Origin of the sequence: Sphingomonas sp. ID0503 (genome assembly GCF_048565625.1) — a bacterium.
Classification (GTDB): domain Bacteria; phylum Pseudomonadota; class Alphaproteobacteria; order Sphingomonadales; family Sphingomonadaceae; genus JBLZUR01.
In genome coordinates, this window is the sequence record NZ_JBLZUR010000001.1 from 1 (window position 1) to 114791 (window position 114791).

Genomic DNA, 114791 nt, shown 5'->3' on the forward strand with positions numbered 1-114791 from the left:
TGTAGCGTCAGGTCCTGGTCGGAGGTCGAGACACGCGCATAACCAACCAGCATGAGTCCCGTTATCCCATCTCAAACAGCGAATTTCGGGACTCATATTTCGGGAACATATTTTGGGAAAGCCCCGGCGGGCATACAGCGGATTTTTGTGTCGGTCACGGTCGTCCCGTTGGAGGTTCCCAATCGGGAAGGCTGATAACCGGCTCACCCATGGAATAAACCCGGACGAGCGTCGTCTATGCTTTCAGGACTGATGCGCCGGAGGCTTATGCGTAGACGATATTGGATGCTCGGTCTGACTGCTTCGGCCCTGCTCACAGGCGCAGTCGCGGCCGCCCCTGCCGGTGGTTACGCCAGCATGGTGGCTGCCGCGATGGACCGGATGATGGCGGGCATGATGGTCAAGCCGTCCGGCAACGTCGACCGCGACTTCGTCACGATGATGCTCCCGCATCATCAGGGTGCGATCGATATGGCAGTGGCGGAGCTGCGCTACGGCCATAACGAGCAGCTCAAGCGCATCGCGCAGGAGATCATCATCGATCAGCAGCAGGAGATTGCCGCTATGAAGTTGGCGATCGGTCAGCCGCTACCGCCTTCGACGCCGGCCCCGACGCAGGGCGGCGACCACCACAGCCCTATGGAGCACTGACATGATCCGGACCATCCTGCGCTCGGCCGCCTTGCTGATGAGCGCCGCACCGGGCCTCGCCATGGCGCAGCAGGCGCCGTGGAACGCCAAGGACATGCCCGTCAGCCACCGCGACCGCGTCTATGCGTCCGAACAATTCTCCAACACGGTGTCGGTGACGGACCCTGCCGACAACCGGCTGCTCGGCGTCATCAAGCTCGGCGATCCGCAGCCGATGAACTTCTCCCCGCTCTACAAGGGACAAGTGCTGGTCCACGGCCTGGGCTTCTCGCCGGACGGGAAGACCTTGGCGGTCGTGTCGATCGGATCGAATGCCGTGTCGTGGATCGACACCGCCACCAACACGGTCAAACACACGACCTATGTCGGGCGCAGTCCGCACGAGGCGTTCTTCACGCCGGACGGAAAGGAGGTCTGGGTCACCGTTCGCGGCGAGGACTATATCGCCGTGCTCGATCCCGCGACGTACAAGGAAACCGGCCGCATCAAGACGCCCGGTGGTCCGGGTATGACGATCTTCTCGCCCGATGGGCGATACGGCTATGTCTGTTCCTCGTTCAATCCGGTGCTGGCCGTGTTCGATGTCGCAACCCACGCACAGGTCGGACAGGTGGCGCAGCCGAGCCCATTCTGCCCCAACATCGCCGCGACGCCGGACGGCAAGCAGGCGTGGTTTACGCTAAAGGACATCGGCAAGACGGTCGCATTCGATGCCAGGCCACCCTTCACAATCCTCAAGGTGCTGGATACCGGGCCGATCACCAATCACGTCAACTTCGCCCGCACGGCCAAGGGGCAGTTCGCCTATGTGACGGTCGGCGGGGAGAATGCGGTGAAGGTGTTCCGCACGTCCGACTTCACGCTGGTGGCAACCATTCCAGTCGGCAAGATGCCGCACGGTGTCTGGCCGTCCGGCGACGGTCGGCGCATCTATGTCGGGCTGGAGAATGCCGATGAGCTGGCCGCGATCGACACCGCTGGCAACACGGTCGTCGCTACCGTGCCGGTCGGACAGGCACCGCAGGCGATCGCCTATGTGCCGAACGCTGTTCCGACAGGCCCCGGCACCGACAATCTCCAGCCGCTCGGCACGGCCGGCAAGGCGTTGCATCTGACTATGGGGCCGATCGGCGGCAAGGGTGCGGCAAGCAGCATCACCCTCTTCGACCAAGGCATCATTCAGGTCGTGCAGAGTGCCGTTACCGGTTTGCAGCCCAAGAAGCCCTACATGCTCGTGCTGACCGCCAACGCGGATGGTAGCGGCGCTGTAGAGCCGCTTGCCAACTTCATGAGCAACCCGGCGGGTGCGGCGATCGTCAACGCGTCGGGTCCGATCCGGCAGATCGTTCAAGGCAGCACCGCGACGCCCCGCTGTTTTCTGGCGGTCGCTGAGGTGGTGAACGGCGCGCCGGGACGCATCGTGCAGGTACAGCGCGACTGACATGGACCCGCTTGCCGCCGCGATCGAGCCCCTGATCCCCGGTCTGCGCCGCTATGCCCGGTCGTGGTTGCGCGATCGGGCAATGGCAGATGACGTGGTGCAGGATTGTCTCGAGCGCGCGGTCGGGCGCTGGCGACAACGACGCGGGGCGGAGGTGCGCCCATGGGTCTATACGATCCTGCACAATCTGTTGGTCGACCATCAGCGGCAGCATAGCCGGCGAGGCACAGCGGTTCCGCTCCACCTCGTGGACGACGCCACGCTCGGCCGTCCGGCCGATCAGGAAACAGGCCTACACCACCGCGACCTGCTGCGCGCCCTTGATGCGTTGCCCGAGGAGCAGCGAACGGTGCTGCTCCTCGTATCGGTCGAGGGCCTGCCCTATGCGGAGGTCGCTGCCGTTGTCGGCGTGCCGCTGGGCACGGTGATGTCGCGCATATCCCGGGCGCGCGACCGACTGGCGACCCTCCTCCGGGAGGGTGAACGGCCGCGATTGAGGAGCGTGCAATGACCAGCCCGATCGGCGAGGACGATCTGGCCGCATGGATCGATGGCAGGCTGTCGCCCGAGCGGCAGCGCCTGGTCGACGCCTATCTTGAAGGCCAGCCGGACCTGCATGCCCGTTTGCGGGAACAGGCGGAGCAGGCGCGAGCCCTTGCATCCCTGTTTGCCCCGATCGCGGATGAACCGATCCCGGCGACGATGCGCGTCGCAGCCATCAGGGGGCGGCAACGTCAGCCGCGATGGCAATTCGCCATCGCCGCGTCACTTCTGCTGGCGGTCGGGTTTGGCGGTGGTTGGTCGAGCGCGAAGTGGAGCGGTGAACCCCGCGCAGGCATCGCGGCGCTGGCCAACGAGGCGAGTGACAATTTCCGTGTCTATGCCGCCGACCGGATACGACCGGCGGAGATCGGTCCGGATCAGCGCGCCATGCTGATCCGATGGACCTCCGCCCGTTTGGGTGAGCGCGTCACCATCCCGGACCTCAGCACAGCCGGCTATCGCTATGGTGGGGGGCGACTGGTCGCGACGCCTCACGGCCCTGCGGCACTGCTCCTCTACGACGGACCGCAAGCGTCGAAACTCGCGGTGCTGACGAGGCCTATGCAGATCGACAAGACTGCGAGCATGACCAGCACGTCCAGCGGGACCATGGGCCGGGTCACATGGGCAGTCGACGGGATCGGCTATAGTGTGGTGGGCGAGCGGCCTGCGGCCGAGCTGCATCCGATTGCCGATGAAGTCCGGCGGCAGGCCGATGCGGCGCTGGTGTCCTGATAGCGCCCTTGCTGCTCCTCAGCGCCGACAGGCACCGGGCGGGCCAGCGCGATCAGGGCTTGCGCTCGGCATCCTTCCTGGCGGCCTCGGCCGGCGTCAGGCGGGCTCGCTCGCGGATGTGGCGTTCCAGCGGCGCGCCGACGAACAGGACGAGCATCGCAAGGATCACCCCGCCAGTGATGAGCGGTCATGGACGATCAAACGTCGCAGGCCCGCCTAACGCTCCAAGTCTTCGAGACCATCGCAGACGAAAGGCTGCCGATCATTCCGATATCCAGATTGGAATGACCATATCAAACGGTTGGTCGTATCGATCTAAGTACGCGATATATGCTGCATGACCCTGGAGCAGCTCAGAATCTTCGTCGGTGTCGCGGAGCGCGAACACGTCACCAAGGCAGCGGAGGTGCTGAACGTCACGCAGTCCGCTGCCTCCGGCGCGATTGCTGCCCTCGAAGCGCGCTACGGGGTTCCTCTGTTTCACCGCGTCGGGCGTGGCATCCAGCTGACCGAAGCAGGCCGCGGCTTTCTGGAGGAAGCGCGCGCGGTGCTGGGGCGGGCAGCGCATGCCGAGACGATGCTGGCGGACTATGCCGGGCTTGCCCGTGGTTCATTGCGGATCGTCGCCAGCCAGACGATCGCGAGCTACTGGTTGCCGGCAAAGCTAGCCGCCTTCCACGAACGCCACCCGCAGATCGCGGTCGAACTGGCGATCGACAACACCGAAGGTGCGGCAGCGCAGGTCCTGAGCGGCGCGGCGGAGCTCGGTTTCGTCGAGGGCGAGGTGGACGAACCGGCGCTCGCCCACTGGCATGTCGGGCGTGATCCGATGGTGCTGGTCGGCCGCGAGGACACCGGGCGCGTCGACGAGGACTGGCTGCGCACTGAACGCTGGATCGTCCGTGAGCTGGGATCGGGTACGCGCTCGACCTTCGAGGACGTGCTGCGAACGCGCGGGTTTGATCCGGCCCAGCTGACGATAGCGATGACGCTGCCGTCCAACGAGGCGGTGCGCACCGCCGTCGAGGCGGGTGCCGGCGTTGCCGTCTTGTCGCGATTGGTCGTCGCGCGCGCGCTCAAGGCCGGTGACCTTGTCGAGCTGCCGCTCGGGCTGCCCGACCGCGCCTTTCACGCGCTGCGCCACAAGGAACGCTATCGCACCCGCGCGGCCGACGCGCTGACGGACCTCATCAAGGAGCAGGTCGCATGACTGCCGACACGCACTCCGTTCTCAGCGGCCTCAAGCCGCTCAGCCGGCTCGATCATCCCCGCGAGATGATTCGTCAGTTCACGCCCAACTGGTTCGCCGCGACGATGGGCACCGGTATCCTCGCGCTCGCGCTGCCGCAGGTGCCCGGCATCGGGCCTTCGCTTAAACCCGTCGGCGAGGTGTTGTGGTTCTTCAATATCGCACTCTTCGCGCTGTTCGCCGGCCTTTATGGCGCGCGCTGGGTGATGTTCGGGCACGAGGCGCGGCGCATCTTCGGGCATAACACCGTGTCGATGTTCATCGGCACCATCCCGATGGGCCTCGCGACGATCATCAACGGCTGCCTCGCCTTCGGCATCGCACGGTTCGGGAATGGCATCGTACCGGTCGCACACGTCCTGTGGTGGATCGACGCCGCCATGTCGCTCGCCTGTGGCGTGCTGATCCCGTACATGATGTTCACCCGTCACGAGCACAGCCTGGACGGCATGACCGCGGTATGGTTGCTGCCGGTCGTCGCTGCCGAAGTGGCGGGCGCCAGCGGCGGGCTGCTCGCGCCGCATCTGGCCGATCCTCACGCGCAGCTCGTCACGCTTGCGACCTCCTATGTGCTGTGGGCCTATTCGGTGCCGGTCGCGTTCGGCATCCTCGCCATCCTCATCCTGCGCATGGCGCTCCACAAACTGCCGCAGGAGAGCATGGCGGCGTCCTCCTGGCTGGCGCTGGGACCGATCGGCACGGGTGCTCTGGGCATGCTGGTGCTCGGGGCGGACGCGCCGGCTATCCTCGCGGCGCACGGGCTGGCCGGTATCGGTGCCGTCGCGCAAGGGATCGGCGTTGTGGCCGGACTCTGCCTGTGGGGCTTCGGCCTGTGGTGGCTGGCGCTCGCGACGCTCATCACCATCCGCTACTGGCGCGCCGGCGTCCCGTTCAACCTGGGCTGGTGGGGCTATACCTTTCCGCTCGGCGTCTACACCGTCGCCACCTTACGCCTAGGCACGACGCTGAACCTCGGTTTCTTCGGTTTCGTCGGCACGGTGCTGACAGTCGCGCTTGCGGCGATGTGGCTGCTCGTCGGCGCCAAGACGCTGGCCGGCGCATGGCGCGGCAACCTGTTCGTCTCACCCTGCATCGCCACCCCGAACTGATCCGCCATGATGATCGGATCAGTCGGTCCGATCACTTGCGAAACGCCCCTTCGATCCGCCAGCGTGGCTGGCCACAGGAGAGCCTTGTCATGGACAATTTCGACGCCGAACTGGCGAGTGAGACCAGCCGTCGCCGCTTTCTCAGGCATGCCGCGCTCGGTACCGCCGGCCTTGCCGCCGCGCCGGCACTGGCGCAGCAGCTCGTCGACCTGAAGCTGCCTGGCGGCAATGCCGAACGGCCGATGACCAGCGCCTTTCCCGGCAAGGGCAGCATGATCCTCCAGCGTGTCCATCCGCCCTTGCTGGAAACGCCGATGGACGTGTTCGACAAGTCGGTGTTCACGCCCAACGACCAGTTCTTCGTCCGCTGGCACTGGGCCGACATCCCGACCTCGATCGATGTCGAGACTTTCCGCCTCAACGTCTTCGGCCACGTCAACCGACCGCTGTCGATCAGCCTCGCCCAGCTGCTGCGCCTGCCGCGGGTCGAGATGGCGGCGGTCAACCAATGCTCGGGAAACAGCCGTGGGCTGTTCCAGCCACGTGTTGCCGGCGCGCAATGGGGCAACGGCGCGATGGGCAATGCCAAATGGCTCGGTGTGCGCCTGCGCGACGTGCTCGACCTCGCCGGGGTCAAGACAGGCGCGGTGCAGGTGCGCTTCGGTGCGCTCGATCAACCGGTCGTGGCGGGCGCCCCTGACTTTGAGAAGGCGCTCGACATCGACCATGCCCGCGACGGCGAAGTGATGATCGCCTTCGGCATGAACGGCGAGCAGCTGCCGCTCCTCAATGGCTTTCCCTGCCGGCTGATCGTGCCGGGCTGGTACTCGACCTATTGGGTCAAGATGCTGAACTCGATCGAGGTACTGCCCGGCCCCGACGACCAGTATTGGATGGCCAAGGCCTACAAGATCCCCGCGACGCCGGGCGCGAATGTCGCGCCCGGCGCCAGAGACTTCCCGACTGTCCCCATCAACCGCATGATCCCGCGCAGCTGGATGACCAGCCTGCCCGATGGCCAGACGATAGCCTATGAGGCATCGATCCCGGTCGGCGGCATCGCGATGGGCGGCGACTGCGGCGTCGCCAAGGTCGATGTATCGTCGGACGGAGGCCGCACCTGGTACAGGACGACGCTCGGAGCGGACGAGGGCAGGTACAGCTTCCGTCGGTGGGATGGTCGCGTGCCGCTGCGACGCGGTGCCAACCCGATCATGGTGCGCTGCTGGAACACCAACGGTGTCGCCCAGCCGATGAAGCCGATCTGGAACCCGGGCGGGTTCATGCGCGGCAATATCGAGACCACCACCATCATCGCGGCCTGAGGAGCGAGTAGCATGAAGACCCCGTCTCCCGGCATCATGGCCGCTGGCCTGATCGGCCTGACCGGCATTATCCTCGTCTCGATCGGGGCGCCGAGCAGCCGCAAGGCGCCTGCCCCGATCTCCGAGACATCCGAGCCGGCACCGCCCACCAGCGTCTCAGCCCGCGGCTTTTCGCTCGCCTCGACCAGCGTCGACCTGCCGGTCGATGACGCTACCTACCCCGATGGTCCGCACGCCGACGTCATCAACGCCAACTGCACTTCGTGCCACTCGGCCAGCATGGCGCTAACTCAGCCTGCGCTATCGGCGGACCAGTGGAAGGCGACCGTCACCAAGATGCGTGAGGTGTACAAGGCGCCGGTGGCCGAGAAGGACGTTGACGCGATCGTTGCTTATCTCACCGCTATGCCGAGCCAGAAAGCGGCACCCGCAACCGGCAAGGCACAGGATCCCGACCCCAAGGTGGCTCCTGATGTCTCAGGTGGAACCGGATAAGCAAACCTCTCGCATAATCTAAAAAGGCGATTTCGACAGACGATCGGCAGCCTTCAGTAGGACTTTTTCAACAGCCACGGCCGCTTGCTCTCGGCAAGCGTGCCGTCGAGGTCGAAGGCGATCAGCCACTTCATGCCGCCTTCCCTGCCGGATCGCGGTAGGCGAGCAGCCTGAGCGCATTGATGACGACGAGCAGCGTCGATCCCTCATGAACCGCCACCGCTGGCCCAATGCCGAGGCCGAGGATGGTAGCAGGCACCAGGAAGGCGACGACACCCAGGCTGACGAAGACGTTCTGCCGGATGATTCCACGGGTATGGCGGCTAAGACCGACTGCGAATGGCAGGTGCGCCAGATCGTCGGCCATCAGCGCCACGTCGGCTGTCTCCAGCGCAACGTCCGACCCCGCCGCGCCCATCGCGATGCCGACCGTGGCGCTTGCCATCGCCGGCGCATCGTTCACGCCGTCGCCCACCATCGCGACCTTGTCTTCGCCGGCGAGCTTCTTGATCGCGGCAACCTTGTCTTCGGGCATGAGGTCGCCCCACGCTTCGTCGATCCCGACTTCGTCGGCGATCGCTTCGGCGACTTTCTGGTGATCGCCGGAGATCATTATCATCCGCGACACGCCCATCTCGTGCAGCCGACGCAACGCGGTCTTGGCAGCTTCGCGAGGCGTGTCCATCAGGCCGATCGCGCCCAGGTCGCGGTCCCCCTTGCGGACCACCATTGTCGTGCGGCCGTTCTCGCGCAGCTTCGCGATTGCGTCCTGCGCGCCCTGCCCCAGCGCCGGAATGCCCTCACTTCCGAACATCTCGGCCTTGCCGATCCACACCGTCTCGCCATCCACGCTCGCGGTGACGCCCCGACCGGTCAGGCTCTTGAGGTCGCCGGCAGTCGGCACGGCACGATCGTTCAGACGTTCGCGGCCGTCCTTGACGATCGCTTGGGCCAGGGGATGGTCGCTCAACGCTTCGACGGCGACAGCCAGCGCCAGCAACTCGCCTTCATCGGCGCCATCGACGGGCACGACATCAGTGATGCGCGGACGACCTTCGGTCAGCGTGCCCGTCTTGTCGAAAGCGATCGCTTTGAGCGACCCGAGGTTTTCGAGCGGTGCACCGCCCTTCACGAGCACGCCGCCCCGCGCTGCACGGGCAACGCCCGACAGGACCGCGCTCGGCGTTGCGATCGCGAGCGCGCACGGGCTTGCCGCCACCAGCACCGCCATCGCGCGATAGAAGCTGTCGCGGAACGGCTCGTCGACGACCACCCATGCGAACAGCAGGAGCACTGACAGGACCAGGACGGCGGGCACGAAGATCCGTTCGAACCGGTCGGTGAAGCGCTGCGTCGGCGACTTCTGCGTCTCCGCTTCGCTCACCATCTTCACGACCTTGGCAAGCGCGCTTTCATTGGAACGGCGTGTCACCTCGATCTCGATCGCGCCGCCGCCGTTGATCGTACCAGCAAAAACCCGGCTTTCCGCGTCGACTGCATCGGGCTTGGCGCGTGCCGCTGCGGCATCTGCGACCGGCACCTTGTCGACCGGGATGCTTTCACCCGTGACCGGGGCCTGGTTGATCGCGCTGGTGCCCTTGATGACGAAGCCGTCGGCAGGCAGGCGCTCGTTCGGGCGGACGATGGCAATGTCCCCGACGACCATCTGCTCGACCGGGATTTCGCTGGTCTGCCCGCCGCGTCGCACGGTCGCGGTTTCGGGCGCGAGCTTCGCCAGCGCCTCGATCGCCTTCTTGGCGCGGCCCATTGCATAATGCTCAAGCGCATGGCCGAGGCTGAACAGGAACAGCAGCAGCGCACCTTCGGCCCATGCGCCCAGCGCAGCGGCGCCGGCCGCAGCGACCAACATCAGCGTGTCGATCTCGAACTTCTTCATCCGGAGGTTGTCGATCGCCTCGCGCAGCGTGAAGAATCCGCCGAAGAAATAGGCTGCGATATAGCAGGCGGTCGGCAGCCATTCGGGCGCGCCAGCGACCAGCCTCTCGATCGCGTAGCCGATCCCCAGCAGCGCGCCACAGGCGAGCGCGAAGATCAGCTCGGTATTGGGGCCGAGAAATTCGGCGTGGCTATGGTCGTGGCCATCGCCGGGGCCGTGCTTCTCTTCGCCCGCGCCGTGGCCCCCGGGGCCGTGGTCGTGGCCGGCATGTTCATCGGCAGCGACCCGCTTGCCCACCCTCACCTTCAGCTTGCGAAGCGCAGCGCGCACCTCCTCTTCGGTGGTTTCGCGGCGATCATATTCGACCCGGACAGACCCGCTGGTGCTGGCGCTTGCCTGGACCACGCCGGGCAAGGCGCACAGCGCATCGCTGACCGTGCGCGCCCGACGTTCGTGGTTGATCCCCGTCACCTGCCAGATCGCATGGCCGTAGCGCTCGGTGATTTCGGCACCTGCGGCGCGCACCATTTCGCGCAACCGTGGCAGCGGCAGCTTGGCGGCATCGAAATGGATGCACAGCGCCGCTGGCGTGTTGCCGTCGAGACAGATCACATGCGCCCGCTCGACACCTTCGCGCTTTGACAGGGTTGATACGAGACGGTCCAGGCAGGCATCGGCCGCGTCAGGAAGGTCCGGCAACAACACTGGAATGTCGAGTTCGAGCTTGTCGTTCATGACGACCTCCTTTCGCTTTTCTTGGTTTCGGCGCGCGCGTCGCGCAGGATTTCGACACCGCCCTTGATGGCGATGATGGCGGTGGCGAAGCCGACCAGCAGGTCCGGCCAATTGGTACCCAACCACAGCACCAGCACGCCGGCGATCAGGATGCCGCCGTTGGAAATGAAGTCGTTGAAGCTGAAGGTGGTTGCGGCCCGGAGATTGACGTCCGGATCCTTGAGGCGCTGGAGCAGCCGCAGGCAGAGGTAATTCACGACGCCGGCGATCGCGGACATGACCATCATGGTAGGTCCGATGGGCTCGCTGCCCTGCACGTAGCGCCGTCCGACATCGATCAAGATGCCGCCCGCGAAGATCAGCAGCATGACGCCCGAAGCGACCGCGGCGCGTGTCTTCCATGTCTGGCCCCGGGTGAGCGCCACAAGGCTCAGCGCATACACAGCCGTATCGGACAGGTTGTCGACGCCGTTGGCGATCAGCGCGCTCGAGTCCGCGAAGAAGCCGGAAACGAAGAAGCCCGCAGCGATCGCCGCGTTCAGCAGCAGGACGATCCACAGTGTGCGGCGCTCCTGCCCGCCATTGTTGTCGTTGCCCGGGATCATCCCATCATCTCCTCAAGTGTCAGCAGGGCCAGGAAGCCGACGAAAAACATCGAGCTGATGAGCGGGGTGTCGGGTTTCTCGTGCGCCTCGACCAGCAACTCCTCCGTGACGAGGTAGAGCAGCGCCATCAGCCCGAAGCTGAGGAAGCCGGCGATCATCACCGGCGACAGCGCGGCGACCGGCACGGCAGCGAGCGCGCCGATCGGCAGCAGCAGGGCCAATGCCGAGACGATCACGATGATGCGCAAGCGCGAGCGATAGGTTTCCGCCAGCTCGTCGGTCAGCGTCAGTCCCAGAAATAACACTTCCAGAGTGAGCGCGATCGTCAGCAGGAGACCTGCCTTCTCGCCCGCCACGAAAGCGAGGCCGAGCACCAGGCCGTCGACCAGAATGTCGATGCCGATCGCGGCGAGTAGCGCCATCGGCCCCTTGAAGCGGGCCTCAAGAGCCTTGAGCCCCAGCATGGTCGCGACGCCCGCCGCCCCGCCGATCAACGTCGCGCTGGGCGATGCCTCATGCTTGACCTGCGGCAGGATTTCGGTCGCTGCCGCCGCGAACACGACGCCGGCAGCGAGATGCTGTAGGCCCGCCACGAGGCCAGGTTTCAACTTGGTGCGGCTCGCGACAATCGCGCCGAGCACGACCGCCAGCACAGGCGCAAGCGTATAGAGCAGTGCCTGCATTTCCTAGGACTCCTCCGGGGTTCGGTGGCAGACGCGGATCTTCCCGCGTCGCGTGAACGCGATCGATCCGCCCGCCACGACAGCCCGCGAATGGTCGCCGCGAAACTCGTCACCGGTTCGCTGCGCGCGCAGGATCTCGGTCCTGCCCTTCGGCAGCCAGGTGACGGCCATTTTCAAGCCGTCATCGATGAAGTCGACATCGGCGCGTGTGCCGTCGTCGCAGTACATGATGCGCTGCGCGATTAGTTTCGACGTCAGATGCTTTTCATGCGCCGGCTCGGTAGGCTGGGTCGGCGCTGGATTACACGCCCCTATAACCGCCCCGGAGACGAGAACGACGCCGAGGCGCGCGATCGCCAGACCGGCCCGATTCAGGCCGCACAAGGTTGTCACATTTGAAATCGACGTGTCAGACATCGGTCTCTTCCGACGAAGCGCCCTGTGGCGTTCGAAGGCAGGGCAGTTCATCGCGTGCCTTCCTGCTCGCAGATCCGGGTACGGCCATCGCCTTCCACGATGGTGAGCTGCGACCCCTTGAAGGTCGCGGTGGCTGTTTCGCCGACATATTGCAGGCCCTGCGCTGGCGCGGTCAGCATCATCGGCGGTCCCCCGTTGGAGCGCCGCAAATCGATCTGCAGGCCGTTGTCCTTGTAATCGACGAACAGCGGTTCCCCGTCGGAACAGCGATATCTATGCCGCCCCATTTCCCCGGTCGCCACGGCGCTGTCGGACGAATGGATCTGCTGCTCCGTTGGCGGGGCTGGCGGCTTTCTTTCCGAGCACGCCGCGAGCCCGACAACGAGGATGACGGCGGGCAGCACCCGCTTACAGTGCATCATCATCGCGCCTTCCTCCTGCAGCGGAAGGGGACGCGCTGACGATTGATAGCCCGGGCAGGCTGACCTACCCGCCAGCGGAGATAGGTTGCGAGGCGATCGTCAGATTCGACCATCAGGGATCGCAGGCGGCGCAACATCATCGCCGCGAACGGCAGGGAGAGCGCCCCGCGCAGCGTGCAGCTATGCGTTAGCCTGGTGCCGCCATCGTCCCCCGCCAGCTCGTACCGCTCTTCGAGCGTGAACAGATAGGGGATGCCGCAGGACCAAGCGAAGGCGTGCGGTTTATCGAATCGATCAATCCGTGCTGGCGTCCGAATTGGCCGGGTGATGCCCTGGATCGCAAAGGTGCATTCTGTGTCGCCGAGCCGGGACGGATCATCGAGAAATACGAGCGGACTCCACGCCCGGCGATGATCCGGATCGGTGAGTGCCGACCAGATGCGCAGTGGCCCGCCGTGAAGCATCGAGCTGGTTATGGTGCGAGGCATATCCCCATCTCCCAGAGATGGGCGGGGCGATCGCGGATCGCCCCGCCCATCCATCAGGCCAAGTTGTTCACGAAGGTCTGACCGTGGTCGTCCCCTTCATGCTCCTCATTGTAGTGCTCGGGTTTCTCGATCACTTTCTGCCCGAACCGGGCATAGAGTGTCGGCAGCACGAACAGCGTAAGAAGCGTCGCCGAGATCAGACCGCCGATGACGACCGTCGCCAAAGGCTTTTGAACCTCTGCGCCGGCGCCTTCGCCCAGCGCCATCGGCACGAAGCCGAGGCTGGCGACTAGCGCGGTCATGATGACGGGTCGCAGACGCTGCATCGCGCCAACATGCGCGGCTTCCTCGCGGCTCATCCCTGATCGGATCAGATCTTGGATCGAGCTGACCATGACGAGGCCGTTGAGGACCGCGATGCCCGAGAGGGCGATGAAGCCCACTGCCGCCGAGATCGAGAAGTCCATGCCCCGCAGGAACAGCAACAGGACGCCGCCCACCAGCGCGAAAGGCACGCCGGTGAACACGATCGCGGCGTCGCGGACCGATCCCAACGCCCCGTAGAGGAGCAGCAGGATCAAAATGAAGCAAGCCGGAATGACCAGCTTCAGCCGTTCGCTTGCCGATTGGAGGTTCTCGAACTGGCCGCCCCATTCGAGATAGGTGCCGGCAGGCAGCCGGAGTTGGCTGCCGATCGCCGCCTGCGCATCCGCCACGACGGATCCGACGTCGCGGCCACGCACGTTGGCTTGCACCACCACGCGCCGCTTGCCGTTCTCGCGGCTGATCTGGTTCGGACCATCGACCACCTTGATCTCGGCGACGCTGGACAGCGGTACATAGCCGCCGCCTGCCACCGGCACCTGCACCTGTTGGAGCAGGCCGATGTCGGCACGCTGCGCCTCCGACAGGCGGATCACCACGGGGAAGCGACGGTCGCCCTCGAAGATCTGGCCCGATGTTCGCCCGCCGATCGTCGCAGTCACGGTGTCCTGCACATCCTGAGCCGTAACGCCCAACCGCGCCATCGCGTCGCGGTTGACGCGAATGTCGAGCATGGGAAGACCGGTCGTCTGCTCCACCTTCACGTCCGCTGCGCCTTGCGTTCTGCGCAGCACCGCCGCGATTTGCTCGGCCGTCCGGTTCATCTGGTTGAAGTCGTCCCCGAACACCTTCACCGCGATGTCGCCGCGCACGCCGGCGATCAGCTCGTTGAAGCGCATCTGGATGGGCTGGGTGATCTCGTAGGCATTTCCCGGAATCTTCGCGAGATTACCCTCGATCCGGCTGACCAGCTCCTCCTTGGGAAGCTCAGGATCCGGCCAATCCTTGCGCGGCTTCAGGATGACGAACATGTCGGTCGCGTTCGGCGGCATCGGGTCGGCCGCCAGCTCGGCGGTGCCCGTCTTGGAATAGACGAATTGCACCTCCGGCTGCTTCGACATCATCCGCTCGATCGGCACCTGCATCGCCTGGCTCTGCTGGACCGACGTTGCCGGAATGCGGAGCGACTGGATCAGCAAATCGCCTTCGTCGAGCTGCGGCAGGAACACCGAGCCGAGCGTAGTGAAAGCAAGCGCCGCCACCACAAGGCTTCCCACACCCGCACCGATCGTCAGCGTCGGGCGCTTCATGGCCCGGTCGAGACCGGGTTCGTAGCGCTTCTTCAGCCACGTGATGATGCGGCCGTCCTTCTCCTCGACCTTCTTCGACAGCCAGATCGCAATCATCGCCGGCACGAAGGTGAGAGAGAGGATGAAGGCGAAGGCGAGCGCGATGATGACGGTCAGCGCCATCGGTCCGAACGTTTTACCCTCCACGCCGGTCAGCGTGAGCAGCGGTACGTAGACGAGGATGATGATTGCCTGCCCGTACACAGAGGGACGGATCATCTCACGCGCAGCGGCTGCCACGGTCGCGAGCCGTTCCTTGACGCTGAGCAATCGGCCTTCATGATGCTGTTGCTCGGCAAGCCGGCGCAGCGCGTTTTCGACAATGATGACGGCGCCGTCGACGATCAGACCGAAGTCCAAAGCCCCAAGGCTCATCAGATTGGCCGAGACCCCAGCGCGCAGCATACCAAAGCCTGTCAGCATCATGGTGATCGGGATGACCAACGCCGCGATCAGGGCCGCACGGAAGTTGCCGAGCAGCAGGAAGAGCACGACGATGACCAGCACCGCGCCTTCGGACAGGTTTTTCGCGACCGTCTTGATCGTCGAATTGACCAGCTCGGTGCGGTTCAGCACCGGCTGAATTACGACGTCAGGAGGCAGCGAAGCGTTGATCGTCTTCAGTTTCTCAGCGACCGCGGTCGACACGATGCGGCTGTTCTCGCCGATCCGCATGATCGCCGTGCCGACGACGACTTCGGTACCGTTCTCCGATGCCGAACCCATGCGGATCGCCTGACCCGTCTTCACAGTCGCAACTTGTTCGACCGTGATCGGCACGCCGTTACGTGTCGCGATCACGGTCCTGGCCAACTCGCTGGCATTGCGAACGAGCGCATCCGAGCGAACAGCCAGACCTTCGCCATTGCGATTGACGAAGCCACCGCCGACGCTGGTGTTATTGCGCTCCAGCGCATTTCCCAGGTCCGTCAGCGTGATGCCGAGCGAGGCCAGCTTCTGCACGTCGGGCACGACGAGGAACTGCTTGGCGTAACCGCCAATCGAGTCGACACCGGCGAGGCCCGGTGTGGTCTTCAGAAGCGGCGTCACGATCCAGTCCTGCGCGGTGCGCAGGTAGGTCGCCTTGTCCTCTTCGGTCGTCAGTCGCTCGCCCTCTGGCGTGATGTAGCTGCCATCGGGCTGTTGGCCCGGTTCACCGGGCTTGTGCTTGTCGTCCTCGCGATGATCGAGACGAACGGTGTACATGTACACCTCGCCCAGGCCTGTCGCGATCGGACCCATTTCAGGGTTCACGCCGTCGGGCAGATTCTCTTGCACGCCCCGCAGACGCTCGCCCACCTGCTGGCGGGCGAAATAGATGTCCGTCGCGTCCGAAAAGACCGCCGTGATCTGCGCGAAGCCGTTGCGGCTCAACGAGCGCGTATATTCCAGGCCGGGGGTGCCGGCGAGCGCGGTTTCGATTGGAAACGACACCTGCTTCTCGACCAGCTCGGGCGAGAGGGCAGGCGCGCGGACGTTGATCTGGACCTGATTGTTGGTGATGTCCGGCACCGCGTCGATCGGTAGCCGGTAGAGGGAAAAGGCGCCGATGGCGGCGACGATGACGGTGAGGAGCAGGACTAGCCAGCGCTTCTCGACCGCCCAGGTTACGATACGGGCGATCATGGCTTAATCCTCGTGGCTCGCTTCGCCCTTGCCGATCTCGGCCTTGAGCGTGAAACTTCCGGTGGTGGCGATCTGTTCGTTGCCGGTCAGGCCCGACCGGACGATCACCGTGTCGCCCGACGCATCGCCGAGCTGGACCGGGGTCGCCTTGAAGCCGGTGGGCGTGCGCACGAACACGACCGACTTGCCCTCGAAACTCTGGACCGCCGTCGTCGGCACGCGGACCGCCCCGCTCCCGCCGCTGCCCGTGAGCTGCACGGCTGCCGTCACAGGCTCGCCGACCCGCCATTCGCCACCGCGATTGTCGAGGGTGGCGAGCGCAGGCACGAGCCGCGTCTGCGGATCAAGCGCCGGCGACACGAAGGTCACGCGGGCGGTCGCCTGACGGCCTGCCGCCTTCACCAGCACCGTATTGCCGGGACGCACCCGGCCCGCATCCTCGGGCTTGAGATTAAGCGCGATCGACACCTGGCTCAGGTTGGCGATGCGATAGAGTTCGGCATCCGCCGCGACCGTTTGTCCCAGCGTCACGGGGCGCGCAATGATCTGGCCCGAGATCGGCGCGGCAATGCCGAGCCGGTTGAGCCCGCCGCCGCCGACACCCGCCGCCGAAACCATGCTCTGCGCCTGCGTCAGGGCGATCCGCGCCTCCGTCGCCGCTGTGCGGGCGGCGATCAGATCCTGTTCAGGGGAGACTCTCTGCGCGAACAGCCGCTGTTCGCGCGCGAGGTTCGAATTAGCGAGCTGAAGCCGCGCCCGCGCCGCCTCGACCTCGCCCTTGATCTGCGCCGCCTCGCGGCTTTCGATGACCGCAATGGTCTGGCCGCGTCCGACCGATTGGCCGAGGTTACGGGTGAGCGCGACCACGCGTCCCGCAATTGCGGCCGAGACGACCTGCGTTCCCTGTGGGTCGCCCTCGATGATCGCGGGCAGCTCGATCGTCCCGGCCCCGCCGATGATCGGCCGTCCGACCTGGACGCCCGCTGTGGCGATCTGGTCGGCACCCAATGTGACGACGCCTTCACCGGCATGACCGCCTTCAGCACCGCCCTTTTCCGTGCCCGCTGCCGTCTCATTGGCAGCTGCGCCTTCGGCAGTTGCCTCGTTTCCGCCATCCTTGCCGCCGCAGGCAGCCAAGAGCAGGGCGAGCGACGCCGCGCCCGCGAGATAAAAGCTCTTCATCACTGATTCCCCCCATTGGGCGCACGAGCGGTCAGTCGCTCCACTTGCGCGCGGGCATTCTGGTAATTGGCAAGCGCGTCGATCGCGGCGACCCGCGTTTCGGCGAGCGTGCGTTCAGCATCGAGCAATTCGAGCTGGCCGAACTTGCCCTCGCGATAGCCGATCCGCGCGATGCGGGCGGCCTCCTGTGCAGCCGCCAGCGCCGGCCCCGACGCCGCACGAGCCGTCGTTGCGGCATTGGCCGCCTGCGCCTGCGCGTCCGTGATCGCCTGTTCGATGTCGAGCGCGGTCACGCGGCGCTGCGCATCCGCCTGGGTCCGCTGCGCGGTCGCCTGCGCAATCGCGGCGCGACCATTGTTGAACACCGGGATCGGGATCGACACGCTGAACACCGCCGCCATGTCGTTGGTCGCTTCCAGGCGGCGGATCGACGGCCCGACGTTCAGGTCAGGCACGCGATTGGCGCGCGCGAGCCGCACGCCGGCTTCGGCAATGGAGAAATCCGCGTTGGCTGCCGCCAGCGCGAGTGTGCCGGTCGTGTTGACCGGTGCCAACGGCCCATAGACGTTCACATCGGGAAGGCGATCGAGCAGCGTGTCATCGAGCAGGCCGTCGATCGGCCGTCCGATCCGACGCGCCAGATTGGCGCGGGCCGCCTCGGCCAAGCGAAGCTGCCGCTCCACATTGGCGTCGGCATTGATACGCGCGACATCCGCGCGCTGTTGCTCGAGTGGCGATGCCCGCCCTGCCTGCACGCGAACGCTCGCGGCCCGCAGCGCATCGCTGGCGATCCGCGCCTGATCGCGGGCTGTCATTACCCGGCGATCGGCCGCGACCGCTTCGACATAGAGCTGCGTTACCTGAAGCCGGACATCCGCCGCGATGATCGCGGCCTGGATCTCGGCCCGGGACAATTGCGCATTGGCGACCGCGACGCGGGCGCCGCGCTTGCCGCCTAGCTCGATCGGGATCGCAAAGCCGACCGTGGTTTCCGCGCTGCGGACCCCCCGATACGGCCCGGAGCCGATGACATTCTCGACTTGGCCTTGAACCACCGGATTGGGCCGCAAGCCGGCGACTGTGCGACCTGCACGGGCCGCGTCGATTCCAGCTGTCGCCGCTTCCGCAGCAGGGGCCGAACCGCCCGCTGCACTGACCGCTTGGTCAAGCGTGTAGACCGGCGCATCCTGCGCAACAGGCGCGGACGGTCCGACCTGCGCCTGCGCCATCGTGGCGCAAGACGCTGCGGCCAGCATGGCCGCGAGGATACGATTCATGAAAATAGGACTCCTGACGATGATCGACAGGGGCGCGCCAACGCACGCCCAAATCGGACGTCAGGCTTGGGGGGGCCTCAAATGGACCATGCCGGTGCGGCCGTCGAGCGACGCAGAGGCGGAGATTGTCGGCTTGGGCACTGTGAGGACGGGGGTATATTCCATCGTCGTGCGCGCAGGCGCGCCGACGTCGTGTCCGTGACAATAATTGTGATGATGCGGGACATTCTTGTCCGAGTCCGATGGCACCTGATCGATGTCACCGGCGGTATGGACCGTGAACTCAACGCCCGCGATGCTTCCCCCCGCCAGATCGGCGGCATGGGCCATGCCGGAGAAGCTGGTCAGGACCAGCATCAGGCATGTCAGGAAAGGCAAAAAGGCTCGCACTAGCTTGCCTCTATCACGGAAGGGTTTTCATGTCATTGCACTAATTCGAACCAAGGGTCACTGAGCCGGAACCCGAGCGGGATCGGTCGCGCCCGTTCCAGGCGAACCCGACCGCAATGGCGACCGCCATCAGGAGTTGCGCCAGCACCGATTGCCAAGTGGGAAACACGCCGAGCATCGACAGCCGTGGCACGTCCGCGAGCGGTGCGATGTTGATAAGGCCGGCTTCCTGGAGCGCGGCGACGCCTTTACCCGCCAGCACGACGGTCAGGACCGCCATGAGCCAGGAGCTATAGCGGAAGAACTGCGCGATCGGCAGCTTGCGACTGTAGCGAAGCATGGCCCAAGCGATCAGGCTGAGCAGTCCAATCGCCGACCCGGCCCCCGCGAGAAGCATCCCGTTGTCACCTTGCGCCGAAAGCGCGGCATAGAACAGGATCGTCTCGAAGACCTCGCGATAAACTACGACGAACGCCAGCCCGAACAGGAACCAGCCCGACCCGCCCGAGAGCGCCCGCGACATCTTCTCGCGAATATAGCGCTGCCACTGATCGGCCTGCGCCTTGCCGTGCATCCAAATCCCGACCGAGAGCAGCACGACCGCGGCGAACAGCGAGCCAAACCCTTCCGTCAGCTCCCGGCTCGCACCGCTGATCCCGATCGCATAGGTGGCGACCGCCCAGGTGATCCCGCCCGCGATGATCGCGCTGACCCAGCCGCCATGCACGTACCGCAGCGCCTCGCCGCGCTCGGCTTTACGCAGGAACGCGATCATGGCGACAACGATGAGCAGGGCTTCGAGCCCTTCACGCAGCAGGATCGTGAACGCGCCCAGGAACGTGGACGCTTCGGTGGCGGCATCAGGCGCGAGCGCCGCTTCCGCATCGTCGAAAAGGCCGCCCAGTACTGCGACCTTCTCCGCGAGATCATCGGGCGACGCGCCCCGGTCGATCGAGGCGCGGAACTCCCCCATCGCGCCCTCGATTCGACCCATCAGCGTCGCGTCGCGCGCGGTGAGTGTTGGCTCGATCGGCTCGAACCCATCGAGATAGGCCGACAGCGCCAGCTCTTTCGCCATGCGCGCATCGCCGCGCCGCGCAGCCGCCACGCTTTCGGCGAGTTTGGCGCGGGCGACCGCGAGCGAGCCGGGAGCCTGTTGTATCACCTGTTCGGGATGACGACGCAGGAACGCGAGCACTGGGTCAGCCTTGGCGTCGCCGATCGCCGCGCCGAGCGCGGCCGGGGTGAGCGCGACCAGGGTTTTCAGGTCCGGAATGCGCCGGCGAAGGGTCGGGTCGGATTTCCAAAGCCGCTCGCCTTCGCGCGCCTGCGCATCCGTGAAGGCGAAGCTCCCGGCTCGGAATGCTAACGCCCAGCGCTGATCGTTGGGCAGATCGGCGAAGCTCTGCATCGCGGTCCCGTCGATGCCTTGCGTCACCACCTGATAGAGCGCGAACACGCTGCGCTGGCGCGCGCGCTCGGCATCGGTGAAAGCAATCGGGGGCGTAGCGAGCTTGGCGGCGTCAGGGCCACGGCCGTTGCCCGTCATCCCGTGGCAGGACGCGCAGGATTGTCGGAACAGTGCATCGCTGGAGACGAGGTTCGGAGCCTTATCGGGCGCGAGCGGCACCGGGTAGGCGCGCAACAGATCGGCCGCGAGCCCGTGCGCCAATGTTGCCACCTGTTCAGTCGGTCCCTTTTCCGCGATCACCGCCTGGAGGTTGGCAGCCCGCTGGATGAGGGCTTGACGCTCCGGCTTCGCCGGCAGGCCCTGAAGCCGTGTCGAGACCGACGCGGCGAACTCCGTCATCTCGGCATATTCCGACGTGCTCTTGATCCGACCGTTGGCGACCGCGCCGCCATAATCGACGGCCATATAGTCGAGCAGCCGCCATGCGGTTTGCACGTCGCCGGGTTCGGCGATTGCCGCAGCAGGGATCAGCAGCGCCGCGAGCGCGGAGAGCAGCCGCAACGAGAGCATTGCCCGGATCAACGCGAGCAGACGCACTACCGCTCTCCCAATTCGCGCCGAGCGCCAGTGACGATTTCATAAGCGGAGTGGAGGAACAGGAGGGCGATGAGGCCGGCGACGGCGAGGTCCGGCCAGGCGCTTCCTGTCCACGCCACCAGACCGGCCGCGGCGATCACCGCCACGTTGGCGAGCGCGTCGTTGCGGCTGAACAGCCAGATCGCGCGAACATTGGCGTCCCCTTCCCGGAAACGCGCAAGCACCAAGGCGGACACGACATTGATCGCGAGCGCGACAACGCCGATTGTGCCCATCAGTTCGGCATCGGGCGCGGTTGCGTTCAGGGCGCGCCAAATCGCGAAACCGATTACGCCCACGCCAAGCGCACCGAGAAACAACCCCTGCGTCAGCGCGACCTTTGCCCTCGCCCGTGCGGACCAGGCAAGCGCGAGAAGACCGATAAGGCTGATCGACCCGTCCCCGAGAAAATCGAGGGAATCCGCTTTCAGCGCTTGGCTATCGGCGATGAACCCGCCGAACAGCTCGGCGACTCCGAAGCCGAGGTTGAGCACCACGACGGTCAGCAGCGCACGGCGATAGGCCGGATCGGTTTGCGCGCGCGCGGGCTCCCCGTGGCACCCGCAGCTTTCGGTAGAAGCATTCATGCGGCCTTCCTTACCACCTCCAGTCGCTGTAGAAGCAAGCGAAATGTGCGACACGTTCGCATAAGCAAGGATGGCATGATGAAGCCGGTGATGATTGGGCAGCTCGCCAGCGAGACCTCGACGAAGGTGACGACGATCCGCTTTTATGAGTCGATCGGGTTGCTCCGATCCGCCCCTCGCACGGCGTCGGGTCGCAGAACCTACGATGCCAGTGACATTGAGCGTTTGCACTTCATCCGCAACGGTCGCCGGCTTGGCTTCTCCGTCGACGAGATCCGTTCGTTGATGGGGCTGGCGCAGAACCCGGACCAGGATTGTGGTGCCGCCTCAGCTATCGCTGCTCAGCACCTCAAGGATGTGGAGGAGAGACTGGCGCAACTCGCGGTGTTGCGGGATGAGTTGGCAATGCTCAGCCAGAGCTGCACCAAGGCGCGCATGGCCGATTGTCGGATCATGAAGGCGATCGGCAAAGGCCACCCTCAAGCCGATCAATAATAATCGGCCAGCCTGAGCTCGCGCACATCACCCGAGGCCATCGTCAGCTTTACGAGGGTGCCAGCAGGCCGGGAGCGCACTTGCCAGAGCTCCCCACGCGTATAGTTCGCATCGATCGAATGGCCGTTCACCGCCACGATCCGGTCGCCGACCGCCCAGCCAGCCTTTTCCGCGGGACTGTTCGCCGCCACATGAACAACGGTGAGCGCCGTTGGTGAGGCTGCGAGGCCAAGGCCGCTACGGTCCTTCAGCATCGGCAGGCGACGACGAGGACCGAGTGGCCGGAGCCACACGAATCCGGCGGTCACGTCGAACACCACGTCGAATTGAGCGATCAGCGGTAGGCCGACATTGCCAACCGTGCTGGTGGAGAGCCAAGCTCTCATCCCGAGTGTGGGGACGTTCGAGACGCCAAGCCCTTCGATGTTGATGTTCTGGATCGTGAAAGCATCGTTGATACGCACACCATCGACGCCGCCGATCGCCGCGGTCGAGACGAGCTTCCCGTTCAACAGCCCTTGATCGCGGGCATAGGCCGACGAGAGCATCAGCGCGGCCGAGCTGCCAAGATCGATCATCAAGGGCACGGGAGGCAAACCCGAGACGGAAGCTCGAATGAACAGCTCCTGCTTGGCACCGCGCCCGAGCGCGACAGCGCGCCAGTCGGGACCGGCGAGAAACGTGCCTGACTTGACGACCGCCATACGCCTTTTCGCGAAATCGAGCGCGATGCAGCTACCCGTGAACATATCGGCACCGAGGAGGATATCGATCGGTCGTCCGAAGGCCGCCGACACTGAACTCAGATCACCAACGACGGCAAAGGGTAAGCGACGGGTTTCGCGGGCGAGCTGTACGTCGATGTCGCGGACCAGCAGCACCGGGGCCTTGGCGCTCAGCCCGCTAATCATGCGCCGCTCACCATCGTTCAAGCCGAGCTTCGCCGCGAGCGCCGTGCTCATGGGGTGACTACACGAAAGTGACGTATCTGCACGCTAAGGGCGAACAAATCCGGTACGATGCCAGCAGATGCTATTCGCAGGCTTTCCTGCCCCTTTTATGTGGTGCCGCCCTACGGGCGCCGATATGGGAGGGCGGCAATCCGATTGACCAACGATCGAGGTAGAACCCTGCTCGCCAAATATGTGAGCTGGTTGCCCATCCCCGGTATGGCGAAGGATTGCCGATAAACCAGAGCGTGGACTGCATGGGCCGCGCACCGGTCAACGTCCATCAAACCCAACCTCCCCCACTTCAAATCGCTGAGGGCAGCCATGTCTGTGTCGATTCCACCGGGTGCAAAAGACCCAACACTCACTCCCGTCCCGGCAAGCTCCACGGAAAGCGCTCGCATGAGGGTGCTCACATAGGCTTTCGACGCGCCGTAGACCGCTTGGAAGGGCACGGATGTTTCGCCCGCCAGGCTCGACACGGCGATTACTGAGGATTCAAACGGCTGCTCCCTGAAAATCGCAATCAGGCGAGCCAGCAAATCCGTGAAACCGAGTATGTTTGTTTCAATTACCCCGGCATAAGTGTCGGCACGGCCTGCATCAAATGAACCAACGCTCGTCATTCCGGCAACCAACAAAGCGGCTGTTACTTGCAATTCTGCAACCTTAGCCGCGATTTTCTCCCTGCCCTCGATTTCACGTTGATCAGCCACTATAATCTCGCACGGCACATTGAACCGCTCGTCAATTTTGGTCTGTAGCTCCCGCAAGTTGTCGAGCCTTCGTCCAACAATCAGGGGCTTGGCCTGGTACGATGCCGCCAAGCGGAGGGCGGACGCTCTGCCCAAACCGGTCGAAGCCCCTGTGACCAGCACCCACGAGTTCTTGATCGCCAGCGGTTTCACGCGTTTTCCAGAGCCTTGTATAGGGCGGTTTTGCCGATCTTGAGCCGGGCCGCCGCCTCACGAACAGTGAGGCCCGCTGCGATATGCGCCCGCGCTTTACGTAGTTTGTCGGGGGTAACGACAGGCCGGCGACCACCCTTGTTGCCCCGCTCGCGTGCGGCCTTGAGGCCGGCATGAGTGCGTTCACGGATCAGGTCACGCTCGAATTGGGCCAGCGAGCCGAAGATGTTGAACACCAGCATGCCGCCCGAAGTGGTGGTGTCGATATTCTCGGTGAGTGAGCGGAACCCGATGCCGCGCGCCGCAAGCTCGCCGACCTTCTCGATCAGGTGGCTCATCGAGCGGCCGAGGCGGTCGAGTTTCCAGACCACCAGCGTGTCGCCGGGGCGCAAATAGGCGAGCGCTTCGGTTAGGCCAGGCCGATCGGCTTTTGCCCCGGATGCGTGATCGTCGAATATACGGTCGCACCCGGCAGTGTTCAGCGCGTCAAGCTGGAGCGACAGCTTCTGGTCTGCGGTCGAGACGCGCGCATAGCCGATCAGCGCCACATGATGCCCGATCCTGTCCGTTTTCCCGTCATTATGCGATCTTGTCCGAATCGCCGTTACAGGTCCAGAGTTAACGGACATATTCCTGTTGGCCGCCAGAGGACCGTCTGACGGACACGCAAAGCGAAGGAGATGATGCTTGGCGAGACGGCGACTGGTGAGCCTGGAAATCTGGGCGAGGCATTATGGCGCGCCGCTCGAGGAGCGCGAGATCGCGCGTCATTATACGCTGACCAGCGACGACCTGGAAATTGTCGGCCGCCGTCGCGGCGATGCCACCCGGCTCGGCTATGCGATGCTCATGCTATATATGAGATGGCCTGGCCGTGCGCTGGAAGCGGGCGAAGTCCCGCCCGCTCCTGTGCTCGCCTATGTGGCGCAGCAACTCGGCGTCGCGCCGGCAGCCTTCGCGGATTATGCCCATCGGGACCAGACCCGTCGCGAGCATCTCGTCGAAATCCGACGATCGCACGGGTTCAGGATTTTTGACCGCAACGCTTTCCGTGAAGTTGTCGCCTTCTCGGTCCCAATCGCGCAGACCATCATACACCCCGGCCAGATGGCAGACGTCATCGTCGATGAACTCCGGCGCCTGCAGATCCTCCTGCCTTCTCCGTCGATTCTCGAAGCGGTGCTGCGGCGGGCGCGCCAGCAAGCCGAACAGCTTACCTATGAAGTGCTCACGAATGGCCTGCTGCCTGACACCCTTCAGGGCCTGGACGATTTGCTGGCCCGACGACCGGGGCAGGTCGCGACATGGCTATCCTGGATGCGCAATGCGCCACAATCGCCGGCAGCGCGCAACATCCTGCGCCTGATCGAACGGCTCGCCTATATCCGCGCGCTGGGCCTCGATCGCGCCCGTGCCGACATGATCCCGGCTTTGACTTTTGACAGGCTGGCGGACGAAGGCAGCCGCATCACACCCCAGCACCTTGGCGAACTCAATGCCCTGCGCCGCCATGCGACGCTGGCGGCAACCGGCATCCGGCTTGAGGAAAGCCTGACCGACGCCACCCTGACGATGTTCGACAAGCTGTTGGGCAGCATGGCGCGCCGCGCCGAGAACCGGACCCGCGACAAAGCCCTCAAGACGGTGCGCGAGTTGCAAGGCCACCTCCGGACGCTCACGGGGTCTTGCCGCCTCCTCATCGACGCGCGCAGCAAGGGCGTGGATTCTCTGGCGCAGATCGAGGCGCTGGACTGGCAGCACTTCGCCGTGGCCGTCGAGCAGGCCGAAGTGCTCGGGCGACCGGAAACCGTCGATCGCACCGCCGAATTGATCGAGCGGCATCGGACGGTGAAGCTCTTTGTCGGCGCTTTTCTCAACGCCTTCGAGTTTCGCGGCGCCGGCGCGGTTCAGGGGCTCCTGTCAGCGCTGGCCATCATCGCGGAGCTATATCGGACCGGCAAACGGCGCTTGCCTGATCGCGTGCCGCTACGCTTTGTGCCGCCCGCATGGCGCCCGTTCGTCCTGCGGGATGGCATCGTTGATCGTGCCGCTTATGAACTATGCGCCTTGTCGCAACTACGCGAGCGGTTGCGAGCCGGGGATATATGGGTCGCGGGAAGCCGGCAGTTTCGCGATTTCGACAGCTATCTCATACCGCCGGCGACCTTTGCGGCGCTGCGCGAGAAGGGGCCGTTGCCGCTCGCCATCGAAACGGATTTCGAGCGCCATATCGAGGAACGGCGCACCAGGCTCGACACGGCGATCGAGCAGGTAACGGTCCTTGCACGGCAAGGGGAGCTGCCCCAGGTTAAGCTTGACGAAAACGGTCTCATCATCTCGCCGCTGAAGGCGGCAACACCGCCCGCCACCGAGATTGCCCGTCGCGCCGCCTATGATCGACTGCCGCGCGTGAAGATCACCGATCTTCTGCTGGAGGTCGATGCCTGGACCGGGTTCAGCGAATGCTTCATCCATCGTCGTTCGGGCCGGGAAGCCGACGATCGCAATGCGCTGCTCACGGTCATCCTCGCCGATGGCATCAATCTCGGCCTCACACGCATGGCGGAAACCTGCCGGGGCGCAAGTCTGCGTCAGCTCGCCCATCTTCACGACTGGCACATCAGCGAAGCCGCCTATGGCGAAGCGTTGGGAAGGCTGATCGACGCCCATCGCGCCATGCCGCTCGCCGCGCTGTGGGGAGACGGCACCACTTCGTCGAGCGACGGACAGCAATTTCATGCCGGGGGCCGTGGGGCCGCGATCGGCGACATCAACGCGCGCAGCGGCAACGAACCAGGCGTTGCCTTCTACACCCATGTCTCGGATCGATATGACCCCTTCGCAAGTCGGGTGATCGCGGCGACCGCTGGCGAAGCGCCCTATGTGCTGGATGGCTTGCTGTATCACCAGACCGGCCTGACGATCGAGGAGCACTACACCGATACGGGCGGGGCATCGGACCATGTGTTCGGCCTCATGCCCTTCTTCGGCTACCGCTTCGCGCCGCGCCTGCGCGACATCAAGGAGCGTCGTTTACACCTCCTTCCCGGCCAAGAATCCGGCCCCTTGCTTGCCGGCATGACGGCCGAACCGATCGCATTGGGTCATGTCGCGGCGCATTGGGACGAACTGCTGCGGTTCGCCACGTCGATCCGCACCGGCACCGTCACTGCTTCGGCAATGCTGCGCCGCTTGTCCGCCTATCCGCGACAGAACGGACTGGCCCTCGCACTACGCGAGCTGGGCCGCCTCGAACGCTCCATTTTCATGCTCGACTGGCTGCGCGACATCGACCTGCGCCGGCGCACCCAGGCGGGCCTCAACAAAGGCGAAGCCCGCAACGCGCTCGCCCGCGCGCTCTTCTTCAACCAGCTCGGCGAACTGCGCGATCGTCGGTTCGAGAACCAGACCTATCGCGCCTCCGGCCTCAACCTGCTCGTCGCCGCCATCATCTTGTGGAACACTCGCTATCTCGAAATGGCGCTGGCGGACATCGGCACAGCCGACGAAATCGCACGCCACATCGCGCCATTGGGCTGGGAGCATATCTCGCTGACCGGTGACTATAGCTGGAATGTTGAAGATCAACCCGATCCGGACGCCTTGCGACCGCTGCGCGCCGTCAACTCCCTACTTGCCGCGTGACGTTCGCTATCCGTTCGCCCTTTCCGTGCAGATACGTCACTTTCGTGTAGTCACCCCTACAATCCGGCGCTTGCGGACGCCGTCACCCGGCTGCAGCGGGATTACGGCATCGCGGCTGACGGGATCGTCGGCCCCGATACCCTGGCGGTGTTGAACCTCGGGCCCGGTGACCACGCCCGAGCCTTGGCTGTCGCACTGGAGCGCCGACGCTGGCTGTCCCGCAATCCGCCGCTGACCCGCATCGACGTCAACACCGCGGCGGCCACGTTGAGATACTACCGGGACGGCGCACTTGTCGACGAACGCAAGGTGATCGTGGGTGAGCCAGGAAAGGAAACACCCGCGCTGTCGTCGCCCATCTACCGGGTGGTCGCCAATCCAACATGGACCATCCCAAAGTCGATCCAGCACGGCGAACTCGCAGGGGTCAGCCGGCGCTATCTACGCGCGCACAACATGTTTCGCCGGGGCGGCTGGATCGTGCAGCGTTCGGGACGCGGCAATGCGCTCGGCCTCGTCAAGTTCGACATGCACAACCAGCACGCCATCTACCTCCACGATACGTCGTCCCGTCATCTCTTCGAGCGTAGTCAGCGCCATCTCAGCCACGGGTGCGTCCGGGTCGCCGATGCGCTTGGCTTCGCCGAGATGCTCGCCGAGCAGGAGGGCGTGGCAAGCGAGTGGCAGCGCGCTCGCGATACCGGGCGGCAGCGGTTCGTTGCTTTGCCACGAGAAATCCCGGTGCGCATGCTCTACCATAACGTCTTCGTCGCATCCGAAGGCCAGGTCGCCTATCGGACGGACCCGTACGGCTGGAACGCGCCCATAGCGGCAGCCCTCGGCTTCTCCGGTAAAGGGGCGTCGGTAGCAAAGCCGGAAGCAATCGATGTCGGTCCATGACGCTTCTGCGCAGAGGACGGGGGCGCCATGATGAGCGAGCAAATGTTCTTCGCTGGAGCTCCGGGCGTGTGGCGAACACTGTTGGTGGGGCTGTGTGCGTACGTCCTGCTCATCCTTGTCCTGAGGACGACGGGCAAGCGAACGCTGTCGAAGATAAACGCGTTCGACCTGATCGTCACCGTAGCGCTTGGATCCACCCTGGCCACCGTGATCCTGTCCAAGGACGTCGCGCTTGCCGAAGGTGTAACCGCTTTCGTTATGCTGGCGGGCGCGCAGCTTGCCGTCACGTGGCTCTCGACGCGGTCGAAGCGCTTCCGAAGTTGGGTCAAGGCCGAACCGACAATCCTGGTCGAAAAGGGGATCATGCTTTCGGATGCCATGAAACGCGAGAGAGTCACTTCGGGGACGAGGTTGAAGCCGCCGTTCGGGGTGCCGGGTTCGATGGTCTTGACGCTATAGCCCTGGTGGTTCTGGAAACGGACGGCAGCATGAGCGTCGTTGCTCGGTAGCACGCCCTCGATCCCGATCGCACCCAAAAGCACGAGTGATACAGGTGAGCGGCTAATTCGATGCAGGATAGACGCTAGCGGTAACCCTGAACGTAAGCGTCCGGTCTGACGCGTGTTGCTGGCGCGGCGCAGCTGCGCGAGGCGGTCGGCTCTCGGAGTGTCCTTTCGCACTCCGTAAGGAGAGTGCGGATGGGGCGCATGGAGGTCATCACGCGGGTTGAGCGCCGCCGGCGGTATTCGGACGAGGAGCGCGCGGCGGTGCTGGCGCAGTGTGATGAGCCCGGCGCCACGGTGGTCGGCGTGTCGCGCCGGCTGGGCATCTCGGCCAGTCTCATCCACGGCTGGCGTAAGACGCGCCGAGAGGCGGAGCGCATCGCCAGCGAACCGTTACAGTTCATCCCGTACGGCGTGGTTGCGGACGCTGCTCCGCCCGAACCGGTCGTGGCGCTCGCAATGCCAGTCGAGCGCAAGAGCGCCGCACCTGCCCGCGAGGCCACGCCAGCCCCTGACGACCTGGTCCGCCCGCATCCGGGCGGCCGGCCGGGTGGCATCGACATCGACTTGGCCAGCGGCGTTCGCCTGTCGGTCGACAGCTACGTCAACGAGAAGGCGCTGGCGCGCGTCCTGCGGGCCTTGAGGGAAGCGTCGTGATCTCACTGGCGCCCGGTACCAAGGTTTATCTCGCCAGCAAGCCGGTCAGCATGCGGCTGGGCTTCGACGGGCTGGCGGCGCTGGTGCGGCCGCTGTTCGCGGTCGAGCCCTATGCCGGCCACGTCTTCCTGTTCCGCAGCCGGAGCGGCAGCTACCTCAAGGCGCTGCACTGGGACGGCACCGGCCTGTGCCTGTTCGCCAAGCGGCTGGAGCGGCACCGCTTCGTCTGGCCACCGCTGGTCGAGGGCGGCGTGGTGCTGACGCCGGCGCAGTTCGCGCTGCTCATCGAGGCGATGGACTGGCGCCGCACCGTGGCCCCTCCGGCACCAAGACTGCCGGTGCAGATGTAGGTGTGAAAACCGCAGAAAAGCGTGGTTTGCGCTTGGGCGCGAGTCGCCCGTCTGGTACACAGAACCATGTCGCCGGGTGGGATAGACATACCGGAAAACCCTGACGACGTGCGGGCGCTGGTCGCCGCCATGCAGGCCCGGCTCGTGGCCTCGGAGCAGGCGCTGGAAGCCGAGCGCACCGCTCATCAGACCACCCGCGAACATCTCGACGCGGCCAAGAACGCGGTCAAGCTGACCACGCTTCAGATCGAGAAGCTCAAGCTCCAACTCGCGCGCTTGCGCCGCATGAAGTTCGGCCAGTCGTCCGAGCGGCTGACGCTGCTGGCCGACCAGCTCGAGCTGACGCTGGAGGACCTGGAAGCCGAGCACGCCCATGCCGCGTGCGTGGTCGCAGGTGATGTGTCGCCCGAGGTGCTTCAGGCACCCGGCCGCAAGCCTCGGCGCGAGCCGCTGCCCGCGCACCTGCCACGCCAGGAGGTCATCCACCCCGCACCGGAGGCGGACGGCTGCACCGCCTGCGGCGGCACCATGTCGGCGCTGGGCGAGGACGTGACCGAGGTGCTGGAATATGTGCCGGCTCGCTTCCAGGTCATGCGGTACGTCCGCCCCAAACTTGCCTGCACGCGTTGCGACGCGATCTCCCAGGCATTGGCACCGGCGCTGCCGGTCCCGCGCGGGCGTGCCGGACCGGGACTGCTGGCGCACGTGGTCGTGTCCAAGTTCGCGGACCACCTGCCGCTCTACCGTCAGTCTCAGATCTACGCCCGCGAAGGCGTGGACCTCAGCCGCTCGACGCTGGCCGACTGGCTGGGCCAGGTCAGCTGGCTACTGCAGCCGCTGGTCGACCGCATTGCTACCCACGTCATGGCCAGTCCCAAGCTCCACGCCGACGACACGCCCGTCCCGGTGCTGGCGCCCGGCACCGGCAAGACCGCGACGGGGCGGCTGTGGGTGTACCTGCGCGACAACCGACGATGGCGGCCGAGCGACAAGCCGGCTGCTCTCTTCCGCTACAGCCCCGACCGCAAGGGCGAACGCCCGCGCGAGCATCTGAAGGCGTTCACCGGCTTCCTGCAGGCCGATGCCTATGCCGGGTTCGAGCGGCTCTACGACCCGGACCGCAAGCCTGGCCCCATCACACCCGTCGCCTGCTGGGCGCATGCCCGGCGCAAGCTCCACGACGTCTTCCAGGCCGACCCAAGCTCGGTTGCGGCCGAGGGGCTGCGCAAGATCCGCGACCTGTACGAGGTCGAGCGCGGCATTGTGCAGGACCCGCATGACGACCGCCGCAAGGCACGCAAGCTATCAAAGCTGACTGCGCTCGACTTCTTCGCCTGGGCCGACAATGTGCTGGGTCAGGTGTCCGCGCGCACGCCGTTGGCGGAGGCGCTGCGCTATGCGGTCCGGCTCAAGCCGGCGCTGCTCGCCTACACCGGAGATGGCCGGCTCGAGATCGACAACAATCTCGCCGAGAACGCGCTGCGCGGCATCGCCGTCGGCAGGAAGAATTGGATGTTCGCCGGTGCCGACTGCGGCGGGGAGCGCGCTGCCGCCATGTACAGCCTGCTCGAAACCACCAAGCTCAACGGCGTCAACCCGCAGCACTGGCTCGCTGACGTGCTCCACCGCGTCGGGCAAGGTCACCCGATCAACCGGCTTGACGAGTTGCTGCCGTGGAACTGGACGCAGGCGACACCGGCGTAAATGCCTGATGTGGTAGAAGGCGGCTGCTAGCCGGCGTCAAATTTCGTTCTCGGGATCCCAGTCTCGGATGGATCGCGCGATGGGCATTCCGAGGCTTTGCCCGTCCAGCCATTCAACATTCCGCCCGTCCATGTTCCGCGCGGCTAACAGATTTGCGTGTGCGCCCATCATGGCGAGCAAGAGGGCCTGCACTTCGTCGACACCGCCAGCCCTGTGACCCTTGGCGCCCTCAGGTCAGTCAATCTCATATCGGCAGAAGAAGCTCCCACCATCCTCTTCCGGTCTCAGAAAACGGCACTCGGCATCGCGTCCATCAACTTTGAACGTGCGCCGCACAATCACCTGATCGACCACTCGCAGCTCCCCTCGTCGAGATCGTAGCGCCCTTTCCCGCGGCTGTAATTAGGCAGACTGCCGGCCGACTGCTTCCCCGCCCGACGGAGGTGACCGGACGCTTACCCCTGAACAGCTGACCCAGCTGTTCAGAAGTAAAGAGCAACGAGTCCCACTTTGTTCTCGGCTCCGTCGATTTCGTAGCTGGCAAATTAGCCCATCGCTCATTTGAGTATACCCAACGGAGCCAACATGAGTACGACCGTCCGCGCTGCTCGCGTGTACCTGCGCGTCAGCACCGATGAGCAGGATCTTGAACGCCAAGAGGCGATGGTCGTGTCCTCGCGTACCGCGGGGTATTATGTCGCAGCTGTTTATCGCGAGAAGGCTTCCGGCGCGCGTCCTGACCGGCCCGAGTTGCTTCGCATGATAGCCGACCTGCAAATGGGCGAAGTCGTTATCGCCGAAAAGATCGATCGGATCAGCCGCCTGCCGTTGGCTGAGGCGGAGAGGCTCGTCACCGCTATCCGCGACAAGGGAGCGAGGCTAGCCGTACCAGGAATTGTGGACCTTACCGATCTTGCTGAGGACAATGGCGGGGTGACGCGCATCGTCCTAGAGGCCGTTCAAGACATGTTGTTGAGGGTTGCGCTTCAGACCGCTCGCGATGATTACGAACTGCGCCGCGAGCGGCAGCGGGAGGGCATAGCGATCGCCAAGCGGGAGGGACGCTATACCGGTCGAAAACCAGACTTGGCCCATCATCGCCGCATTGTCTCACTTCGTGAGGCAGGGATGAGCATAGCGAAAACGGCGGCGCTAGCGGGCTGCAGCATCGCACAAGTCAAGCGCGTTACAGCCCTCCACCGGGCGACCAAGCAGAGCGATGCGTGTCCGACGATACCGTGAGATAGAGCCGGACTCAATTCGACCTCTGAATAATTCTGCTAGGATGGAAAGAGGCGGCAGCGTTGCCGCTGGGACGGTCAAGCAGCCGTGAAGGCTGCAGCGAGATCTCAATTTCTGGCCCGTACTGGCGCAAGGCTAATCGTGGCCGTGCCGCGCCCCCATACCGGTAGGTAGACGCCTTGCCCCGCCGCCTTCAACTGGCCCGTCCGCACGTCCGTCACACGGGCACGCACGATTATGTCGCCAATCCGCTTTTCGTCGATCGCACGGGTGATCTTGCCGATTAGCTTGTCGAAATCCTTTTCGAAGTTCTGGGTCAGCGCGGCTGACACAGTGCCTGATATGCCGGGAGTGTTGGCGAGCTTCAGGAGCAGGCTTGTCCCGACCGAGTCGGCCACACCGGCGACAGTGAGATCGTCGAACGCTACACGGCGATCGTTGACGGCGTTCCGCGGCGTGGCGGTAAGCCAGATCGTGCCTTGCGCAGGCTCCCCACCTTCGGCTGCCGCACTGAAGCGAAGCCCGACCGCGATCTTGTCACCCGTGGTGCCGTAGACGGTCACCTGGTGAAACTGCGCGCGCACGGCCCCGACACCAGGCACTTCGAAGGGCCGGCGGGAACGCTTCGCCAATGCCTTGGCGAGCACAGGCTCCAGCTGAGGATAGTCGGCGATGACGGGGATGGCGAACAGGATGCGGCCGGGTCCGGGCTGCGTGCGCGTCATGTCGGGGAGCGGCCGGCGCTGCGGATCAGGCGGCCGATCGCCGACAAAAGTCTCCGTCCCCGCCGTCATCCCTAGCGCCAGGTTCACCCGGTTGCGCGAAATGGTGTAGCCTCCGTAGCTCAACTGCCGGGGCGTGATCCGCATCCACACCGGCGGGTTCGCCCGGTTCAGTTGGACGGAGGTGAACGCCGACCCCCAGACCTGCGCGATCTGCTCGCGCAGCTGCAATCTGCCGAGCTCCTGCGGCAGCGAGCGCTCCAGGCGCTCGACGACGCCGGCGAGCTTGGCGTCGGCCTTGCTGGTGAACTCGATTCGCTGGCCGAGGAAGTCGACGTGCGGCTCGTCGGTCCAGTCGTAGGCGATCGACACCGTTGCGCGCGGCGACCAGTCGCGGGCGATGTCGAGCCTGACCACGGCCCGGACGCGGGCGTCCGCCTCCGCCGTTTCCCGGCTGAGCACGCCGCCCACGTCGCGGGCGCTGATCGCGGCGTGAAGCGGCATGGTGACAATGATCGTTTTGCCCGAGCCCTCCAGCACCAGCGGCCCTCGGACGACGGTGCCGGTGATGCGGCACTGGATCGCGGGCGTCTTGATCTTCGCGAAGAGGATCTTGACCTTTTTCGGCGGGAGGCAGGTCTGCCCCGGCTTGTCGATCGACCAGAGGCGACGCGGAACCGCCTGTTCGAGGCTTGCCGCCAGCTTGTCCATGTCTGCAACAATCGGGACATCCATGGTAGAAGTCTGCGGGGGCACGCTGATGGTGTCCGTCGCTCGCGGAGGCGCCTCGCGAGGAGTCCGGTCGCAGCCACTAAGGCATGCAACGCAGAGCAGGGCGGACACGATCGAGACACTCGAGAGTTCGTTCTCGCGAAAAAAAGCCCCGGCAATCTGGCCTGCCGCTTCAGCTATCGACCGACTCGGCGTTGAGACGGTTGCCCGAGCGGTCGTGTTCTTCATCGCCGCGCACCTCCAGCCGTCCGAGCGGCCACCATCCCATAGGTTTGCCAAATCAGTTTCGCAAAAGGGAACCGTTCCGTTTCTTTATCGTTCGGCCGGTTGATTTCGGTCAATGCCTGACAACACCAACGGAGGCCCTCTATGAAGATTGCGATTGTCGCTGCGCTGCTCACCCTGGCGCCGGTTACGGTGTTGGCGCAGGCCGTTTCGCCCGCCACTTCGGGAACGATGACCAGCGCCGACGTCGGCGTCTCGCCGATCTCGGGCCAGAGCGGCCCTAATTACGTGCTCGCCGCGGCCGACGCCAACCTCTACCAGATCAAGGCCGCGCAGCTCGCCGCGACGCGCGCGCAGCGGGACGACGTCAAGGCCTACGCAAAGCGCGTGCTGGCGGAAACGCAGAGCAGCCACAAGGCGCTGCTGGCAGCGCTGAAGAATGATCAGCGCACGATCAAGGCGCCGCCCTCGAACCTGTCCGCCGACCGCGCCGCCCTCCTAAAGCTGCTCCAGAAGGCGCCGAAGAGCGCTTTCGACAACCTGTATCTGACCCAGTCGGCGCAGGTTCAGCAGGCTGCGTGGGCGGTGCATAAGGGCTATGCACAGGATGGGACCGACCCGGCGCTGCAGCAGGTTGCCGGTACTGCGGTCCCTGTGCTGGAAAACGAGCTCACCACCGGCAAGTCGCTTACTCCCTCCGGGCTTGCAGGATAGGTGATACCCGCCGGGCCAGGTCGACGAAGCCCCCTTCGACCTGGTCCGGCACTTGTTTGCGGCGATCACTGCCTGGAGTGCAGCCGGCGGAATTGCTCCCGTGCTTCGCCGCGCATGAGCTGCTGCATTACGATCCAGTAGCCCGTGACGGCTGTTTCTCCTGCCGCTTGGTAAGCGTTCGCCATGTTGCGCCTGAGATCCTCGAAAAGCGCGTTTTCGAGCGCTCGCCCCTCATCGGTCAAAGAAAGCAGCTTTTGACGACGATCGCGCTCCCCGACACGGCCGCAGACGAGCCCGCGATCCATCAGATCCCGCATTACCCTGCCAAGCGATTGCTTCGAGACGCAAAGAACGTCCAGCAGTTCGCTGACAGAGATTTCCGGGTACCCGCCGAGGAAATACAGGGCGCGGTGATGCGCCCGCCCGAGGTTACGCGTCGCCAGTTCGGCGTCGGCATGCGCCAGATGGGATCTGTGGGCGAAGAACATCAGGTCCATTCCTCCCCTGATCGCGTCATCACGCAGATACTGGGCAGGGGGCGGCAGAAGCGGAGCCGTCACGCGGTCGGCGCCCTCCGCTCGCATAGTTGGAAGACCGTCACGGCTGGCTCCATCCAAGTCCCATCGCCTTTTGAAGGGCAACGAAGGCACGATCAAGCTCGCCAGTGGCTTCCAGCACCGACTGGTCGGCAGCCAGCGCCGCGCGTTCGGCATCGATGGACGTGGTCAGCGGTATCGCTCCCTGCGCGTATCGCTGCCCGGCATAGGTCGCTGACTGCTTGGCGCCGTGCCGGCTCTCGATAGACGAAAACAGGTTCCGGCGCTGATTCCCGAAGCGGGTCAGGCTGCTTTCCGCGTCCGACAGCGCGCCGAGAACCGCCTTGCGGTATTGTGCTTCCGCCTCGTCGCGGTCGGCCCGCGCCTGCTCGACCCGGGCACGGTTACGGCCGAAGTCGAGGAAGCTCCAGCTGATTCGCGGCAGGAGGAGGCCCGCGACGCTGTCAGGATCGATCACATCGGCAATATTGGGACCACCGAGGCCAATGATACCCATGATGCTGACTGATGGGAACTGCCGGGCGACGTTGACACCGATCTGCGCGTTCGATGCCGCCAGCTGCCGCTCGGCTGCGCGAATGTCCGGCCGGCGTCGCAGCATGGCGGCCGGATCGCCGATCGCGACATTCCTCGGGATCATCGGGATCGGCGCGGGGGAAGACAGCAAGGCGTCGTGAGCACCGGGTTCGTCGCCGGTGAGCAGGGCAAGCTGGTCGAGCGTGGTTGCGATCTGCCCTTCGAGCGGCAACAGCCCGGCCTCCGTGCGGGTCAGCTCGGTCTGGAGCCGAACCACCTCGTCGCGCGACGATGCACCGCGTTGCTCACGCTGTTGAAGCAGGGCGAGTGATCGCTGCTGAAGCGCTGCGGAGCGGCGGGCCAGGATCAGACGCTGCTGAAGTTCGCGCAAGGTCACATAATTCTGGGCAACCTCCGCCGAGAGACGAACCTGCGCATCGGCCCTATTGGCTTCGGCTGCCTGCGCCTGGGCTTCGGCACCTTCGGCGGCACGGCGTCGGCCGCCGAACAGATCGATCTCCCAAGACGCGTCCAGGCCGGCGTTGTAGAATTCGGCCCTGGTACGATCGGATTGCTCGCCTTGCGTCGGCAGCGCGAGCGAGCCGGCGGGAAGATCGGCGACGATCGCAGTCCCTGACCCCGAGACGGTGGGAAGCTGGTTCGCGCGCTGTTCGCGCAAGCTGGCGCGCGCCTTGCGGATGCGCGCCTCGGCGATCGCCACGTCCGGATTAGAGGCAAGCGCCCGGTCGATCAGCATCGTGAGCTGCGCGTCGCCCATGCCTTCCCACCAGCGTGCGACAGGGGTCTGCGGTGACGTGACGGCCTGATCCGCGCGGCGAAATGTCGACCCGGCGCGCTCCCCGCTCGCAACGCCCGGCGGGCCTCCATAGTTGGGGCCGACGACGCATCCAGTCAGGAGTGCGGGGAGAATGGCCCAGCCAAGTCGCTTCATCAGTGCATCGCCATCTGCGTGTCGGAGGAGATCGGGCGGAGGAACAGCGCCAGCGGCGTCGTGATCGCGATCGCGACGCCCAGCGCAAAAAACAGGTCGTTATAGGCCATGACGGTAGCCTGTTCGAGAAGTTGACCGGCGAGCTGCCGATACGCGCCGGCTTCGCCGGACGGCATGACCATGGCTTTAGCGAACCATTCCTGCGTGGTCGCCGCGTTGGCCGACACCGTTTCGCCCAGCCGGTTGAAATGCAGAAAGGTCTGCCGGTCCTGGAGGGTCGCCATCAGCGCCAGGCCGATCGATCCGCCAAGGTTTCGCCCCGCGTTGAACAGCGCGGACGCATCGCCTGCGTCTTCGGGCGCCACGGCGCTGATCGCGGCCTGGTTGAGGAACATCATGGCGAAGATCTGCCCAAAGCCGCGCACGAGCTGAGAGTTCGTCAGGTCCCCACCGGCCGACCGCGCGGTGAGATGCCAGTCCATCGCGCAGCTGACGCCGATCAGCGTCATGCCGACAAAGACCGCCAGCCGGACGTCGAGATATTTGAACGCGAGCGGCAGGAACGGCATCAGCATCAGGGCGGGGATGCCGGAGACGAAGACCACCTTGCCCGATTGCAGCGCGCTGTAATCCGCCATCGACGAGAGAAACTGGGGGATGAGGAAGGTGACCCCGTAGAGCACGACGCCGATGATGAGGCTGAGGACGAATACGCTGCCGAAGGAGCGGCTGAAGATCAGTGACAGCTTGAGCACCGGATGCGCGGAGCGGACCTGTCCGATCGTGATGAGCGCGAAGCCGAAGACCGTGGCGATCGCGAGTTTCACGATCATGGCGGATTCGAACCACATCTCGCGCTGCCCCTCCTCGAGCATGACGGTGAGCGCACCCAGGCCGATTGCGAGCCCTGCGATCCCGAACCAGTCGGCATGGCGCAGCTGGTCGAGCCGCAGACGCTCATGCTTGAGCCCGAACAGCAGGAGCAGGACGAGCCCGGCACAAACCGGCACGTTCAGGAAGAAGGCGTAGTGCCAGCTGTAATTGTCGGTGAGCCAGCCGCCGATGATCGGCCCGAGCACCGGACCGAGGATCGCGGTGCCGCCGAACGCGGCGGTGCCGATCGGCTGTTGCGATGGCGGCAGCCGTGTCGCGATGATGGTCATCGCGGTCGGGATCAGCGCACCGCCGGTGAAGCCTTGCCCTACACGCCCGGCGATCATCATCGGCAACGTCGTCGAGATGCCGCACATGATCGAGAAGCCGGTGAAGCTGATCGCCGCACCCAGAAGGAAGTTGCGCAGACCGAACAGACGCACGAGGAAGGGGCTAAGCGGGATCATGACGATTTCCGCCACGAGATAGGCGGTCGCGACCCAGGTGCCCTCCGTTCCGCTCGCGCCGATCTCGCCCTGGATGGTGGGCAAGGCCGCATTGACGATCGAGATGTCGAGCAGCGCCATGAACGACCCGATCGTGCCCGCTGCGACGGCGAGCCAGTCGCGCAGGCCGGCGCGTTCGGCCGCCATCAGCGCCCGCCCTGCGTCTCGTCGTGCTTAAGCCGCTCGGTTTCCTGTTCGATCCGGTCACGACTTCCTTTTGCGCTGATCGTGTCGACCGTAACCTCGACCGACAGGCCGGGACGCAACACCCGGCGCGCCTCCGGCCCCGCTTCAATGCTGATCCGCACGGGCACTCGCTGAACGATCTTGGTAAAGTTCCCGGTCGCGTTCTCGGGCGGGATGAGCGAGAACTGCGCGCCCGTGCCTGGCGAGAAGCTCGCAACCCGGCCGCGCAGTTCGGCGCCGTCCAGTGCATCCACCTTGATGGTCACGGGTTGCCCGACGCGCATCAGCGCGACCTGGGTCTCCTTGAAATTGGCCTCGATGTAGAGTTGATCAACCGGCACCACCGACATCAGCCGGGTCGCAGGCTGGACATATTGCCCGGCCCGGACCGCCTTGTCGGCAACAACGCCGTCGATGCTGCTGCGGATCTCGACGGCGCCGAGGTCCGTCGAGGCGCGCGCAAGCTGCGCCTGCGCGGTGCCGCGCTGCGCCTCCGCCTGGCCGATGCGAGCCGCTTGTGTGGCGACACTGCGACGGGCGGCGAGGTAGGCGGCGCGCTGCGCGCGCAGCTCCGCGGCGGCTCGATCACGCTGCAGGACGAGGTTGGCGAGGCGCTCGCGCGATTCCGCCCCTGTCCGAGTGAGCGGTTCGTAACGTCTTACCTCGTTTTCTGCCGCTGCCGCGGCAGCCTCGGCGCTCGCAACCTGGGCGGCGGCCTGAGCGACAGTGGCCTGCTGCTCGTCAAGCGTCCGGCGCGCGGTCGTGATGTTGGCGCCGGCCGCGGCAATCTGAGCTTGCGCCTGTTCGACATTGGCGCGGTAGTCACGAGGATCGAGGACGGCGAGCAGCTGGCCGCGGCGGACAGGCTGGTTGTCGGCGACGAGGACACGCTCGACATAGCCGCCCACCTTCGGTGAAACGGTCACGAAGTCCGCGCGCACATAGGCGTTGTTGGTCGACTGCAGGTATTGGCCGCTCGCGCGGTAGTTCATGTACCAGACGACCGCCGCGACGATGCCCGCAACGAGCGCGGCGATGAGGACGTAGCGGATGATCGGATAGCGCTCGAGAAGCGAGGGCTTCTTTACGCCGTCGTTCTCCTCGACACCGTCCTTCGACCTAGCTTCTGGCTGGGAATGCGCATTCCGGTCGTCATGCGGCGCATCGCCGCCTCGATCTTCAGCATGCTCGTCAGCCACTCAGCAACCCTAACGTATGTAAACCGGACCGTATCATAGTATGTGGCGATCGGCACTGCCACCCACTCTGATGGGCTCGTGCACAGCAAACTCAAGCTGCGCGAAACAAACAGCCGCTGGATCTTCGCGGCGGAATGCTTCGGCGTGAACGACTGCGATCCGACGTCCGACACGCCTGACCTTCGGCGTCGTGACAAGTGCATCCAGCCGAGCAGAGGCAAGGAACTGGAGGTTCACGCTGATGAGCTTCGGGAAGTGCCCGGGCGGAAGTTTGCGTGCAAGGGCACGCTTCGCTGCCACTTCGAGAAAGGATGCCACAGCTCCGCCATGCAAGGCGGGAAGGAGAGGGCTGCCGATCATGTACTCCACTGGCGTCAAAACAAAGGCGTCACCGCTCTCTGAAATCATGGAGCCTAGCAGCTGCGCGAAGCCGGTCATGGCCCGACAGCCCGATTGATCGAAAAGACGCCTTGGGCAGTCGCGATCAGGTGAGAAGGATCGGTATCCCAGACTTCGGTCCGTACGAACGCACGGCGCTCGGTAGCGTCGTAACAATGCGCCCACGCTGTCGCGGAGCATCTCGCCTCGGGGGACCGCACATGGTCCACCTTCAGGTTGAGGGTCGAGATTGCCAATCGCCTTCCCAGTCGGGACATTACGGCAACGCCGCAGGCCTGATCGATAAGGCTCGTCAACACGCCCGTTGCTAAAGTCTCGTCCTCGTCGGCCAGCTCCTCACGCCAACCGACACGTAGCGAGCTGAGGCCATCGCCGATCGAAACCAACTCCAGGCCAAGCCTGTTGCCCCACGGTATGTCGCCTGGTTGCAGGCTCCAGTCTCCAGCCACGATTCCATCCTCGTCCTGATCAGGCCTTGCCACCTTGGAAACGGTACGGTTTACAAATTTGGTCCGGCTTCCTAATGGTTATGGTCTCTCATGGAAACGCGGTCGAATAAATTCCTTGTGCTCGCGGTCACCAGCCTTCTGTTGGGTACGCTCCTCGTCTTTACCCTTTGGCTGTTTGATGCACGCAATGAAGACGGAAACCCTTATCTGATCCGCTTTACCGGAAGCGTTGCCGGTCTGGAGAAGGGGTCGCCGGTGACCTTCTCGGGCGTACCGGCCGGTCACGTCACGTCGATACGGTTCGACAAGGAGGACCCGTCAGCGGTTCTCGTCACCGTCAGCCTTGAACCGCGGATCCCCATCGTCGCAGGCGTGAAAGCGTCGATCGCAAGATCGGCACTGGCCGGCACCGCGAACATCAGCCTCGACGGTGCAACCTCTGGCGCGCCCCCGATCGTTGCGGCGAACGACGGGGAGCTTCCCGTCATCCCCACCAAGGAAGGCGGGCTCCTTGGCGGCGGAGGGGACCCCGTCGCACTGGTCGAGAAGATCAGCCGCACCGTGGACTCTGTCTCGCGCAACCTCGACGCCGCTCAGCAGCAGCGGGCCAGCGATCGGCTGGCGGCGCTCGCGGAGAGTTCCGCTGGTTGGGCTGACAAAGCCGGAGCAGCGTCCGATGCTCTCACCGGTGCGCGCGGCCGCGTGATTGCCGTGGGAGACGCCTTGCAGCGATCCGGCGACAGCGCCCAACAACTGAGAGCGGCAGCGGACGAACGCCGCGCGACCGTCCTCGCGAGAGCGAACCGAACATTGTTGAGAGCCCGAGACGGTGCCGATCGATTCACGGCTCGGCTAGAGGCTATTCGACCCACGATACGCGGCACGGCCGCCAAACAGGCCCAACTGCGTGAAACGGTTCGTTCAGCGAGGAACAAGGTCGGTGCTGTCAGGGATGCGGCCGTTCGCATCGATCAGGAGGGACTGGGCGTGGGGGCTCCGTCCCTTCCCATCTACAAGCCGAGGCCACGGCAGTGATCGGCCGCGATACAAGGACAGCCATTGGCTGAGATCTCGCTGGCGGGTGAGCAACCGACCGTCTCCGTTTGATTTCTCGCCAACCGGTCCGGATCGCGCTACTCTCGATCCAGGAGAACGAGATTGAGCGATGACGAAAAGAAACGTCGGCGTCCGAGGAAAATGGGCAGACCGACCACTGAGGATGCGCTCCGCCTGACCTCGCACATCCTCAAGAGCGCTCGCGAGCTGTTTTTCGAACACGGGTTCGACGGCGCCAGTGCCGACATGATCGCCGAACAGGCGCGCATTTCCAAGCGGACCCTGTACGCGCGCTTTGGCAGCAAGGCGCGTGTGTTCGAGGCGGTCATTCTCGACGAGATCGACACGCAGCTGCGGGCGCTCGAACCGTCGGGCAGCGACGAACCCGACATTGGATCGCGACTTGGCGTGATCGCAGATCGGTTGCTCGAGTGGCTCCTGACGCCCCGGATCGCGTCCATGGAACGCGTCGTCATCGCGCAAGCCGTGCGCTTTCCCGCGCTAGCGGCGAACATCCATGACTTCGGTTACCAGCGGGCCGTCCAATGGGTGGCGTCGATCCTCGCCCACGCCGATGCGAAGGGAGAACTGTCGCTGGCGGACCCCGTGTTCGCTGCCGAGCAGTTCGTCACGCTCGTCGTGGTCGCACCCATGCGCCGCGCAGCGCTGGGGCTGTCTCCTCCAGCATACGACGAGGCAGCGCGGGATCGCATTTCGCGCGGCATCGACCTGTTCCTCGATGGCTGCCGCCCGCGGCAGGAGGATGGTTGCAGCGCGTGATGCCCACCACCGACGACGAGTCTCAAATCGGTGAGCGCGCGCGGCTGGCCGAGCTCATCCAGATCATGGGGCGCCATGGGCTGAACGGGCTCGCCTCGCGCCTGGGCCTGCTGCCCGGTCGCTCAGAGCAGCCGGTAGACCTCGGTACGCCCGAGCGGGTCGTCGCGCTGCTGCGAGACCTTGGACCTGTCGCGGTCAAGCTGGGGCAGGTGCTCGCCACCCGCGAAGACCTGCTCGGGCCGGAATGGGTGCGGGCGCTGTCGACGCTGCAGGATCGCGTGACCCCGCTGCCGTTCGAGGCGCTGGAGCCGACGATCCTGGCCGCGCTCGGCTCCCCGATCGCTGATGTGTTCGCGAACTTCAACCGCGAGCCGATCGCGGCGGCGTCGATTGCGCAGGTTCATGCTGCAACCTTGCGCGACGGGACCGAGGTCGTGGTCAAGGTACGCCGGCCGGGGATCGCGGAACGCGTCGATGCCGACCTACGGCTGCTCCGCCGCATCGCGCGGCTCGCGGCCCGGCACTCACCGGAGATCCGCCGCCTCAAGCCCGACGAACTGCTGCGGTTTTTCGCGGAGAGCTTGTCGCAGGAAATGGACCTCAGCGCAGAAGCGGCAGCCTGCGAGAGCATCGGCGCGTTCCTGCAGCCGCTCGGCGTCCGGACGCCGGCCTTCTACTGGGATCAGGTCGGCCGCCGGATCAACGTGCAGGAGCGGCTTGACGGCATGCCCGTCCGCGAGGTTCTTGACGTGGCGGGTGAGGGCGGTGCTGACGTCGCCGGCAGATATGCCGATGCGGTGCTGCGGATGATCATCTTCAACGGTCGGTTCCACGCGGACCCCCATCCCGGCAACGTCTTTGTTCTGGCCGACGGGTCGTTGGCGTTCATCGACTTCGGGGCGGTCGGCGTGCTCAGTCCCGCCCGGCGGAACGAGGTTGTCACGCTCGTCCTTGCCATCGCGGGTGAGGACACACGATCGGTGACGGACGTACTGCTGCAATGGTCGGGCGAGACCGATGTCGATCGCCAGGCGCTGACCCGCGACCTCGACGCGCTGATCGGCCAGTTCCGCGGGGCGGTACTCCAGCAGATCGAGCTCGCCGACATCTTCGGCCGCGTGTTCGCGCTGCTTCGAACCTATCGTCTGGCGCTGCCGCCGGACCTCGCCCTGCTGCTGCGCACCTTGCTGATCGCCGAAGGGTTCGTGCGACGGCTCGATCCCGGCTTTGACATCACCGCGCGCGCCGCACCGATCGCGCGCGAACTGCTGCGGGAGCGGATCGGCCCGGCCGGCCTCAAGCGTGGCGGACGCCGGCTGGCGACAAGCCTTGGCCGTCTGGCCGCCGCCTCGCCCGAGCTGGTGGCCTTCGCCGAGCGGGTTGCGCGGTCGGGTGCGCTGCCGATCGAGTTGCAGAAAGGTGCCGTCTCCTCACCACCGGCATTGCCCCGGGGCGCAGATCCCAACGTCCTGTCCGCCGGCCTGCTGGTCGCCGGCGCGATCCTCCAGCACGACCATGATGTTGTTGGAGCAATCCTGATGGCTTCTGCGATACTCCTTGCCGGCTGCGCTTGGTACGCGAACAGGCAGCGGCGCTGACCTCTTGTTGTCAGCCTTTCATGTACCCAGTCGCGCGCGATTGTTTCGCTACTGATATTTCATCTCCGACGAGCGGAACGAACCAATCGGCTTGGCGTTTTCCGAAAGTAAACCGGTTGGTACCAAAGCAGCTGACCGGTTCGATTGAGCGAGGGGTTCCGCGTGTCCGAACAAACGGTTGACGAGCCGCATCTGCCATCTGAGGGCTGGTCGGACTTCGGTGCCGAGCTCAGCGCGCTTATGCCTAGTCTGGCGCGCTATGCGCGATCGCTGGCCAGGAATCCCGATACTGCACAGGACCTTGTTCAGGAAACCGTGCTGAAAGCCTGGCGCAGCCGCGCATCCTTCGAAGCCGGTACAAATATGAAGGCGTGGACCTTCCGGATCCTTCGCAACTCATTTCTTTCGCAGGTACGCCGTCGAGGCACGGTACAAGTTAGCGAGACCGCCGAACTCGCCGACATTCCGGTGGCGTCGAACCAGGAATCCGTTGTGACGCTGAGCGATGTTCGCCGTCTATGGCCGCGCCTGACGCCTGAGCAGCAGCGGTGCATCAATTTCATCGGGATCGAGGGATTGAGCTATGAGGAGACAGCCACAATCGAGCAGGTTCCCGTCGGCACAATCAAGAGCCGCGTGGTAAGAGGGCGGCAGATGCTGCGCGCACTCCTAGATCACATGAACAGCGATAAGGGATACAAAACGGAATCTCAGGTCGTGGCGGCCGGTGCAACCTGTCAGGCCGAGCCACCAGTTATCGACGAGGTGCACGAGAGACAGATCGAGCTGCTGCAAAGCTGGCGGACGAAGCGTGCGGCCGACCGCTGTTTGGTAGGCTGAGTGGGCCGGGATCTCTTGATCCCGGCTTCGTGCGGCCAATTTCAGGTCCTTTACCGTCTCGGTTAGCAGAAGACCTGTCGCTAGGGATATCGCACAAAAGGACGAAGAGACCACGGCTGGCCGAGCGGATATGTCCTGTGGTCTGCCCTAACAGCCTACATCCTCCAGCGTGTCAGTTGTGCGCTGACTTCCGGGCTGCTCTCCCATCCACCGCCGGGCATCCAGGCGCTTACCCGTCACCGCCGCGGCAGCGTCAGAGCAGAGCCAGAGCAAGGGCGGCACCACGATCTCGGGCGACAGCAGTCCGTCGCGTGCACTATCCGGCAGTCCTTCGGGAATCATGCCGGTCAGCGTCGCGCCCCCCGGCAGGAGCGCGTTCACCGTGATGCCGCTGTCCGCAAGGTCCTGCGCCCAGATCGCGGTCTCCGATTCCAGCGCCGCCTTGGACGGGCCGTAGGGCGAGAAGCCGCGCCGTCGCATCGTCTCGCGGTTCATCGAGATGTTGACGATTCGGCCCCATCCCGCCTCCAGCATGGCGGGGACGGCGGCGCGCGCCATCAGGAACGGGCCGTTGACGTTGGTGTCGGTCACCATGCGCCAAGTGTCGGGGGCGACCTCCCAAAACCGGGTCGGTTCTGTCAGGAAGGTGTCGCTCACATACTTCATGCCGCGCCCGGCATTGTTGACCAGGATGTCGAGCCGGCCGAAGCGCACGAGCGCCGCGCGCACGACTGCGGCACAATCCTCCACCCGCGTCACGTCGGCGAGCAGCGGCCGCACCCGATCGTCGCCGCATGCCCGCTCTGCCTCCCGTGCGACCGCTTCGACCTCGGCGAGTTCGCGCGCGGCGGTGGCGACGACCCGCACGCCGGCCTGCGCCAGCCCGAGCGTCATCGCGCGGCCCAGCCCGCGACCGCCGCCCGTCACGATCGCGACGCGGCCGGCAAGGCCGTGTCCGTCGCTCCCGCTCATCGGTTCAGCGCCTGCATCTGCGGCGCGGCGTAGCGCTCGCCCGCCGTTGCCCCCTTCGGCGCCGCGCGGTCGAGCCGCTCCAGTTCGCCTCGGGTGAGCGTCACGTCGAGCGCGCCGACATTCTCCTCCAGGTAGCCGCGGCGCTTGGTGCCCGGGATCGGCACGATGTCTTCGCCCTGCGCCAGCACCCAGGCGAGCGCCAGCTGGGAAGGGGTGCAGCCCTTCTCCCGCGACATCGCCTCGACCGCCGCGACGAGATCGAGATTGCGCTGGAAGTTCTCGCCCTGGAAGCGGGGGCTGTGCCGGCGATAGTCGTCAGGCGCGAGATCCTCCACCCGCCGGATCGCGCCGGTCAGGAAACCGCGGCCGAGCGGGCTGTACGGCACGAAGCCGATGCCGAGCTCGCGCACCGTGTCGAGGATCTCGCCCTCGGGATCGCGGCTCCACAGCGAATATTCGGTCTGCAGCGCCGCGATCGGATGCACGGCGTGCGCGCGCCTGACCGTGGCGGGCGCCGCTTCGGAGAGGCCGAGGTGGCGCACCTTGCCCTCGCGGACCAGCCCGGCCATCGCGCCCACCGTGTCCTCGATCGGCGTGTCGGGGTCGACGCGGTGCTGATAGTAGAGGTCGATCGTCTCGACGCCGAGCCGTCGCAGGCTCGCCTCGCAGGCGGAGCGGACGTAATCCGGGCGCCCGCACACGCCCTTGAAGGTGCCGTCCTCGCCGCGAACGTTGCCGAACTTGGTGGCGAGAACCACCGCGTCGCGGCGATCGCGGATCGCACGCCCGACCAACTCCTCGTTACGGCCTACCCCGTACATGTCGGCGGTGTCCAGAAACGTCACGCCGAGATCGATCGCGCGCTGAATGGTCGCGACCGCCTCGGCTTCGTCGGCCTGCCCATAGAATTCGGACATGCCCATGCAACCGAGGCCCAGCGCAGATACGCGCAGCCCGTCGCCCAGCTTTCGTTGCTCAAGCACCAATTATCTCCTGTTGTAAGATCATGCCGGTTGGCCAGTCGTCGGTAGCAAGGCGGGCCGGCACCGGTTCAGCCTTCAGACAGCAACTGCTCGGCGAGCTGGCTGTGCTTTTCGTCGGCCTGCTTGGCCTCGTCCGCGCACGCCTTCATGTCGCGCGCCGCATCGTCCATGCCGGTCTGCCGGCAGTAATTGGCCATGGTCCCGAACGAAGCGATCCAGTAATGAAGCGCGAGCTGCCCGCTGGCGATGATGCCGAGGTCGCGTGAGGCATCGTCCGGTGCCGCTTCGCGGATCCTGCGGCTCACCTCGTAATGCGCTTCGAGCACAGGGTTGTCCTGCTGATCGGCCGGGCCCGCCTGCTCGGCGGCGCGACGGATGCGGTCCGCCCATTGGCGGGAAGTCCGGTTGCCCTCTTCGAGCGCGGATCGCAGCGCCGGGTGGCGCGCGTCGTTGTTGATCTCGTCGGTCGCCTTGGCGGCGACGTCGCTGCCGGCCCGCATCGCGGACAATCCTTGCGCGACCAGCTTCTTCAGGTTGTTCTCGTTCATCAGGTTCGTCCTCGTCCTGCCGTGCCTCGTTCAGGCACGGTGAGGGATTCTAATCTCGTCGCTCCGTTCTGTTCCGTCGGTCCTTCCTCGATCAGAGCGCAATCAATGTTTGGAGCTCATGGCCGACCTCCCGGCCTGCACCTCCTGGGGTCGGTTCCGGCTGAGGGCGAAATGACACCCTAGATGTTTGATCCCAGGCTTTGATGGTGCATATTTCACGAGCGAGTGGAAGGATGCGCTATGGGCCAGATACTCCACGGGAGCGCCACGACGACTGAGGCAGTCCGTCGAGCGATACAGCATAGTCAAGAGAGCCTGAGGGCGCTGGCCAAACGGCACGGCGTCAACCCGAAGACGATCGCCAAGTGGAGGAAGCGCCGCTCGACCGCCGACCTGCCCACGGGTCCGAAGGACCCAAGATCGACCTCGCTGTCGATCGAGGACGAGGCGGTTGTGGTGGCGTTCCGGCGCCACACGCTGTTGCCGCTGGACGATTGCCTCTACGCGCTTCAGGCGACGATCCCGCACCTCACACGCTCGTCGCTGCACCGCTGCCTTCAGCGGCATGGGATCAGCCGGCTGCCCGATGTCGAGGGCGACAAACCAGCGAAGCGTAAGTTCAAGTCCTACCCGATCGGCTACTTCCACATCGACATCGCCGAGGTGCGGACTGAGGAAGGCAAGCTGTACCTGCTCGTGGCGATCGACCGGACATCCAAGTTCGCTTTCGTCGAACTGCACCCCAAGGCGACGCGCCGGATAGCCGCCGACTTCCTGCGACATCTCGCAGCAGCACTGCCTTACAAGATCCACACCGTGCTCACTGACAATGGAACGCATTTCACCGATCCGACTGGTGACGGCTGGACGCCCGAAGACATCAAGGCAATGCGAGCGCACAATCAGCCCATCTGGTGCCATGCATTCGAAGCGGCATGCGCAGACCTCGACATCGAACATCGCCTGACCAAGCCGCGACACCCCTGGACCAACGGTCAGGTCGAGCGGATGAACCGCACCATCAAGGACGCGACCGTCAAACGCTACCACTACGACAGCCACGACCAGCTCCGGCAGCACCTCGGCGACTTTGTCGCCGCCTACAACTTCGGCCGCCGGCTCAAGACCCTGCGCGGCCTCACACCATACGAAGCAGTCTGCAAAGCATGGGCTGATGCCCCCGCCGGCTTCATCTCAGACCCGCACCATCAAATTCCGGGACCAAACACCTAGAGCGGGATGACGTGAGTCTGAATCACTGGAGATTCCCAGAGGCGCGGTGATCTGATTGAAGGTGCAGGCCGGTGAAGGAGGCTGGCTTGCATGGCGAAGCCGTATTCGATGGACCTGCGCGACAGGGTGGTGCGGGCGGTGACGGCAGAGGGCATGTCGTGCCATGCGGCTGCGGCCCGCTTCGGGGTTGCGCCAAGTTCTGCGATTAAATGGATGCGGCGCTACCGGGACACGGGCAGCGCAGCGCCGGGTCGAATGGGCGGCCGCCGCACCAATATCCTATCGGGCGCGACGCGAGACTGGCTGCTGGAACGGGTGGCGAGCGACTTCACGCTGCGGGGTTTGGTGGCCGAACTGGCCGAGCGCGGCGTGAAGGTCGACTATGTTCAGGTCTGGCGATTTGCCCATGCCGAGGGTCTGAGCTTCAAAAAAAAGCGTGCTGCCCGCCGAGCAGCTCCGCCCCGCCATCGCGCGACGCCGGGCACAGTGGAAGAAATACCAGGGTCGGCTTGATCCGGCGCGCCTCGTCTTCATCGACGAGACATGGGTGAAGACGAACATGGCCCCCTTGCGAGGATGGGCGCCGGTCGGCCGGCGCCTCCACGCCAAGGTGCCCTACGGCCACTGGCGGACCATGACCTTCCTCGCGGCACTCCGATGCGATCGGATTGACGCACCCTGCGTGCTCGACCAGCCGATCAACGCCCAGAGCTTCACCGACTATGTAGAACAATGCCTGGTGCCGACCCTCTCGCCCGGCGACGTCGTCATCATGGACAACCTGTCCAGCCACAAGAAGCCCGCCATTCGCCGCGCCATCAAAGCCGTGGGCGCCAGGCTCCTGTTCCTGCCGCCATACTCGCCAGACCTGAACCCGATCGAACAGGTCTTCGCCAAGCTCAAGCACCTCATGCGAAAGGCTGCCGAGCGATCCCACGAGGCAACATGGCGCCGCGTCGGCACCCTGCTCGACACATTCACACCCGACGAATGCCGAAACTATCTCCGCAATGCCGGGTACGCGTCAGCTTGATGTCATCAGACTCTAAGCGAAATGGCCGGGTTTGGCTGGAGAACGGACTGGTGGCTTTCCGACAGCGATCCTCTACTCGCTGCCATCTCGAGTTCGCCCGGTTTTTCTGTACGCAGCGGGCTTTGCGGAAGCACTGCCCTGAATATCTTCCGGTCGAGCGCCCGCCGGGCAAATAAGTTGCTTCAGCACCCGGCCTCAGACAAATGCCTGTTATGGAGGGACCCGGGACGGTAGCTGTACGGATCAGATCGGGCTGGGGCTGGCTTGTGCTGGTGACCTTAACTGTCTCCACCATTGGTGACGAGATCTCCCTCATCACTCTGATGTTTCGGGCTGCCGAGAACGAGACGCGTTTTGCCGTGCCCATGCTGCTGATTGCGCAGCTGCTACCTGGTTTAATCGCTGCTCCGTTCATCGGTCGCTTTGTCGATAGGCGTGATGCTGGCAGAATACTTGTCGTCACCGGCCTAGCACAAGCGGCGCTTCTCGCCTGGATTGCCGGCAACACGGCGATGTTGCCGACGCTCGTTGGCGCAAGCGTGCTCAGCATCTGCTTCGCCATCAGCGGAACGGCGACCTTCGCGCTTATACCCGTACTGGCGACAGCACTTGGCATGCCGCTCAGCCGCGCGAATTCCGTGCTTGAGCTTGTGCGCGGTGTTGGGATGCTTGCAGGTCCGGTAGCGGGCGGTATCCTGATTGCGTGGATCGGCGCGCGCAGTGCTTTGCTCATTGATGCTGCCAGCTACGTCTTGCTCGCCACCGTGATCCTGGCCAGCGGCTTGCGCCGGCCGATAGCGCCGGATGAGCAGGAACCTCGTACATTGCTCGCCGAGTACTGGCCGATCCTCCGCAACCGGCGGATCACGGTGATGACAGGATCGCTGGCTTTGGAGGTCTTTGCCTCTGCCATCGCAGATGTAGCATTCGTGTTCCTGATCACAGTGACGCTGAAGCAAGGCCCCCTCGCATTTGGCCTGGTAACCGCTTGCTGGGCCGCCGGCATGATCCTGGGCGCTCTCGCGGCAGGTGCGCGGCCGATGCGCCGACCTGCTCCTTTGGCTTTCGTTGCGGCCACTATGATTGGCGTAACCATGCTGGTGATCGGCAGCGCCGCTTTGGTCGGCGCGGCCACCATCATGTTGATCGGGATGGTTTTCGTATTCGGCGGAGTTGCCAACAGCGTGCACAATGTGGCGGTACGCACGATGCTGCAAAACGAAACGCCGACCGACCACCATGGGAAGGTTGCAGCTATTTACGGCGCAGTCACGAGCAGCGCCGTCATCATTGGCTATGTCACGGGTGGACTGTTCACCCCGAGCAACGCGGTCGGTGCTTATCTGATTGCCGGTACGCTGGGTACAGCCGCCGGCTTGGCGGGATGGGGGTTGTTCAGCAGGTTTGCCCGTTAGACTGGCGTCGCGTCCGACAAGCGGCACCCAATCTGCTGGTCGATGAATGTACGGCAGCTTCAGCGACAGGCCGATATGGGGCGACTGGCGCCCTCTCGGCGGGGGCGGGAGGTGAAAACTGATTACTCTGCTATTTCAATGTCAGGGGCCGTGTCCAACCGCGCCCGCCCCACGATCGCGGCGACGGTGTTCTTGCTGAGGCCGAGGTCGCGCGCGATCCAACGATAGCTGCGACCTTCGGCAACGAGCGCCAGCACCTTGGGGGCGAGCCGGTCGGACTTGGGGCGGTCGCCGGACTGTCGCCCGAGTTTGCGACCCCGCGCCCGCGCCGCGGCGAGACCGGACCGAACGCGCTCGCTCAGCATGTCCCGCTCGAATTGCGCGATGCCGGCGAGCATCGTAGCCATCATTCGCCCGTGCGGTGTATCGACCTCGAACGTCATGCCGCTCATCGCGACTACCGATACCCGCCAACCCGACAGCCGGTTCAGCGTATCGAGCAGGTCCTGGGTCGAGCGTCCCCACCGGCTGAGTTCGGTGACAAGGATCGCATCGATGTGGCGGGCCTGCGCCAGTTTCATCACTTCGGCGCGCGCCGAGCGGTTGGCCTTCATCCCTGAGGCGGTTTCGCGGAAAACGTCGATGACCTCATAGCCGCCACGCTCGGCGAAACCGGCGAGGTCACGCAGCTGCCGCTCACACGACTGGTCGGCGGTCGAGACCCTGGCGTAGATGGCGGCGCGTTGTCCCAATTGAACCTTCCTGAAATCAGGCTTCAAAAACCCTTGATTTGCGTGGGGTGAGTGTTGTCCAAAACAGACTTCTGTTCAACAGGGACACTGCCACATGCCGAGACGCCACATCCTGAGCGCCCGGCAGCGGTCGGCGCTGCTTGACCTGCCGACCGACGAGGCGTCGCTGCTGCGGCATTACATTCTGGCGGATGACGACTTGGCTCACATCGACCGGCGGCGTCGGCCGGAAAACCGGATCGGCTTCGCCCTGCAACTCTGCGCACTGCGCCATCCGGGCCGGATGCTGGTGCCCGGCGAAGTGATCCCGCTCGCGGTATCCACCTTCCTGGGGGCTCAACTTGGCATCGCCGGCGATACGCTCGTCCGCTACGCCGTCAGGCGCCAAACCCGCCAGCAGCACATGGAGGTGCTGCGCTCTGTATATGGGTACAGGACGTTTCCCGGACAGGGTCCGCGAGCGCAGGCTTTTCGTGAATGGCTGTTCGCCGAAGCCGAACAGGCACGCTCCAACGACGATCTCGCCCGGCGTTTCATCGCTCGCTGCCGTGACACTATGACCATCCTGCCCGCGATCACGACTATCGAGCGGTTGTGCGCGGATGCGCTCGTCGCGGCCGAACGCCGGATTGAACGGCGGATCGCCGAGCGGCTCAGTTCCGCGACCTGCGCTCGGCTCGACGAGCTGACCACTGAAATGCTGCCGGGCACGATCAGCCGTTTCATCTGGCTGCGCCGGATCGAGCCGGGCAACAATTCCGCCGCGGCGAACCGGCTACTCGATCGATTGGAGTTCCTGCGTGCGATGGACCTCGATGCCGGCCTGCTTGCCGGAGTCCCACCGCATCGCGTCGCCAGGTTGCGGCGACAGGGCGAACGGTACTTTGCCGATGGTCTGCGTGATCTGAGTGCCGACCGGCGTCGCGCCATCCTCGCGGTCTGTATCATTGAGTGGGCAACCGCGACTGCGGATGCGGTGATCGAGACGCATGACCGGATCGTTGGCCGCACCTGGCGCGAGGCGAAGCAACTGCATGACACACGGGTCGCAGACAGCAGGGGTGGGGTCACTGCGACGCTGGCGGGCTTCGCGGCGCTCGGCGGATCGCTGCTCGAAGCGCATGGCGACGGTGCGTCGCTTGACGATGCGATCGCGCGTGCGGCGGGATGGGAGCATCTGACCCGCCTCACCGCTACGGCCCGGACGTTGACAGACACGTTGGGCGACGATCCGCTGGCCCATGTCGATCAGGGCTATCACCGCTTCCGTCGCTATGCCCCGCGAATGCTACGCTGCCTCGACCTCGAAGGCGCGCCGGTCGCCCGGCCCTTGCTGAACGCGGTGACCGCCATCGCCACCAAAGGCACGCCCCCGGCGACTGACGATTTCCTGCGGCCGCATTCCAAATGGCGGAGACAGTTGCGAGCGAAGGGCGACGATGATGCCCGTCTCCGAGAGGTCGCGGTCATGTTCCACCTGCGTGACGCGCTACGCTCGGGCGACATCTGGCTCGACCGCTCGCATCGGTATGGTGACCTGCGCAACGTCCTGGTGTCGATGGAAGTCGCGCATGCTGCGAAGCTGGCCGTACCGTCTGATCCGCATGTCTGGCTCGCCGATCGCAAAGCCCGTCTTGCCGATGGCCTTGCCCGGCTCGGTCGCGCCGCGCGTAACGGCACGATCCCGAAAGGCAGTATCGAGGACGGCACACTGCGCATCGATCGCCTCACCGCTGACGCGCCGGATGGGATCGATGACTTGGTGCTCGATCTCTACCGCCGTCTGCCGTCCGTCCGTATTACCGACCTGCTGCTCGAAGTAGATGCCGCGCTCGGCTTCACCGAGGCCTTCACGCACCTGCGCACCGGCGTTCCGTGCGACGACCGGACCGGCCTGCTCAATGTCCTGCTCGCAGAGGGTTTGAACCTGGGCCTGCGCAAGATGGCCGAGGCTTCCAACACCCATGATTACTGGCAACTCTCTCGGCTCGCGCGCTGGCACGTCGAACGCGAGGCGATCGATCAGGCGCTGACCCATGTGGTCGCCGCACAAGGCGATCTGCCGATGGCGCAGGTCTGGGGTATGGGCACTACCGCATCCGCCGATGGTCAATTCTACCCCGCCGCGCGACAGGGCGAGGCGATGAACACGGTCAACGCTCGCTATGGCAACGATCCCGGCATCAAGGCCTATACCCACGTCAACGACCGCTTCGCGCCGTTTGCATCGCGGACCATCCCTGCGACCGTCAGCGAAGCCCCATACTTGCTCGACGGGCTGACGATGAATGAGGCCGGGCGACGGATCGAGGAGCAATACGCCGACACTGGCGGGTTCACCGACCATCTGTTCGGGATCAGCGCCACGCTCGGCTACCGCCTGGTGCTGCGCATCCGCGACCTTCCGTCCAAACGGCTCTACGTGTTCGATCCCGCCGCTACGCCGAGCGAGTTACGTCCGCTGGTGGGCGGGAAGGCGCGCGAAGCGCTGATCGTCTCCAATTGGCCCGATCTATTTCGCTGCGCAGCCACCATGAGCGCAGGGCAGGTCCCGCCAAGCCGCATCCTGCGCAAGCTCGCCGCCTATCCGCGCCAGAACGATCTGGCGGCCGCACTGCGCGAGGTCGGCCGGATCGAACGGACGCTATTCATCATCGAATGGATCCTTGATGCCGGCATGCAACGCCGCGCGCAGGTCGGCCTCAACAAGGGCGAAGCGCACCACGCGCTGAAGAACGCCTTACGGATCGGTCGCCAGGGCGAGATCCGCGACCGTACGACAGAGGGGCAGCATTACCGCATCGCCGGCCTCAACCTGCTCACCGCCGTCATCGTCTACTGGAACACCCTGCATCTCGGCCATGCCGTCGAAGCCCGGCGACGCGAAGGGCTCGATACGCCCGACCACCTGCTGGCCCATATCTCACCGCTCGGGTGGGCGCACATCCTCCTCACCGGCGAATACCTCTGGCCGAAGGGTGCCGAGGCTTAGGGTGTCATTTCGCCCTCAGCCGGATTCGACCCCTTGATGCGCCGTGCCATCGAGGGACTGGCGGCCGAGCGCGCCAGCATCGACGTGCCGGATTATTCCGAAACGCTGGGGCATGTCGTCCAGAGGCTGGACGGCGTGAACGGACGGCTCGACCAGATCACAACCGCGATCGTGAAATCACCAGCGCTGGCGATGACGCCGGCGCAGGTCTCGGCTCAGATCAATCGAGCGGCGGCTGACCTTCGCAGCGCCGACCATGCCGCGCTTGCGACCGCCACCGACGAGATGAAGCAGCAGGGGCGTGAGTTGCGCAGCGTCGTTCAATCGGCGCTAACAGCGCGGGATCAGAAGGACCGTCAACTATGGTTCGGGCTGGGCGGGTTGCTTATCGGCATCCTACTATGGTCCTTCCTGCCCGGTATGGTGGCGCGCGAGATCGTGCCGGCGAGCTGGCAATGGCCCGAACGCATGGCGACGCGGGCTCTTGCCGAAGCGACACCGTGGGATGCCGGGCAGCATCTGATGGCGAGCGCATCGCAGCCGAGCTGGGAGGCGATCGTCGCGGCCGACAGGTTGCTGCGCGACAATCGTGAAAAGATCGAAGGATGCCGGCAAGCCGCAAGGAAGGCGGATCAGCCGGTGCGATGTACAGTTCAAGTCGGAGTGAAGAGGTAATGGTGATTCCCTACCGCTCGACGCCCACATTCGATGAGGCCACATTGCCCGCTGCCTTGCGCTCCGAGCATCGCACCAAGGCCGGTGTATGGGGCGTGATCCGGGTCATCGAGGGGAGATTGAAGCTCACCTATCTCGACCCTGCCTCCGAGGTGATCCTTACACCTGATCGGCCAGGGCTGGTTCTACCGGAACAGCCGCATTTCGTCGAACCGCTCGGAGCCATGCGGATGCAGGTCGATTTCTACGACGAGCCGCCTAGCCTCTAGGGAGCAGCCATACCTAGCGTTGACTGCACTTCAAGTCGATCGCGCCCATAGACAGGGCAGAGGGGGACCCTCCCTCCCGCGCAACTTCCTCGTCCACGCAACGCTGCCTAGGGCTGCGGGTGTCCTTCGGTCGCACCGGCACGGCATAGACCTCGCCGTAGCCCGGCACGATGACCGTGCGCGCTACCGCTCGGGGATCGTCCGTTGGCACGGGCTGGACAAGAACAGTGCCCCATCCCGGCACATAGACCATGCGCGGTTGCGGAGCCGTTTCCTTCCGGTCGGTCGACTGCGCGGCGATCGGCGAGGCCGCGCCGATCGCCAGCATCAAGGCGATTATGGTCGAGGCCCTGTGGCGCATGAGCGTGATGTGGGTTGAGCCAGGGAGAGCATCAAGCATCGCAGGCTGGGTCTATAGCGACACTTCTATAGACTTTGTGAATCAATGACCGGCTACTGATTCAAAGAAGTCATCGGACTTTGTGGGGTTGATTTTGTAGGCTTTGCGCCATGAAAGGCGCAATTCTCCCAGACCCGATCGAGCTGGTGGCGTTCAACCCGGCGCGCAACATCCGCCGGCGCTACAGCATCACAGCGAGCCTCGACCTGTTCGGCATGATCGTCGTCGAAACCCGCTGGGGCCGGATCGGCGCGGCTGGCAAGGTTCAGCGCCATGCCTTCGCCGATTGGACGGCCGCCGAGCGCCATATCGCCGCAAACCTGCGCCGGCGTGGTACGGCCGAAACCCGGATCGGAGTGCCTTATGAGGTGGTGCCAGCCAAGGTTTGAGCTGCCATCGCCAGTAGGCCCTTAGCCGCTTGCAGAAATCGGCCGGCTAGGGCCAGCATATTGCCGGTTCAAGCGGCGCATCCCCTCCCAGGCGACAGTCCTGACGACCATCGGCCGACCGTAGCGCTCCGCATTTTAACCGAAAGGGTTTCAGCGGGACAGGATGCCGGCGGTGCGTCGTGCATCGGGCGTTCGCCTGTTAGCGCGAGGCGGGCGATGTTCATGGCGCGCTCGCGTCGAAATGGACGCTTTGGGTAAGTCTCGCGCCAGATCTTCTCGGCCATTGATGCAAGTTCCTGCGATGTGGGCGGCCGAGCCTCACGAATGCACGCTATTAAGGCGCGCGGGAACAGGCGCTCCATCATCTCTCTCCGATTGCGATATGAAATCCTTATAGCACAGATGCAGCCCTAATCGACCGGGACGGGATGAAGCGGGCCTTGAAGCGGTCTGGCTGGCAACATCGGCGGATCGCGCACCCTATATTGCTTGGGGCAGGAGAGCCTTGCCCGGAGAATGCGATGCCGTCCGATGTGCCTGTCCGTATTTCCTTGCCGATCGCCATGCCCGACGACGCGTTCGGAGCAGCGTTGATCGAGCAGGCGGCGGTGCTCAGTGCCTATGCGCGGCGACTGACCGGCGGGGGTGCCGATGCCGACGACCTTCTGCAGGACACCATGCTTCGGTGCTGGACCGCGCGCGCCAGCTTCACGGCGGGAACAAGCCTCGCCGCCTGGGCGCGGACCGTGATGAAGAACAGCTTTCTCACGGGACGTCGCCGCGCCCGCTTTCACGCCGAGCTGCCCGATGATGCGCGCGACCGGATGCTGAAGGTGGACGAGACCCAGAGCCTTGCCATCTGGCTGCGTGATACGGATTGGGCGCTCAGCGAACTTCCGCCTCACCAACGCGAGGCGGTGCTGCTGGCGAGCCAAGGCGTGTCCATCGAGGACGGAGCGGCGCAACTCGGCATTGCCGCAGGCACGTTCAAGAGCCGCATCGCACGCGGGCGGACCCGGCTGCGCGCCCTCATCGAGGAGCGATCGACGCCGTTGCTGGCCGACAGGACCGGCCGCGATACGCCCGCGTCAGTGACCAAGTGGCCCATCCACCTGCGGAGAAAGCGGGACTGGCGGGGCGTCAAGATCGGCTGATCCGCGTGTGCCTGTCGGCTTGTTGCTTTTCTTAACGGTTTGCCGGTAGCGTGCGCGCACCTGCGGAGACGCGGGTGGAGGCGTGGAAACCTCCTGAAACACGAGCCGGTCGAGCTTCATCGACCGGGTGGCGGGCGCGCATGTCCAAGCCACCCGGCCAAAGGCGTCCGCGCCTGACGTGTTTCAGGTTTCCAACACCCGGTTCAGTGGCCGGCACGTCTCCGAAATGGGGCGTGCCGCCGGCTGCACAGGAACACTTGGGGCGGGAATGAGCTTGGAGAACCTTTTGACCGAGTAGGACATGCGTGAATAGTCATCTGCCTGTCGGCCGCCTCGCCGATCGTCTTCATTCCCTGCCGCCCGAACGCGCCTGGTTCGCGATCCTCCTCAGCGTCACGGCGCTTGCGCTGGCGGACGCACATTTCCCCCGGATAGGTCTCGCGCCGCTCTATATCCCGATCGTCTGCGCCGCCTGCTGGGCGCTGGGCAGCCGTGCTGGCTATCTGGTGGCGATCGTTGCGGCCGTCCTCGCCGTCGTGCCGCATGTCGCCGAGCTGCCCAGGCTCTCTCCCGCCCTGCTAGGGGCAAGGATGGCCGTGCGTGCCGTCACCTATGTTATCGTCGCCGCCATTGTTCTCAGTTTCCGCCGGTCCTTTGATCGAGAGCACCACCTGGCGGCGCGCGACCGCATGACCGATGCGCTCAACAAGGAGACGTTCCGCAAGCGCGTGATCCACCGTCTCGATCTGGCGGTGCCTGCCCGACAATCCTTCCTGCTCGCGATCCTTGATCTCGACGATTTCAAGGGCATCAACAACCGCCATGGCCATGTTGCCGGCGATGAGGTGCTGCGCGCCTTCGCGCAGGGCGCACGGGAGACCATTCGGCGGGAGGATGATTTCGGCCGGATCGGCGGCGACGAGTTCGCCTTCTTGCTTCCCGTCCATTCGGCCGAAGAAGGGGTGTATTTCGCTCGCTTGCTTCACAAGCGCCTGTCGTCAGTTCTGGACGGCACGCCTCATCCGGTGACGTGCAGCATGGGCGCGCTGCTCATCTCGCCCGATACTCCGCGCGACGAGCCCTCGTTGATGCACGCGGTCGATCAGCTCATGTACGCGGTCAAGCGCGCCGGGAAGAACGCCGTGGAGATCGGCCGCGCAACGACCGGTCGAGGACGGGACACCCCTGTTACGTCCAGGCTCCGGGTAATGGAGGCCACATGACGAGCGAGCAGCCGGAGAGGGCTCATCAGAGCGATGGGCGGAGCCGCATGGACGAGCGGGCACAGGAGATCGCGACTGCGATCAGCCTCATGAAGAGGGCGATGGCATCGCTCGACAAGGCCGACGAGCGCGGCAATGTCGCCGTGCATCTTCAAGCGGCGCTTGACGCGGCCGAGGATAAGTCCCCCGAGCAGCAACGGGCCGAAGCCGCTGTCCTTGAGGCGCGGCTGTTCCCTCCTGGGGAATGACAATGCAGCCATCCGATGCTTGCTGCCGAAAGCGGGAATAGGAGCCCCCTATCCCCGCGATCCGAGGCGCGCAGGCCTAGCAGCCAGCATCGAGCGCGCGGCAGAGCGCCCCGACCACAAGCTCGCGCGACGCGGGCTTGTGGCAGATCGGGCGTGAGGCGTGGACAGCCGGGATCATGCTGGCCGCGCCCGTGGCGAAGATGAAGGGCACGCCGCGCCGGTCCAGTTCGTCAGCGATCGGGAAAGAGGTTTCGGAGCCAAGTTGCACATCGAGGCTGGCGACATGAGGCAACGAGTCCAGCGCCGCGAGGGCGTCCCGCACGCAATCAACAGGGCCGACGACTTCTGCGCCGGCTTCAGATATAATCTCAACCAGCGTGGCCGCGACCCAATAATCGTCTTCGACGACCAGCACGCGAAGGCCGCTGATCCCGTCTCGTGTAGTCATGTCGCACCAAGCATTTACGCAGCCGTTCCACCGACCAGCGCAGCAACGCGCCGTCTGGGTCTGTGCTCCACGCGGACATGCAAAATGTTCGTCTTGGGCGAGCGATTGATCTAAGTAGCCGGTTAGGGGGCGCGTAGAGTTATGGTCGATACTGAAACCCGGATTCGTGAGCTTGAACACCGCTTCAGGAACATTCTCACTATCGTTCGCTCCCTTGTCAGCCAGAGCTTGCAGGCGGCCGATTCGATCGAAGATGCCCGATCGACCATTGACGAGCGATTGGCGGCGCTGGGTAGTGCGACCGAGCAGCTTCTATCCCAAAATTGGGAGACCGCGCCCCTCCCGGCGCTGGCCGAGAATGCGCTGGGCCACTTCACCCTCTACGCGGAGCGGCTTCGCCTCGACGGCCCCACGGTCACGATCGGTCCCAAGGCGGCGATGACGTTGACCCTCGCCTTTCACGAGCTGGCGACGAACGCGATCAAATATGGTGCGCTGTCCAATGAAACAGGCACGATCGAGCTGACGTGGAAAGTGCTGGGATCGGGCGCCGAGGCCGAGCTTTGGATGCAATGGGCCGAGCGAGGTGGCCCGCCCGTCGTCAGGCCAGAGCGGCGGGGCTTTGGGTCGCGGCTGATATGCACGGCCGCGAGCCGTAGCTTGCGTGGCCGTGCCGAGATCGAGTTTCCCGCCTCGGGCGTCGTGTGGACCTTGCTCGCTCCTCTGGCTGCGGCCGAGCTATGATCGAATCCGGATATGGGTAGCTCACAGCCTTGGGTTCATCGCGCATGCCTGTCTCTCCGGCCCACCCTTCTTGCCCGACTGGATCCCTTCCGCCACTTTGATCGTCTCTTTTGTCAGGGTCTGAAATCCGGAGCACGTCTGTATGTCCAAACCGCTCTCCCCCGAAACAATGGCTTTGGTGAAAGCTACGGCGCCTGCGCTCCAGCAGCACGGCGTGGAGATCACCACGCGCATGTATCAGCGCCTGTTCGTCGATCCGGAGATCAAGGCGCTATTCGACATGGCCGCGCACGAATCCGGCGCGCAGCCTAAGCGGCTAGCGGCCGCGATCCTCGCCTTCGCGCAGAACGTCGACAAGCTCGACGTGCTGAAACCCGCGATCGAGCGCATCGCCGCACGTCACGTCGAGACCCATATCAAGCCCGAACATTATCCTGCGGTCGCCAACGCGCTGCTGCCGGCGATCCGCGACATATTGGGCGAGGCGGCAACCGATGAGATTCTGAACGCTTGGGGCGAGGCCTACTGGTTTTTGGCCGATATTCTTATCAACCGTGAGGAGCAGCTCTACCAGACCGAGGCGGCATGATCGCCGCAGCCGGCCGCTCCAAGGATGTGAGACGCCGATCCTAAAATCGTCGGCCGACACGGCAGCCAAGATGCTCATTGTTCGACGCCATTTGCCAGTTTGAGAAGCTTGATCTCGATGTCTTTTAGGCCGGGAAATGGCCTCATGGTCGGCGACTGACCAACGCGGCGGGCTTCTCGAAACTTACCGGCGATGTAAGCACCAGTCGGTGCCGTGCGCGCTCTCGCACGCCGGGACACGGGGCGGCGCCTTGGAGCGGTCGTTGCACAGCGCCTGACCTAGGCCGGCCTCAGCCGCCCTGGCGCTGGCTGGGCGCCATGGATTGCCATTTCTCCCACCATGGCATCGTGCCGCGCAAGGCGTCGCGGCGGCTCGCGTGCCAGTCCAAGGCTGCCCGGAAGTGAACCAACATCTGCTCAATGAACCAATGAACTGCGCGCTGAGGCCTTTAGAGCAGCGGGGTTGCCCTCCTTTTAGATTTTCATCGCACAAGCGCCACTCCGATCCGCAGGCGCGTGGTCTTGCGATCATAATCGAGCAGGTTCTCGCCATAGCCAACGAAGCTCTGGCCGAAGAGATAGAAGTCTGGGCCGCCCCCCAGGAGACGGGGGAGCGGGTATGACAGATCGGCGCTGATCGCCCCCTTCCCGCTCGCCGGATTGAACCGGGTCAAGGTGGAGAGCCGAAGCCCGTCATCCTTACCAATCTCCGCCGACAGGGCCGTGTTGCCGCGGTAACGGCGGATGTCCGGGTTGTCCGACTTGTCGCCGACAAACAAGGAGAGGCGCGGTGCGAGAGACAGTCTATATCCGCTGCCGAGCGGGATCGCAGCCATCGGCGCCACATAGAGGCTGTTGATGCTGCGCGAAGCGCCGCCATCGCGACCGTTCGATTCGTGGCGAATGCCGACTTGCGCGCTCAGGGACACGCCGCTCCGCATCGTCGCGGAAGGAGTCAGATAGAAGAGTTCGGGCTGATAATCGATGTTGCGGAACGGGGAGGAATGCGCGCCGAGATCCCAGAACATGCGCTGGGTATAGGCAAAATGCAGTCCTTCCCTCCATGAACGCGGCAGGTCTTCGGCAGACCGGCTTCCGAACAGCTGGTATTTGAAACTGACCTGGATGCGCGCCTCGCTGTTGGTCCCGGGTCCGTAAACCGCATAGATCGGCTCATAAGCGGCGAGATTGGCCAGAAAGGCGTTGCCGGCGGACCGATCGGACGGCGGGGCCGCTGCCTCCTTCGCCGGGGTGGGCGGCACAGGCGCCGTGACCGACCCGGCATCAGCAACATCGGCAGACTGCGGCGCGGTGCGCAGGGCAATCTCGGTCGCTCTGGTGTTCCAGGCAGGAATGGCGATATCCGCTCCGTCGAGTGCCAGGTCAGCGGGCACACGGAAGCGATAGTGCGCTCGGACGAAGCCGCCGGCGGGGATACTCAGATTGGACGGCAGGTCCGCCCCGCGTTCAAGCCAGACCGATCGCGTTTCACCCGGCTGCCCGACCCGCGCTTCGACGCGGTCGGGCAAGGGCACGGACTGCGGCGTACTTTCATCGTTGAGCAGGCGAAGTTCGATCAGCACAGCCCCATCGGAATCGCGCTCGCCCGCATCCCGGACGAGAATCTCGACCGGGGCGGCGTGGGTTGCGGGCACCCATGCGAGAGTGGCGCAGACGCCGAGCCATTTGAGAGAAAGGCGGGTCATGCGATCAGGTGCTGCCCACTATCTACTGGGATCACCGTGCCAGTGATTTTGCGCGAGGCATCGCTGACGAGAAAGGCGGCCAGGGCGCCGACATCCTCGACATCGACCAATTGCCCTTGGGGCGCCTGTGCCGCCGTGCGCTCCAGCAGTTCGTCGAACCGGTCGATGCCGCTGGCCGCGCGCGTTGCGATCGGGCCCGGGGATATCGCGTGGGCGCGAATGCCCTTCGGACCCAGTTCGGCCGCCATATAGCGCGTGGCGCTTTCCAGCGCGGCCTTGACCGGCCCCATCACATTATAATGCTCCACGACCCGCTCCGACCCGTAGAAGGTAACGCACAGCAGACAACCGCCGCTGGTCATCAACGACTCGGCGAGCTTCGCCATGCGCAGAAAGCTGTGGCAGGAGACATCCATGGCCAGCGCAAAACCCTCGGCTGAGCAATCGATGACACGGCCGTGCAAATCCTCCCTGGGCGCATAGGCGATGGAGTGCAGCAGGAAATCGAGACCGCCCCAGCGGCGCTCCACCTCCGCGAACAGGGCCTCGAGTTGACCGGGAATGCGCACGTCGCAGGGTGCCGTCCATTCCACCCCGATCCGGTCACAGACCGGCTGCACCCACTGCTGCGCTTTTGCGTCGAGATAGCTGGCCGCGAGCCGGGCGCCGCAGTGGGCGAAGGCTTCGGCGCAGCCGGCAGCGATACTGTGCTCGTTCGCGATGCCGATGACAAGGCCGCGCTTGCCCTCAAGATCAACGAGCGGTCTCATTGGACTTGGTCTGCAACAAGGTCGAGCGAGTGCCGCGCGATCATGACTTCCTCATCGGTTGGAATGACATAGACTTTTACACTGCTGTTGGCCCCGTTGATCCGCGGACCACTCTTGCTGTTGGCCTCCTCATCGATCGTAACGCCGAGCCATTCGAGCCTTTTGCAGATGCGAGCGCGCATGGATGCGTCGTTCTCGCCAATGCCTGCGGTGAAGACGATACCATCGAGCCCGCCGAGCGCGGAGACGAGAGCGCCTGCCTCGCGGGCCGCCCGCCAGGCATACAACGTCATCGCCTCTTCGGCCTCGGGCGCCTGGCTGATCGACAGCGTGCGCATGTCGCTTGAGAGGCCGGATACGCCGAGCAGGCCCGACCGGTTGTAAAGCAGGTCTTCGACCTCAGCCGCGCTCATGCCCATCTGCGTCTGAAGGTGCAGCACCACGCCAGGATCGAGCGTCCCGCATCGCGTACCCATCATCAGACCGTCGAGGGCCGTGAATCCCATCGAGGTGTCGATGCTGCATCCCGCCTTCATCGCGCACAAACTGGCACCGTTGCCGAGATGCGCGGCGATCACGCGGCCCTTCGCCAGATCGGGGTCGATCTCCGTCAGGCGGCGGGCGATATATTCATAAGACAGCCCGTGAAAACCGTAACGGCGGATGCCTTGGTCGTGGAGCGCGCGCGGCAGGGCCAGGCGCGCTGCCAGGGGATGCATCTCATGATGGAAGGCGGTGTCGAAACAAGCGACCTGCGTGAGAGTGGGCCGCAGGTCGCGGATCGCCCTGATCGCGGCGAGATTGTGTGGCTGGTGAAGCGGCGCCAACGGGCATAAGGCCTCGAGGTCGTCGAGGAGCGCGGCATCGACGATGCGGGGTGCGGCATGGGTGCGCCCACCATGCACTATCCGGTGCCCGATCGCGACGATCTCGCGCTGCTCCAGCGGATGCGCGTCGGCCCAGGCGAACAGGTCGGCCAGAAGATCCTGATGGTGCAGGGACGCGCCGTTCGGCCAATCGCGTTCCAGCAGGATCGCACCGTCGCTCGATCGCGCCCTTAGAGTGGGGGCAATACCGATCTTCTCGATCTTGCCGGCCGCTACCAGGTGGAGCCGCTGCTCGGCCTCGATCGCGAACAGCGCGAACTTTATGCTGGACGAGCCCGAATTGAGGCTGGCGACGGCTTTCATGCCTGCACCGCCGCAAGACCGGGCGCAGCCTTGGTCGCTGCCCGTGTCATCAGAACCGCAACGGCGCAGGAGGCGAGGCGGGTTCGCAGGCTATCGGCGCGACTGGTCAGGATGATCGGCACCCGCGCGCCCAGCACGATCCCTGCCGCGTCGGCTCCGCCCAGAAACGTGAGTTGCTTGGCGAGCATGTTGCCGGCCTCCAGATTGGGAACGACGAGGATTTCGGCGTGGCCCGCCACGGGTGAAACGATGCCTTTCTCTTTTGCAGCAGCCTCGTTGATCGCGTTGTCGAAAGCGAGAGGGCCATCGAGCAGCCCGCCCGAAATCTGCCCGCGATCGGCCATCTTGCAGAGCGCGGCGGCATCGAGGGTGGACGATATGGTTGGATTGACCGTCTCCACTGCCGACAGGATCGCGACCTTTGGCTCCCCGATGCCGATGACGTGAGCAAGATCGATGGCGTTGCGGATAATATCGGCTTTCTCATCGAGGCTCGGCATGATGTTGATCGCTGCATCGGTGATGATGAGCGGCGTCGGATGCTCGGGCACATCCATGACATAGGCATGGCTGATCCGGCGTTCGGTGCGTAGGCCCGTGGCCGACGGCACGACTGCCGCCATCAGTTCGTCCGTGTGCAGCGATCCCTTCATCAAGAGCCTCGCTTCGCCGGAGCGAACGAGCGCTACCGCTTTTGCCGCTGCGTCATGGCTGTGATCGGCCGATACCACGCGATAAGTGGAGATGTCCTTGCCGGCGTCCTCGGCCGCCTTCCTGATTTTCCCTTCGGGGCCGACCAGAATGGGAGCGATGAGATTGGCCTCCGCTGCTTCGATGGCGGCCAGGAGTGCGGCGCGGCTGCAGGGGTGCGCGACCGCCGTGGGCTCGGGCGCACCATTCGACGTCATCTCCATCAGCTTGCGATAACCGTCATGATCGCGCAGGCGCACTTCGGGAAGCGTTATGCGCGGACGGCGCACCTTCTCGGTCGGGGCCTTAACCTCAGCCTGGCCGCTGATCACCTCCTCGCCATTCTGGTTGACGCAGCGGCAGTCGAGCAGGACATTGTGATGCGCCCGCTTCTCGATGACCGTCGCGGAGGCGGTGATGGTATCGCCAAGGCACACCGGGCGCGTGAAGCGGAGGGATTGGCTGAGATAGATGGCACCGGGGCCGGGCAGCTCGGTTCCGAGCACGGCCGAGATCAGGCCGCCGCCCCACATGCCGTGCGCGATGACGCGCTGGAACAGGTCGGTCGCGGCGTAATCCGCATCCATGTGCGCGGGATTGACGTCGCCGGATACCAACGCGAAGAGTTCTATGTCCTCCTGCGCGAGCGTACGGCTCACGCTGGCGGTATCGCCGACCTGAAGCTCGTCGAAGACCCGGTTCTCGATCATCGGCTTGCCGGTCACGCCTTAGTGCTCCATCACATAGTGACCGGGGGCATCGGCAATCGGCGTATATCCCCTGTCGGGGGCGCCGATCGGCGGCGGGGAGACCGGCTCGCCAGATCGCGCTGCAAGCCAGTCGCCCCATTCGGACCACCATGAGCCCTGCTTTTGTGCCGCGCGCATCTCCCATTCGTCGGGATCGTAGGAGATGCCGTCGAGTTCGCGCGTCAGCACGCGAAACCGGCGGCCTTTATGTCCCGGTTCGGACACGATCCCGGCATTGTGGCCACCGCTGGTCAGCACGAAGGTGATCTCGGCGCCGGTATGAAGGTGGATCTTGTGGACCGAGCGCCAGGGGGCGACATGATCGCGCTCGGTGCCGACCACGAAGATGGGCTTGCGGATTGCTGCCAAGGTGATCGTCTTGCCTTCGACCTTGTACTTTCCCTCCGCCAGATCGTCGTTGAGGAACAGACGGCGAAGATACTGGCTGTGCATCGCGTAAGGCATGCGGGTGCCGTCGGCGTTCCACGCCATCAGGTCGTTCATCGGCTCGCGCTCCCCCATCAGATATTCGGTGAGGATCCGCGACCAGACGAGATCGTTGGACTTCAGGATCTGGAAGGCACCGCCCATCTGGCTGCTGTCGAGATAGCCGCGGCTCCACATCATGTTATCGAGCAAGTTGAGCTGCGCCTCGTCGATGAACAGGCCGAGTTCACCCGGCTCGCTGAACTCGGTCTGCGCGGCGAGGAGTGTGATGCTGGCCAGGCGATCGTCGCCGGCGCGCGCCATGACCGAGGCCGTGATCGAGAGGAGAGTGCCGCCGAGGCAATAGCCGACCGCGTGCACCGACGTTGCTCCGGTGATCGCGGTGACCGCATCGAACGCGGCCATCGGCCCGGAGCGCCGATAGGCCTCCAGGTCGAGGTCGCGATCCGCGCTTCCGGGATTGTGCCAGGAGATCATGAACACGGTGAACCCCTGACCGGTCAGCCAACGGACGAGCGAGTTTTCCGGCGAGAGGTCGAGAATGTAATATTTCATGATCCAGGCCGGTACGATCAGGATCGGTTCTGGCCGTACCTGCTCCGTCGTTGGTTCATATTGTATGAGTTCGATCAGTTCGTTGCGGTAGACGATCTTGCCCTTGGTCGTGGCAACGGTGTCGCCGACCCGGAAAGCCTCCGCGCCGACCGGAGGTTCGCCTCTGGCCATGCGTTGCATGTCCTCAAGCAGGTGCTGGAAGCCGTCGATGAGGCATTTTCCACCGGTCTCGACGATCCTCTTCTGAAGCACCGGGTTGGTGACGAGAAAGTTGGTGGGGGCGAACATGTCCAGCAGCTGCCGAGCAGTGAACTCGATGATCTGCTCATGATGCCTTGTGACGCCGCCCACGCCTGTCGTGGCGGCATGCCACCATTGCTGGTTGAGCAGAAAGGCTTGAGCGATAATATTGAACGGCGCCTGTTTCCACGCAGGATCGGCAAACCGCCGGTCCTGGGGCAGCGGTTCGATTGCGAGAGCCGCCTCGCCGTCTCCCGCGCTTCGGACCATATAGTCGAAGAGACGCATATATTTGCGCGCCACCTTGGCGTTGAGCTGCAGTTGCTTGCCGGGAGAAACTCCAAGATGGAGAGCCCAATCGGTGAAGGCCTGGAACAATGTCGCGGGCGACAGACCGGAGGTAAACTGCGCGATCGCCGCGACGGCCGCGCGGTCGAAGGTTTCGGCGATGCCATCCAGCGGGTCCGGCGATACCGATGGGTATGGGGGTGTGGCCATGCTTGCACTCCTGGTCGGGTCGGCCTCGCTCAAGCAGAGCGCGAACACCATCTATGTTACACGCCAGTCAGAATCCTCCCGACAGTTTCCCGGTTGTCGTATATCTCTCGACGCGCTGCATCCCGGCTGCTTTTCCACCTTTCGGTGAAGTCGCTTGAAACTATCGGTACCGCATAGGTCAGATAGTGCGCAACCCGCTTGCGGTGTTTCGCCTAATCCGTCCGTTGCCCCTTTTATGCGAGTTCGTCCCGCCCGTATCTGTGCCGGGCGGCCGCAGCGGCGACGGATCGGGCTTTGCAAGGATTTGCCTGCAGGCGATTTCGGGTAGAACAACGGCGATACATTTTGACGCCGTGATCCCCGATCGCAAGCCGGCGTACCCGGCCGATGTGGCGATGCGGCTCATCGAAAGGACAAATTCATCGTGGCTTGGTTGGCGAGATTGTTTCTGATGATCCCTGCGATGATAACCGGTTGGTTCGTGTCGCGTGAGGATCCCAGGTTCTGGGTGATCGCGATGGTAGTCGCACTGGTGTTCCTGGCGCTATCTTGTGTCGCGGCGATTTATTGCCCGCAGCTCTCCATCTTTGCGCGGCGGCGTGGCGGATCGCGTCGCGCCTCTTCCAGAAAGCCGCGATGAGCGATGGCGATCTCGCTCCAGCTTCTCTCGAGAAACACAGAGCGAGTTACCCAGCATTTTCGCTGGGGCCCAGAAGCGGGATTGCCACCGCGATGAGATCGGTGGTCCTTTCGATGTATTCCTTCTTCGCTTTGGCTGTGTTGCGCAGATCGTGCCGGAAGAGGATGCGGTGCCGTGGCGCCGTGACAAGCGCATCGAACAGATGACAGGCCAGGAACGCGACATCATGGATCGGGTCTTCTGGCGCTCTCCATTGTTGTTCCAGGATAGTCCGGATCATGCTGATGCCGGCCTGGGCTCCAATGGCAGGTTTTGCCTCCAGAAGTCCGGCCCGGTTGCCGGCCAACCACACGATGAGGGATTCGATCCCGACCACTTCGGGCAGAAGCGAGATGTCGAGCAATCTTCTTGCGACATGGACAATCTGGCGGCGGACGGGTCCGCGCGGGACGGAATCCGGGATCGGGTCGAAATGGCGCGACAGGCCATGTTCGATGGCGGCGACGAGCAGCGCCAGCTTCGATCCGAAGCGCGAATAGAGCGTGCGCTTGGAAATGTGAGCGGCCGCTGCGATGGCTTCCATGCTGGTGCCTTCGACACCACCGGCCACGAAACAATCCAGCGCTACATCGAGGATATGAAATCCCAACTGGATCGCGACATCATTGGTAGGCCTTCCGCCCCGGGGATCGCGCGGCGGCAGGCGAGGTTCGATTTTGGAGGATGGACCTGGGGCCATGGATCTTCCCTAAGCCATTCATCGTTGAAATCCATGATTTCGGCTTGATCGGATCCTCCCATCAGGCGATATCCACACCGATAAGTGTAGATATGCGTCCGGAGAGGAAGCGTCGCGGCACGGCCGCGGCGAACCTGAAGCATTATGGGAACCGGACCGTCATGACGCCAATCGCAGTTGTAACCGGGGGCACGCGCGGTATCGGCGCGGCTATTTCGCGGGGCTTGAAGGGCCAGGGGTATGAAGTGGCCGCGGTCTACCACGGCAACGACAGCGCCGCGGCGCAATTCAGGCAGGAAACCGGCATCCCGGTCTTCAAGTGGGACGTTTCGGACGATCGGGCCTGCCGGGACGGCATCGCGGAAATCGAGCGTCGGCTCGGCCCGGTCGCCATCCTCGTCAACAATGCCGGTATCACGCGCGATGGGCTGTTTCACAAGATGAGCTGGGAACGCTGGAGGGAGGTGCTCGCGACGAACCTCGATTCGATGTTCACCATGACCCGTGCCGTCATCGAAGGCATGCGCGAACGCTGCTTCGGTCGGATCATCAACATCTCGTCGATCAACGGTCAGAAGGGGCAGCCAGGCCAGACCAACTATTCCGCCGCCAAAGCTGGCGTGATCGGCTTCACCAAGGCGCTGGCGCAGGAAAATGCGGACAAGGGCATAACCGTCAACGCCGTCTGCCCCGGTTATGTCGACACCGCCATGGTGGCTGCCGTCAAGGAAGAGGTGCGCGCCAAGATCATCGCCGGCATCCCCGTCGGGCGTCTCGGCGCTGCTGAGGAAATCGCGCATGCCGTGTCCTATCTCGCCTCGCCGAAGGCCGCCTTCTGCACAGGCTCGGTGCTCACCATCAACGGAGGGCAGTATATCGCAAACGGCTGAGCGCTTCCTTCGAACGGTCCTTCGCCTTCGGGTAATTGCTGATGGCGCGCCAGCCTAAGGAAGGGAGACAGCGTGTTCAGCCTCCATTTTAAAAGGACAAAACCATGACCTATCCCATCGATCAGATCGTCGCCCTCGCCAAGGCCAATGGACAGCTCGCGCTTAAATTCGCGGAGATCGCGCGAACCGCTGGGGAACAGTATCTTCAGGTCGGCAGCAAGGCGACTGCCGCGCTTGCCGATCAGGTGAAGGATGCAAAACCCGGTGCGGTTCCGAGCTTCAACAGCGAAGAAGCAACGAACCTGCTCGCTGAAATCGAGAAGAACCGGCAGGCGGCGCTGACGGAGGCCAGGACGGCACTGACGCAATGGCAGGACAGCTATAGAACGCTCTTCGCTGATGCTTCCAGCCAGCAGGAACTCATGAACAGCGCCCGGGCTTTGTTCGAGCCGTTCTTCAGGCTGTCGGCGGCGACAACCGATGGGAGAGCGGCCCCGGGCGAAGCGCCAACCCGAACGGGCAAATAAAGGCGCAACTATCAAGTGCCGACCCGGGTCGCGGGTCGGCTTTTCGCACGCAAGGCGAGCAGGAACGATGCGGGGGGCAATGATCGGTTGCAAGTTCAGAAGGGTCGGACACAAAGGGCGCGCTCTCGGAGCTATCGTGGCCATGCTGCCGGTCTGTCTTGCCGCATGTTCGTTCGCCCCGCGGCATGTGCGTCCGCCGCAGCCTGTGCCGCAGAGCTACGCCCTCGCAGCGCCTGACGGCCCTTCCATCGCGCGGATCGGTTGGCGGGATTTCTTCCGGGAGGAGCAGCTGCAGGCGCTGATCGAGGGGGCGCTGGCCAACAATCGCGATATCCGGATCGCCGCCACGCGCGTCGCCGAGGCGCGCGCCGCATGGCGTATCGAGGGCGCCTCTCTCTACCCGCAGCTCGACGCAGTGGCGACCGGTACGCGAGGCCGCTCACTGTTCAACCTTCCACAAGTCGGTGCGACGCCAATCGATGTCCGGCAGATCAGCGCCCAGCTCAACGGAAGTTGGGAAATCGACTTCTGGGGCCGCCTGCGCAACCTGCGCGACGCGGCCCGCTGGCAATACCTCGCCACCGAGGAGTCGCGCCGGGCGGTCGCCACTGATCTGGTGGCGCAGGTCGTCAACGGCTATCTGCTGGAGCGCGAATATGAAGAGCGCGCGGGGCTTACCCGCCGTTCGATCCAGACGCGCGAGGAATCGCTGCGCATCATACGCCGCCGCTACGAAGTAGGATCGGGCTCAAAGCTCGACATGACCCAGGCGCAGATATTGCTCGCCCAGGCCCGCACGACCCTGCAGGCGCTCGATCAGGACCGTGCCGTCAATCGCAACGCCCTCGCGCTGCTGGTGGGCCGGCCGGTGGACATCGCGCCCGGAACACTCGCGCTGGTGGACGCTCCGGAAAATCTGGTGCTGCCACCCGGTCTTCCTTCGGACCTTCTGACCCATCGGCCCGACATCGTCGCGGCCGAGCATCAGCTGCGCGCCGCGAACGCCAATATCGGCGCGGCGCGGGCCGCCTTCCTTCCCAATATCAGTCTCACCGGAGCCTATGGCACCATGAGCGACGAGCTGGACGGGCTGTTCTCGGCCGGCAGCGAGGCATGGACCTTCACGCCGACGATCTCGCTGCCCCTATTCAATGCCGGCCGGCTGAAGGGCAATCTCGATGTCGCCACGGCACGCCGCGATCGGGCTGTCTCCGAATATGAGCGCACCGTTCAGGCCGCGTTCCGCGACGTTTCGGACGCGCTCGTTCGCCGGCACCAGTTGCAGCTCCAGATCGCCTCGACCAGGGACATGCTGGAGGCGCAACGCGAACGCGCCCGCCTCGCGCAGCTGCGCTTCGACAATGGCCGTTCTGCCTATCTCGAAGTGCTCGATGCCCAGCGCGGCCTGTTCGAGGCCGAACAGGCGCTGGTCCAGCTTCGCCGCGCGGAGATTGCGAGCATCGTCGCGCTTTATGCGGCGGTGGGAGGCGGCTTTGCCGAGCAGTCCATTTTCGATTCCAGCGCCGCCGGCGCGGCAGGCGCAGGAGACCAGACACGATGACGGCATCCCAGAAGACATGGCTGATCCGGGGCGGCATAGCGGCGGCCATCATTGCCGCCGCCCTCCTCCTCTGGCAGGTGCTGAAGCCCGCCGATCTTCCCGAGGGTATCGTCAGCGGCAATGGCCGGATCGAAGCGGTAGAGATCGATATTTCCGCCAAGGCGCCTGGGCGCATCCGCGAGATCGTCGCGGATGAAGGCGATCTGGTCAAACAGGGTCAGGTCGTCGTCCATATGGACACCGAGACACTCACAGCGCAGCTCTCGGAGGCCGAGGCCCAGCTCGCCCAGGCGGTCAATTCGGTGCAGATCGCGCAGACCCAGGTGACCCAGCGCCAGAGCGAGCGCGCTTCGGCGCTTGCGACCGTCCGCCAGCGCGAAGCCGAACTGAATGCCGCCCGCAAGCGGCTTGGCCGGTCGGAGACGCTGGCGCGCGAAGGGGCCACGCCCGCACAGGAGCGCGATGATGATCAGGCGGCGGTCGAAGGGGCGTCAGCCACTGTCGAGGCGGCGCGGGCGCAATTGGCCTCGGTCGATGCGGCCATCGCCGCAGCTCGCAGTCAGGTGATCGGCGCGCGTTCGAATGTCGATGCAACCCGCGCGACGATCGAGCGCGTCAAGGCCGACATCAGGGACAGCGACCTGCGCGCGCCGCGCGGTGGCCGCATCCAGTATCGCGTGGCGCAGCCGGGTGAAGTGGTCGCCGGCGGTGGACGAGTCCTCAACCTCGTCGACCTGTCGGATGTCTACATGACGTTCTTCCTGCCGGAAACGATGGCCGGCCGGGTTGGTCTCGGCAGCGAGGTGCGGCTCGTGCTCGACGCAGCGCCCCAATATGTCATTCCGGCCAGGATCAGCTTCGTGGCCGACGTCGCCCAGTTCACGCCCAAGACCGTCGAGACCGAGAGCGAGCGGCAGAAGCTGATGTTCCGCGTGCGGGCACGGATTGACCCTGCCCTGCTGCGCCGCAATATCCAGCATGTGAAGACCGGCCTGCCGGGCATGGCCTACGTCCGCATCAATCCTGGCACGCCATGGCCAGAGAAGTTGGCGCGAACGGTGAGGCAATAGGGCATGTCGTCCGGCCCTGGAGCGCCGGTTGTCCACCTCGCGGGTGTGCGGCAACGTTACGGCAAGACGGAGGCGCTGCGCGGTCTTGATCTGGACGTTCCTGCCGGATGCATGGTCGGGCTGATCGGCCCTGACGGCGTCGGCAAGTCCAGCCTCCTTTCGCTGATCGCGGGCGCCCGCGCCGTGCAGGAGGGGCAGGTGCGGGTGCTCGGTGGCGACATGGCCGACGCAGGCCATCGCCAGGATGTCTGCCCGCGTATCGCCTATATGCCGCAGGGTCTCGGCAAGAACCTCTATCCCACGCTCTCGGTCGAAGAGAACCTCCAGTTCTTCGCGCGGCTCTTCGGCCATGGCGCGGCCGAGCGCCGCCGCCGCATCGACGAGCTGACCCGCAGCACGGGCCTCCATCCGTTTCTTTCGCGGCCCGCGGGAAAGCTGTCGGGCGGCATGAAGCAGAAGCTGGGCCTGTGCTGCGCGCTGATCCATGATCCGGACCTTCTAATTCTCGATGAGCCGACTACGGGCGTCGACCCACTCGCGCGCGCGCAATTCTGGGATCTGATCGCGCGCATCCGCAAGCAGCGCTCCGGCATGAGCGTCATCGTCGCCACGGCCTATATGGACGAGGCGCAGGGCTTCGACTGGCTGGTGGCGATGGACGACGGCGCGGTGCTGGCGACCGGTACGTCGACCGAACTGCTGGAACGAACAGGAAGCGCCACGCTGGAGGAGGCGTTCGTCGCTCTATTGCCCGAGGACAAGAAGCGGGGGCACGCGCCCGTGGTGATTCCGCCGCTTGAGGCAGACGAGGACGACATCGCCATCGAGGCGCGCGGCCTCACCATGCGCTTCGGCGATTTCGTGGCGGTCGACCATGTCAGCTTCCGTATCCGCAGGGGCGAGATCTTCGGATTTCTCGGCTCGAACGGCTGCGGCAAGTCGACGACGATGAAGATGCTGACCGGCCTGCTTCCCGCGAGCGAAGGACAGGCCTGGCTGTTCGGACGTGAAGTCGACCCCCGCGACATCGCGACGCGCCGCAAGGTCGGCTATATGAGCCAGGCCTTCTCGCTCTATGGCGAGCTGACCGTGCGGCAGAACCTCGAATTGCATGCCCGGCTTTTTCATGTGTCGCCGGGCGACATTCCGGACCGGGTCAGTGAGATGGTCGAACGCTTCGACCTCAATGCGGTGCTGGATGATCTTCCCGAGAAGCTGCCGCTCGGTATTCGCCAGCGCCTGTCGCTGGCCGTGGCCATGGTGCACAAGCCTGAGCTGCTGATTCTCGACGAGCCGACCTCCGGCGTTGATCCCGTCGCGCGCGACGCCTTCTGGCGGCTGCTGGCCGAGCTGTCGCGGCGCGACCATGTGACGATCTTCATCTCGACCCATTTCATGAACGAGGCGGAACGCTGCGACCGCATGTCGATGATGCATGCGGGCAAGGTGCTGGACAGCGACGCGCCTTCGAGACTGGTGGAGAAGCGCGGCGCCGCCACGCTCGAGGAGGCCTTCATCGGCTATCTCGTCGAGGCTGCCGGCAGCGGCGATGAGGATGAGGCGGTGCCCGACGCCGTCGAGGCGCCGACGGTGCATCAGCCGCAGGCGCCCAGGCGTCGCTTCAGCCCCCAGCGCATGTTGAGCTACGTCTGGCGCGAGACGCTCGAACTGCTGCGCGATCCGGTCCGCGGCACACTGGCGCTCGCGGGTTCGGTGATCCTGCTTCTGGTGATGGGCTTTGGCATCAGCCTCGATGTGAACGATCTTCGCTATGCCGTCCTCGATCACGACCAGAGCAGCATCAGCGCGCGCTACCAGCTCGATATCGCCGGATCGCGCTACTTCGTGGAAGAGCCGCCGATCACCGACCATGACGATCTCGACCGGCGCATGAGGAACGGTGAACTGGCGCTCGCACTGGAGATTCCGCCGGGCTTCGGGCGCGATCTGCTGCGAGGCCGGCCTGTGGCGGTCGGCGCCTGGTTCGATGGCGCCATGCCGCAGCGCGCCGAAACGGTCCAGGGCTATATCCAGGGGCTGCACCAGCACTGGCTGGGCGAGCAGATGCGGATGGCGGGAGCGCCGGCCGGGGCTTCCATCTCGGTGGAGAACCGCTTCCGCTACAATCCCGATGTCGAGAGCCTGCCCGCCATGGTGCCATCGGTCATCCCCCTCCTGCTGCTGATGCTGCCTGCGATGCTGGCGGCACTGGCGGTGGTGCGCGAAAAGGAAATCGGCTCGATCATCAACCTCTACGTGACCCCGGTGACACGCGCCGAGTTCCTCCTCGGAAAGCAGCTGCCCTATGTAGCGCTGGCGATGATCAACTTCCTCGTCATGGTGCTGATGGCGGTGTTCGTTTTCGGGGTTCCTCTGACCGGCAGCGTTCCGGCCTTGGTCCTTGCGGCCTTTCTGTTCTGCCTGATCGCGACCGGAATGGGGTTGCTTGCCTCGGCAATCACCAGAAGCCAGATCGCCGCGATGTTTCTTGCCATGGTCGGCACCTTGATCCCGGCGATCACTTATGGCGGCATGCTCGATCCAGTGTCTTCGCTGGAAGGTGCCGGAAGGGTGATCGGCGAAATCTATCCGGCGAACGCCATGTTCACGATCAGCCGGGGCGTCTTCAACAAGGCGTTGGGGTTCGGCGATCTGGCCGGATCATTCGTGCCGCTGCTCCTGGCGGTGCCGATCATCATCGGAGCCTCGATCCTGCTGCTCAGGAAACAGGAGCGCTGACATGCACCAGACGCTTTCGAACATATACCGTCTGGGCGTCAAGGAGCTGTGGAGCCTGTGGCGAGACCCGATCATGCTTGTCCTGATCGTCTTCACCTTCACCTTCGCGGTCTACAGTTCGGCCTCGTCGATGCCGGAGACGCTGCACAATGCGCCGATCGCCATCGTCGACGAGGACGCCTCGCCACTCTCCCAGCGGATCATCTCCGCCTTCTACCCGCCCCAGTTCAGGCAGCCGGTGATGATTGCCCCCTCGCAGATCGATCCGGGCCTCGACAAAGGCATCTACACGTTCGTCCTGCACATTCCTTCCGGGTTCCAGCGCGACGTGCTGGCCGGGCGGCCTGCTGAAATCCAGCTCAATACCGATGCGACCCGCATGACCCAGGCGTTCAGCGGCAGCGGCTATGTGCAGCAGATCGTCCTGGGTGAAGCCAACGCATTCGTGCAGCGCTATCGCGCGCAAGCCAGCTCCCCGGTCGAGCTGGAGCTACGCGCACGCTTCAATCCCACGCTCGACAAGAGCTGGTTCGGGGGGCTCTCCCAGATAATCAATCAGATCGCCATGCTGTCGATCATTCTGAGCGGCGCGGCCCTCATAAGGGAGCGGGAGCATGGCACGATCGAGCATCTGCTGGTGATGCCGGTGACCCCGTTCGAGATCATGATGAGCAAGATCTGGGCGATGGCGCTGGTCGTGCTCATAGCGGCGTTCCTGTCCTTGAACCTCGTCGTGCGGGCGGCGCTCGGCGTACCTGTGGCTGGCTCGCTGACCCTGTTCTTCGCCGGCGCGGCGTTGGTCCTGTTCGCTACGACCTCGCTCGGCATCTTCATGGCGACGATCGCGCGCAACATGCCGCAGTTCGGCATGTTGGCGGTACTGGTGCTGCTGCCGCTCCAGATGCTCTCGGGTGGCAGCACGCCGCGCGAGAACATGCCCCAACTGGTGCAGAACATCATGCTTGCCGCCCCGACCACGCACTTCATCGAATTCGGACAGGCGATCCTGTTCCGCGGGGCGGGGATCGAGACGGTCTGGCCGCAACTCGTCGCCGTCACAGCCATCGGCGCAGTGTTCTTCTCCATAGCATTGGCACGCTTCCGAAAAACCATCGCTTCCATGGCGTAACGAACTATCCCGGCATGGACCGACCATCGATGCCAGCACTGCTGGCAGCATGGCGATGATCAGAAACTCCAGGTCCGGGAAGCACGGATCACCGCTCGGCTGATCCGTCGCGCATAGCGGCAGCGTCGCCAGGCGGTCTCGATCAAACCACCTTGGGGCATCTTCAGCCATTCCGATGCCGCAAGGCCCATTTGCGGAGTTCGGCAAACCACAAGACGACGCTGCCCATCGCCAGACACAGGAGCCATTGTCCAAGCGATAGCGCACTTGTGTCGAAAGCGATATTGAGCGGGGCGAGATGGACGACGGCCACTTGCAGCAATGCCGAAACGACGACGGCGCCCCAGAGCCAGCGATTGGCGAAGAGATGGCGAAAGGCGCTGACTGTTTCCGAGCGTGCGCTGAAGCAGTTGAAGAGCTGGGCAAAGACCAGCACTGTGAAGCCGGCGGTCCGCGCTTCCTCGACCGTAGATGATCCTTCGATAAGGCCGCCTGGCAGCTGGCTGTCGATGGTGAGCAGGGAGGCGAGAGCCATCACCAGCCCCATTGCGATGACTCCCCGCCACATGCGCGCGTCGATGGCACGCTCGCTGGTGCGCCGCGGTTGCCGGGCCATCACATCCTCGGTCTCGGGATCGACGCCCATGGCGAGCGCGGGGCCGGAATCGGTAATCAGGTTAATCCAGAGAATCTGCGTCGCCAGCAACGGTGCGATCAGGCCCTCTCCGCCATCCGCACTATCAAGTCCGATAACGCCCGCGCCGACCACGCCCAGGAATACGGTCAACACCTCGCCCATGTTCGATGACAGAAGGTAGCGCAGGAACTTGCGGATATTGTCGAAGATCGCGCGTCCCTCACGCACTGCGGCGACAATCGTGGCGAAGTTATCGTCTGCCAAGATCATCTTGGCAGCTTCCTTGGTAACCTCGGTGCCCGTCACGCCCATCGCCACGCCGATGTCGGCGGATTTGAGCGCCGGCGCATCGTTCACGCCGTCTCCCGTCATCGCAACCACATTGCCGTCGGCTTGCAAAGCATCGACGATGCGCAGTTTGTGGACCGGCGCCACGCGCGCGTAGACCGAGGTTTCCCGCACGGTGGCGGCGAAGGCGCGCTCATCCATCGCATCGAGTTCGGCGCCGGTGAGCGCCTTGGCGTCCGGCGACGCGATCCCGAGCTGGTCGGCGATCCGCGCCGCGGTACGCGGATGGTCGCCGGTGATCATCATTACCCGGATGCCGGCACGGTGCGCCTCGGCGATCGCCACGGCGGCTTCCTCGCGCGGCGGGTCGATGATGCCCACGGTGCCGACGAATATCAGATCGCGCTCGAGGCTATGATCCGCGCCGGTCGCTTCTCCCGGTCCGAGCGGCCTGTAAGCGACCGCGAGGGTGCGGAGCGCTTCGCCCGACAGGCGCTCGACATCGGCTCCAGCTTCAGCGCGCAAAGGCGCGTCGAACGACTTGACTTCCATGCCGACGCGGATGCGGCCGCAGCGCTCCATCAGCACATCGGGGGCGCCCTTGGTGACGATAATCAGCTCGCCGCCATGTTCGAGATCGCGCTCGATGCTCGACATCAGTTTGCGGTCGGAGCTGAACGGGATCTCGCGGACCCGCTCAAAGCGTCTTTTCCGCCGGGCGTCGACGCCGAGCTTCATCTCGGCGACCAGGAACGCCGCCTCGGTGGGATCGCCCTGGATCTCCCACGACCCGTCGCTGGCCTCACGCAAGGCTGCGTTGCCGGCAAGGCTACCGCCGCTGAGCACGACGATGTGCTCGGCCTTGAGTGCGCCGCCGACCGGCTGGGCGTCATCGCTCTCGATAGCGCCCTGCGGCGCATAGCCGACGCCGGTGATGCGGCTGTCGCCGGAGGCAGTCGCGACACGCTGGATCGTCATCTGCGAACGGGTGAGCGTGCCCGTCTTGTCCGAACAGATCACCGTTGCCGCGCCAAGCGTCTCGACCGAGGAAAGGTCCTTCACCACAGCGTTGCGGGCGGCCATGCGCTGGACGCCCAGCGCCAGCACCAGCGACAAAATCGCGGGCAGGCCCTCGGGAACTGCGGCCACCGCCAGCGACACGCCCAGCAGCAGCACGGCTACAACATCGCTGACACCGCGAATTTCCGACAGAGCGAGGACCGTGGCGACCACGACCGAGGCGATTACGATCACGGCGATGCCAAGCATCCGCCCGATCCGCGCCACTTCCTTCTGGAGTGGTGTCGGCTCTTCGCGGGTCTGGTCGAGCATGGTCGCTATCGCGCCCATCTCGGTGCGCATGCCGGTCGCGGTGACCACCGCACGGCCACTGCCTTGAACGATGGCTGTGCCCTTGAAGACCATCGACGTTCGATCGGCGAGCGCCGCCGGTGCGGCCAAAGGCTCGGCATCCTTGAGCACGGCCTCGCTCTCGCCGGTCAGTGAGGCTTCCTGTACGCGCAGCGCTGCCGAGGCGAGCAATCTCGCGTCCGCTCCGACGGCATCGCCCTCCTCGAGCAGCAGAACATCACCCGGCACCAGCCACGAACTTGGGATGCGCTGGCGCTCGCCGTCGCGGACCACCGACGATGTCACCGCCGTCATGCGCGCCAGGGCAGCGACCGCGTCGGCCGCCTTGCCCTCCTGGACAAAGCCAAGCGCCCCGTTGAGCAGCAGGACCGCCATGATGACAAGAGCATCGATTGGCCAACCTCGATGCCCTTCGATCAGCCAGGCCGCGAGCGCGACGATGAGCGCACCGAGCAGGAGATAGACCAAGGGGTCGCGGAACTGCGCCAGGATGCGTCGCCACAAGGGGACGGACGCAACAGTGCGCAAGCTGTTCTGGCCATGCTCGGCCAATCGCCGGGCGGCATCCTCGGCCGAAAGGCCTATGGACGCATCGACGCCGAGCCCGTGCGCAATCACCTGGGCATCGACAACGGACGGATCCTCCGCAAACGGGCGGAGGGACGCGCTCATGCCAGCATCGCGCCAGTGTTGAGGAAGCGCTGGTGCCAGGACAGCGCCTTACTGAGAAACGAAGGAGATTGCCGGCTGTAAGACCATTCACGGGCGCGGACGAAACAGTCTGTAAGCACCAAACGGTACGTCGGGTGGGCGTAGTTCTCGACGATCACCGCGGCGCTTATGATTTTCACACCGGCTTGGGTAGACATCCGCTCGCTCATCGCTGTCCATCGTCCATCGTTCAGACAAGCTGCCGCCGTAGCACAACGAGCGTGGAATCGCCCTCGACAGGCTCGGCGATGAACCCCATCTCGCGTTCGAGCGAAATCGCAGCGCGGTTGTCGCGGCTTTCGACCGATTCCAGCACGCGAATGCCTCTGGCTTTTGCATGCTCTGCCAGACGATCGAGCAACGTCCAGCCAATTCCCTGGCCTTTATGATCCGCACGGATCGAAATCGCGACTTCCGCCCGTTTACCGGCAGCGTCGGCGGCCAGCATCGCCGTGGCGACAATCGTACCGTCCTCACCTGGCGCGGTGACGATGAAGCTCTCAGTGGCTTCCTGGTCGACGCCGATCATCTCCATCAAGCGGGCGTGGCTCACTTCCTGCACCGCGCTCAGGAAGCGGAAGCGCAAGTCTTCGGGCGTGACCTGGTGGAAGAAGTTGGCCAACGCCGGTTCATCGGAAGCGGTCACGGCACGCACCCGAAACCGGGACCCACTGCGAGTAATGAGGTCGACTTCTTCGCCGCCGCCGATGTTGCCTATGGATTGGTTCGTGTCAGTCATGAAAGGGCCTTTCTGCGCGTCAGGGCTCAAGAACGATGCGGCCTTCCACCTGCCCGTGGCGGAGGCGATCGAAGACGTCGTTGACCGCCGAGAGCGGCTCGACCGCTACTGACGTGCGGACCTTGCCCTCGGCGGCAAAGGTCAAGGCTTCAGCCAGATCCTGGCGGGTCCCTACGATCGAACCACGCACGGTGATCCGCTTCAGCACTACGTCGAAGATCGGCGTCGGAAATTCGCCCGGCGGCAGTCCCACCAGTGCGACGGTCCCACGCCGGCGCGTGCACGCGATGGCCTGGCTGAAGGCGGCCGGCGAAACCGCCGTCACCAGCACGCCATGCGCGCCGCCTCCGGTCGCCGCGGTGATCCTGGCGACTGCATCGCCGGTCGCTGAATTGGCCGTGATATCTGCGCCGAGTTCCTGCGCCAGCGCGAGCTTGTCGTCCGAAATGTCGAGCGCGGCCACGTGAAGACCCATCGCCTTGGCGTATTGAACTGCGACATGTCCCAGACCCCCGATCCCCGAGATCACGACCCATTCTCCGGGCTTGGCTTCGGTCTCCTTAAGGCCCTTGTAGGTGGTGACGCCGGCACACAGGATCGGCGCCAGCGCAGGAAAGTCTGGATTGGCGGGCAGATGGCCGACATAAGGCGCGCTGGCGATGGCGTATTCGGCATAGGTGCCGTTCACACTGTAGCCGCTGTTGTGCTGCTGTTCGCACAGCGTCTCCCAGCCGGTCCGACAATATTCGCACCGGCCGCAGGCATCGTGTAACCAAGGGATGCCAACTGCATCCCCTTCCTTGAGGTCCGCCACTCCCGGACCGACCGCCGCGACATAGCCGACTCCTTCATGGCCCGGTATCAGGGGCATAATAGGCTTTACGGGCCAGTCGCCGTCCACCGCGTGAAGATCGGTATGGCAGACGCCGGTCGCCTCGATCTTCACCAGAACCTCGCCGGGTCCAGGGCTCGGGATCGGCGCATCCTCAATGGCCAGCGGAGCGCCGAAATTCCGCGCTACAGCCGCTTTCATCGTCATCATGGCACTCCTCCTCTGTCGCAGCGTTTTAAACTCGAAGCTCTACCAGGATAATCGCATCATACCTGGGATCGCGATGCGCAATCATGACACGCTCAGCAGAACAAAGCATAAGTCCGAACGTTGCTGGATTGATCCTCCAGTCCACAGCGACTGTCTTGAGCCAATTCGTATCGCTAGCGGTCGCTGTCGTGGCGCGCGGACACCGAGATCAGGCCGATTTCTCGTAATGGCGGGTCATCCGCTGCGAGACGCCGCTCGCATCCGACGCCTGACCGATATTCATCGCCGTCCCCGTTCGAGCCGGGCGGTGTTCAGCCGCAAGGCGTTGGCGACGACCGTGAACGAGGACAGCGCCATCGCGGCGCCCGCGAACATCGGCGACAGGAGGATGCCCGCGACGGGATAGAGGACCCCCGCCGCGACCGGCACGCCAACCCCGTTGAACAGGAAGGAGAAGAACAGGTTCTGGCGGATGTTGGCCATCGTCGCGCGGGCGAGTCGGCGGGCACGAACCATCGCCGACAGGTCTCCCCTGGTGAGCGTGAGCCCGGCGCTTTCGATCGCGACATCGGTGCCGGTGCCCATCGCCACGCCGACATCGGCGGCAGCGAGCGCAGGGGCGTCGTTGATGCCATCGCCCGCCATCGCCACACGCGCGCCGTTCGCCTTCAGCTCGCCGACGATGCGGGCCTTGTCCTCGGGCTTGAGATCGGCATGAACCTCGTCGATCCCGCCGATCTTCCGCGCGACCGCCTCCGCCGTCCCGCGGCTGTCGCCGGTCAGCATGACGATACGCAGCCCCTCGGCATGGAGCGCGGCGATGGCATCGCGCGCGGACGCCTTGATGGGATCGGCGACCGCGATCAGCCCGGCGGCGGCGCCGCCGATCGCGACGAGCATCACGCCCGCGCCTTCGCCGCGGTGCCGCTCGGCCGCCGCCTCGAGCGCGGTGGCGTCGGCCCCGACCCGGCGCATCTGCGCGGCATTGCCGACGATGACGGCGCGACCGTCGACTTCGCCGCTGATGCCCATGCCGGTCTGCGATTCGAAGCCCTCGACCGGATCGATGGCCAGACCGCGCTCGCGCGCGCCGTTGACGATCGCCACCGCCAGTGGGTGTTCGGAATGAGCCTCGACCGCAGCCGCCATCGCCAGCACCTGATCGGCCTCGAACGCGCCCGCGGGTTTCACCGCGACCAGCTTCGGTTTGCCCTCGGTGAGCGTGCCGGTCTTGTCGATCACCAGCGTGTCGACCTTGTCGAGCGCCTGCAGCGCCTCCGCGTTCTTGACCAGCACGCCGGTCTGCGCGCCGCGGCCTGTGCCGACCATGATCGACATCGGCGTGGCAAGCCCCAATGCGCAGGGGCAAGCGATGATGAGGACGGCGATGGCGTTGAGCAGCGCGTGACCGAAGCGCGGCTCCGGCCCCAAGAGGTTCCAGATCACGAACGTCAGAGCCGCGATCAGCACCACCAGCGGCACGAACCAGCCCGAGATGCGATCCGCCACCGCTTGAATCGGCGCGCGGCTGCGCTGTGCCTCGGCGACCATTGAGACGATCCGGGCGAGCATCGTCTCGGCGCCGACCGCCTGCGCCTCCATGACGAGGCTGCCGGTGCCATTGACGGTCCCGCCAGTGAGCGCGGCGCCGGGTGTCTTCAGCACCGGCGCCGACTCGCCGGTGAGCATCGATTCGTCGACGGGCGAGCGGCCGTCGATCACCGTTCCGTCTACGGGGATCGCCTCGCCCGGGCGCACGCGCAGCCGGTCGCCTCTAGCGACCTCGCTCAAGCCGATCTCCTGTTCTTGGCCGTCAGCGCCGATCCGCTGGGCCGACTTCGGGGCGAGGTTCAGCAGTGCGCGGATTGCGCGGCCGGTTGCGGCACGCGCGCGCAGCTCCAGCACCTGGCCGAGCAGCACCAGCGCGACCACCACGCCCGCCGCCTCGTAATAGACCGGCACCATCCCGCCATGTTCGCGGAAGGTGTCGGGGAACACGCCGGGCGCGGCAGTCGCCACCAAGCTATAGAGGAACGCCGCGCCGACTCCGATCGCGATCAAGGTGAACATGTTGTAGTGGCGGCTCCTGAGCGAGGCCCAGCCGCGCTCGAAGAAGGGCCAGCCTGCCCACAGCACGATTGGCGCGGTAAGGGCGAGTTGTACCCAAGGCGACCAGCGCATCGGCACGAGATGCAGCCCTGCCATCTCCGCGCCCATCGAGATGAGCAGCAGCGGCACCGCCAGCACAGCGCTGACCCAGAAGCGGCGGGTGAAATCGAGGAGTTCGGGGTTGGGGCCGCCATCTGTGCTCGGCTCGGCGGGCTCGAGCGCCATGCCGCAAATCGGGCAGGTGCCGGGCGCATTGCGCCGGATTTCCGGATGCATCGGGCAGGTCCACGCCGCCGCCGAGGAGGGGACCGACAGAGCCGCGGCTTGCGGCTTCAGATATCTTTCGGGATCGGCGACGAACTTTGCCCGGCAACCGGCACTGCAGAAATGATAGCGCGCATCCTCATGTTCGGCATGATGCGCGGTCGCGCCCGGATCGACGTGCATCCCGCACACGGGGTCGGTCACGGCGCCCGGTGCGGCGACGTGTCCCGAACAGCAATGGCCAGCGTGCGAGTGCGGATGATCCATCACGATGCTCCTTTGCACCGCCAGATAACTTCTGACGCCCGTCTCAGTCGTATCGCCGTTCTCAACTCGCAGCTTTTGGCGAAGGAGGCGAGCCGGATACGGCATGCTGATCGATTACCGCGGCCTGCTTCTCGGTGCATCCTTGGCCGGGACGGGGGCGTCGCCATGGGGCGTAGTCGAGCACGACTAGCATCGCACCGCCGCCAGCTATTGATAGCATCAAACTTTAGTTTTTTGGCCCGACTCCTTGGCTGCGAACAATCCGATCCCGACGGCTACTGCCGTCAGCGCGAGCGCGCAGGCGATTAGCATCAGCACGCCATCGCGCACCAGGAGCGCGATGCCGAAGGCAAGGATCGCCAGCATCGGAGCCGTGCTCGCGAACGGCAGCAATTCAAGCGGCGGCACGGTCAGGCACAGAAGGATGATTGCTGCGCCCGCAAAACGGATCATGGGCTTGTTGGTCAACGCCGACAGCCGGCCGTGGAACCATTTGTCCATCCTTCGGCCGGTCGGCTGCATCTTGTCCGCGACCGTGACCAGCTTGCGGCCCTTCATTCCGCGTTTTTCGAGAAATGACGGCAGCCTCATGTGATCGTGGCCCAGGACGAGCTGGGCCGCGAGCAGCACCATCACCACGGCCATCGCGGTCGGAAGACCGGGGATGCCGTCGATCGGCGAAATGTCGATCAGCGGGAGGATGATGAAAAAGGAACCGTAGGCGCGATGGCCCATCGCTTCGAGCGCATCGCCGAGGCGCACCTTGCCGTCACCCGCTTTCTTGCCCAGCTCCTTGAGCCTGTCGAGCACGTCGCCGACGCTGTGCGGGTCGGATGGATCGTCGTCATCGTTCATGGTCGAAATGGAGGGCGGCGGGTGGCCCCGCCGTCCTCCTCCGGGTCCTCAGAAGGGATAGGTCGAGCCGTAATAGCCAAAGACCTGCTCGCCATAGGTCCGATCGAAAGCGGGTTCCTCGCCCGCTCGATAGCGCGGGGCGCCTTCGAGCCGTTCCTTCGTCAGATCGACAACATAGCCGCCTTGATCCGTGTCATAGGTGAGCTGGTCCCAGGGCAGCGGATGATATTCCTCGCCGATGCCGAGGAGTCCGCCGAACGACATGACCGCATATTCGACACGGCCTGCGCGCTTATCGACCATGAAGTTATAGACGGAGCCGAGCTTATTGCCGTCGCGATCGTAGACGGCCGTGCCTTCGACCTTGTTGGAGGCGATCAGGCGGTTGGTTTCATCGGTCGCTATGTTGGTGTCTGCCATTTTGCAGTCTCCTTTCGTTCAATGAGAACGACAGAGGCCGGAAGGGTTTCCGACGAAATCGAGCAATGGGCGGCGCAGAACGATAGAGCGGGCAAGCGCCTTCAATTTGGTAGGTATCCTCATAGACGACTAGCGAGCGCTCCGATCCAAAAATCAAAAGTTTTGCATCAATTCGAAAGTCGCGGTTTTCCGGCCTGTAAACGCTCGCGCTAAGTGGCGGCATTCTGATCGCGCTATTTGTCGGCGAGCGTCGCTACGCGGCTACCGGCTTGGTCTCGGCCGATCGCACATAGGCGTAGAGTGTTGGCTTGGAGATGCCGAGCATCGAGCAAATCTTGGCGATCGGCATCGTGTTCTCGTGGTAGAGCCTGACGGCCAGGTCGCGCTTGTCCTTGCCGAGTGCGGCCGGCCGGCCACCCTTCTTGCCGCGAGCGCGGGCTGCGGTGAGACCGGCCTGGGTCCACTCGCGGATCAGGTTGCGCTCGAACTCCGCCAATGCCCCGAACAGGTGGAAGGTAAGCTTGCCCGACGTGGTGGTCGTGTCGATCGCCTCGTGCAGGCTCAGCAGCCCGACCTTTTCCTCGTCGAGGTAGGTCATCCATCCGATCAGATCACGGAGCGAGCGGCCGAGCCTGTCGAGGCGCCAGACCACCAGTGTGTCGCCGGCGCGAAGCAGCTCCTTCACCTTTTCCAATCCAGGGCGAGCGGCAGTCGCCCCGGAGGCCTTGTCGGTGATGACCTTCTCGCAGCCGGCAGCCTTCAGCGCATCACGCTGGAGGTCCAGGTTCTGCTCGGCGGTCGATACGCGGGCGTAACCGATTTTCATGCGTAGGGCCGGTGGCGCCCCGATCGGGCGCGGTTTGGGAAGAAAGTCGTCATCGGCAGGTCTATGTTGCCCTAGTTTTCTTTACCGGGTAGATTTACGTCGAACAGGCCGGTTTGGCAACGCGAGCGGACTCGCATGGCGATGGGCAGGCAAATCTCCGTTTTCCTTACCTGCGACACGGACCGTCGGCGGTGACGCATCCGGCGCTTGTCCCGCCGCTGGCGATCGAGCGCTACCGCGTCCTTGAACCGCACCTCGCCGATGGCATCCCGCTCGCGGACCTCGCCCGCACCGGCACGCTGAGCGAGCGGACGTTGCAGCGCTGGCTCGGGCGCTACCGTGCCGAAGGACTTGCCGGTCTCGCGCGTCTGCCGCGCAACGATCGGGGCAGGCTGCACCTGCCGGAACATCTGGTCGAACTGACCCGCACTCTCGCCACCAAGCGCCCGCGACCCCCGGTCGCCGCCATTCACCGAAAGGTGCAGGAACTCGCCATCGCGCATGGACACCGAACCCCCAGCTATGCGGCCGTCGCGCGTGTCGTCAGGGCGATACCGGCAAGCCAGATCGCCGCAGCCTCCGATCCGGCCGTCTACCGCGACCAGCACGAGCTAGTGCATCGGCGCGAAGCCGCGACCTCGAACGAGATGTGGCAGGCCGATCATACCGTTCTCGACATTCTCGTGCTCGATGATGCCGGAACCCCGGTGCGTCCTTGGCTGACCGTCATCGTTGACGATCACAGCCGAGCCATCGCCGGTTACTTCCTCAGCCTCGATGCCCCCAGTGCCCTCAACACGGCGCTCGCCTTGCGGCAGGCGATCTGGCGCAAGCCCAATCCCGAATGGATCGTCAGCGGCATTCCCGAACAGCTTTACGTCGACAACGGCTCGGATTTCATCTCCGAGCATATCGAGCAGGCGTGCATCGCCCTCAAAATCCGCCTCATCCATTCGCTGCCGGGGCGTCCTCGCGGGCGCGGCAAGATCGAGCGGCTGTTCCGCACCATCAACGACATGTTCCTGCCCGACCTGCCCGGCCACCTGATCGCGGGCAAGCCGCTGTCGGCGCCAGTGCTCACGCTCGACGAGCTGCGCGCCCGCTTCGAGGCGTTCGTGTGCGGCGTCTATCATCGTCGCCCGCATGGCAGCACCGGCGAACCGCCGATCACGCGCTGGCAGAAGGGCGGGTTCCTGCCCGCAATGCCCGACAGCCTTGAACAGCTCGACATGCTGCTCGTGCACGTGCCCAAGCCCCGTAAAGTGCTGCGCGACGGCATCCGTCTGATGGGCAGGCGCTATGTCGAACCCACGCTCGCGGCCTTCGTCGGCGAGCAGGTCGAGGCGGTCTATGACCCCCGCGACCTGACCGAGATCCACGTCTACGACCAGGGCCGGTTCGTCTGCCGTGCGCTCAGCTCCGAGCACGCTGGGCACCCGTCGTTGCGCGCGATCCAGCGCGCCCGGCGCGGCGCGAAGGAGCGCGACAAGCAGGTGCCTGCCCCCACGGAGACCTTCGATGGCGACCAAGAGGATACGGCTTCCCGGCCCACCACCTACCGAGGGCTCCGGCTCTACGCCGCTGACGATTGAGTTCCTGGTCGAGCAGCCGTTCCTGGCGACCCGCGACCATGCCCGGTTCGTCGAGTTTGCCGAAGCCTGCGCGCACTACCGCTATATCGGCGTGTGTCATGGCCGGCCGGGCGTCGGAAAGACGCGATCGGCGCGCGAGTTTTCCAGCTTCCCCGACCTGGGGGAATATGCCGCGCTCCGTCCCATTGCCGCGCTCCTTGGCGAAAAGGTCGCTCGCTGCCGCGCCGTCTTCTACACCGTGTCGGTCAGCAACACGCCCAAGACGATCGACGCGGTGTTGGGCCTCAACCTCATTAAGCTGGGCTATGCCCGGCTGACGGTCGCGGGCGGCTCGCAGGACGAAATCACCCATGACGCCGCCCGCATCGCCTGCCCCCTCGTCATCGTCGACGAGGCCGACCGCCTGACCATAAAGTCGCTCGAACATCTCCGCGACATGGCCGATCGCCACGGCTTCGGGCTGATCCTGATGGGTATGCCGGGCTTGGAGAAGCGCCTCGCCCGCTATGCCCAGCTCTACTCGCGGATCGGCTTCGTCCACGAGTTCAAACCGCTTACCGAGACCGAAATGCGGCTGCTGCTCGCGACCCACGCCGGCGATTTCGGGATCAGCTTCGACCCGGCCCAACTCGACGCGATCGAAGCGCAGGCAGCCGTGATCCGCATCACGCGCGGCAACTTCCGGCTCATGGAGCGCCTGTTCGCGCAGATGCGGCGGATCATGACCCTCAACCGCGTCGAGGAGGTCACCGCTGACATCGTTCAGGCCGCGCGCGATTGCCTCGTCATCGGACCCGGCAACTGACAAATAGCGCGATCAGAACGCCGCCATTTAGCGCGAGCGTTTACACAGGATAAGATCCATACCGTTTCCGGAACCACTTTCTTGTTTCCTCTTCGAAATTGGACTGTGCTGATGAGTTTGAGCGATGGTGGCTTCGCTCATACACTACGCGCTACCAGGCCCCTGCCCGTTTCTTAGGCTTAACGTTGTAGCTCAAGACCCCGGGGGCTCAGCCTCCCTTCTCCGGTTCTTGCCGCTGCGCAAATCCCTCGATCTACCTGCCGCCGTCGTGTGGTCGCACGGCATCATCCAAAGACCTATTTAGGCCGTCATGACTAGCCAATCTTCGCCATAAGGCGCCCCGCCGCCCCCTGCTCTGCCGCGAGATTGCGATTATAAGCGAGCGGCATCCGCGGCGACTTCCACCGCAGCGCGTCCATGATGCCGGCCAAATCCTCCCCGCTGGCGAACAGGTCCTGATTGAGCCCGATCCGCGTCGAGTGCGCACTGATCCCCTTCAGCAACCGCGCCAGATCGTCCGCCGTCAAATCGGGCAGCGCGCCACGGTCGAACGCGCGGCCGATGATCGACCGAAAGATTGGTCCGATCGAGCCCGGGTGCAGCGCCACGGTGCCGATGTCATATTCGACGCGCGCCTTCACCGCCGGCTTGGACAGCGTCTTGCGCAGATCCCACGTCTCCCGGCCCGAGATGCTGTCGATCGGCCGACCGCGCACGGCTGCCCGCGCCTTGTAGCGCCGCACCTGCACCCGCCGGAACAGCGGCCCTGTCGTGATCCCCGCCGCTTCGGTCCACGCCGCGATCGCCGCGACGGTGCGCGGGCTGAGGTAGGCGGTCGCCCCCTCCCCGTCTTGATCGCCCTTATGACGCAGAATCTGCAGCAGCCGCGCTTCGGGATCGATCGCCTCCTCAATATGCTCAATGGCGACCGCCACCAGTTCGGAGGCGCGCAGCCCGGTGTCATAAGCGGCCGATAGCAGCGCCCGATCACGCAGCCCCGGCAGATCCTCGCCACAACTCTCGAGCAGCGCGCGGATGTTGAGCCCCCGCGCCTTGTCGCGCTCGACGTCGCGCACCGGGCCCTTGAACCGCAGCGGCCGCGCCTGCTTCTGCGCAGCCCCCTTCTCGCGGCGCACCGTCTGGAGCCGCAGCTTCACCAGCGGCGCCGGCGTCGGATCCTTGAGCTCGAGCAGCTGGTGGATCTTGGCGATCGACGCCTTGTAGCGGGATAGCGAGGCCGGCCGGCTCCCCTTCCCGGCCCGCGCGTCGAGATAATCGGCCACGGTCTCGGGCGTGGCCGGCAGCGCGATCCGGTTGTTGCGCCTACACCACGCATCGAACGCCTCGACGTCGGACTTGAGCGCACGGATGCTATGGGGCGATGAAGCGGCCTGATAGGCGGCGATCAGGCCCTCGTTGACGGTGATGCGCTCGCCGGCGCGCATCTGCACGATCGTCCACGCAAGGTCGGCCGGCGCCCTGACGGCCGGCAGGACAGCCTCAGGCGGCGCTACGGGGATTTCTGGCCCTTCCCGGGCGGTTTCGGTGCTCACGACGCGCCTCGCTCCTCAGCCGCGCTTGTAGCCCACCTTATAAAGAACGGTCAAATCTGCTTATGTGATAAGTGCAATTATCGCATGTTCATTCACCAACCATCCGAGCGATTGTGCAGTGTTTTGGTATTCACTACACATTCGGCATGGAGCGCTTCCATCCCCTCGCCGCCGACACCGACGTCCCGCCCGAGGAGCTCGCCCTCGCGCAAGGCGAATGCGCGCTGGCGCTCGGCCGGCTCGACGGGCTCCTCGCCGGCCTCACCGATACCGAAAAACGGCTGTTCTGCGTAGGGCTGCTGCGCGAGGTGCTGCTCTCGGCCCTGGCGCAGGCAGGATTTGCCGATGCCGAACACCGATTCAACGCCTGGTTCGCCGGGCTCGACCGTGGCCCTCAAGAGACGCCCCTCACCGGCTGCTCCGCCTATGCGCTGGTCCGCGCGCTGCTGGGCGAACTCGGCCATCATCCGTGGGAACCGCTCGCCGATGCCGCGCAGACCATCGTTCTGGCCGCTCGCTTCGGGGCCGACCGCCCGATGCAAGCCGAAGACGCGCTGGCGGAGGAGGCGATCGGCAGAGCGATCACGCTGGTGAAACAGGCCGGCGCGGATGACGAGCCCCCCCTGCCCTTCGCGGGTCTGGCGCGCCTCCACGCGCTGCTGCGCGCCGATCCGCTGTTCGCGCCGCTGGAGCGCGCGGTGCAAATCCGCTCGCTTGGGCCGCGCGCGGTGGCGATCGAGCAGGCCGCCCCGCGCACCCCGCTCTGGGCGGTCGATGCCGCGCTGGGGCGGCTGCTGACCGCGTGCGGCGCGTGGCAGCTTGCCCTCCCCTGCCCCGGCGCGGTGACGGCTGAGGCGCTTCAGCCGCAGCTCTGGCCGGGCGAACGCGCCATTGTCTCAGCGCGCACTCTCCGCGCCAGCGCTACTCGGCTTGCAGAGCTGGTCGTGAAAGCGCGACGGCGCGCGGCGCTGATGCGCGAGCAGCTGGGGCACCTGCGCTCGAGCGCGCGGGCACCGCAGGTGTGGATCCTGCTCGCTGGTTTTGCGCCGCTCGGACTCGATCAGATGGCCTCGGCGTTCGGGGTCAGCCGGCGCGGCACCTATGCGATCGGCGACGCGCTAGTCACAGCGGGCCTCGCGCGGCGTGCGAGCATCAAGGGCAAGGTTCTGCTGGTCGCCGAAGCGCCGCGAAGGGATCGGGTGTCGGCACCCCTGGACCACGCACCCGCGCTCTCCCATCCAGCGCTCGCCGAGTTCGACGCGGCGATGGGCGAGATTGACCGGCTGCTCGCCGGCAGTTCTGGCCATCCCTGACGCGGCCTCGCGCGCGTTAGGCGTGTATGAAAACTGATCCACTCTTGACGTTATGTACAGATATCATACATAGACAGAGAAAGAAGGAGATGGCCAATGGCCACAGCTGCCCATTCCGGCGTCCCCGCCAAAGCGCCTAGCCGCAAGGATCTGAGCGGTCCGGCGCTGCGCACCTTTTTCCGCATTGCCGACGCCTGGGGCCTCAAGGAAGCCGAGCAGATGAAGCTTCTCGGGCTCGACAGCCGCTCGACCTTCCAGACCTGGAAGCGCGGCGCCGTCGCGGCGATTCCCAAGGATGCGCTGGAGCGCATCTCCTATGTCATGGGGATCTACAAGGGGCTGAAGATGCTCCTGCCCCGTACCGCCAACGAATGGGTGCGCAAACCCAATGAGGCGCCGCTGTTCGCCGGACGCCCGGCGATCGAGCGGATGGCCTCGGGCAATGTCGCCGATCTCTACGTGGTGCGCCAATATATCGACGCGCAGCGCGGCTGATGGATGCCATTGCGACGACGCAAGTGCGGTGGCAACCGTGCTACCGGATCGTCGCAAGCCGGTTCCCGCCCATATCGCTGTTTGAGGATGTCGCGGACCCGGCCGACCTGGAAGCGGTCTATGCGATCGAGGCGATGACCAATGACCGGCTTCGCGACGAGGTCGGGGACCTCGCTCTCGTCCCCCCGGAGGACCGGGTCTCGGGGCCCGGCACGTCGGCGATCATGGCAGCGTTCACCCACCTCAATCCCGATGGCAGCCGGTTCTGTGACGGCAGTTTCGGGCTGTTCTACGCTGCCAGCACCATCGAGACTGCGGTTGCCGAGACGCGCCATCACCGAACCCGCTTCATGGCGTACACCCACGAACCGGCGCAGGAACTCGACATGCGCGTCTACGCGGTCGACCTGGACGCCATGCTCCACGATATTCGCGGCCTGCGCGATGAACGCCCTGCCCTCTACGCCCCGGACAGCTATGCCGCCGGCCAGGCGCTTGGCCGACACCTGCGTGAGCAAGGTTCGGATGGCATCGTGTACCAAAGCGTGCGCGACGCCGACGGCGAGTGCGCCGCGGTGTTCCGCCCTCGCCTACTCGCCAACAGCCGACAGGAGCGGCACCTGTGCTACGTTTGGGATGGCCGGGCGATTGTCACCGTCTACGAGAAGAAGACATTTGCCTAAAGGTCCTGCGGACAAGCTAACCTTTCGGCCTTGAGTGACGCCTGTCAGGAATAGACCCCGGCAGCCATACGATCGAGATCTTCCATGACGATATCGATATCGCCATTCGCAACCAATTCCGCAGCCGTTTTCCCAACTCCAGAAAGGGGTTGATGCTTGAACCAGATAACCGCCTTGCCTTCTTCGCCTGCAAGTTCTGCCGCTCGCGTTATAACTCGGGCTATTTCCTCCAGTTTAATCTGCACGGTCGGGGCGGAGGGATACAGAGTCATGGCCTTACGATCCAGGCGAGCAACGCGAGCCAAATGCGCCATGGAGAAGCGCAGGCGCTCCGCCAGACGACGGGGCGCGATGATCTCATTCTCGCGAATGTCATCCTGGAAGGCTGCAGTCATTGGGCAGTCCATATTCAACATGTGAAGACAAAACTCTCACATCTCAGAACCGCTGAAGATTGTCCTAGCTCCAATGCTGATCGAGCAGCGCTTTCAACGCGGCCTCCGCTTCAGCCCGCGTACCACCGGCATGCGGGAGCAAGGTAAGTTTGAGACCCTTACGATCCACCGCCTCCACTTTCAGCAATGGTTTCCCCCCTTCGGACACGATCGTTTCCGGCTTTCCTGACTTCTTGGGGGATCCTGACCTCTTGGGGGGATCGGCGGCCAGAGCGAGGGCGCGTATGATATCGGGGACCGGCATCGGTGCTGCACGATCCGACTGCACCTGAGCGAGACGTCCCGCCTCGGCGAACACACGCTGCCGCCGATCCTCCGGTTTCAAGAGAGGCTTGATCGCGGTGACATGCTTGATCCTGAGATCCTGCGGAAGGGCGAAGGCCGCCATCAGTTCCGCCGGCAGCCGGGCAAGGTCGAGATAGCGGCTGAGCCAGCTTTCCGTGACATTGATCCGCTCGGCCATCACCTTCTGGCGCCCCTCATAATAGGCGTCGAGCGCGCGCAGATAGTCGCGCGCGCGCTCCAGATCGGTGAGATCGTCGCGCGCCCGATTCTCGAGGTCGGCGAGACGGAAGGCCTCCTCGTCGGTAAGGCTGCGGATATCGACGAGAAAGCGGAAATCCGGATAGTTGTGGGCGCGCAGCCAACTGATCGTCCAATGCCGGCGCGCGCCGCAAATCACCTCGAAATCGAAGGCAGGATCGTCCTTCACGCGGCGAACGATGGCGGGCATTTCTTGCTTGCCCTGCGCCTTGATGCTCTCGATGAGGTCGGCGCACCGCTCCTCATTGAGGAGCGCATATTCGCGGTTATGCCCCGCCCACATTCGGCAGCGCGCGGGATCGACAAGCTCATGGGTGCGCGAGACGACGCTGCCCGTCGCCAATTCGGCAAGCCGGCTTTCCCGGCCCGCCAGCACGCTCGCACCGATGCCAGGGCGCCGCGCCGCTGGGGCTTGCGCCCCCGGGTCGATTCCGGCGACCAGATCAGCCGCGAAGTTGGCGTTCTTCTTGCTCATCATCCACCCCTTCTACCCGGAATTGCACCGGTGCAATTTTGCTCGCATCAGGCGAGTCCCTCCTTGCGAAGCCGCGTCAAATGGCTCGGCCACATCGACCGGATGTCGACCTCGATTTCGCTGTTCACGCCGTCAAGATAGGCAAGGCAGCGGTTGCGCACCGCCGAACTGGTGACCGGGCCGTCCAGCTCGTAGACGGTCATCAGCCGCGCCGTTGCATTGTCGATTTCGGCCGAATCCTTGAGCGGCGTACGGACGATCGCGTGACCGAAAAGGGTCCGCATCAGGTTCAGCAGTTCCTTCTGCATCGACTTGTTCTCATCGACCTTGGACGCCACAAAGCGCAGGAACTGTAGTGATGGCGCCAAGCCGCGATCGGCCAGCGTCTCGATGGTCTCATCGAGCATGGCGAGGAAGGCCGCCGTCGACGAGAAGTCCATCACCGTCGGCGGAACCGGCACCACCAGCGCATTGGCCGCGCGCAGCACCGAAAGCGAGATCGCGCCGAGCGCCGGAGGCGGATCGAGAACCACCACATCGAACCGATCGGCAATGCTCGCGATGCCTTGCGCCATGCGGTCGATCAGGTTCCCCTGCCCCCGCGCCATGCGCGCTGCGATTTCATATTCCGACTGGAACAGCCGCAGATTGGCCGGAACAAGCTCCAGACCGTCGAAGTGGGTCTTGCGCAGAGCATAGTCGAGCGACTCCATGTCGTCGTGCCGCAGGAATGGATAGAGCGTGTCCTCCTCGGTCAGGTCGAGGTCGGGCACATAGCCGAATAGCGTGGTTGCCGACGCCTGGCTGTCGCAATCGATGAGAGCCACCCGGTAGCCCTTGATCGCGAGATATTGGGCCAGGTGCACCGAGAGTGTCGATTTCCCCACCCCGCCCTTGAAGTTCTGCACCGCGACAACACAGCACGGATCGGTTGCAGCCCGCCAGGGCCGGGTGCCGAACAATCCCCGCATGTCGTTGAGCTGCGCCAGGGTATAGCCGACACGCCGATTATTCTCGGTTCGCGGAGGCGGCGGCAAGCGGCCGTCCTTCTCGGCCTCGCGAATGGCCGCCGCGGTTCGGCCGACCAGTTCCGCGGCCTTGCCAATCGGGAACGTCGGCTCGCGCCGCTCGTCCGCCCGGGCACTACGCGCGGAGTCGCGGAGCCGCTCGAGGACAGAGCTGGTCCGTTGTGCGAGCGTTGAGACGGACAGCAGGTCCTGCGTGCCCTCAATATCGAGTGATGCAGCCAAGAGAGGCCCCCTTGCGAAACTAGAAGGGGCATAGCTCAATTTGCACTTTTAGGTCAATCTAAGGCTGATTTTCGCAAGTCGGCCCAGCCCGAAGGGCGAAACTTGCCCAATCTGCGCAGCAGACCTTTTGCGCCCCCTCGCAACCTGACCCCTTGGGGGCAGTTCACCCCGAAATTGCACCGGTGCAATTTCGGCTCACGGGCGCCCGCGTCGTGCCAGGAAACTCTCGCAGAAGCCGGTCCAGGATGCGATCAGCTTGGCGCCCTTGAGCTTCGCCAGCCTTTCGCCCATCTGCGCGCGATAGGCATCGGCAATGAGATCGATGTCCCAACCGCCGCCAGCCGAACGGCCGATGGCCGCGAGCGTGTCCGAGCCAAAGCGGATCGTGCCGTTCGGGAAGGTGACCTCCCCTGCCCCAGCCTTATCCTTTGACACCAAGGCCGCCACGGCCGCCTGTGTGACAGCCTCGACGGCAACGGTCTCCACCTCGTCCTCGCGCCGCGCCTTTCTGCCCGCAGAGTGCCGACCGATCTCATCCACGGTCGCGATTTGGGCCGGAGCATCCTTGGGCTCAAAGCGGAATTCGATTTCGGTGACGGTTCTGCCCTGGCGGATCTCCCGCCACTCCACGCGAAAATGGGCGAGCTGGTCGATTTCGGCCTTCGCCTTTTCGAGAACTTTGCGGCGCAGCTGCGCGAAATCCTTGTAGACGTCCGGCGCAATGCCGAGCAGCGCACGCAGAGCCGTCATGTCGCCCTTCCAAAGCGACTGGCGCCTATGCAGCCGTAGCGCCCCGATCTCGTACAGCTTGAGCGCATAGGTTGATCGGAAGCCGAGCACCGCCTGGCGGTTCAGGACCGCATAGGTCTCCGATTCCTGGATCAGCTTTCGGGCTTCGGGCGTGAACTCCCACTCGATCCACCCAGCGTCCGCGCCCTCTTCGTCTTCCGCTTCTTCGCGCGACGATGAGATAAGCGAAAAGCGCAGCGTCGCCTTCTTGCCGCGCCAGGACTTGTCGTCGACCGCGAAAAGCGTGCGGTGCAATTCCTCGAGCATGTCCGAGATGCGCTCATTGCCCTTGTGGCCGCGGCGAATGTCCGCCTTTCGCATCTTGTGCGGGCGGTCCTCCCAGGCATCACCGCCCGCGGTCAAAATCATCAGCGCAAGCAAACGCGAAGCAGTCAGGCTAAGCGACTGGCCTTTGACGAACTTGACCTCGACGATGCTGCCGGGCTTGGCGAACTCGTCACCGCCCTTTGCCTGCAGGGCGGCAGCCACCCGCATCGCCCGTCCCGGAGAAGCGTCATCGCCGGTGGGGGAGGGCGTTACAGCGTGATCTAGGGCTTGCTCGTCATCCATGCCATGAAGTCTGCGCCGATTCGTCCAGCGTGGGAGAAAATCTGCCTGACCTGTCCTTACGCGTCAAGTCAGGGCAGGATAGACACCGGATTCGGCCCCCAAGAGGTCAGGATGGAACTTCGCTCCGAAGCAGCAAAACATGAGGAAGTGCGGCGAGTCGCGTTTCCAAGCGCCCGGACCCGCGCAAACGGCAGCGCGGACGCCGAAGAAAGTCCCTGACGAACGCCATGGCGAGCGAATCACTCCAGGAGGAAGCTGGCCCCCATACGGTCAGGAAGGCCCCAGCAGGTCAGGTTGCATCCCCCGATCGGTCAGGGAAGCGCCCCCGGAAGGGCAGGCAAAATCCCCCGTCCGGTCAGGATAAGCTTGCTCAAACCCGCAGAAATGCGGTGCTTTCGGCCTCCTGAATCTGAATCCTTTTGAATCGGAAAAGCTTCCGCTGCGAGCAGCGGCGTTTTGATTCTTTTTATTTTGAGAAAGAGATCGGCGTCGCGCCTGATGCAATCGTTCAATCCCCCCGCCTGGAGGGATACGCGAAGTTAGCCGCCCACGATAGGCTGCCGGCCAAATGACCTTGCGCATGGAGGGTGCATGATCAACTTCGCCAAGTTCGAGATCATCGGCCGGATCGGGGAAATCGACGCGCGGCCGAAAGTCACCCTGCTGTCGGTCTGCGCGAATTATCGCCGCAAGGGTGACGATAACGAATGGCAGGAAGACAGCCACTGGAACCGCGTGAGCGTCTTCAGCGAAGGCCAGCGAAAACATATCGCCGACCGGGCTCAAGTCGGGGATCTCGTGCGCATAGCCGGACGGCTCAAGGACAACTCCTATGAACGCGACGGCGCGACGCACTACACAACCGATCGCATCGTCGAGGAATTCGGGATCCTGGCACCCAAAGGCATGCCGGGGTGAAATACCGGGGAGGGGAGGGCGCAATCAGCAGCGGCGCTCCACCACTTCCGAGGATTAGTCGATGCCCATAGCTGCTCCCCATCGCGCCAAAGCCATTGTCGAAGCCCTGGGTGGGATCTGGCGCGGTACGCGCGGCGAATGCCGTTGCCCGGCACATGACGACCATGGTCCCAGCCTGTCGGTACGCCTGGGCGAGCGGGCGATCCTGTTCCACTGCTTTGCCGGCTGCGACACGCGCGATGTTCTGGCTGCTTTGCGCCGGCGCAAACTTCACGATGCGGAGCCGCTCACAATGCCGCGCCCGAAGGCGGCCGCGGACCATCGCGCTCTTGCACTTCGCCTATGGAAGGCGAGCCAGCCCATCGCCGGATCTCCAGCGGCCGATTATCTGGCGGCGCGCGGTCTGCCGCCTCCCTATCCGCGTTGCCTGCGCTACAACCCGCGCACCATCGTCGGGGCCGGTGAGCGCCGCCGGTTCTTTCCGGCGATGATCGCCGCGGTCGAGAATGATCTGGGGGTTGTCGCCGTCCAGCGGACCTGCCTCGATCTCGCCGACATCCTGCACAAACCCATGCCAAAGCCGAAGATTGCCCTTGGCCTTCTCGGCGACGCGGCCATTCGTCTGGCGCCGGCCGGCGAGGAGCTTGGCCTTGCCGAAGGCATCGAGGACGCCCTTTCAGCAATGGCCTGGTTCGGAACGCCCACCTGGGCGCTGGGCGGGGTCGAACGCCTTGGGCTTGTCGCCATCCCCGAACGGGTCAAGCGTATCATCGTCTATGGCGATCGCGGTGCCGCCGCTGCCGCCATGCTCAAAAAGGCCCGCCCCCATCTCACAGCCAATGGACGCGAACTGGTGCTCCGGCTGCCGGAACGGCACGCGGACTGGAATGATGCTTGGCGTGTCCGCCGGGCCGCCGAGGCGGCCTGAAAGGGGAGGGAGCCTTCCGGCTGATGACCTGGCGCTGATGCCAGGTGTCAGACTTGGAGATGCCCCATGGCCACACACCCCCTCGCGCTCACGCTGCCGCTCGATGATCCCGCCCGTACCGCTGCTCAAGGCATAGCCGACCGGCTGTCCGAAGGATGTCCGGTTGCACGTAACGACCTCCTTGCCGAAATGACCTCCGCTTTCGGTGGCTCGAGCGCCGATGGCCTGTGGTCATTGCGCGACGCCTACGATGTGCTCGAACTCGCGCAGGTCCTCCATCTGAAGAACGCGACGCTCCCGGCAGATGCGAATGCGCGGCTCGCCCAGCTGATCGCTATGACGGCGGCGCTTCCCACGCAAAGCGTACGTAGCGAAACGCAGATCGCGTTCCAGCAATTCTCGACACCGGCGCCGATCGGCTTCCTTGCCGCCAAGGCAGCCGCGATCACGGCACACGATATCGTGCTCGAGCCCTCGGCCGGGACCGGCCTCCTGGCCGTACACGCCCATCTCGCCGGCGCGCGCCTCCTTCTCAATGAGATCGATGCCTGGCGCACGCGTTTGCTGCGTCACGCCTTTCCCGAAGGCAGGCTGAGCACGCATGATGGCGAACTGATCGACGATATGCTCGATCCGCAACTGGTGCCGAGCGTCGTGCTCCTCAATCCGCCCTTCTCGCGAAGCCAGGGGCGCGCGCGCGATCGCCATGCCGCGCTTCGCCATTTGCGCTCCGCGCTGTTGCGGCTTGCTCCAGGCGGGCGCTGCGCCGTTATTCTCCCCGACCGCATCGAGACGGAGGACGCGGATTGGCTGCACGCCACTGCGGGCGCGCATGCCCGGCTGCATCTCGACTTGCCGCCCGATGCCTATGCCAAGCACGGCACCGGCCAGGCAGTCCAGCTCATACTCCTCGAAAAGGGCGGGGCAGGGGGCTCGGTCCCGCGCCAGACCTGCACGACGCTCGGCGCTGCGCTTGCGGCCATCGATGCGATGGCGACCCCATGCGCGCCGCAGCCGCAGCCGATCTCCCGCCCCAGCGGATTGTTCCGGGGCCTCACGCGGCGGACCCGCCCCGTCTGCTCGCGTGCGGCGGTGACCCTGCCCACGACCCGCGCGGTCGCCTATCACCGTCTCGACGCGCCCGCACCCGCGGGCGAACCGCAAGGGATTTACCTGCCCTATCGGCCGAGCCGTCTGCTGATTGCCGATGCTCGTGAGCACCCAAGCGCGCTAGTCGAATCGCAGGCAATGGGATCGATTGCCGCACCCCCGGTCGCTTATGAACCCGTGCTGCCGGCCAGGATCCTGGACGACGGCCTGCTCTCGGACGCGCAGCTCGAAACGCTGATCTACGCTGGCGCGGCGTTCGAGCGCGATCTTCCCGGCCGGTTCATATCCAGCGAGGAGGGTCTTTCGCTGTCGCCGGCAGAGGCCGGTAACGCCTATCGGACCGGCTTTTTCCTTGGCGATGGCACGGGCGCCGGCAAGGGGCGGCAGGTGGCAGGCGTCATCCTCGACCAGTGGTTGCGTGGCAACCGCCGCCACCTCTGGATATCCAAGAGCGAGACGCTGGTCGAAGACGCTCGCCGGGACTGGTCGGCGCTTGGCGGCTTGCCGCTCGACATCCAGCATCTCAACCAGTGGAAGCTCGGCACCCCGATCGCGCTGGGCGATGGGATCCTCTTCCTGACCTATGCCACCCTGCGCTCCAACCGCGGCGACAGGGGCACGCGGCTGCGCCAGCTGATCGAATGGATGGGTGAGGATTTCAGCGGCGTCATCGTTTTCGACGAGGCGCATGAAATGGCCGGGGTGGCCGGCGGCGAGGGCCGGTTCGGCGCCACGAAAGGGTCCGAGCAGGGCATCGCCGGCGTCCGCCTGCAAAATCTCGCTCCGCGCGCCCGGATTCTCTACGCCTCGGCGACGGGCGCCTCGGACGTCAACAATCTTGCCTATGCGACACGCCTCGGATTGTGGGGACCGCAGACGGCCTTCGCCGACCGGCGGGCCTTCGTGGAATCCCTGCGCCGAGGCGGCATCGCGGCGATGGAGTTGATCGCCCGCGACCTCAAAGCGCAGGGCCTCTATGCCGCGCGGGCGCTCAGCTTCGCCGGCGTCGAATATGACATCCTCGAGCATCGGCTCAGCGAAGAACAGATCGCCGTCTACAATGCCTATGCCGATGCCTGGGCGATCATTCACAACAATCTGCAGGCCGCGCTCGCCGCCACGCGCGTCACCGACGGCTTCAGCGGTGCCACCTATAATAGCGGCGCGAAGGCCGCGGCATTGTCGATCTTCGAATCGACCAAGCAACGCTTCTTCGGCCAGATCCTGCTGTCGATGAAGCTGCCCTCGCTGATCCCGGCGATCGCCGCCGATCTCGCGCGCGGCGACTGCGCCGTCGTCCAGCTCGTGTCGACCTCGGAAGCGATGCTCGATCGTGCCCTTGCCGACCTGTCCCCCGAGGAGCGGGCCTGGCTCGATATCGAGCTGTCCCCGCGCGAATACGTGTAATATTGAGCTCAACATTACACATATTCTTTGCAGTCGCAGTTTATGTCGAGCGTGGTGGCGGGAGGCGCAGGTTTCCTTCGGTTTTCCATGATTTCACTCCAGATAATTACGGTTCCCTCGACCTCAACAAGTCGAAGGAACCAACATGCGATCAAGATCATCATTGCCGTTTCGAGCGGCCCCGCTCCGGGTCGAAGACCCGCCCAGTCACGGCGCCCTTCTCACCGCATTCCTCTCCTCTCTGTCGCTCGACGAGAAGTCAGGCTGTGCGGTTCTGTATGGCGCGGCGGTCCGCCATTTCCTGCATTGGCTGGGCCTGCATAAGATCGCGATCCGCACGATTGACGATCGGGCTGTCCGGCGGTTCGAGAAGCATGGGTGCCGGTGCCACCGGTATTCGGCGCAGCAAGCGCTTTACAAGGCTGACCAAGCAGCAAGGGTCAGGCGCTTCGTCCGGTTCCTGGAAGATCAAGGCTACGTCGAAGTCGACGACGGGATCGACGATCTGCCACGGCACCTCGCCGACTATTCCGATGCGATCGATCGCCTGCAACTTGCCGAGGGACCGGCACAGGCCTATCGGTCCGAGGCCGAGCATTTCGTGGCCTGGCTTCGCATGGCGCGGCGCCAATGGATCGAGATCGATGACGCGATCATCGACCACTATGCAGCGCATGATTGCCGATGCCCGGTCTGGCGCAAGCGGGGCAAGCTGGTCGCAACGGGCACCAAGCGGCGGTGGCGATGCGCACGGCACTTCGTCGAGTTCCTGCGAGGCCGGGGCGCCATCCCATTGGTTGAACCGGTGGCGGACGATGACCCGCACATGTCGGCTTACTTGGCATGGCTCAAGCAACACCGCGGCGCCACGGACGAGACGATCCGGCGCTACCGGACTGATATCAGACGGCTCATGCCAATGCTGGGCGAGCCTGCGCAATGGGATGCCGCCGGACTCAGGAGCGCATTCCAACGACGAAGCAAGGAGACGCCGGGCTCGGCATCGCTGCTCGTCACGATAATGAGGAGCTACATCCGGTTTCTGGTCGTGCGTGGCGAGTGCCGGCCGGCTTTATTGCATGCAGTTCCATCAGTGCAGCGCTACCGCCTTTCGACGCTGCCGCGCCATGTCGACACGGCAACGATCGAGAGGATCATTGCGGCCTGTCCGACAGATCGTCCGGTGGAAGTCCGGGACAAGGCCATCATTCTCCTGCTCGCCAGGCTCGGCCTGCGGGCTGCCGATATTCAGGACATGCGTCTCGACGACATCGACTGGCGATCCGGCCACCTGACGGTCAAGGGCAAGACGCGTCGACCGGACCGCCTGCCATTGCCGCAGGATGTTGGCGACGCGATCCTGGCATATCTCGCGGCAGCCCGCCCGAAGACCGCCGAAAAGCATCTGTTCCTGCGTGCACAAGCACCGTTTCGGCCATTCCGCTCGTCCGCTGAGATCGCGGGCATCGTCGCTCGTACGCGCGACCGCGGTGGGATCGAAGGAGTGCCGACCGGGTCACACATATTCCGGCATTCGCTTGCCACCAACCTGCTGCGCGCAGGCGCAGGCCTGGAGTCCGTCGGGACCATCCTGCGTCACAGCTCGCCCGTGACCACTGCCATCTACGCCAAGGTCGATCTGCCGATGCTCATGAAGATCACGCAGCCCTGGCCGGGAGAACAGTCATGCTGAACATCCACATTTCCAGATACGTGGCGCTGCATCGCAGCCTCGGGCGGAAGTTCTCTGAACAGGAACGCATGCTGCGCCTGTACGCCGCCTACGCCGAAGAATTCGGCGACCGGCACATCCAAGTCCAGCGGATCTACGACTGGTGCCACACGGCGAGTTCGCAAAATGTGGCCCGCCGGAGGTTTGATACCGTTCGCAACTTCAGCCGCTTTATCCAAGCCGATGATCCAGTTTACGAGGTTCCGCCTGTCGGTGTCTTCGGTCGGGGCAAGCGGCCACGCCCGACCCCGACCATCATCGAACCGGAACAGGTCCGGGCGATCATGACCGCGGCGTTGGACGTTGCGTCCCAAGACACGATCAGCCCATACACGTACCATTATTTGTTCGGCTTGCTGGCGGCGACAGGTCTCCGGATTTCCGAGGCCCTCGCTCTTCAATGCAACGATCTGGTCGAGGATGGCCTGATCGTCCGCAACGGCAAGTTCGGCAAGCAGCGGCTGATTACCTTGCAGCCATCGACCCGTCAGGCGCTCGAAGCATATCTCGCCACCCGAGCAAGGCTTGGCGCCACGGGCAATGACCTGTTCGTGACCATTCGGGGGAGAGCACCACACAAGGTGCGCGCCCACGTGGTGTTCGTCAGGCTGGCCCGGCAGCTCGGATACCGCGGACCGACCGGAACGGCCGGGATGCGGTTACACGACCTGCGGCACACTTTCGCCGTGCGTTCCCTTGAGTCCTGTCCGCGCGACAGGGAAGCCATCGCACACCACATGGCCGGACTCAGCGTATATCTGGGGCATGCGTCGGTAGCCAACACCTATTGGTATCTCGAGGCCACTCCGGTGCTGCTGCGCGATATCGCTGTCGCCAGCGAGGAACTTTACCGGGGAGAAGCGGCATGACGGCACTCGCTCCGCATCTCTCGATCTACCTGCGTGAACATCTGCCGCGCGAACGTGCTGTCAGTCCGCACACGGTGAAGACCTATGCCAACTGCTTTGTCCTCCTGGTCCAGTTCGCTGCCGATCGGCTGAAGCGTCGGCCGACCGATCTCGAGATCGAGGATCTCGACACCGACATGATCATGGCCTTCCTTGACCATGTCGAGAACGGTCGCGGCAGCTGTGTTCGGACCCGCAATGGCAGGCTCGCCGCGATCCGGTCCTTCTTCCGCTACATCGAGTATCGTATTCCGGCCTGCCTGGATCAGGCCCTTCGCGTCAGATCGATCCCTACCAAGAAGACCGACAAGGCGCTGATCGACTACCTCGACCGGGCAGAGATCAAGGCTTTGCTCGACGCCCCGGATCCCCGGACACGCCTTGGCACCCGCGATCGCGCAATGCTGCATCTGGCCTATGCTGGCGGGCTGAGGGTGTCGGAACTCGTAACGCTACAACTGCGCGATTTCCCGGACCGCTTCCTGTCCACCGTGCACATCATGGGCAAGGGACGGCGTGAACGGGTCCTCCCGCTCTGGAAGGAGACTCAGTTCGCATTGCGCGCGTGGCTTGCGATCCGCCCCGATGCGCAAGCTGCCGAGATATTCCTCAATGCCAGCGGGCAACCCATGACCCGCGACGGATTTGCGTTCCGTTTGGCGGAGCACGTCAAGCGCGCGGCAGAGAAGCAGCCGTCGATCCTTGGCAAGCGCGTAACACCGCACGTGCTGCGCCATTCCTGCGCAATGCACACGCTCGCGGCGACCGGGGACATTCGCAAGGTCGCATTATGGCTCGGGCACGCCAGCATCCAGAGCACTGAGACCTATTTGCGCGCTAATCCCGAGGAAAAGCTGCAAATTCTCGCGTCGCACGGCGCCCCTGCCATCAGGCCCGGGCGCTTCAAGCCGCAAAGCGACGATCTACTATCAATGCTTCAGGAAATACGTGCAGGAGGTCATGTCAAAATTTGACACAGTTCCGCATCGCAGTCCGAAGCGCCAGTGGCGCTCCCGCCAACAAAGCTTCGCCTTCGAGGCGGCCGTTGATGCGCAGCATAACCGAACCGTTTTGACGGAGAAGCATCGGAATGAGTTGGGAACCAGTGAGGTTGGCCTGCCAAAACGTGCTCTGAGCGTTAGCGCGGCCGGTCGGAATGTCAATTAATCGACCAGCAAAATTCCATGTAACCGTAACGCGCGGCACCGTCGCGGGCTTGTTAAGGAGCATGGCCATCATGGGGCGGTTGCCTTCACAAAACAGGCTAAACGACTTGATGTTTGGCGACGCAGCTACATCGACATAGGCCATTGGGGCGCGGCCTTGGACCGGCACGACCTCCCAAGCAGTCCCAGGCAGCGGCACTGCGTCCTCAGGTGGGCTGTCCATAAGCAGGCGAGCAATGTCCTGGGGCACGGGCAAGCGGCCTCCTTGAGGCGCATAGACCGTCAACTTTCCCTTTTCCCAAAGGCCAATTTGAACAGCACGGCGATTTGCATCAAGCAAAACATAGGCTTGCTCTACACCGCCTTGATGCGGCGCATTTCCGGTAACCCAATAGAGAGACCCTTGTCGCTGGAGACCGGATATCGCCGAAAGATTGCTGGCCAGCAGGTCTGTTTTGCGGCCCAAACGCGAACGTATCGCGTCAGCTATCGGACCCCTTGTCAAAAGATCTATTCCGTTGGGATCGGAATCACTTTGGAATTTCCCTACGGAACTGGCAAGATTGGTCCAGGTTAGCGGCGTCGGTTTTCCCAAGACTGGCCTTGCTTGCAGCGGTGCTTTTGAAGCAGCAGATGCCAGCCCAGACCCATTGCACAAAAGCAATGGGGATTGCGACACGAGCGCTGACTTGAACGGATCCAGGCGCTGTCCCGGCGCGACGTCTGCTTCAAGGCGGACTACGCCTCGCTTTTCGTCGTCATTGACCGTCAAGATCACGCGTCCGAAATCGTTGGCATTGACAGGAAAAGGAAAAAAGACCGCGCTAATGCCTTCATAGGTCGGGCCAAGAAACGAAGCCGCGTACTCAAACCGGGTGCTTTTTACAGTCTGACCAGACGCTTTGAAAGTAAAACCGGTTTCGTTGATCTCAAGGCTCGCCCCTCGGGAGCAATCGCCACGCGGCGCATACGAGCCATAGCTTCCTTCGAGATCCATGCCTTTTAATGACGTCAATGTCACTGCACATGCGACGCCGGGCAAGCCCAGAAAAATCCCTGCGAGAAAAACGATAATGGGGCGCTTGGGCAGTTTGCTCGGCATGGCATATCTCCATGGCGGACAGCCTTGCATCGGGACCTCGATTGAAAGCGACGAACGACTGCCTCGGGGATCTTCTACAACCTGCACCATTCCAGCGGTGCCGACAATCCTAACGGCCCCAGCATTCAACCTTGTCAGGCAATTATCTGGAGTGAAATCATGGAAAACCGAAGGAAACCTGCGCCTCCCGCCACCACGCTCGACATAAACTGCGACTGCAAAGAATTCCTGGTCGATTATCTGACCGCGGCCTTTCCCGTGCGCCAGATGCGCACCTATACCGACGATAGCGGCACGGTGCGCTCGGAACCGATGATCGACGAGGCCGGGCAGCCCGTGCTGTGCCGGGAAGCGATGGCCATGCGCGACCAGCTCCTCGAGCAACTCTGTGCGCTGCCGGTCGTCGGCTCGGCGCTCGATCACATCATCGGGCATTTCGGGACGGAGGCTGTGGCCGAGGTGACGGGCCGCAGCCGGCGGATCGTCGTCGATGCCGACGGCCGTCAGCGGATCGAACGGCGCAGCGCGCGCACGAACCTCGCGGAGACCGACATCTTCATGCGCGGCGAAAAGCGCATCCTGATCTTCTCCGATGCCGGCGGCACGGGGCGGAGTTACCACGCCAGCCTCGACGCGCCCAATCAGAGCCGCCGCATTCACTATCTCCTCGAGCCCGGTTGGCGCGCGGACGCGGCGATCCAGGGGCTGGGCCGCACGCACCGCACCCACCAAGCCTGCCCGCCCTTGTTTCGGCCCGTTTCCACCGATTGCCGTGGCGAACGGCGGTTCATCTCGACCATCGCCCGGCGCCTCGACAGCCTGGGCGCGCTGACCCGTGGCCAACGCCAGACCGGCGGGCAGGGACTTTTCGACCCCCGCGACAATCTGGAGTCCGACTTCGCGCGGGAATCGCTCGACCAGTGGTTTCGCCTGCTGTTCCAGGCAAAACTCCAATCGGTCCACTTCGATCAGTTCCAGGCGCTCACCGGTTTGAACCTGGCCGGGGAGGGCGGGGGGCTCACCGAGACCTTGCCCACGATCCAGCGGTGGTTGAACCGCATCCTGGCGCTGCGCATCGACCTGCAGAACGCGATCTTCGACGAATATCTCGGCTTGATCGAAGCACGGGTGGAAAAGGCACGCGAGGCCGGCACCCTCGATCTTGGCGTCGAAACGATCGCGGCCGACCGTATTTCGATCCTCGACCGGACGGTGATCCGGCGCGATCCCGTGAGCGGCGCCGAAACCGAGATCCTGCGTATCGAAACCGAGGAGCGATATCGGCCGCTGACCCTGGAGCGAGCGCATTGGCTTCTGGCCGACCCGGAAGCGCGCGGGTTGATCAACCCGCGTTCCGGCAAGGCCGCCATTTGCCGGCCGACCTTCTCGCTGACGGACGAAGAGGGGCGGACCGTGCGCCGCTATGAGCTGGTGCGGCCGACGCGCACCGAACGGCACAGGCAGGACCTCTTCGCCGAAACCCATTGGACCGACGTGGACCGCGCGAGCTTCGACGAAGCCTGGCAGGCCGAATGCGACGCAATGGCGGCGCAGACGCGCACGCAGATCATCTATCTGGTCACTGGCCTGCTGCTTCCGGTGTGGGGCAAGCTGCCCGACGATCATGTCCAGGTCTGGCGGCTGACGAGCGATGACGGCCAGTCGCTTCTCGGGCGTCTTATTCCAGCGCCGCTGGTTGAGCGGATTGCCAGCGCATTCGGCATCGCGGCCCATGTCGAGATCGACCTCGGCGCGCGGGTCGAGCACGTCCGCACCTCGGGCGAGATCATGCCGATCGGAGCGCTGCGGCTGAAGCGCGCCTTGGTCGCCGGCGATCAACGCCTCGAATTGCTGGACTGGAAGCCCGAGGCGCTGCCGCATCTCAAGGCGGCGGGCTGCTTCACCGAGATCATCCAGCACCGCACGCGGCTGTTCGTTCCCCCGAGCCGCGCCCTCGAGATCCTCGCCAGGATCACGGACTGACCCGCGGCCGCGCCAAGCGACCGAAGAGAGGGGAGGGGGCCTTCGGCCGGGTGGGCCTGAGTGGCTCAAGCCGGCCGACGAGGTCGGCGCAACCCTCGAAGGAGACAACCGATGATCCAGTCCGTGAAGGTCAAGAACCTCTCGCTCTCGAAGGACAATGTCCGCAAATCCAATCGCGATGCCGACCTCGACAGCCTCGCCGACAATATCGCCGCGCATGGCCTGTTGCAGAATCTCGTGGTCACGCCGCTCAAGAAGGCAGGACATTTCACCGTCAAGGCGGGCGGCCGCCGCTTGCGGGCGCTCCAGCGGCTGATCGATTCAGGTCGGCTTGCCGGGGACCATGAGGTTCAGGTGCTGGTGCTCGAGGATGATGCCGGATCGGCCGAAGCGAGCCTTGCCGAGAATTTCCACCGCGTCGCGATGAACCCGGCGGATGAGTGCTCGGCTTTCAAGCACTTCCTCGACAAGGGCGCGAGTGCCGAGGATGTGGCGAAACGTTTCGGCGTCACGACCCGCTTCGTTGAGCAGCGGGTACGGCTTGCCGAACTGGCTCCTCTCGTATTCGCGGCGCTGGCGGCGGGCGAGATCACGCTGGGGGTCGCCCAGGCTTATGCCGTCACGCCCGACGTCGATCGCCAGGCGCGCGTGTTCGAGAGCATGAGCCGGTCCTATTATGGCGACAATCCCGACAATATCCGCCGTGCGCTCCTCAACGGAACGGTCAAGGCGACCGACGCCAAGGCACGGTTCGTCGGCCGCGACGCCTATGTCGGCGCGGGCGGCCGGATCGAGCGCGACCTGTTCGGTGAAGATGTGGACGAGAGCTGGATCGACGTGGAGCTCATCGAGCAGCTGGCCGCCCAGAAGCTTGAAGCGGCCGCGGAAGCACTCGCTGCCGAACAGAAGCTGGCGTTCGTGACGCCGGTTCTCGCGACGCATGTGCCCTATGATATGGAGTGCCAGCTCCACGAATATCATCCGCCGCTGCGCGAATTGAGTGGGGACGAGCAGGAGCGCGTCGACAGTCTCTCGGATGAGGGCGATGCGCTCATCCGAGAGCTGGAAACTGAACTCGAGGACGGCACGCCCGAGGCCGAGGCGGCTTCGGCGCGGCTCGCCGACATAGAGCGGGAACTCGATACAATCGAGGCGTCGCGCACGATGGTCGACGATGCGATCAAGGACCAGCTGGGCACCTTCATCTATCTGGCGCCCGATGGCAGTCCGCGGGTGCACAGCCGCATGTTCAGTGAGCGCGCCATTCGTCAGGCGGGCGAGGACGCAGAACCCGAAGCACCGTCCGGCAAGGTCGCGGCCTCCCGGCTCAGCGCGATGCTGGTTGACGAACTCGCGACCCAGCGCCGGCAGATCCTGGCGGCCCATGTCGCCTCGGATGCCGGGTTCGCGCTCGATCTCACGATATTCCTGATGGCGCACCGGACGGTGTTCGCCAGCAGCTATGTCCGGGACCACTCGACGCTGCAGGCGGCCGCCGCGAGCTTCCCGATCGTCAGCTTCCGCGATGAAGGCAGCGCGGCGAGCAATGTCCTGACCGAACAGCGCCAGGCGCTCGATGTGAGCTGGGCAGGCGGGAACACGCTGTCGTCCCGCTTCGATGCCTTCCGGCAACTGGATGAACAGGCGCGCGCCGATTGGCTCGCCCATGTCCTGGCGCAGACGCTGGAACCGACACTCAACGTCGACGATGGCGGGCGCCGCAACGGCTTCCACGATCATCTCGGACGGCTGCTCGACATTGATGTCGCGCAATGGTGGCGGCCCGATGCCCAGAACTTCTTCGGGCGGGTGAAGAAGGACGTCATGCTCGAAGCGCTCGACGAGATCGGCGGGCCGGTGCTGCGCGGCCGATACAAGGACGCCAAGAAGGGTGACCTTGCCAATGCCTGCGCTGCGCTCTGTTCGGGGCAGGGCATCGTCGAGGCCGAAGTCCGGGAAAAGGCGCTCTCCTGGCTGCCGGACGAGATGCGGTTCGGCGCGATCGAAAAGCCCGAAAGCTTCCGGAGCTATTCCGCTTTCCTCAGCGATGAAGACGACAGCGACGGCGGATCAGGGGAGATCGCCCCCGATGGCGATGCTGGCGACCTCGAACAGGCCGCCTGAGGCGAACGCCTAACGGCGGGCGGCGCTTTCGTGTCGCCCGCCGCCCTTCATCGGCGGCGCTGAGACAGCCGCTCTTTCGCGGAGTATCCACCATGACCCAATCATCGGGCCGGCCCTCGCCGGCCGAGACCATCACGCGCGCCATCATCGACCGGCTCGAGGCCGGTGTGCGTCCCTGGGTAAGGCCCTGGCGATCATGCGCCGCGCAAGGGCGCCCTCTGCGGGCCAATGGCGAGCCCTATCGTGGCATGAACACCTTTTGGCTATGGCTGGCCGCCGAGCAGTGTGGCTATCGGTCCCGCTACTGGATGACCTATCGGCAAGCACAAAGCCTCGGCGGCCAGGTCCGCGCCGGTGAGCAGTCGCAATTTGCGATCTTCTACAAGGCCTATTCGAAGAAGGTCGATTCCTACGAACGTCCGGGTGAGCTCGTCGATGAGCAGCGCCGGGTCATGCGGTCCTATGCGGTCTTCAATGCCGACCAGATCGACGCACTCCCAGGCGATTTCTATCCCGAAGCCCTCTCCCTCGTCCCGCCGGGCGACCGGCTCGGTCCGCGGGCGGAGCGCTTCGTCGACCGGCTGCCCGCGCGGCTGCGATGTGGCGGCGATCGTGCTTATTACGATCTGCGCCAGGACGTCATCACCATGCCGCCGGTCGAGCAATTCGACACGCGCGCCGCCTGGGCAGCCACCATCGCGCATGAGGCCGGCCACTGGACAGGCCATCCAGCCCGGCTTGCCCGATCGTTCGGGAAGCGCTTCGGCGATCAGGCATATGCGTTCGAGGAGTTGGTCGCCGAACTGACAGCAGCGCTGATTGGCGCCGATGTGGGTCTCCCAACCACCCATCTCGACGATCACGCGGCTTATATCGGCTCCTGGCTCGCCATTTTGCGCAAGGATAATCGCGCATTGCTGACGGCGGCTGCGCGAGCGGAGGAAGCCGCCGGGTTTCTGCTGCGGGCAACCGATCTCGCTTGCGAGGATGATCTGGACGAGCAGGCGGCTGCTTGATCTCGCCATGTCGCCGATTGCACCATATCCATATATCCGCTATCGTGGATATATGGATAACGAATCTGTCATCGTCGCGTTGGGCGCGCTTGCCCAAGCCACGCGCCTCGACGCCTTCCGCCTTCTGGTGCGTCACGAACCCGAAGGCCTTCCTGCCGGCGAGGTCGCCAAGGCGCTGGATGTCCCGCAGAACACGATGTCGGTGCATTTGGCGACCCTGGCGCGTGCCGGCCTGGTCACATCCGAGCGGCGCAGCCGGATCATCAACTACCGCGCCGATCTCGATGCGCTCCGCTCCGTGATGCTGTTCCTCGTCAAGGACTGCTGTGGTGGCCGGGCCGAGCTCTGCCATCCACTTGCGGATGAACTGCTTGCCTGTCGTGCTGCCTGAAAGGACATCAACATGACTGATCGCCTGTTGAACGTACTGTTTCTTTGCACGGGCAATTCCGCCCGTTCCATCATGGCCGAGGCGATCCTCAGCCGTGAAGGGCTAGGCCGTTTCAAATCGTTCAGCGCCGGCAGCCAGCCCAAGGGCGAGGTCCATCCGTTCACCATTCATCTCTTGGAGAAGCTGAACTACGACGCAAGCCGGTTCCGCTCGAAGAGTTGGGAAGAGTTTTCCGGCCCCGATGCGCCGTCCTTGGATTTCGTGTTTACGGTCTGCGACAATGCCGCCAACGAGCTTTGCCCGGTTTGGCCGGGGCAGCCGCTGACCGCCAATTGGGGGGTGCCCGATCCGGCCGCTATCGAGGACAGCGAAACGGTGCAGCACGCGGCCTTCTTCGATACATACAGGATGCTGTTCAATCGCATCTCGCTGTTCACCAACCTGCCGTTCGAAGGCCTCGACAAGATGAGTCTACAGAACCGGCTGAACCGGATCGGCAAGGAACAGGGCCGCGCCGACCTCCCAAGCGAAAAGGTGCCTGGTGCATGGGCAATGCCGCAATCGATATCGTCATCTATCACAATCCCGAGTGTGGGACGTCGCGCAACACGCTGGCGATGATCCGCAACGCCGGGATCGAGCCGCATGTGATCGAATATCTCAAGACGCCGCCCAACCGCCCGCGCCTGGTTTCGCTCATCGCCCGCATGGGCATCAGCGCACGCCAGTTGCTCCGCGAGAAGGGCACGCCCTTCGCCGAGCTGGGTCTTGCCGATCCGACGTTCAGCGATGACCAGCTCATTGATGCGATGATCGAGCATCCGATCCTCATCAACCGGCCAATCGTTGTGTCGCCGCTCGGCGTGAAACTCTGCCGTCCATCGGAAGAGGTGCTCGATCTTCTCCCGTCCGCCCAGCGCGGGGCTTTCACCAAGGAAGATGGCGAGCAGGTCATCGACGCCGCCGGCAAGAGGATCGGGGCGTGAACGCGACCGTTGCGGCACAACCCAAGCCGGCGATCAACAGCTTCGAACGCTATTTGAGCGTCTGGGTGGCGCTCTGCATCGCTGTCGGCATCGCGCTCGGCTATTCGCTGCCGAATCTGTTCGCAGCCATCGCATCGGCCGAGATCGCGCGCGTGAACCTGGTCGTGGCTGTGCTGATCTGGCTGATGATCGTCCCCATGCTGCTCAAGATCGACCTCGGCGCGTTGGGGTCGGTTCGCCAACACTGGAAGGGCGTCGGCGTCACCCTCTTCATCAACTGGGCGGTGAAGCCCTTTTCAATGGCGCTGCTCGGCACGCTGTTCCTGGGATGGCTCTTCCGGCCGCTGCTGCCGCAGGGCGAGATCAACGCCTATATCGCCGGGCTCATCCTGCTCGCCGCCGCCCCCTGCACGGCGATGGTGTTCGTCTGGTCGAACCTATGCGACGGCGAGCCGACCTATACGCTGAGCCAGGTGGCGCTCAACGACGTGATCATGGTCTTCGCCTTCGCACCGCTGGTCGGACTGCTGCTGGGCGTCGCCTCGATCACAGTGCCCTGGGACACGCTGCTCATCTCGGTCCTGCTCTATATCGTCGTGCCCGTCATCGTCGCGCAGATCATTCGTCGGGCGTTGCTATCGTCAGGCGGGCAGCCGGCGCTGGATCGGCTGCTGGCAACGCTTGGGCCGGTGTCGCTGGTTGCGCTGCTGACGACGCTCGTCCTCTTGTTCGGCTTCCAGGGCTCGGCGATCCTGGCTCATCCGCTGGTCATCGCACTGATTGCCATTCCCATCCTCATCCAGGTCTACTTCAATGCGGGCCTGGCCTATTGGCTCAGTCGGCGCTTCGGCGTGGCCTGGTGCGTCGCCGCTCCGGCCGCGCTGATCGGCGCGTCCAATTTCTTCGAGCTCGCGGTTGCAGCCGCGATCAGCCTGTTCGGCCTCAATTCCGGGGCCGCGCTCGCGACCGTGGTGGGCGTGCTGGTCGAGGTGCCGGTAATGCTGTCTGTCGTCAGCATCGTGAAGAAGACGCGGCCCTGGTACGAGCAACGCGTTCCTGCATGATCGCTACACTGCTGGATCCCAGGTCGCTTTCCGACCTGATGGCGGAGCTGAGCGCGGCGGGTCTGCCTGCCAGTGATCTCGCCGAGGCGGGACGCCGCTTCTTTCGGTTCGAGGATGATGCGGGCATTGTCGGCTATGGCGGGATCGAAGGCGACGGCTCCGACCGCCTGCTGCGCTCGCTGGTCGTGAAGGCCGATCGGCGCGGATGCGGATTGGGCGGTGCCATTCTCACGGCAGTCGAACGCGCTGCAGCTGATGAGGGCGCGACTAGCCTGTACCTGCTCACCACGACCGCCGAGCCTTTCTTTCGCCGTCACGGCTATGAAACAGCCGAACGGACCGACGTTCCTGCCGTCATCGCGCAATCGGCCGAGTTCCGATCGCTATGCCCGGCGAGCGCCGCCCTTTTGTACAAATGGATTGCCTGATGTCGCGTCTTCGTATCCTTCCCGAACCCGATCAC

Annotated in this window: 107 protein-coding genes and 2 pseudogenes (1 of these 109 running past the window's edge); 60 read left to right on the forward strand and 49 right to left on the reverse strand. The window is 64.6% G+C overall.

Going from position 1 to position 114791, the window contains the following annotated elements; genetic code table 11:
- Positions 1–267 precede the first annotated feature (267 nt).
- From ACM608_RS00005 to ACM608_RS00040, 8 genes are all read left to right on the forward strand, one after another.
- A complete protein-coding gene (locus ACM608_RS00005; RefSeq protein WP_228222241.1) occupies positions 268–651 on the forward strand; it encodes a DUF305 domain-containing protein in 384 nt (127 codons plus the stop codon).
- A gap of 1 nt (position 652) precedes the next feature.
- A complete protein-coding gene (locus tag ACM608_RS00010) occupies positions 653–2092 on the forward strand; it encodes a beta-propeller fold lactonase family protein (protein ID WP_419680882.1) in 1440 nt (479 codons plus the stop codon).
- A 1-nt stretch (position 2093) separates the two neighbouring features.
- On the forward strand, positions 2094–2603 hold the full coding sequence (locus ACM608_RS00015) for an RNA polymerase sigma factor (protein ID WP_021224442.1): 510 nt from the start codon (positions 2094–2096) through the stop codon (positions 2601–2603).
- Positions 2600–3370: an anti-sigma factor family protein gene (locus ACM608_RS00020; RefSeq protein WP_021224441.1), complete on the forward strand. Its 771-nt coding sequence runs from the start codon at positions 2600–2602 to the stop codon at positions 3368–3370. The genes ACM608_RS00015 and ACM608_RS00020 overlap by 4 nt, the downstream gene beginning before the upstream one ends.
- Before the next feature lie 337 nt (positions 3371–3707).
- Complete coding sequence (locus tag ACM608_RS00025; RefSeq protein WP_021224438.1) at positions 3708–4580, forward strand: LysR family transcriptional regulator; 873 nt, start codon at positions 3708–3710, stop codon at positions 4578–4580.
- Entirely contained in the window at positions 4577–5728 is a 1152-nt protein-coding gene (locus ACM608_RS00030; protein WP_021224437.1) for a TDT family transporter, read from the forward strand. The genes ACM608_RS00025 and ACM608_RS00030 overlap by 4 nt, the downstream gene beginning before the upstream one ends.
- 89 nt (positions 5729–5817) lie before the next feature.
- The gene (locus ACM608_RS00035) at positions 5818–7053 is read left to right on the forward strand and encodes a molybdopterin-dependent oxidoreductase (RefSeq protein WP_021224436.1); all 1236 of its coding nucleotides are present in this window, start codon (positions 5818–5820) and stop codon (positions 7051–7053) included.
- Between the two features lie 12 nt (positions 7054–7065).
- Positions 7066–7548, forward strand: coding sequence for a c-type cytochrome (locus ACM608_RS00040; RefSeq protein ID WP_021224435.1), 483 nt, complete (start codon positions 7066–7068; stop codon positions 7546–7548).
- A 130-nt stretch (positions 7549–7678) separates the two neighbouring features.
- On the opposite strand, the gene ACM608_RS00045 is transcribed toward ACM608_RS00040, so the two are convergent.
- The 12 genes from ACM608_RS00045 to ACM608_RS00100 all read right to left on the reverse strand — a co-directional run bounded on the left by ACM608_RS00045 (position 7679) and on the right by ACM608_RS00100 (position 21577).
- The gene (locus tag ACM608_RS00045; protein WP_004212886.1) at positions 7679–10180 is read right to left on the reverse strand and encodes a heavy metal translocating P-type ATPase; all 2502 of its coding nucleotides are present in this window, start codon (positions 10178–10180) and stop codon (positions 7679–7681) included.
- Entirely contained in the window at positions 10177–10785 is a 609-nt protein-coding gene (locus ACM608_RS00050) for a cation transporter (RefSeq protein ID WP_004212885.1), read from the reverse strand. The genes ACM608_RS00045 and ACM608_RS00050 overlap by 4 nt, the downstream gene beginning before the upstream one ends.
- Complete coding sequence (locus ACM608_RS00055) at positions 10782–11468, reverse strand: ZIP family metal transporter (RefSeq protein WP_004212882.1); 687 nt, start codon at positions 11466–11468, stop codon at positions 10782–10784. The genes ACM608_RS00050 and ACM608_RS00055 overlap by 4 nt, the downstream gene beginning before the upstream one ends.
- Before the next feature lie 3 nt (positions 11469–11471).
- Positions 11472–11885, reverse strand: coding sequence for a hypothetical protein (locus ACM608_RS00060; protein WP_004212881.1), 414 nt, complete (start codon positions 11883–11885; stop codon positions 11472–11474).
- A gap of 47 nt (positions 11886–11932) precedes the next feature.
- Complete coding sequence (locus ACM608_RS00065) at positions 11933–12310, reverse strand: hypothetical protein (RefSeq protein WP_009824022.1); 378 nt, start codon at positions 12308–12310, stop codon at positions 11933–11935.
- A complete protein-coding gene (locus ACM608_RS00070) occupies positions 12307–12795 on the reverse strand; it encodes an SRPBCC domain-containing protein (RefSeq protein ID WP_013849881.1) in 489 nt (162 codons plus the stop codon). The genes ACM608_RS00065 and ACM608_RS00070 overlap by 4 nt, the downstream gene beginning before the upstream one ends.
- Before the next feature lie 53 nt (positions 12796–12848).
- Positions 12849–16094 (reverse strand): efflux RND transporter permease subunit, encoded by a 3246-nt coding sequence (locus ACM608_RS00075; protein WP_004212878.1) that lies wholly within the window; start codon positions 16092–16094, stop codon positions 12849–12851.
- A 3-nt stretch (positions 16095–16097) separates the two neighbouring features.
- The gene (locus tag ACM608_RS00080) at positions 16098–17276 is read right to left on the reverse strand and encodes an efflux RND transporter periplasmic adaptor subunit (protein ID WP_004212877.1); all 1179 of its coding nucleotides are present in this window, start codon (positions 17274–17276) and stop codon (positions 16098–16100) included.
- Positions 17276–18553 (reverse strand): TolC family protein, encoded by a 1278-nt coding sequence (locus ACM608_RS00085; RefSeq protein WP_013039111.1) that lies wholly within the window; start codon positions 18551–18553, stop codon positions 17276–17278. Before ACM608_RS00085 ends, ACM608_RS00080 begins: the two co-directional genes overlap by 1 nt.
- 60 nt (positions 18554–18613) lie before the next feature.
- Complete coding sequence (locus ACM608_RS00090; protein ID WP_007406840.1) at positions 18614–18910, reverse strand: hypothetical protein; 297 nt, start codon at positions 18908–18910, stop codon at positions 18614–18616.
- 73 nt (positions 18911–18983) lie between these two features.
- Complete coding sequence (locus ACM608_RS00095) at positions 18984–20951, reverse strand: cytochrome c/FTR1 family iron permease (RefSeq protein WP_004212871.1); 1968 nt, start codon at positions 20949–20951, stop codon at positions 18984–18986.
- Positions 20951–21577: a cation transporter gene (locus ACM608_RS00100; RefSeq protein WP_004212870.1), complete on the reverse strand. Its 627-nt coding sequence runs from the start codon at positions 21575–21577 to the stop codon at positions 20951–20953. Before ACM608_RS00100 ends, ACM608_RS00095 begins: the two co-directional genes overlap by 1 nt.
- 75 nt (positions 21578–21652) lie before the next feature.
- Here ACM608_RS00100 and ACM608_RS00105 point away from each other — a divergent pair, with 75 nt between their 5' ends.
- Entirely contained in the window at positions 21653–22072 is a 420-nt protein-coding gene (locus ACM608_RS00105) for a MerR family transcriptional regulator (protein WP_007406847.1), read from the forward strand.
- Here ACM608_RS00105 and ACM608_RS00110 read toward each other — a convergent pair.
- The 3 genes from ACM608_RS00110 to ACM608_RS00120 form a co-directional block, all read right to left on the reverse strand.
- Positions 22066–23034, reverse strand: a complete 969-nt coding sequence (locus ACM608_RS00110; protein WP_419680894.1) for a PDZ domain-containing protein — start codon at positions 23032–23034, stop codon at positions 22066–22068. The two genes, ACM608_RS00105 and ACM608_RS00110, sit on opposite strands and share 7 nt — an antisense overlap.
- 110 nt (positions 23035–23144) lie before the next feature.
- On the reverse strand, positions 23145–23930 hold the full coding sequence (locus ACM608_RS00115; RefSeq protein WP_419680896.1) for an SDR family NAD(P)-dependent oxidoreductase: 786 nt from the start codon (positions 23928–23930) through the stop codon (positions 23145–23147).
- On the reverse strand, positions 23927–24478 hold the full coding sequence (locus tag ACM608_RS00120) for a recombinase family protein (protein WP_004213210.1): 552 nt from the start codon (positions 24476–24478) through the stop codon (positions 23927–23929). Before ACM608_RS00120 ends, ACM608_RS00115 begins: the two co-directional genes overlap by 4 nt.
- A 139-nt stretch (positions 24479–24617) precedes the next feature.
- Here ACM608_RS00120 and ACM608_RS00125 point away from each other — a divergent pair, with 139 nt between their 5' ends.
- The 7 genes and pseudogenes from ACM608_RS00125 to tnpC all read left to right on the forward strand — a co-directional run bounded on the left by ACM608_RS00125 (position 24618) and on the right by tnpC (position 31689).
- Positions 24618–27575, forward strand: coding sequence for a Tn3 family transposase (locus ACM608_RS00125; RefSeq protein WP_419680898.1), 2958 nt, complete (start codon positions 24618–24620; stop codon positions 27573–27575).
- A 69-nt stretch (positions 27576–27644) separates the two neighbouring features.
- Positions 27645–27716 (forward strand): annotated as a pseudogene (locus tag ACM608_RS00130) (peptidoglycan-binding protein); the annotation flags it as partial.
- Between the two features lie 42 nt (positions 27717–27758).
- Positions 27759–28475, forward strand: a complete 717-nt coding sequence (locus tag ACM608_RS00135) for a L,D-transpeptidase family protein (protein ID WP_419680900.1) — start codon at positions 27759–27761, stop codon at positions 28473–28475.
- Positions 28476–28505: 30 nt separating this feature from the next.
- Entirely contained in the window at positions 28506–28934 is a 429-nt protein-coding gene (locus ACM608_RS00140) for a DUF421 domain-containing protein (protein ID WP_239017958.1), read from the forward strand.
- Between the two features lie 239 nt (positions 28935–29173).
- Entirely contained in the window at positions 29174–29635 is a 462-nt protein-coding gene (gene tnpA, locus ACM608_RS00145; protein ID WP_066760229.1) for an IS66-like element accessory protein TnpA, read from the forward strand.
- Positions 29632–29985, forward strand: a complete 354-nt coding sequence (gene tnpB / locus ACM608_RS00150) for an IS66 family insertion sequence element accessory protein TnpB (RefSeq protein ID WP_066760231.1) — start codon at positions 29632–29634, stop codon at positions 29983–29985. The genes tnpA and tnpB overlap by 4 nt, the downstream gene beginning before the upstream one ends.
- Before the next feature lie 66 nt (positions 29986–30051).
- Entirely contained in the window at positions 30052–31689 is a 1638-nt protein-coding gene (gene tnpC, locus ACM608_RS00155) for an IS66 family transposase (protein WP_419680903.1), read from the forward strand.
- Positions 31690–31725: 36 nt separating this feature from the next.
- Here tnpC and ACM608_RS00160 read toward each other — a convergent pair.
- Positions 31726–31911, reverse strand: a pseudogene (locus tag ACM608_RS00160) (DUF6968 family protein); the annotation flags it as partial.
- A 363-nt stretch (positions 31912–32274) separates the two neighbouring features.
- On the opposite strand from ACM608_RS00160, the gene ACM608_RS00165 reads away from it, so the two are divergent.
- Positions 32275–32931 carry a recombinase family protein gene (locus ACM608_RS00165; RefSeq protein ID WP_018251285.1) on the forward strand — a complete coding sequence of 219 codons (657 nt, stop codon included), beginning with the start codon at positions 32275–32277 and terminating at the stop codon, positions 32929–32931.
- 107 nt (positions 32932–33038) lie between these two features.
- On the opposite strand, the gene ACM608_RS00170 is transcribed toward ACM608_RS00165, so the two are convergent.
- Positions 33039–34496, reverse strand: coding sequence for a DUF4403 family protein (locus ACM608_RS00170; protein WP_298090532.1), 1458 nt, complete (start codon positions 34494–34496; stop codon positions 33039–33041).
- A 258-nt stretch (positions 34497–34754) separates the two neighbouring features.
- Here ACM608_RS00170 and ACM608_RS00175 point away from each other — a divergent pair, with 258 nt between their 5' ends.
- Positions 34755–35324 (forward strand): DUF4142 domain-containing protein, encoded by a 570-nt coding sequence (locus ACM608_RS00175; RefSeq protein WP_018251282.1) that lies wholly within the window; start codon positions 34755–34757, stop codon positions 35322–35324.
- 65 nt (positions 35325–35389) lie between these two features.
- On the opposite strand, the gene ACM608_RS00180 is transcribed toward ACM608_RS00175, so the two are convergent.
- The 6 genes from ACM608_RS00180 to ACM608_RS00205 form a co-directional block, all read right to left on the reverse strand.
- Positions 35390–35821: a MarR family winged helix-turn-helix transcriptional regulator gene (locus ACM608_RS00180; protein ID WP_018251281.1), complete on the reverse strand. Its 432-nt coding sequence runs from the start codon at positions 35819–35821 to the stop codon at positions 35390–35392.
- Between the two features lie 100 nt (positions 35822–35921).
- Positions 35922–37349, reverse strand: a complete 1428-nt coding sequence (locus ACM608_RS00185; protein WP_030541334.1) for an efflux transporter outer membrane subunit — start codon at positions 37347–37349, stop codon at positions 35922–35924.
- Positions 37349–38875, reverse strand: a complete 1527-nt coding sequence (locus tag ACM608_RS00190) for a DHA2 family efflux MFS transporter permease subunit (protein ID WP_018251279.1) — start codon at positions 38873–38875, stop codon at positions 37349–37351. The genes ACM608_RS00185 and ACM608_RS00190 overlap by 1 nt, the downstream gene beginning before the upstream one ends.
- Positions 38875–40113 (reverse strand): HlyD family secretion protein, encoded by a 1239-nt coding sequence (locus tag ACM608_RS00195; protein WP_018251278.1) that lies wholly within the window; start codon positions 40111–40113, stop codon positions 38875–38877. The genes ACM608_RS00190 and ACM608_RS00195 overlap by 1 nt, the downstream gene beginning before the upstream one ends.
- Before the next feature lie 33 nt (positions 40114–40146).
- A complete protein-coding gene (locus ACM608_RS00200; protein WP_018251277.1) occupies positions 40147–40551 on the reverse strand; it encodes a PaaI family thioesterase in 405 nt (134 codons plus the stop codon).
- The gene (locus tag ACM608_RS00205) at positions 40548–40994 is read right to left on the reverse strand and encodes a PaaI family thioesterase (protein ID WP_051076137.1); all 447 of its coding nucleotides are present in this window, start codon (positions 40992–40994) and stop codon (positions 40548–40550) included. The genes ACM608_RS00200 and ACM608_RS00205 overlap by 4 nt, the downstream gene beginning before the upstream one ends.
- A 57-nt stretch (positions 40995–41051) precedes the next feature.
- Between ACM608_RS00205 and ACM608_RS00210 the strand changes: the two genes are divergently transcribed.
- From ACM608_RS00210 to ACM608_RS00225, 4 genes are all read left to right on the forward strand, one after another.
- A complete protein-coding gene (locus ACM608_RS00210; RefSeq protein WP_018251275.1) occupies positions 41052–41996 on the forward strand; it encodes an MlaD family protein in 945 nt (314 codons plus the stop codon).
- 123 nt (positions 41997–42119) lie between these two features.
- Positions 42120–42797, forward strand: a complete 678-nt coding sequence (locus ACM608_RS00215) for a TetR/AcrR family transcriptional regulator (RefSeq protein WP_145147061.1) — start codon at positions 42120–42122, stop codon at positions 42795–42797.
- Complete coding sequence (locus tag ACM608_RS00220; RefSeq protein ID WP_018251273.1) at positions 42797–44395, forward strand: ABC1 kinase family protein; 1599 nt, start codon at positions 42797–42799, stop codon at positions 44393–44395. The genes ACM608_RS00215 and ACM608_RS00220 overlap by 1 nt, the downstream gene beginning before the upstream one ends.
- Positions 44396–44539: 144 nt before the next feature.
- Positions 44540–45235 (forward strand): sigma-70 family RNA polymerase sigma factor, encoded by a 696-nt coding sequence (locus tag ACM608_RS00225; RefSeq protein ID WP_018251272.1) that lies wholly within the window; start codon positions 44540–44542, stop codon positions 45233–45235.
- A gap of 147 nt (positions 45236–45382) precedes the next feature.
- Here the strand turns inward: ACM608_RS00225 and ACM608_RS00230 are convergent, their stop codons facing one another.
- The 3 genes from ACM608_RS00230 to ACM608_RS00240 form a co-directional block, all read right to left on the reverse strand.
- Positions 45383–46207 (reverse strand): SDR family NAD(P)-dependent oxidoreductase, encoded by an 825-nt coding sequence (locus ACM608_RS00230; protein WP_018251271.1) that lies wholly within the window; start codon positions 46205–46207, stop codon positions 45383–45385.
- On the reverse strand, positions 46204–47190 hold the full coding sequence (locus ACM608_RS00235; RefSeq protein ID WP_030541330.1) for an aldo/keto reductase: 987 nt from the start codon (positions 47188–47190) through the stop codon (positions 46204–46206). The genes ACM608_RS00230 and ACM608_RS00235 overlap by 4 nt, the downstream gene beginning before the upstream one ends.
- A gap of 68 nt (positions 47191–47258) precedes the next feature.
- Positions 47259–47738 carry a ferritin-like domain-containing protein gene (locus ACM608_RS00240; RefSeq protein ID WP_018251269.1) on the reverse strand — a complete coding sequence of 160 codons (480 nt, stop codon included), beginning with the start codon at positions 47736–47738 and terminating at the stop codon, positions 47259–47261.
- 240 nt (positions 47739–47978) lie between these two features.
- Here ACM608_RS00240 and ACM608_RS00245 point away from each other — a divergent pair, with 240 nt between their 5' ends.
- The 3 genes from ACM608_RS00245 (at position 47979) to ACM608_RS00255 (ending at position 51419) form a co-directional block, all read left to right on the forward strand.
- On the forward strand, positions 47979–48971 hold the full coding sequence (locus tag ACM608_RS00245; protein ID WP_419680925.1) for an IS481 family transposase: 993 nt from the start codon (positions 47979–47981) through the stop codon (positions 48969–48971).
- A gap of 90 nt (positions 48972–49061) precedes the next feature.
- A protein-coding gene (locus ACM608_RS00250; protein ID WP_406889596.1) for an IS630 family transposase occupies positions 49062–50004 on the forward strand; the annotation gives its coding sequence in 2 pieces (ribosomal slippage) (positions 49062–49408 and positions 49407–50004; 945 coding nt in all).
- A gap of 272 nt (positions 50005–50276) precedes the next feature.
- Positions 50277–51419, forward strand: coding sequence for an MFS transporter (locus ACM608_RS00255; protein WP_231733184.1), 1143 nt, complete (start codon positions 50277–50279; stop codon positions 51417–51419).
- Positions 51420–51541: 122 nt separating this feature from the next.
- Here ACM608_RS00255 and ACM608_RS00260 read toward each other — a convergent pair whose 3' ends face one another.
- Positions 51542–52171: a recombinase family protein gene (locus ACM608_RS00260; protein ID WP_066478108.1), complete on the reverse strand. Its 630-nt coding sequence runs from the start codon at positions 52169–52171 to the stop codon at positions 51542–51544.
- Between the two features lie 94 nt (positions 52172–52265).
- On the opposite strand from ACM608_RS00260, the gene ACM608_RS00265 reads away from it, so the two are divergent.
- The 3 genes from ACM608_RS00265 to ACM608_RS00275 are packed head-to-tail and all read left to right on the forward strand — an operon-like array spanning position 52266 to position 56107.
- The gene (locus ACM608_RS00265) at positions 52266–55163 is read left to right on the forward strand and encodes a Tn3 family transposase (RefSeq protein ID WP_191320872.1); all 2898 of its coding nucleotides are present in this window, start codon (positions 52266–52268) and stop codon (positions 55161–55163) included.
- A gap of 36 nt (positions 55164–55199) precedes the next feature.
- A complete protein-coding gene (locus ACM608_RS00270) occupies positions 55200–55838 on the forward strand; it encodes a DUF6118 family protein (protein ID WP_419680928.1) in 639 nt (212 codons plus the stop codon).
- Positions 55838–56107: a DUF1971 domain-containing protein gene (locus ACM608_RS00275; RefSeq protein WP_419680930.1), complete on the forward strand. Its 270-nt coding sequence runs from the start codon at positions 55838–55840 to the stop codon at positions 56105–56107. Before ACM608_RS00270 ends, ACM608_RS00275 begins: the two co-directional genes overlap by 1 nt.
- Before the next feature lie 13 nt (positions 56108–56120).
- On the opposite strand, the gene ACM608_RS00280 is transcribed toward ACM608_RS00275, so the two are convergent.
- The gene (locus ACM608_RS00280) at positions 56121–56468 is read right to left on the reverse strand and encodes a hypothetical protein (RefSeq protein WP_419680932.1); all 348 of its coding nucleotides are present in this window, start codon (positions 56466–56468) and stop codon (positions 56121–56123) included.
- Positions 56469–56617: 149 nt separating this feature from the next.
- Between ACM608_RS00280 and ACM608_RS00285 the strand changes: the two genes are divergently transcribed.
- The 4 genes from ACM608_RS00285 (at position 56618) to ACM608_RS00300 (ending at position 59521) form a co-directional block, all read left to right on the forward strand.
- Positions 56618–56896, forward strand: coding sequence for a WGR domain-containing protein (locus ACM608_RS00285; protein WP_419680933.1), 279 nt, complete (start codon positions 56618–56620; stop codon positions 56894–56896).
- 521 nt (positions 56897–57417) lie between these two features.
- Positions 57418–58050: an RNA polymerase sigma factor gene (locus tag ACM608_RS00290; RefSeq protein ID WP_419680935.1), complete on the forward strand. Its 633-nt coding sequence runs from the start codon at positions 57418–57420 to the stop codon at positions 58048–58050.
- Positions 58051–58355: 305 nt separating this feature from the next.
- A complete protein-coding gene (locus tag ACM608_RS00295; protein ID WP_419680937.1) occupies positions 58356–59273 on the forward strand; it encodes a GGDEF domain-containing protein in 918 nt (305 codons plus the stop codon).
- A complete protein-coding gene (locus tag ACM608_RS00300) occupies positions 59270–59521 on the forward strand; it encodes a hypothetical protein (RefSeq protein ID WP_419680939.1) in 252 nt (83 codons plus the stop codon). The genes ACM608_RS00295 and ACM608_RS00300 overlap by 4 nt, the downstream gene beginning before the upstream one ends.
- Before the next feature lie 76 nt (positions 59522–59597).
- Here ACM608_RS00300 and ACM608_RS00305 read toward each other — a convergent pair whose 3' ends face one another.
- Complete coding sequence (locus tag ACM608_RS00305) at positions 59598–59936, reverse strand: response regulator (RefSeq protein ID WP_419680941.1); 339 nt, start codon at positions 59934–59936, stop codon at positions 59598–59600.
- 174 nt (positions 59937–60110) lie between these two features.
- On the opposite strand from ACM608_RS00305, the gene ACM608_RS00310 reads away from it, so the two are divergent.
- Positions 60111–60713, forward strand: coding sequence for an HWE histidine kinase domain-containing protein (locus ACM608_RS00310; RefSeq protein WP_419680943.1), 603 nt, complete (start codon positions 60111–60113; stop codon positions 60711–60713).
- A 142-nt stretch (positions 60714–60855) separates the two neighbouring features.
- Positions 60856–61302 carry a globin domain-containing protein gene (locus ACM608_RS00315; RefSeq protein WP_419680944.1) on the forward strand — a complete coding sequence of 149 codons (447 nt, stop codon included), beginning with the start codon at positions 60856–60858 and terminating at the stop codon, positions 61300–61302.
- A gap of 481 nt (positions 61303–61783) precedes the next feature.
- On the opposite strand, the gene ACM608_RS00320 is transcribed toward ACM608_RS00315, so the two are convergent.
- From ACM608_RS00320 to ACM608_RS00345, 6 genes are all read right to left on the reverse strand, one after another.
- A complete protein-coding gene (locus tag ACM608_RS00320; protein WP_419680946.1) occupies positions 61784–63007 on the reverse strand; it encodes a phospholipase A in 1224 nt (407 codons plus the stop codon).
- Positions 63004–63777 (reverse strand): enoyl-ACP reductase FabI, encoded by a 774-nt coding sequence (gene fabI / locus ACM608_RS00325; protein ID WP_419680948.1) that lies wholly within the window; start codon positions 63775–63777, stop codon positions 63004–63006. Before fabI ends, ACM608_RS00320 begins: the two co-directional genes overlap by 4 nt.
- Positions 63774–64967: an acetate/propionate family kinase gene (locus ACM608_RS00330; RefSeq protein ID WP_419680950.1), complete on the reverse strand. Its 1194-nt coding sequence runs from the start codon at positions 64965–64967 to the stop codon at positions 63774–63776. The genes fabI and ACM608_RS00330 overlap by 4 nt, the downstream gene beginning before the upstream one ends.
- Positions 64964–66367: a bifunctional enoyl-CoA hydratase/phosphate acetyltransferase gene (locus ACM608_RS00335; RefSeq protein ID WP_419681043.1), complete on the reverse strand. Its 1404-nt coding sequence runs from the start codon at positions 66365–66367 to the stop codon at positions 64964–64966. The genes ACM608_RS00330 and ACM608_RS00335 overlap by 4 nt, the downstream gene beginning before the upstream one ends.
- Before the next feature lie 18 nt (positions 66368–66385).
- Complete coding sequence (locus ACM608_RS00340) at positions 66386–68146, reverse strand: PHA/PHB synthase family protein (RefSeq protein WP_419680952.1); 1761 nt, start codon at positions 68144–68146, stop codon at positions 66386–66388.
- Positions 68147–68832: 686 nt separating this feature from the next.
- The gene (locus ACM608_RS00345; RefSeq protein ID WP_419680954.1) at positions 68833–69525 is read right to left on the reverse strand and encodes a TetR/AcrR family transcriptional regulator; all 693 of its coding nucleotides are present in this window, start codon (positions 69523–69525) and stop codon (positions 68833–68835) included.
- 161 nt (positions 69526–69686) lie between these two features.
- Here ACM608_RS00345 and phbB point away from each other — a divergent pair, with 161 nt between their 5' ends.
- The 6 genes from phbB (at position 69687) to ACM608_RS00375 (ending at position 77441) form a co-directional block, all read left to right on the forward strand.
- Positions 69687–70415, forward strand: coding sequence for an acetoacetyl-CoA reductase (gene phbB, locus ACM608_RS00350; protein WP_419681045.1), 729 nt, complete (start codon positions 69687–69689; stop codon positions 70413–70415).
- A gap of 104 nt (positions 70416–70519) precedes the next feature.
- The gene (locus ACM608_RS00355) at positions 70520–70942 is read left to right on the forward strand and encodes a hypothetical protein (RefSeq protein WP_419680956.1); all 423 of its coding nucleotides are present in this window, start codon (positions 70520–70522) and stop codon (positions 70940–70942) included.
- A gap of 142 nt (positions 70943–71084) precedes the next feature.
- The gene (locus tag ACM608_RS00360; RefSeq protein WP_419681047.1) at positions 71085–72503 is read left to right on the forward strand and encodes an efflux transporter outer membrane subunit; all 1419 of its coding nucleotides are present in this window, start codon (positions 71085–71087) and stop codon (positions 72501–72503) included.
- Positions 72500–73573 (forward strand): HlyD family secretion protein, encoded by a 1074-nt coding sequence (locus ACM608_RS00365; protein ID WP_294444655.1) that lies wholly within the window; start codon positions 72500–72502, stop codon positions 73571–73573. Before ACM608_RS00360 ends, ACM608_RS00365 begins: the two co-directional genes overlap by 4 nt.
- A 3-nt stretch (positions 73574–73576) precedes the next feature.
- The gene (gene rbbA, locus ACM608_RS00370) at positions 73577–76312 is read left to right on the forward strand and encodes a ribosome-associated ATPase/putative transporter RbbA (RefSeq protein WP_294444656.1); all 2736 of its coding nucleotides are present in this window, start codon (positions 73577–73579) and stop codon (positions 76310–76312) included.
- A 1-nt stretch (position 76313) separates the two neighbouring features.
- Positions 76314–77441, forward strand: coding sequence for an ABC transporter permease (locus tag ACM608_RS00375; RefSeq protein WP_294444657.1), 1128 nt, complete (start codon positions 76314–76316; stop codon positions 77439–77441).
- Positions 77442–77604: 163 nt separating this feature from the next.
- On the opposite strand, the gene ACM608_RS00380 is transcribed toward ACM608_RS00375, so the two are convergent.
- From ACM608_RS00380 to ACM608_RS00415, 8 genes are all read right to left on the reverse strand, one after another.
- Positions 77605–80409, reverse strand: coding sequence for a cation-translocating P-type ATPase (locus ACM608_RS00380; protein WP_294444658.1), 2805 nt, complete (start codon positions 80407–80409; stop codon positions 77605–77607).
- A complete protein-coding gene (locus tag ACM608_RS00385; RefSeq protein WP_294444660.1) occupies positions 80406–80618 on the reverse strand; it encodes a hypothetical protein in 213 nt (70 codons plus the stop codon). Before ACM608_RS00385 ends, ACM608_RS00380 begins: the two co-directional genes overlap by 4 nt.
- Positions 80619–80638: 20 nt before the next feature.
- Positions 80639–81187 carry a GNAT family N-acetyltransferase gene (locus ACM608_RS00390; protein ID WP_294444662.1) on the reverse strand — a complete coding sequence of 183 codons (549 nt, stop codon included), beginning with the start codon at positions 81185–81187 and terminating at the stop codon, positions 80639–80641.
- 19 nt (positions 81188–81206) lie between these two features.
- The gene (gene adhP, locus ACM608_RS00395) at positions 81207–82229 is read right to left on the reverse strand and encodes an alcohol dehydrogenase AdhP (RefSeq protein ID WP_294444663.1); all 1023 of its coding nucleotides are present in this window, start codon (positions 82227–82229) and stop codon (positions 81207–81209) included.
- A gap of 279 nt (positions 82230–82508) precedes the next feature.
- On the reverse strand, positions 82509–84869 hold the full coding sequence (locus tag ACM608_RS00400; protein WP_294444664.1) for a heavy metal translocating P-type ATPase: 2361 nt from the start codon (positions 84867–84869) through the stop codon (positions 82509–82511).
- Between the two features lie 219 nt (positions 84870–85088).
- On the reverse strand, positions 85089–85724 hold the full coding sequence (locus tag ACM608_RS00405; RefSeq protein WP_419680960.1) for an exopolysaccharide biosynthesis protein: 636 nt from the start codon (positions 85722–85724) through the stop codon (positions 85089–85091).
- A gap of 48 nt (positions 85725–85772) precedes the next feature.
- A complete protein-coding gene (locus ACM608_RS00410) occupies positions 85773–86144 on the reverse strand; it encodes a PRC-barrel domain-containing protein (protein WP_294444666.1) in 372 nt (123 codons plus the stop codon).
- A gap of 253 nt (positions 86145–86397) precedes the next feature.
- Positions 86398–86970, reverse strand: coding sequence for a recombinase family protein (locus ACM608_RS00415; RefSeq protein WP_419680962.1), 573 nt, complete (start codon positions 86968–86970; stop codon positions 86398–86400).
- A 191-nt stretch (positions 86971–87161) separates the two neighbouring features.
- Between ACM608_RS00415 and ACM608_RS00420 the strand changes: the two genes are divergently transcribed.
- Positions 87162–88562, forward strand: a complete 1401-nt coding sequence (locus ACM608_RS00420) for a Mu transposase C-terminal domain-containing protein (RefSeq protein WP_086491601.1) — start codon at positions 87162–87164, stop codon at positions 88560–88562.
- The gene (locus ACM608_RS00425; protein WP_086491602.1) at positions 88489–89367 is read left to right on the forward strand and encodes an AAA family ATPase; all 879 of its coding nucleotides are present in this window, start codon (positions 88489–88491) and stop codon (positions 89365–89367) included. The genes ACM608_RS00420 and ACM608_RS00425 overlap by 74 nt, the downstream gene beginning before the upstream one ends.
- A gap of 314 nt (positions 89368–89681) precedes the next feature.
- On the opposite strand, the gene ACM608_RS00430 is transcribed toward ACM608_RS00425, so the two are convergent.
- Complete coding sequence (locus tag ACM608_RS00430) at positions 89682–90920, reverse strand: site-specific integrase (protein ID WP_013039113.1); 1239 nt, start codon at positions 90918–90920, stop codon at positions 89682–89684.
- Between the two features lie 146 nt (positions 90921–91066).
- Between ACM608_RS00430 and ACM608_RS00435 the strand changes: the two genes are divergently transcribed.
- From ACM608_RS00435 to ACM608_RS00445, 3 genes are all read left to right on the forward strand, one after another.
- On the forward strand, positions 91067–92233 hold the full coding sequence (locus ACM608_RS00435; RefSeq protein WP_419680964.1) for a hypothetical protein: 1167 nt from the start codon (positions 91067–91069) through the stop codon (positions 92231–92233).
- 96 nt (positions 92234–92329) lie between these two features.
- Entirely contained in the window at positions 92330–92728 is a 399-nt protein-coding gene (locus tag ACM608_RS00440) for an antitoxin Xre-like helix-turn-helix domain-containing protein (protein WP_015449223.1), read from the forward strand.
- Complete coding sequence (locus ACM608_RS00445; RefSeq protein WP_013041559.1) at positions 92728–93411, forward strand: RES family NAD+ phosphorylase; 684 nt, start codon at positions 92728–92730, stop codon at positions 93409–93411. Before ACM608_RS00440 ends, ACM608_RS00445 begins: the two co-directional genes overlap by 1 nt.
- Before the next feature lie 44 nt (positions 93412–93455).
- Here the strand turns inward: ACM608_RS00445 and ACM608_RS00450 are convergent, their stop codons facing one another.
- The 4 genes from ACM608_RS00450 to ACM608_RS00465 form a co-directional block, all read right to left on the reverse strand.
- Positions 93456–93806: a hypothetical protein gene (locus ACM608_RS00450; protein WP_017183653.1), complete on the reverse strand. Its 351-nt coding sequence runs from the start codon at positions 93804–93806 to the stop codon at positions 93456–93458.
- 64 nt (positions 93807–93870) lie between these two features.
- Positions 93871–94884, reverse strand: a complete 1014-nt coding sequence (locus ACM608_RS00455) for a ParB/RepB/Spo0J family partition protein (RefSeq protein ID WP_013849890.1) — start codon at positions 94882–94884, stop codon at positions 93871–93873.
- Positions 94885–94931: 47 nt separating this feature from the next.
- Entirely contained in the window at positions 94932–96134 is a 1203-nt protein-coding gene (locus tag ACM608_RS00460; protein WP_419680967.1) for an AAA family ATPase, read from the reverse strand.
- Between the two features lie 195 nt (positions 96135–96329).
- Positions 96330–97418, reverse strand: coding sequence for a replication initiation protein (locus ACM608_RS00465; RefSeq protein WP_007688083.1), 1089 nt, complete (start codon positions 97416–97418; stop codon positions 96330–96332).
- Between the two features lie 666 nt (positions 97419–98084).
- Here ACM608_RS00465 and ACM608_RS00470 point away from each other — a divergent pair.
- From ACM608_RS00470 to ACM608_RS00495, 6 genes are all read left to right on the forward strand, one after another.
- Positions 98085–98411, forward strand: a complete 327-nt coding sequence (locus ACM608_RS00470; RefSeq protein ID WP_007688082.1) for a single-stranded DNA-binding protein — start codon at positions 98085–98087, stop codon at positions 98409–98411.
- A gap of 61 nt (positions 98412–98472) precedes the next feature.
- Positions 98473–99339: a DUF7146 domain-containing protein gene (locus ACM608_RS00475; RefSeq protein WP_056383874.1), complete on the forward strand. Its 867-nt coding sequence runs from the start codon at positions 98473–98475 to the stop codon at positions 99337–99339.
- Between the two features lie 66 nt (positions 99340–99405).
- On the forward strand, positions 99406–101856 hold the full coding sequence (locus ACM608_RS00480) for a strawberry notch-like NTP hydrolase domain-containing protein (RefSeq protein WP_419680970.1): 2451 nt from the start codon (positions 99406–99408) through the stop codon (positions 101854–101856).
- 145 nt (positions 101857–102001) lie between these two features.
- The gene (locus ACM608_RS00485; protein WP_419680972.1) at positions 102002–103549 is read left to right on the forward strand and encodes a tyrosine-type recombinase/integrase; all 1548 of its coding nucleotides are present in this window, start codon (positions 102002–102004) and stop codon (positions 103547–103549) included.
- Positions 103543–104457: a tyrosine-type recombinase/integrase gene (locus ACM608_RS00490; RefSeq protein WP_419680973.1), complete on the forward strand. Its 915-nt coding sequence runs from the start codon at positions 103543–103545 to the stop codon at positions 104455–104457. Before ACM608_RS00485 ends, ACM608_RS00490 begins: the two co-directional genes overlap by 7 nt.
- On the forward strand, positions 104454–105470 hold the full coding sequence (locus tag ACM608_RS00495) for a tyrosine-type recombinase/integrase (RefSeq protein ID WP_419680975.1): 1017 nt from the start codon (positions 104454–104456) through the stop codon (positions 105468–105470). The genes ACM608_RS00490 and ACM608_RS00495 overlap by 4 nt, the downstream gene beginning before the upstream one ends.
- Here ACM608_RS00495 and ACM608_RS00500 read toward each other — a convergent pair.
- Entirely contained in the window at positions 105460–106764 is a 1305-nt protein-coding gene (locus ACM608_RS00500) for a hypothetical protein (RefSeq protein WP_230280432.1), read from the reverse strand. The genes ACM608_RS00495 and ACM608_RS00500 overlap by 11 nt on opposite strands.
- A 159-nt stretch (positions 106765–106923) precedes the next feature.
- Here ACM608_RS00500 and ACM608_RS00505 point away from each other — a divergent pair, with 159 nt between their 5' ends.
- The 9 genes from ACM608_RS00505 to arsH form a co-directional block, all read left to right on the forward strand.
- Complete coding sequence (locus tag ACM608_RS00505) at positions 106924–108747, forward strand: strawberry notch C-terminal domain-containing protein (protein WP_419680977.1); 1824 nt, start codon at positions 106924–106926, stop codon at positions 108745–108747.
- Between the two features lie 111 nt (positions 108748–108858).
- The gene (locus tag ACM608_RS00510) at positions 108859–110871 is read left to right on the forward strand and encodes a ParB/RepB/Spo0J family partition protein (RefSeq protein ID WP_419680979.1); all 2013 of its coding nucleotides are present in this window, start codon (positions 108859–108861) and stop codon (positions 110869–110871) included.
- A gap of 92 nt (positions 110872–110963) precedes the next feature.
- Complete coding sequence (locus ACM608_RS00515) at positions 110964–111887, forward strand: ArdC family protein (protein ID WP_419680981.1); 924 nt, start codon at positions 110964–110966, stop codon at positions 111885–111887.
- Between the two features lie 52 nt (positions 111888–111939).
- Positions 111940–112278, forward strand: coding sequence for an ArsR/SmtB family transcription factor (locus ACM608_RS00520; protein WP_013849891.1), 339 nt, complete (start codon positions 111940–111942; stop codon positions 112276–112278).
- A 12-nt stretch (positions 112279–112290) separates the two neighbouring features.
- A complete protein-coding gene (locus ACM608_RS00525; RefSeq protein ID WP_419680984.1) occupies positions 112291–112899 on the forward strand; it encodes an arsenate reductase ArsC in 609 nt (202 codons plus the stop codon).
- The gene (gene arsC, locus ACM608_RS00530; protein ID WP_419680986.1) at positions 112824–113264 is read left to right on the forward strand and encodes an arsenate reductase (glutaredoxin); all 441 of its coding nucleotides are present in this window, start codon (positions 112824–112826) and stop codon (positions 113262–113264) included. The genes ACM608_RS00525 and arsC overlap by 76 nt, the downstream gene beginning before the upstream one ends.
- On the forward strand, positions 113261–114328 hold the full coding sequence (arsB, locus tag ACM608_RS00535) for an ACR3 family arsenite efflux transporter (RefSeq protein ID WP_419680988.1): 1068 nt from the start codon (positions 113261–113263) through the stop codon (positions 114326–114328). The genes arsC and arsB overlap by 4 nt, the downstream gene beginning before the upstream one ends.
- Positions 114325–114756 carry an arsenic resistance N-acetyltransferase ArsN2 gene (gene arsN2 / locus ACM608_RS00540; RefSeq protein ID WP_056383886.1) on the forward strand — a complete coding sequence of 144 codons (432 nt, stop codon included), beginning with the start codon at positions 114325–114327 and terminating at the stop codon, positions 114754–114756. Before arsB ends, arsN2 begins: the two co-directional genes overlap by 4 nt.
- Positions 114756–114791, forward strand: partial view of an arsenical resistance protein ArsH gene (arsH, locus tag ACM608_RS00545; protein WP_056383962.1) — the start only. The gene runs 705 nt beyond the window's last position; 36 of the gene's 741 nt are visible here — the first part of the coding sequence; it begins with the start codon at positions 114756–114758; its stop codon lies beyond the right edge, outside the window. Before arsN2 ends, arsH begins: the two co-directional genes overlap by 1 nt.

Bases quoted from the DNA above. Each gene is read 5' to 3' on its own strand.
- ACM608_RS00005 (WP_228222241.1), top strand. From the start codon at position 268: ATGCGTAGACGATATTGGATGCTCGGTCTGACTGCTTCGGCCCTGCTC.
- ACM608_RS00010 (WP_419680882.1), top strand. From the start codon at position 653: ATGATCCGGACCATCCTGCGCTCGGCCGCCTTGCTGATGAGCGCCGCA.
- ACM608_RS00015 (WP_021224442.1), top strand. From the start codon at position 2,094: ATGGACCCGCTTGCCGCCGCGATCGAGCCCCTGATCCCCGGTCTGCGC.
- ACM608_RS00020 (WP_021224441.1), top strand. From the start codon at position 2,600: ATGACCAGCCCGATCGGCGAGGACGATCTGGCCGCATGGATCGATGGC.
- ACM608_RS00025 (WP_021224438.1), top strand. From the start codon at position 3,708: ATGACCCTGGAGCAGCTCAGAATCTTCGTCGGTGTCGCGGAGCGCGAA.
- ACM608_RS00030 (WP_021224437.1), top strand. From the start codon at position 4,577: ATGACTGCCGACACGCACTCCGTTCTCAGCGGCCTCAAGCCGCTCAGC.
- ACM608_RS00035 (WP_021224436.1), top strand. From the start codon at position 5,818: ATGGACAATTTCGACGCCGAACTGGCGAGTGAGACCAGCCGTCGCCGC.
- ACM608_RS00040 (WP_021224435.1), top strand. From the start codon at position 7,066: ATGAAGACCCCGTCTCCCGGCATCATGGCCGCTGGCCTGATCGGCCTG.
- ACM608_RS00045 (WP_004212886.1), bottom strand. From the start codon at position 10,180: ATGAACGACAAGCTCGAACTCGACATTCCAGTGTTGTTGCCGGACCTT.
- ACM608_RS00050 (WP_004212885.1), bottom strand. From the start codon at position 10,785: ATGATCCCGGGCAACGACAACAATGGCGGGCAGGAGCGCCGCACACTG.
- ACM608_RS00055 (WP_004212882.1), bottom strand. From the start codon at position 11,468: ATGCAGGCACTGCTCTATACGCTTGCGCCTGTGCTGGCGGTCGTGCTC.
- ACM608_RS00060 (WP_004212881.1), bottom strand. From the start codon at position 11,885: ATGTCTGACACGTCGATTTCAAATGTGACAACCTTGTGCGGCCTGAAT.
- ACM608_RS00065 (WP_009824022.1), bottom strand. From the start codon at position 12,310: ATGATGATGCACTGTAAGCGGGTGCTGCCCGCCGTCATCCTCGTTGTC.
- ACM608_RS00070 (WP_013849881.1), bottom strand. From the start codon at position 12,795: ATGCCTCGCACCATAACCAGCTCGATGCTTCACGGCGGGCCACTGCGC.
- ACM608_RS00075 (WP_004212878.1), bottom strand. From the start codon at position 16,094: ATGATCGCCCGTATCGTAACCTGGGCGGTCGAGAAGCGCTGGCTAGTC.
- ACM608_RS00080 (WP_004212877.1), bottom strand. From the start codon at position 17,276: ATGAAGAGCTTTTATCTCGCGGGCGCGGCGTCGCTCGCCCTGCTCTTG.
- ACM608_RS00085 (WP_013039111.1), bottom strand. From the start codon at position 18,553: ATGAATCGTATCCTCGCGGCCATGCTGGCCGCAGCGTCTTGCGCCACG.
- ACM608_RS00090 (WP_007406840.1), bottom strand. From the start codon at position 18,910: ATGCTGGTCCTGACCAGCTTCTCCGGCATGGCCCATGCCGCCGATCTG.
- ACM608_RS00100 (WP_004212870.1), bottom strand. From the start codon at position 21,577: ATGAATGCTTCTACCGAAAGCTGCGGGTGCCACGGGGAGCCCGCGCGC.
- ACM608_RS00105 (WP_007406847.1), top strand. From the start codon at position 21,653: ATGATGAAGCCGGTGATGATTGGGCAGCTCGCCAGCGAGACCTCGACG.
- ACM608_RS00110 (WP_419680894.1), bottom strand. From the start codon at position 23,034: ATGAGCACGGCGCTCGCGGCGAAGCTCGGCTTGAACGATGGTGAGCGG.
- ACM608_RS00140 (WP_239017958.1), top strand. From the start codon at position 28,506: ATGAGCGAGCAAATGTTCTTCGCTGGAGCTCCGGGCGTGTGGCGAACA.
- tnpA (WP_066760229.1), top strand. From the start codon at position 29,174: ATGGGGCGCATGGAGGTCATCACGCGGGTTGAGCGCCGCCGGCGGTAT.
- tnpC (WP_419680903.1), top strand. From the start codon at position 30,052: ATGTCGCCGGGTGGGATAGACATACCGGAAAACCCTGACGACGTGCGG.
- ACM608_RS00165 (WP_018251285.1), top strand. From the start codon at position 32,275: ATGAGTACGACCGTCCGCGCTGCTCGCGTGTACCTGCGCGTCAGCACC.
- ACM608_RS00175 (WP_018251282.1), top strand. From the start codon at position 34,755: ATGAAGATTGCGATTGTCGCTGCGCTGCTCACCCTGGCGCCGGTTACG.
- ACM608_RS00180 (WP_018251281.1), bottom strand. From the start codon at position 35,821: ATGGACCTGATGTTCTTCGCCCACAGATCCCATCTGGCGCATGCCGAC.
- ACM608_RS00185 (WP_030541334.1), bottom strand. From the start codon at position 37,349: ATGAAGCGACTTGGCTGGGCCATTCTCCCCGCACTCCTGACTGGATGC.
- ACM608_RS00190 (WP_018251279.1), bottom strand. From the start codon at position 38,875: ATGGCGGCCGAACGCGCCGGCCTGCGCGACTGGCTCGCCGTCGCAGCG.
- ACM608_RS00200 (WP_018251277.1), bottom strand. From the start codon at position 40,551: ATGACCGGCTTCGCGCAGCTGCTAGGCTCCATGATTTCAGAGAGCGGT.
- ACM608_RS00210 (WP_018251275.1), top strand. From the start codon at position 41,052: ATGGAAACGCGGTCGAATAAATTCCTTGTGCTCGCGGTCACCAGCCTT.
- ACM608_RS00220 (WP_018251273.1), top strand. From the start codon at position 42,797: ATGCCCACCACCGACGACGAGTCTCAAATCGGTGAGCGCGCGCGGCTG.
- ACM608_RS00230 (WP_018251271.1), bottom strand. From the start codon at position 46,207: ATGAGCGGGAGCGACGGACACGGCCTTGCCGGCCGCGTCGCGATCGTG.
- ACM608_RS00240 (WP_018251269.1), bottom strand. From the start codon at position 47,738: ATGAACGAGAACAACCTGAAGAAGCTGGTCGCGCAAGGATTGTCCGCG.
- ACM608_RS00245 (WP_419680925.1), top strand. From the start codon at position 47,979: ATGGGCCAGATACTCCACGGGAGCGCCACGACGACTGAGGCAGTCCGT.
- ACM608_RS00265 (WP_191320872.1), top strand. From the start codon at position 52,266: ATGCCGAGACGCCACATCCTGAGCGCCCGGCAGCGGTCGGCGCTGCTT.
- ACM608_RS00270 (WP_419680928.1), top strand. From the start codon at position 55,200: ATGCGCCGTGCCATCGAGGGACTGGCGGCCGAGCGCGCCAGCATCGAC.
- ACM608_RS00275 (WP_419680930.1), top strand. From the start codon at position 55,838: ATGGTGATTCCCTACCGCTCGACGCCCACATTCGATGAGGCCACATTG.
- ACM608_RS00280 (WP_419680932.1), bottom strand. From the start codon at position 56,468: ATGCGCCACAGGGCCTCGACCATAATCGCCTTGATGCTGGCGATCGGC.
- ACM608_RS00285 (WP_419680933.1), top strand. From the start codon at position 56,618: ATGAAAGGCGCAATTCTCCCAGACCCGATCGAGCTGGTGGCGTTCAAC.
- ACM608_RS00290 (WP_419680935.1), top strand. From the start codon at position 57,418: ATGCCGTCCGATGTGCCTGTCCGTATTTCCTTGCCGATCGCCATGCCC.
- ACM608_RS00300 (WP_419680939.1), top strand. From the start codon at position 59,270: ATGACGAGCGAGCAGCCGGAGAGGGCTCATCAGAGCGATGGGCGGAGC.
- ACM608_RS00310 (WP_419680943.1), top strand. From the start codon at position 60,111: ATGGTCGATACTGAAACCCGGATTCGTGAGCTTGAACACCGCTTCAGG.
- ACM608_RS00315 (WP_419680944.1), top strand. From the start codon at position 60,856: ATGTCCAAACCGCTCTCCCCCGAAACAATGGCTTTGGTGAAAGCTACG.
- ACM608_RS00320 (WP_419680946.1), bottom strand. From the start codon at position 63,007: ATGACCCGCCTTTCTCTCAAATGGCTCGGCGTCTGCGCCACTCTCGCA.
- fabI (WP_419680948.1), bottom strand. From the start codon at position 63,777: ATGAGACCGCTCGTTGATCTTGAGGGCAAGCGCGGCCTTGTCATCGGC.
- ACM608_RS00330 (WP_419680950.1), bottom strand. From the start codon at position 64,967: ATGAAAGCCGTCGCCAGCCTCAATTCGGGCTCGTCCAGCATAAAGTTC.
- ACM608_RS00335 (WP_419681043.1), bottom strand. From the start codon at position 66,367: ATGATCGAGAACCGGGTCTTCGACGAGCTTCAGGTCGGCGATACCGCC.
- ACM608_RS00340 (WP_419680952.1), bottom strand. From the start codon at position 68,146: ATGGCCACACCCCCATACCCATCGGTATCGCCGGACCCGCTGGATGGC.
- ACM608_RS00345 (WP_419680954.1), bottom strand. From the start codon at position 69,525: ATGGCCCCAGGTCCATCCTCCAAAATCGAACCTCGCCTGCCGCCGCGC.
- phbB (WP_419681045.1), top strand. From the start codon at position 69,687: ATGACGCCAATCGCAGTTGTAACCGGGGGCACGCGCGGTATCGGCGCG.
- ACM608_RS00355 (WP_419680956.1), top strand. From the start codon at position 70,520: ATGACCTATCCCATCGATCAGATCGTCGCCCTCGCCAAGGCCAATGGA.
- ACM608_RS00360 (WP_419681047.1), top strand. From the start codon at position 71,085: ATGCTGCCGGTCTGTCTTGCCGCATGTTCGTTCGCCCCGCGGCATGTG.
- ACM608_RS00365 (WP_294444655.1), top strand. From the start codon at position 72,500: ATGACGGCATCCCAGAAGACATGGCTGATCCGGGGCGGCATAGCGGCG.
- rbbA (WP_294444656.1), top strand. From the start codon at position 73,577: ATGTCGTCCGGCCCTGGAGCGCCGGTTGTCCACCTCGCGGGTGTGCGG.
- ACM608_RS00375 (WP_294444657.1), top strand. From the start codon at position 76,314: ATGCACCAGACGCTTTCGAACATATACCGTCTGGGCGTCAAGGAGCTG.
- ACM608_RS00380 (WP_294444658.1), bottom strand. From the start codon at position 80,409: ATGAGCGCGTCCCTCCGCCCGTTTGCGGAGGATCCGTCCGTTGTCGAT.
- ACM608_RS00385 (WP_294444660.1), bottom strand. From the start codon at position 80,618: ATGAGCGAGCGGATGTCTACCCAAGCCGGTGTGAAAATCATAAGCGCC.
- ACM608_RS00390 (WP_294444662.1), bottom strand. From the start codon at position 81,187: ATGACTGACACGAACCAATCCATAGGCAACATCGGCGGCGGCGAAGAA.
- adhP (WP_294444663.1), bottom strand. From the start codon at position 82,229: ATGATGACGATGAAAGCGGCTGTAGCGCGGAATTTCGGCGCTCCGCTG.
- ACM608_RS00400 (WP_294444664.1), bottom strand. From the start codon at position 84,869: ATGGATCATCCGCACTCGCACGCTGGCCATTGCTGTTCGGGACACGTC.
- ACM608_RS00405 (WP_419680960.1), bottom strand. From the start codon at position 85,724: ATGAACGATGACGACGATCCATCCGACCCGCACAGCGTCGGCGACGTG.
- ACM608_RS00410 (WP_294444666.1), bottom strand. From the start codon at position 86,144: ATGGCAGACACCAACATAGCGACCGATGAAACCAACCGCCTGATCGCC.
- ACM608_RS00415 (WP_419680962.1), bottom strand. From the start codon at position 86,970: ATGAAAATCGGTTACGCCCGCGTATCGACCGCCGAGCAGAACCTGGAC.
- ACM608_RS00425 (WP_086491602.1), top strand. From the start codon at position 88,489: ATGGCGACCAAGAGGATACGGCTTCCCGGCCCACCACCTACCGAGGGC.
- ACM608_RS00435 (WP_419680964.1), top strand. From the start codon at position 91,067: ATGGAGCGCTTCCATCCCCTCGCCGCCGACACCGACGTCCCGCCCGAG.
- ACM608_RS00440 (WP_015449223.1), top strand. From the start codon at position 92,330: ATGGCCACAGCTGCCCATTCCGGCGTCCCCGCCAAAGCGCCTAGCCGC.
- ACM608_RS00445 (WP_013041559.1), top strand. From the start codon at position 92,728: ATGGATGCCATTGCGACGACGCAAGTGCGGTGGCAACCGTGCTACCGG.
- ACM608_RS00450 (WP_017183653.1), bottom strand. From the start codon at position 93,806: ATGACTGCAGCCTTCCAGGATGACATTCGCGAGAATGAGATCATCGCG.
- ACM608_RS00455 (WP_013849890.1), bottom strand. From the start codon at position 94,884: ATGAGCAAGAAGAACGCCAACTTCGCGGCTGATCTGGTCGCCGGAATC.
- ACM608_RS00465 (WP_007688083.1), bottom strand. From the start codon at position 97,418: ATGCGGGTGGCTGCCGCCCTGCAGGCAAAGGGCGGTGACGAGTTCGCC.
- ACM608_RS00470 (WP_007688082.1), top strand. From the start codon at position 98,085: ATGATCAACTTCGCCAAGTTCGAGATCATCGGCCGGATCGGGGAAATC.
- ACM608_RS00475 (WP_056383874.1), top strand. From the start codon at position 98,473: ATGCCCATAGCTGCTCCCCATCGCGCCAAAGCCATTGTCGAAGCCCTG.
- ACM608_RS00480 (WP_419680970.1), top strand. From the start codon at position 99,406: ATGGCCACACACCCCCTCGCGCTCACGCTGCCGCTCGATGATCCCGCC.
- ACM608_RS00485 (WP_419680972.1), top strand. From the start codon at position 102,002: ATGCGATCAAGATCATCATTGCCGTTTCGAGCGGCCCCGCTCCGGGTC.
- ACM608_RS00490 (WP_419680973.1), top strand. From the start codon at position 103,543: ATGCTGAACATCCACATTTCCAGATACGTGGCGCTGCATCGCAGCCTC.
- ACM608_RS00495 (WP_419680975.1), top strand. From the start codon at position 104,454: ATGACGGCACTCGCTCCGCATCTCTCGATCTACCTGCGTGAACATCTG.
- ACM608_RS00500 (WP_230280432.1), bottom strand. From the start codon at position 106,764: ATGCCGAGCAAACTGCCCAAGCGCCCCATTATCGTTTTTCTCGCAGGG.
- ACM608_RS00505 (WP_419680977.1), top strand. From the start codon at position 106,924: ATGGAAAACCGAAGGAAACCTGCGCCTCCCGCCACCACGCTCGACATA.
- ACM608_RS00510 (WP_419680979.1), top strand. From the start codon at position 108,859: ATGATCCAGTCCGTGAAGGTCAAGAACCTCTCGCTCTCGAAGGACAAT.
- ACM608_RS00515 (WP_419680981.1), top strand. From the start codon at position 110,964: ATGACCCAATCATCGGGCCGGCCCTCGCCGGCCGAGACCATCACGCGC.
- ACM608_RS00520 (WP_013849891.1), top strand. From the start codon at position 111,940: ATGGATAACGAATCTGTCATCGTCGCGTTGGGCGCGCTTGCCCAAGCC.
- ACM608_RS00525 (WP_419680984.1), top strand. From the start codon at position 112,291: ATGACTGATCGCCTGTTGAACGTACTGTTTCTTTGCACGGGCAATTCC.
- arsC (WP_419680986.1), top strand. From the start codon at position 112,824: ATGGGCAATGCCGCAATCGATATCGTCATCTATCACAATCCCGAGTGT.
- arsN2 (WP_056383886.1), top strand. From the start codon at position 114,325: ATGATCGCTACACTGCTGGATCCCAGGTCGCTTTCCGACCTGATGGCG.